Source organism: uncultured Alteromonas sp. (assembly GCF_963976965.1).
GTDB classification, from domain to species: domain Bacteria; phylum Pseudomonadota; class Gammaproteobacteria; order Enterobacterales; family Alteromonadaceae; genus Alteromonas; species Alteromonas naphthalenivorans.
Genome location: NZ_CAXBMP010000002.1, coordinates 1 through 115,343 on the forward strand (window position 1 = coordinate 1; position 115,343 = coordinate 115,343).

Below are 115,343 nucleotides of genomic sequence, written 5' to 3' on the forward strand. Positions count from 1 at the left end.
CAGTTGGTTAGAGCGACGGACTGTTAATCCGCAGGTCCCCCGTTCGAATCGGGGAGGGGGAGCCACTTGGTTGGCTCATTACCGCTTTATACTTCTTCTATTATCTCATACGTTTTTTTCTTCCTGAAATAGCTTATATATTCATTAAATAACCCTAATTCAATCAAGTTGTTAATCTGCGCCTAAAAAGCGATAATAGACAAATTATTCCTGTTTCAATTTCGAGTACGGCCATTATGCCGAGACTCAACTAATTCCTCGTAGGAATTGCGATTTTCATGACTGAATTTTTATTACTATTAATTGGTACCGTATTAGTTAATAACTTCGTGCTGGTGAAGTTTCTTGGCTTATGCCCTTTTATGGGTGTGTCGAGCAAACTCGAAACTGCCATGGGCATGTCTATGGCCACCACGTTTGTATTAACGCTAGCCTCGGCCACAAGCTACTTAGTAGAGACTTATCTACTTGCGCCTTTAGGTATTGGCTACTTACGAACATTAGCGTTTATTTTAGTGATTGCTGTCGTGGTTCAGTTCACCGAGATGGTGGTGCATAAAACCAGCCCTACCCTTTACCGCTTATTAGGTATTTTCCTACCTCTTATTACCACCAATTGCGCTGTGCTTGGTGTTGCTTTGCTGAATCTTACCGAGCAGCATAACTTCATGGAAAGCCTTATTTATGGCTTTGGTGCGGCTGTTGGCTTTTCATTAGTGCTAGTTCTATTTGCGGCCATGCGAGAACGTTTAGCTGCTGCCGATGTGCCTGTTTCATTTAAAGGGGCATCGATTGCAATGATAACGGCGGGCCTTATGTCTTTGGCATTTATGGGCTTTAGCGGTTTGGTGAAAGTATAATGACCATGACATACGCCATCATCGCATTAGGCGCGCTTGCGCTTCTCTTCGGTTTAATTTTAGGTTATGCCAGTATTCGATTTAAGGTGGAAGGCGACCCATTGGTTGATCAAATCGATGAAATATTGCCCCAAACTCAATGTGGACAATGTGGCTACCCTGGTTGCAAACCCTATGCAGAAGCCATTGCTAATGGTGATGAAATTAATAAATGCCCCCCAGGTGGTGAGTCGACCATAAAAAAACTTGCCGATTTGATGGGGGTAGAACCAAAACCTCTCGATGCGGCTCACGGCGAAGAAGATACGAAAAAAGTCGCCTTCATTCGAGAAGACGAATGTATTGGTTGTACCAAGTGTATTCAAGCATGCCCCGTTGACGCCATATTAGGTGCAGCAAAGCATATGCATACAGTGATTGTTGAAGAGTGTACGGGCTGCGATTTATGTGTAGATCCCTGCCCAGTAGACTGTATCGATATGGTGCCTGTTACACCAACCACAGCAACATGGAAGTGGGATTTTTCCTCATCACCTAAAGGTGACATTCCAATTAAAATGGTGTCGTAAGCGTTGAACTACCCAGATTTTGATAACATTATTGAACGCCTAAATTCAGGGAAACTCTTTTCGTTCCCAGGCGGCGTGCACCCTGATGATAAAAAGAGACTGTCGAACAAGGCCGCTATTGTGCAGCCAACAATGCCAGATCTGCTCACATTGCCTATACGTCAACATGTGGGTTCAGAAGGTATATGCTGCGTAAACGTAGGTGACTATGTTTACAAAGGCCAAGCGCTATCTAATGCTACAACACCTTACGCTGTGCCAGTGCATGCGCCCACCTCGGGGCATATCGTTGCTATAGCACCTCACGTGGTTGCTCATCCTAGTGGTCTTACGGAAATGTGCGTTAGCATTAAGCCCGATGATAAAGATACGTGGGGCGAGCTATCACCTTTAGCTGATTATACTGGGGTAGATAAAAATACGATTGTAGATGCCATCTGCCAAGCCGGCATTTCTGGCATGGGAGGCGCAGGCTTTCCTACCCATATTAAAACCGCCACCAGTAAGCCCGTTGAGTTTTTAGTGCTAAACGGCGTTGAGTGCGAACCTTACATTACTGCAGATGATCGCCTTATGCGCGAACACGCGTGGCAGATTCGCCAAGGCTTAGACATTTTAGCGCATATTATTGAGCCTAAAGCGATTGTTATTGCCATTGAAGATAACAAGCCTGAAGCCATTCAAGCACTTAATATAGCCTGCCAAGACAAGGATGCGTATCGGGTAGTACCTATTGAAACGAAATACCCTGCAGGTGGTGAGAAACAATTAATTCAAGTTATCACGGGCCGCGAAGTGCCCCGTAACGGTCTTCCGGCAGACATTGGCGTCATGATGTTTAACGTGGGGACCTGTTTTGCCATTGCCGATGCTATTTTACACGGTAAGCCACTTATTGAACGTATTGTCACGGTAACCGGTGATGCCGTAGCTAAGCCTGCTAATTTTCGAGCTTTACTTGGTACACCAGTAAAGCACTTGCTAGAAGAAGCCAGCTACCAAGCTAAAAAGCAAACGTCGCCTAAAGTGATTATGGGCGGCCCTATGATGGGCTTTGCCTTGGCGGATGCCACCATACCTGTGGTGAAAACCACTAACTGTTTATTAGTACCCAGCAAAAAAGAACTGGTAGACGATAACGCCGAACGCCCGTGTATTCGTTGTAGTGCGTGTGCTGACGCATGCCCTGTTTCTTTACTACCACAACAAATGTTTTGGCACGCCAAAGCAAAAGAATACGACAAAGCTGAAGACTACGATCTTTTCGACTGTATCGAATGTGGTGCTTGTGCGTATGTATGCCCCAGTGAAATACCTTTGGTTCATTATTACCGCCAAGCTAAATCTGAAATACGATTGCAACGAGACGAAAAGAACAAAGCAGAAAAAGCGAAACAACGTTTTGAAGCGCGAAACGAGCGCCTAGAACGGGAAAAAGAAGAGCGTGAAGCCAAACACCGCCGCGCTAAAGAAGCACGACTTGCTGCAAAGAATAATTCCGATAGCCAATCTGCATCACCAGCCCCTTCTACAGAGCAAAATAGCTCTAAAGATAAAGTCGCGGCTGCATTAGCCAGAGCCAAAGCGAAAAAAGCAGCCCTTCAGAGCGCTAATTCTGACGAAACAAGCGTAGCTGACGCAAAACCTGCAGCCGCAAATAGCACAAGCACTACCGCAAGCTCACCTGCTGATGATAAAAAAGCGCAAGTTGCCGCCGCCATAGCACGCGCTAAAGCTAAAAAAGCCCAGAAGCTTAAAGAATCGGCGTCTGAAGCACCTAAATCTGATGAAGTTTTTTCAGAATCTCAATCGACAGCACAGACAGATCAACAAGCGACTGAAACCCAAGTTGAAAACCAAGCTGAAAATGTAAGCACGGCTGCCGACGATAAGAAAGCGCAAGTTGCCGCCGCCATCGCGCGAGCAAAAGCCAAAAAAGCAGCACGCCAACAACTAGACGAAAGCAGCGCTGAAGTAATTGGAAGCGATTTACCACAAAGTCAGGCAAAGGAAGAGGCTTCTACCTCAGCTTCATCAACGCAACTGCAAGATGAGAAAAAAGCCCGGGTTGCCGCCGCAATTGCTAAAGCAAAAGCTAAGAAAGCAGAATTACAAAAACAGCAGAGCCGTGGCGATTTAAAAGCGCCTAAAACAGCGTCAGATGATGCTGAAGGTACTGTTGAAGCTAAAGCTAGCCATATTGATACAGAACACGAAAAGCCTCTTGAAAGGCCAAACAGTAGTGTTGACAATGTCGAAAAAGCGTCAAACAACGAAACCACGAACACCGCGGATGACAAGAAAGCCAGAATAGCTGCGGCGGTAGCAAAAGCTAAAGCGAAAAAACGTTTAGCGGAAATTCAGAAAACGCAAACTGATGATTCAGGCACTGCTAGTCAAGATGTTGAGCCTGAGCAGGTAAAGGTATCAGAGAAAGCCGAGTTACCTACCCCTACAAGCGAAGCCGAGCAAACCGCTCCACAATCAGTACTATCTGAAGAAGCAAACGATCCTGCTCTTGAGAAAAAAAGCCGTATTGCAGCGGCCGTCGCTAAGGCTAAAGCAAAAAAAGCAGCGGCAGAAAGTGAGAACAATCAATCATGAAATTAATCTTATCGAGTTCTCCCTATCAAAGAGTGAAGCGCGATACTGGCCAGGTCATGCGCTTGGTCATTTATGCCATGGTGCCTGGTATTATTGCTCAAACCGTATTTTTTGGATGGGGTACACTCATTCAAGCCTTTTTAGCGGTCGCCAGTGCCCTCGTTTTTGAAGGGGTTATCCTCTGGTTACGTAAACGCCCTATCGAGCGTACGTTAACCGACTACTCCGCCATACTAACCGGCCTGCTAATTGCTATTAGCATTCCGCCTACACTGCCATGGTGGATGACGATTACAGGCGTATTTTTCGCCATTGCCGTCGCCAAACAAGTATACGGTGGCTTAGGGTTTAACATTTTCAATCCAGCGATGATTGGCTATGTAGTACTGTTAATTTCATTCCCGGCCGCCATGAGTTTATGGTTACCCCCGCAGCACCTAGCTAGCTTAACACCTAGCTTCTTAGACTCTGCGGCACTTATTTTTACCGACTTTTCGACCACAGGTTACGATGTTACCCAGTTACGGACTGTGGCAGACGGTGTAACAATGGCCACACCGCTCGACACCCTAAAAACTGACTTAACCTTGGGTATTACGTACTCAGAATCATTGCTCAGACCTATTTTTTCCACGGGGCTATTTCAATCTGCTGGTGCAGGTTGGGGATGGGTAAGTTTAAGTTATTTACTCGGCGGCCTGTGGCTTGTGAAGTTAAGAGTGATTAGCTGGCATATTCCAGGCAGCATGTTGGCGTCAGTGGCGGTTTTTGCATTATTGCTTTATATGATTGATGCCGATCATTATGCATCGCCGCTTTTTCATCTCATTAACGGTGCAGTGATGGTAGGCGCATTCTTTATTGCCACCGACCCGGTATCTGCGTCAACCACACCAAAAGGGCGCATAATTTATGGCGCAGCCATTGGCTTTTGGGTGGTTATTATTCGAGTTTTTGGCGGTTACCCAGACGCGATTGCTTTTGCAGTCATTATTATGAATATGGTCGTGCCGCTGATTGATTACTATACCCGCCCCCGTACATACGGGCATCAGGTTACTAAGAAAGCAAGGCGAGTAGAGTAAATGGTAAAAGAGACGCTAGTAAAAAATGGTTTGATGCTAAGTGCGTTTGCGATAATTGGTACTGCGCTCATCGCCCTCACCTATAACGGTACAGCCGAACGTATTGCACAGCAACAAAAGCAAAAATTGCTTAGTATATTAAATGAAGTGGTGCCGCATGAGTTACATGACAATGAGCTTTATGCTGATTGCACGGCGGTGGTAAGCTCCAATTTAGGCACCCAAGAACCTCATACGGTTTATCGAGCACGGATAAACGGCGAACCTACAGCTCTAGCCATTGAAGCTACCGCACCAGATGGTTATAGCGGTGATATTGCGCTGGTCATTGGGGTAGATACGCAAATGAATGTGCTTGGTGTTCGCGTGTTAGAGCATAAAGAAACCCCAGGACTGGGTGATAAAATAGAATTGTCGATCAGCGATTGGATAACGTCATTCACCGGAAAACACTTTTCAGTAAGTGCCTTGCCTGTATGGCAAGTGAAAAAAGACGGCGGTGAGTTCGATCAATTCACTGGTGCCACAATAACGCCGCGAGCGGTGGTTAGCGCGGTTAAAAATGCACTGCTTTACGTGCAAGATAACCAACAAACTTTATTTTCCGCTCCTAATATGTGCGGTATTGAAAATGACGTATTACCAACCAATGAGGTGTTAAGCGAATGACAGATTATCGCGACCTTACCCTCCAAGGTATTTGGAAGAACAACCCTGCCCTAGTGCAACTTCTAGGCTTATGCCCTTTGCTGGCGGTAACCGCCACCTTTATAAATGGACTAGGGTTAGGCTTAGCTACCACGCTAGTATTGATTGGCAGTAACGTTACCGTTTCATTGGTACGGAATATTGTTCGAAACGAAATACGCATTCCTGTATTTGTTATGATTATTGCCGCCTTTGTTACCATAGTGCAGCTTTTAATGAACGCCTTTACCTACGAGTTATACCTTGCGCTGGGCATATTCATTCCGTTGATTGTTACTAACTGCGCAATCATCGGTAGAGCGGAAGCTTTTGCCTCTAAAAACAGTGCGGGCGCATCAGCATATGATGGCCTAGTGATGGGATTAGGGTTCACCTTCGTACTTGTTGTGCTTGGCGGTATGCGAGAAATTTTAGGTGCTGGAACCTTGTTCGCAGGTGCCGACAGGCTATTCGGCAGCATTGCCAGTAACTGGACACTCACCTTATTTGAAACCGATTCTCCTTTCTTGCTAGCAATATTGCCTCCCGGTGCGTTCTTGGGCATGGGGCTTTTAATTGCTTTTAAGAATATGATTGATGCTCGAATAGCAGCCCGCGAGACTACGGTAAAAGAAAAAGCCACTCGCGCACGTGTTACCGCCGACGCATAATAAATGCTAAGCGGCTAGTGGCAGAGAATATGGTTACGCCTGAATGGCTAAGCCTGAATGGAAAAGCCCGAGTGGAAAAAGAACGAGCTAAATAAAAATGAATAACACAAAAAGACGTGAAATCTTAACCCGACTTCGGGACGATAACCCCCACCCTACCACTGAGCTTAATTTCTCCACGCCCTTTGAGCTGTTGGTCGCGGTCACTTTATCGGCGCAATCTACCGATGTTGGCATAAACAAAGCCACGGACAAACTTTTTCCCGTTGCCAATACAGCCCATGCGATTGCTGCTCTTGGTGAAGACGGGTTAAAAGAATATATAAAAACCATCGGCTTGTTTAACTCAAAAGCCAAAAATGTACATCGCCTTAGTGAAATTTTGGTTGAAAAGTACGATGGTGAAGTACCCGAAAGCCGAGAAGCCTTAGAAGCTCTGCCTGGCGTTGGCCGTAAAACGGCTAACGTAGTACTGAATACCGCGTTTGGCTGGCCTACCATCGCTGTAGACACCCACATTTATCGCGTAAGTAACCGCACTAAACTTGCTATGGGTAAAACCGTTGAGAAAGTGGAAGAGAAGCTACTAAAAGTAGTGCCAGCAGAATTTAAGGTAGACGTTCACCACTGGTTAATTCTTCACGGCCGCTATACCTGCATTGCCCGCAAACCTCGTTGTGGAAGCTGCATTATTGAAGACTTGTGTGAATTTAAAGATAAAACTGAATATGCTGAGTAACTTAAACAAGGGGCTTAACCTGCTAGCGGCAGCTAACTAAGAGCTAGCTGCCGCCCTGCGAAGAGTTACTTGCCAAAAGCGTCTATCGCAATACTAACCGCCTGTTAGAAAATTCTCCGTCCGAATAGTGTTACTAGTCAACGCATTAGATTCCAATTAAACTCCTATCTAAAAGCAAAAGTCTGCACATCGTTGTAAGCCAATATAGAAATCATTAGGAATTATTTATCATCGTTTTATTGATTACTGCTGTTATTGTAGGATTGATGATTATTTTATCGACTAAGCTGCGTCGTATGCTATTGAGTCGATTAATCTTTGATTTTGTTAATCGTACAGAAGCTAAGTTAGCAAGATTGTATTGTGACAGCCGCTCAATTGATGGGCTTGAAGTGTTTTACCATAGCAATACAAAACACTTTTCTAGCGACAAGCCTGTGCTGGTACTTATACACGGTTTCAGTGCTGATAAGTATGTGTGGAATCGTTTTGCCAAAAGATTCTCTTCTCAATATCACCTAGTTATTCCTGACCTTAAAGGCCATGGCCAAACTGCTTACCACCCCGATGATGATTATTCTGTTCCCAGCCAATGCCAGATGTTATTGGCACTATTAGATCAATTAAACATTAAGCACTTCAGCATAGTGGGTAATTCTATGGGCGGAATGATGGCGGCTAAACTATTTGATGAAATGCCTAAGCGAATTGAAAAAGCAGTATTGATCGACCCAGCAGGCGCTAAGTCACCATTTGCTCAGAATATGATAGACAATAAATTAAATCCTTTTGAACATGAAGTTGAACAGGGTTTTTTTAAATTCTATGATTTAATCATGGCTAAACCACCATTTATCCCAAAGTTTATTTTGCGCGCACTCGCATGGGAATATATTAATAAGCGAGCGCAATATACCCACATGTTCCATCAATTTTTCAACTTGCGGGATTTTTACTCTCGTGATTACCGTTTCGATTATCCTGAGTCGATGCTGATATGGGGGCTTAACGATAAGCTGTTACCGGTAGACGATTTTACCCACTGGAAATTGATGCTCAATTCAAACACACTTATTTATGAAGATCTTGGCCATATGCCTATGGTGGAAGATGTGAAACGTGTATCTAAAGATATTTTAAGCTTTTTAAATAAACATTAAATAAGCAATAAAACGGTTAGTAAAAGATAGCTTATTTGCAACAAATGCTTAGCCAAATTAACGGCATTTAAAAAGTAAAAAGCCCTAATACTAAAACAGTATGTAGGGCTTTTATTTTTAAGCTTTACTTCTAAAGAAAACTAATCTCTAGTCTTCTTTCTTTTCACTGTTCGTGTCGTCTTTGTACTTGTCAAACCACGCTAAAATATATCCAACTTTACGTGCTAAGTTAGAAGGTTTAGCTGCAATACCATGATAAGCCCCTTGAATACGCACCAGTGCGCTATCTACACTTTGTAAGCGTAATGCACCATAATATTGTTCGCTTTCAGACATAGGAGTACGTACATCTAATTCACCGGTGAGCACCATGGTAGGCGTTGTTACATTGCCCACTAATGATAACGGCGAACGGTTCCAATATTGCTCGTAATCGTTCCAAGGTAAGTCTGTAAACCAATACTTGCTCATATACGCATAGATATCAGATGTACCAATCATACTTGTCCAGTTTATAACGGGTTTCGCCACTACAGAGGCTTTGAAACGGTCGGTCTTTCCGATGATCCAAGAGGTCAGTGTCCCCCCGCCAGAACCGCCAGTAACAAATAAGTTAGACTCATCCACATAACCTTTGGCAATAGCGGCATCCACCATATCCATAAGGTCGTCATAATCTTGTGATGGATAATTTTTATCAATTAAACTAGCGAACTCTTCACCTTGAGAAGTAGACCCACGAGGGTTGCCATATAAAACAACATAACCAGCAGCAGCCATTAATTGTATTTCTGTTGAGTAACTGGGGCCATACGCAGTGTGAGGCCCGCCATGTATTTCTAAAATTAGCGGGTATTTTTTCTTAGGGTCAAAGTTAGGAGGGGTAACCAACCAAGCTTGTAAGTCTCTATTATCTACACTGCTTTTTAGTTCCACCAACTCTGGTTTATTCACTGTTTTGTGATCAAACACATCACCATTTAAGTCAGTCAGTTGTTTAACCTTCCCTTTACTGGTCACTATTGCAAGATCAGCAGGGCGATCGCCCATTGAAGCGGTATAAACAACGCTACCTTTAGGGGTTACATCGTAATCGCCCGATGTGTACGGCCTACCTAAACTAGTGCCACCTAAATCACTTGTTTTCGTTGAAATTTTACCTGACAAACTAACATAGGCGACACTTTTCTTACCCATATCATCATAACTAAAATATACCCCTTTACCGTTGTCAGCCCACTTAATTGCACCGACAGAGCGGTCTAGCTCACTAGTCAGGTTTTCGATGCCCGTGCCGTCTGAATTCATTACATATAAATGGCTTAGCTGATTTGATTTTCCATTATCTTCATTACCAACAAAGGCAATTTTATTACCGCTAGGGCTTAAATGAGGGCTTCGTTCAGGGCCACTCATATCAGTTAATCTAGTCACCTTTGACGTTTTTACATCAATGCTAAACAGATCGCTATTAAGCATATCGAAATCAGCTTCGTCGCTGGTGTTAGCAGAGATAATGATCTGTTGACCATTGTCAGACCATGCTATGGTACCGGCGTGGTCATGTTCCCCAGAAGTAATTTGTCTTGGCGTTCCGCCAATGGTTGGCACAACATATATTTGCATGTTGCCGGGGCGTTTCATTCCCATGCCGTCTCGTTGGAAATTGGTTTGGTCGATATACTGTGGGGTTTCTGCCCACTTAGCGCCTTTAGGCTTAAAATCTAAATTAAATAACGGTTTGGCTTTAGTGGGTGTAAACATAGCAAAAGCTAAATATTTACCGTCTGGTGAAAAACTCATACCGCTCGGGCGCATTGCGACATCAGTTACGCGAGTTGTGCTATTTGATGCTAAATCTTTTAGATAAACTTGAACCTTACCTTCTTTACTTGAAAGGTAAGCCATTTTAGCGCCATCAGGTGAAAACACAGGATTAAAGTGGTTTTTACTGTCAGAGAGAATAGGCAGATGAGCACTTCCATCTAAGGCTATTGTCCACAGATTCCGTCGCATTGAATCAGTCATAATATCCATGCTACGACGCTCGTACACAACATGTTTGCCATCAGGTGTTACCACTGGGTTTGTAGCATACTCAAGATTAAATACGTCTTTTAAAGACAAAGTATTACTTGCAGATTCGTCTGCCAAAACCGAATGGGCAGTTAATAATGTGCTTATGACTAGTGTTAACGCCGACTTGCTTAAACATCTCTTATTCATGGCTCGTTTGCTCTAATTGTTTTAATTCGATAAATAGAATGACTATTGAAGGTCTAACATAGCTTATATAACAGTAGAAATACCTTACCTTTGATGTAAAAAGTAGTATTTATAGGTTGAATTTCATATTCTGGTCGCGCTCAGGGTTTTCTTCTTTTAGCTAAGAGACTGTAGCTGTAAACGGCAACATCTTCTACGCGAGCAAATTCGCATTACTTTACGGCCTAAACCGTTAAAACTAGAAAAGAGCGCTTAAATAATAAAAAACAATTTTGGGGTACGTTGCAGTTACTATAAGAATTCGGCCCAAATAACAGTATTAATGGAGAACACATGCATCAACTTAGACGCCTCACTTTTACCGCTATTGTAGCTTTTTTTAGTTTTCCGCTACTGGCAGCTTCTAATGTGATAACAAACGAACAAAAACAAACTGCGAACGACCTTATAGAAACTGCGCTGAAAAGTGACTTAGGTATGGACATCGTGACATCGCTGACAACAGAAATAGGCCCTCGATTGGGAGGCTCTGAAGCTGAGAAACGCGCGAGAGACTGGGGGGTAAAGTTAGGCGAACGTTTGGGATTCGACAACGTCAGTATCGAACCATTTACGATGCCTTTTTGGGATAGAGGGCATCTACACATATCGCTAACCTCGCCCTACCAGCAGGATTTATACGGTACTGCTTTAGGTGGTGGCGCTCCATCAAAAGAGAGTATTGATGCCGATGTAGTATATTTTAGAGATATTCACGCATTATCAGATGTTAAGGATGGCAGCCTTAGCGGAAAAATTGCTTTTGTCGATGGCGACAAAATGGTTAAAAGCCAAACCGGCGCAGGTTATGGCCAAGCCAATCAACGTCGAAGAATTGGCTGGCAACATGCGCAGCGTGGTGGCGCTAGCGCATTGGTGGTTCGCTCTGTCGGTTCAGACTCACATCGATTCCCACACTCAGGGATGATGAGTAAAGACGGTGACAAATGGGCAGATATTCCAGTTATCGCTATCTCAAATCCTGACGCTGATCACCTTCGCCGCTTACATGGATTAAGCAAGCCTATAAGTCTTTCACTGCATTCAGAATCAAAATGGAAAGGCGAAGTGAAAAGCGGAAATGTTGTTCTCGATTTAGTGGGAAGTGAGAAGCCTGAAGAAATCGTACTTATTGGTGGCCATCTAGACAGCTGGGATTTAGGCACTGGCGCGGTTGACGATGGCGCAGGCGTTGCCATCACTACCGCAGCTGCCGCGTTGATTGCTAATTTACCGACTCGCCCCAAGCGCACCATTCGGGTGGTAATGTTTGGTGCAGAAGAAGTGGGTTTACTTGGTGCATTCGCCTATGCGAAACAACATGATGCGAACCTACAAAACCATGTTTTGGCAACCGAATCTGACTTTGGTGCGCAAACCATTTGGCAGTTAGTATCAAACGTCAATCCAGAAGCTACCTTGCTGATGGATGAAGTAGGAAAAATATTGTCCCCTCTTGGCATAGTGAGAGGAGGATCAGATGTTCCCGGCGGTGGTCCTGACATCATTCCCTTGGCTAAAAAAGGTGTACCGACCATTCGATTAAACCAAAATGGACAGGATTACTTCGATTTACATCATACGCCTGATGATACGCTTGATAAGATTGATCCCAATGAATTAGCGCAAAATATTGCCGCTTATGCAGCAAGTATATATTTAATTGCTGATTCAGATGTGGCATTAAAGCCTTAAGATGGCATAAGCGGGCTAGGACTGAGCTAGTACAACTGAGCAACTCTCCTGCCCGTTTACATTTGCGCTTTAACTCTCACCCAGCTTGTTCAATAACCGTTCCCGTCTACCCACGTAAACGTCATAGCCATCGTAATCCGATGAAGCTAGCGCTAATGCCTTATTCACCTGCTCCAGTGCTTTTTCAAACTGGCCTGACTGCTCGTAGCCATAGGCAAGACCATTGTATGCATCAGGCGAATTGGGATAACGTTCAATACCGTACTGAAATAGCTTTATAGCTTCATCGAAATCTTGTTCTGTCACGAAGTGATAACCTAATTCTCTTATTACCCATTCCGCCGCTTCGATTTTCTCGCCTCGTTGCTGTGATACCACTTCGTAATACTTTTCAATCGAACTCAAATCACCATCATAGTCTTTCGGGCGCATATACTCTGAGTAAAATAAACTGTAATACGCTTTAAAGCTTGCTGCATTGGTCACAAGGTTATGAGGTACGTCATTGAATACATCGTTATGCCACCGTAGCCCCACCGGCTTGTTTTTACGGATATCTGAAATCATCGCATCGTAATAAGGGCGCATGGGCGCACCTTCGTTGCCAATAGCGGTATAAAGGTAATGATCGAGCTTTTTATTATTCTTTATGAACTCAACCGTAGTCTTTGCCGTTGCGCCATGTGCCCACCATACCGCAGCACTGTAAGTTAAGGCAGCATTGAACAATTCAGGCGCTTGCTGCATTGCATACAATGAGAAAGCGCCTGCAGCCGATGCACCTGCAATAACTCGAAAATCATGCACCCGATATTTACTTTCCACCATCGGCATCAATTCTGAAGTGATAAATTGTAAAAACTTAGCACCTCCGCCGCCATAACCCACGGGACCACTGGGGTCTTTATTTACGTTAGGGTATAAATCCCGAAGACGGTCGGTGTTTTCGATTGCCACCACAATAACTTCTGGCGCCGCCCGCTGAGATTGCAAACTTTCAAGAACCGCATTCAACATGACGAGCGTAGTAGCGCCATCAAGACGGTAAATAATAGGGTATTTTTTATCTGGGTTTTCAGCATAGCTTTTAGGGAGTTGAACAACCACAGTGCGCTCTTCTGATAATACCTTCGATGTTAGCTTTTCGGTAATTAGGGTGTAACTGAAGCTTTGTGTTTCATCTTCTACAGAAGCATCTTGCCCATAGGAGATTGGGCTGATTGATAGTAGAAAAAAACATAGTACCTTTATTCGCTGCAGCGCCATGAAAGTTAAGTCCTTTTAATGCGTTATGATAAATTGTGCGATTTAATTACGTTACCACAAAATCAACGGGGTCGGAAAAGGAGGCGAACAAGGATGTGGAAAAAGGCGCCATAGGAAGACAGAAATGAGAGCCGATCCCCCCAGGCGAGCGACTTTTCATTTGAGCGGGCTGGACGCTTGAGCCACTTGCAAATACATGATTAATCATTGATCTATCTATTAAGTGAACAAAACAGTGGGTGTTGAGCATGAGACCTGAATTAATCTTTTTACTGCCCTTGGCCTTGATGATAGCCGCTTTTTTTACGCTCAGCATCACCGTAAAGCTTCAAAGAAACCTTGATAATGTTCACTGTGATGGTGAAATGCGTAATTTTTACTGAGTTCAACACCTAATACGATAAAGCTTGGCTCTCCACGCTTGGCGGTTTAAATAGTTGGCACTGAAACTAAAAGCGAAGTCATATTATTTACAGAGGCTAAGCGTTTCCACTGAGCCCTTATTAAGAACTCTTACAAAAAGCTTTTTCACTAAGCGCCTAGCCAGAGCGCGGATGCTTCGATTTAGCTTTGTGTTGATACATACGTTTATCTGCCAACGATATACATTCTGAAGGCACCTTAGTCTCAAGGCTTGTTGCAATCCCAAAGCTAACGCCCGCATCACTCCATTGCTTGCTAAGCTCCATTGAAACATTCGATACTATTGATAAGGCGCTATCAGCCACGTTTCGGGTTTCTCTGGTCGAATCGGCTTGCAATACCCCTACAAACTCATCGCCTCCTGAGCGGAAGATATCTCCCAAAAAGTAAAACGATTGTTGCAATAGGCTCGCAGCCTTAATAATAAGTTTGTCGCCTTCATCATGACCGTGTTTATCGTTAATGGCCTTTAAACCATCTAAATCGATGAAAATAATAACGTAGTAGTCATCTAAGGCTTCAATGCATTCTGTTAGAGAGAATCTGTTACCAAGCTGAGTCATTGAGTCTATGCGCGATAAGTACTGGTTTCGATTGAACTCCTTTTGCTTTAATTTAAACCACTCAGTTAAGCACAACAAAATACATAAGCAATCTAGCGACAATGCAAATATAACAACAGATTCGGGGTACGCTAGCTCACCGAAATACTGGCTGTGAGCAGCAATGTAGTAGCCAAGTGATGCACTGTAGAGTAGATTGCCTGCCAAAAAATATTTCGCGCGGAAATCTTGCTGTCTAATCATGCTCACACCCACCGCTATGGTCACCACTATCCAGAACATAGCCAATAAGTGAGATAGTAAATATGCGATAGAAAATGGCATAAACCACATGCCAACGCCTAATACAACGCTTACTAGACTCAAAGTGTTAAGAAATTTGAACAACTTTTTGTGGTCGGTTTTGCACTCAAATAAATCTGAGACAAACTGAGCAGCACAGGCAATAGCGAAAGGAAAAAGTAGCATTCCCCAATAACTGGTATTGAATGGGAAATGAACGATATCACCTAGCATTCCAGAAGCTGCCATCCAGCCAATAGCGTGAATACCCAAATAGCCTGCACAGGTTAATGCTACTCTTTTCCTCGTCCCAGAATAGATGAGCAAGGCCAGCAAGGACAAAATGAACATGGTGGTAATGCCAGCTATGGAAATACCGTTATTAAATTTTTGGAAACGATAAAACTCTGTACTGTCTAACACAGTAATGGAAACTGGCGTAGGAAACTGCTTGGCCTTAATAAACAGCCATAATTCTACTCGCTCATTTGCCATAACGGTTTGCACCGTCACGGCTTGAAAATGAAGCACCGGCGGCGAGCTGTCATCAAGAAGTTGAGAGAAGACTTGAGTGCTAAGTTCAGGCTGAACAGGCGACGAATATGAAGCTAAACCAACATCAATGAAGTTGGCATTAACGACAACAAAGTACTGCCCTTTTTGTGAAATATCTAAGACTACTTTGGTAAAGTAACTTCCCGACTTCCCACCCAGTGATGGCACAACCGCGGCGTATTCATAAGCCTCTTTTAAAATTGCTAGCTTATTTTTTGATTCGAGATTTGATGTATCAAAAGAGTAATCTAATTCGTGCCACACATTAGCATCAGCGATTATACGCTTATCATCACCGACTGATATAGGTTCCTGACCAAATGCGGGGACTACCACCAGCATGAGGAGAAAATAAAAAACACCCAAATGAAAGTAAGAAAGCAAAATCGAACCTTGTCTGCAGGTAAAAGGGCAACAAAACTGTTACTTGTCCTATATCAAGCATAAACCTGCTTGCTCAGAATACATAATATAAAAGAGGAAATTTACTTTTTTATACGCAATATTCTGTAAGGCAATAGCGACACACGAGCTCTTAACGCAGTATTAATTTTGCTTCAGCCTGCTTATTAGCTAAGCATAAATACTTTCAACCGTAGTATTAAGCAACCAACGTAAAAATACTTTAGTATCTCTGTTGTTGTGAAATTGAACTGACTTTTGACACTCTTTATCGGTAAAAACAACGTTGAAGTTATTTACTGAGATTGTCGAAATAGGGGGAAGTGTACGGAGCGAAGCGCCGTTAATAGTATGAGACATATAATTTTTCTTTGTATAATAATGTTGCTAGTTTTTTATTCGTTTTAAAATTCCTTTCAAAATTCTGTTCTTATCAAACCAAAAATAAATAAAAATATTAGTACTGCACAATTAAAAAAGGCTAAGTAGAAACTTAGCCTTTTGTCGTTGTATTTTAAAGTTCTACTTAAAGAACAACAACGTTTGCAGCTTGAAGGCCTTTTTGACCTTGTTCTACACTGAAGCTAACCGCTTGGCCTTCAGAAAGAGTTTTGAAGCCGTCAGAAGCGATTGAACGGAAATGTACGAATACGTCTTTACCGCCACCGTCTTGAGTAAGAAAACCAAAACCTTTATCTTCGTTGAACCATTTAACTGTGCCGTTTACTGTATCAGACATGTTTGTAACCTTATATATTTGAAGTAATTGGTGAAATTCACCGGATAGCAATAGATTTAACTTACTAGTAACGCAAATGTATATCTATTAAAACTTCGGTAAAACTGAAGAATAAAAGGGTACAAGGCAGTAGTAGAAAAAGCTTTTTATTATCTAAAGCGGGCATAATGTACATCTTTCCGTAAGGTAAGTCTACCGATATTGCTATTTATTTCTATTATCGAGCAACATATTACTGTATTACTTCCATTACAATCGCCCACACACCTTAACCCTCGTGCCCTCCCCCTTCATTCACCATCAATGGCAGGCGCAATCACTACAGACATTTCACATACGTAAGTCGATAGAATAGTTGTGTTATTTACTACAACGTCGCCGTCACCTTAAAATAGACAATAAGGGAATGTATAACTTTTAATTGTCCTTTTTTGCTAGCGGTTTACCGATAGGTGCTTGCAGCTATTGTATTTGGGCTTTAGTGTCTCATTCCTTTCACATACCCATAGTAAACTGATATATATGATGTTCTTAGAAGAACGGGGAGAGTCGAATGAGAATGCTACACACCATGCTTCGTGTTGAAGATCTTGATGCATCTTTGCACTTCTACACTCACTTGATGGGCATGAAGCTATTGAGGAAGTCTGAAAACCAAGCTTATGAATACACGCTCGCTTTCGTGGGTTATGGTGAAGAAACTAACACTACCGTACTTGAACTCACTTATAACTGGGGCGACAACACCTATGAAAAAGGCACGGCTTACGGCCACATCGCCATCGAAGTAGACGATATTTATCAGTTCTGCGAAAACCTAGAGCAAAATGGCTGTGATGTATACCGTAAGCCAGGCCCCGTAAAGGGCGGCTCTACTGTCATTGCTTTTGTTCGCGATCCAGATGGCTATGCCATCGAACTTATTCAAACAAAACAATAAGTCTCTATTTTAAAATACAGCGGCCCTATTAATAAGGATATTGCCCTATCATGCTAAAAATTCGTCACGCTCTACTTACTTTCTCGCTTTCTATCTCGATTTTTGCAAGCCCAGTACTATTGGCGAAAGACTTCGATGTTATTGCTCATAGGGGCGCGTCAGGTTATCTGCCTGAGCACACATTAGAAGCCGCCACGCTTGCTTTTGCCATGAACCCTGACTTTATTGAGCAAGATGCGGTTATTACTAAAGATGGGATTGCTGTGGTCTTGCACGACATACACTTAGAAACAGTAACCAATGTTGAGCAAGTATTTCCAGAGCGTGCACGTAAAGATGGTCGCTTTTACGCCTTAGACTTCACGTTAGCTGAGCTTCGTACTCTGCAAGTACACGAACGAGCGAACAGCAAGGGTGAACAAGTTTTTACAAAACGCTATACAGGGAATACGGCAAATTTTACCGTGGCAACCTTAGAAGAACACTACGAGCTTATTACTCAGCTTAATCGAGAGTTCAATACCAATGTAGGGGTTTATACGGAAGTAAAATCACCAGCGTGGCATAACGAACAAGGAGTAGATGCTAGCCAGATTGTGATTGCATCACTAACACGATTTAATCTTGCCAATAAAGACGCCAACAGTTACTTGCAGTGTTTCGACTTCGATGAAATAAAGCGCATTAGAAAAGACCTAAACTATGCGGGAAAAGTGGTCATGCTAATAGGTGAAAACAGTTGGGGAGAATCAACCACAGACTACGATTGGATCAAAAGTGAAGCAGGCATGAAAGAAGTGGCTAAATATGCCGACGGTTTAGGCCCTTGGTTAGGCCAACTACTAGACCCCCAAGCGATGGAAACAGGCAAACTGATACCCGCATCTTGGGTTGAGTATGCCCATTCAGAAGGTTTCATTATTCATCCCTACACGTTCCGTCAAGATGCCCTACCGCCAGGTATGACTGCAGAGCAACTTCTTTCTACCCTGAAACACGTGGTAAACGTAGACGGCGTATTTACCGACCATGTGCCGCCGGTAAAAGCCTGGCTTGAAGCACAAGGCGAATAGCAACAACAAATATATTATTCACTTCACAAAAAAGCGGCCATTAAGCCGCTTTTTCAAATTTGTTTATATTTTTTACTTAGTTTTTAGATAACCCTAAGATTTAGATAACCGCACTACTACCCTTCTATTTTGCGCTCGCGACTCTCGGGTATCGTTATTTGCTATATGGCGCTTCTCACCGTGCCCCGTCAGTTGAATTCTGTCATCGGGCACGCCTATGGTAGTTAAGTAGCTTTTTACTTCATTGGCTCGGCGTATAGATAATTGTTCGTTGTTCCATCGCCCGCCATAGCTATCGGTATAGCCATCAAGCAATACTAACTCTAAGTCGCTATCTTCTTTTAGGTATTCCCCAATCATTGTTAGGCGCTTTTGAGAATACTTAGTCAGTTCGGTACTGTTTTTCTGATACGACAACACCGTATAGGCAATATCGTCGAAGTTGTAAGGCAATAAGTTAGACACACACTTAACGAAGTCTCGATACACCATCGAGAAATTACTGGCGTTTAATGCAACACTCACTTTATCGTATTCGTTATACCAGTCTTGATAATAAATGGTGGGCCAGAAGCCTTTTTCGAGTTCACTTAGCATAGTCCATGCAGCGTCTTGCGGAAGGTCACCGTTATATTGCGTGCGCAATGTCATATCGGCGATGGTTTTAGGCGCTACACCCGGCATCCACTTTGGCGGTACAGAATAAACAGCAGCTACATCGAAGCGGTTAGGCAATAAATGCATGTCTAGCTCAAATTCCATATTAAGCCGTTTAGAAGCCACGCTTGTAAACATGGCATCGCCGTAACCGGGTAAAGGATGGTTCAATGTACATTGCAAACGCGATGCATCAACCACTTCCCAGTTAGACGTTTCTACCGTAGCAGAATACTGACGCATAGCACCGCTTGCGACCGTAGTAAAAAACAACGGAATAAGTAAACCGAATTTACGCTTCACAACTATACCCACTCAACTGATAAACCATACCTAACGAAAAGGCGCTTACAGAATATATCGTCCTTAGTGTAGAAAAGTTTAGCCTTCTATACCATTAATACCATCAATTATGCCCTCATTTCAGGTTTCTAACGCCCCACATTGAAATTCAGGCTGGATACCGTGGGTTATCCTTGCCATAATCCCAGCACTTTTTGTAGCATTTCTATGTTGATACAGCTTTGTTACGTAACCAAAGAACCTGCTAAGAGAAACTATGTCTGAGTTGCACCACTCCCTTCCTCATCGTTTTAGGGGCTACTTCCCTGTTGTTATCGACGTTGAAACCGCCGGTTTTAATGCTGGGACCGATGCCTTACTTGAAATTGCTGCCGTAACGGTAAAAATGGAAGAAGATGGTCTGATTTATCCCGACCAAACTTTTCATTACCATGTCGATCCTTTTGAAGGCGCGAACTTAGAGCCTGCAGCGCTAGAGTTTAACGGCATTGACCCTCACTGTGCCCTGCGCGGTGCCATAGAAGAAAGTGAAGCAATGAAGTCGTTGTGCAAAGGTATTCGTAAAGCGCAAAAAGATGCGGATTGCCAGCGCTCGGTGATTGTGGCGCATAACGCCACCTTCGACCAAAGTTTCGTCAACGCGGCTATCGCTCGTTGTAATATCAAACGCACGCCTTTTCACCCCTTTGTGTCTTTTGATACCACCAGCCTTGCCGGTTTAACGTTAGGCCAAACTGTTTTGGTTAAAGCCTGCCGTGCGGCAGGTATTGAGTTTGATCAAAAAGAAGCCCACAGCGCATTATATGATGCGCAAAAAACCACGGAACTGTTTTGCTTTATGGTAAATCGTTACAAAGCATTGGGCGGCTGGCCCTTAGCTGGTGAACCTATCAGCCCTGATGAGCCTTGCTGATAAGCAACGTCTGAAATGCTGCCTTAGCTGCAATCGCTTCAAATTAAAATTTATTCAGTAGAAATAAAAAACAGCGCCGAATGGCGCTGTTTTAGTATTAGGTAGACGTATTTGCATAAAGCCTATTTAACAAGCCTGAGTGCTTACTTTTAAAGCTTTTGTAGATACTTTCGGCCTATTATAACTTGTCAGCTTCTGCTGCAAGGTACTTGGCTACGCCTTCTGGTGAAGCATCCATACCCGCTTTACCTTGTGTCCAACCTGCTGGGCAAACTTCGCCATGATCCTGATGGAATGCAAGTGCATCGACCATACGAAGCATTTCGTCTACATTACGGCCTAGCGGAAGGTCGTTAATCACTTGATGACGTACTAGGCCTTCTTCATCAATCAGGAAAGAACCTCTAAATGCCACGCCATCTTCTGGATGCTCAACATCATACGCCTGACAAATTTCATGTTTCACGTCGGCCACTAACGTATATTGAACTGGACCAATGCCACCTTCGTTTACTGGCGTATTTCGCCATGCGTTATGAGAAAACTGTGAATCGATAGAAACCCCAATCACTTCTACGCCCCGTTTTTTAAATTCTTCAAAACGCTTATCAAAAGCAATAAGTTCAGATGGGCAAACAAAGGTGAAATCTAGCGGGTAGAAAAAAAGTACCGCTTTTTTGCCTTTGATGGTTTCAGATAGTGAAAATGAATCAACTATTTCACCTGAACCTAATACTGCAGCAGCGGTAAAATCCGGCGCTGGACGGCCAACTAATACACTCATAAATATCTCCAATTTATATAAAAACTAAATAATAAGTAAAACGTCTTTTCACTTGGCGTTTTCTAACTCTCTTTATTGGTACTTTATCTTAGATAACAAGCGGTAACGCACTCTACTTCTGCTAATTTTTCACTCATCGTACCAACGGCCACCCTTTTTGATGATTTCTTGAGTGTGAATACGACTAAATCTCACTTGCATTAGAATGAAATAGCAATTATTATCATTTACAGACTTATTTGGAGTGTTTTATGTTTGTATGTATGTGTTACGGCGTTACCGATAAAAGCATACGCGCCGCAGTACAAGGTAATGGCGTAGGTAACATGCGTGAATTGCGTGAACATATGGAACTTGGTTCCCAGTGTGGCAAGTGCATCCAAATGGCACAACAGATTATCGATCAAACCATCATCGATGATTCTATGTTTAAAAACGTAGGCTAGCCCTTTCTTTTTTCCTAGGTATTTTCCTAGTTTCTATTTTTTAGATTCTATCCAAAATTTATCTGACCTTCTATTTCAATCAACTTTTGTGTCGTTAATCAACACTGTATTCCAATCCTAAATAATAGAATGCGCCATTAATCCCCCCTGGCGATGTTGGCGGATATAAAGCCCCTACTTCCCCACTAAACGGATTGCTATCAGGTTTTGTATCAAATAAGTTTTGCACACCTAGCGTAACTCCCCACGACGGTGAAAAAAACCATGCTACTTGCGCATCTGCCGTTAGCGTGTCGCTTCCATAAATATCCATTCCCGCAGAAGCATCTAGATGGTCTTCGTAATATTTGCCGTAGTAGTTTGCCCGCCACGTAAAATTAAAGTCACCAATGTACTGTTCGAGCGTCAAACTGCCTCTGTGTGCTGGCAAGTTATCTTCTAGCATTCTAATGCGCTGCGTTGTCAGGTTTGGCATTAAGGTTATCTCACCATCAACCATGGTGGGATACAAGGTCACCCGCTCTACTTGTGTGTCTGTCCAATTGTAAGCTAACAACAATGTCTGCTTCCAATCTTGTACCATGAAGTCGTAGTGAACCACTAAATCGACCCCTTGGGTTTGGGTATCAAAGTCATTGGTGAAAAATTTGGCGGCATTGTAGTTCGCCGCATCGTCGCGGCCGTTCGCACTAAGCACTTGGATGTCTGCCTCACTAAGCGGTATTGCTGACGTGGTACTGATCCTGTCCATTAAACGGATATTAAAATAGTCGAGGGTTGCGAAAAAGGTATCACTTACGTGCATCACCACACCTAAACTAAAGTTAACCGACTCTTCTGGAGTGAGCGGTGTTGCACCTAGCTGTTGTGATATCAAATCAGTGGGCGGCAGTGTGGCTTGGTCTTCTAGTCCATTCGCGCTATAAGCCGTGGTGACATTAATCACATTACTTTGACCAACCGTCGGCGCTTTAAAGCCAGTATTGATAGAGCCTCGAAGGGCAAATAAGTCATTAACCTTATATCGCGTACTTAGCTTGCCATCAAAGGTAGAGCCAAAATCAGTAAAGTGTTCAACGCGGGTGGCTACACCAAACTGCCATGCTTCACTTAAGAAAAACTCCAAGTCTATGTACACCGCCCAATTACTTCTGCTCCAGTGCCCTGCAGATTGAGGCTGGTAACCAGGGAATCCGTTCGAGCCAATGCTGAACCCTTGCGATGCCCCCGTTGTGGGGTCAAAAGCGAGCGAGTCAGCGGCATAAGAGGCATCATCACCGGCTTTTTGAAAGTAAGTTTCTCTGCGCCACTCTGCGCCCATAGCAATACTAATTGGCTCTTCAAATACGGATTGAATTAGCTTTGCGAAATCAAGATTAAACGTACGCTCTACTTGGCTAACTGAGCCTGGAGAAAAAGAGAGCGGAGAGTCTGGCCCAAGAGAAGGATTAACGGTGCCAGATAAACGATAAGCGATATCTGAATACCCTACACTGGCACTCAAATCCATCGCCCAGCCATTATCTAATTCCGTTTTGACGCCAGCAAATACAGAGGCATCAGTGATTGTGCCACCAAATTGTGGGGTAAACCCACCGGGAAACCACTCGTTAAAGGCAAAGCAGTTCGCACCAAGTGCGGTGGTATTATCGGCAATACGCAAATAATCGGGGTTATCCAATACATTGGTATCATCAAGGAAAATGGTGGGGCATCTAATCCCCTGCCCTATACCGTCTAAATCCCCAACCAATAAGCGACTCTCGCCCGTTTCTTCGTTCGTTTCAGAAAAGACACCTTCTCGGGTTTGTGGGTTGCGAAAGTAAAAACCGCCACTTATTTCACGATGGGCATAAGTTGCTAACGCGTAACCTTCGTAGTTAGGCGCAATGTCCCACCCCGCATTTGCCGACATTTTCATGTCTTCGTTAACATCTAACGCGCCCCATATTTGCGCAGGGCTGCTTATAAGCCTATTACCCGCATCAATGAGGCCTTGTGCATCATCACGCTGAACAGAGCGTGATGTGCCTTGTTGCTGTCGATATTCTACCGTGGCGTTCAAGAAGCCGTTTTCACCTAAACGAAAACCTTTATTAGCCTGTATCTGAAATAACTCACCATCACCTTCAGAATAGGTACCCGTTTTAAGTGCGATGCTGCCACCTGAATCACTATCATCAAGTACGAAGTTAATCACGCCGGCAATGGCATCTGAACCGTATTGTGCCGCAGCACCATCTCGTAAAACTTCAATTTGTTTTAATGCATAAGCAGGGATAACCGAAATATCCGGCCCCTGTGCGCCATCAGATAAGCCACCGCCAAGAAAAGTAATGACTGCCGAGCGATGTCTGCGTTTACCGTTGACGAGCAGTAATGTGTGATCTGACGCCATACCTCGTAAATTAGCAGGTCGCACTAAACTGGTAGCATCATTAATAGGCTGATCGTTGACGTTTAAAGAAGGCACCATGGTGCTTAGCATCGACAAGGCATCGCTGTTGCCTTGTGAACGTAACGATTCTGAGCCAATAATATCGAGTGGCACGGGCGATTCGACCACACTACGAGGAGAACTTCTGGTCCCTACTACGGCAATGCGCTCAAGCGCATTACTTGTGTCTTCTTCTTGAACACTCTCTTCACCCTCGTCTTTTCTATTTTGAGCAACTACATCACTGCGAGAACGAATACTGACTTGCCCAGCACTGTCAGTCACCACAGCAAGCTCGGTGCCATCAAGCAATTTTGATAAGGCTTCGTTAAGGGTGAAGTTGCCTTCTAAAGAATTAGTTTTAACCGTTTGCGCTAAGTCGAAAGGAAATAAGAGTGTGGTATTAGCTTGCTTTGCTAGTTCTGTTAGCGCGTCATCGGCATCTTGGGCTGGAATTGAAAACTGAAAGGCCGTTTGATTAGACTGCTTTATTGGGCTTGGCGCATTTTCTTGTTTGCTACGTTGACCAGCTTGAGACTCGGGCTCTTGCGCGAATGCGCCCTGAATAGGACCAGCACAAACGGCTAACACAAAGCAAATACTTGCCTTGCGCACACTGTTATAGCTGCGCACTACTGCACGAGAAAAATTGGCCGAACGCAAATGATGCAAGATGAGAAATCGTACTTATTATTTGTTTTATTATATTGTCACAATAGTTAAGCTTATGCCAAATAATGCATTTGCACTGGTATTTAAGGCACGCATTACCCGCGTATTATTCGTCAGTTATTTAGTGATATTTAGCGTCGAATTATTAACCTTCAACCACCAACCTTCAGCCACCAACTTTGAGTCACTCAACCTAGATTCATTGCCGTTATTCATCAACTGCGAATTATCTGCGAATGAGCCATACAGCAGCTCTACACCGGCCTTAAACTATCCTCGAGAAACCGAAAGCTGAATACTAGTATCGGATACTTTTTCGTATTCAATATTAAAGCTGTTTTTAAGTGCAGCTAGCAAGCCATCAATATCGCCCACTTTAAAGTAGCCTGCAACACGGCGGCTTTTAAGCGATTCGTCAGAAATCTGAAAGTGTACTTGCGTATATCTACCAATTTCAGCAAGCACGGCTTCTAAGCGCTCACCTTTAAACACAATCATGCCTTGCTGCCATGCTAAATCATCATCAATGTCGTTTTGCGATAAACTCTCGCGGGCATCAACATCGCCTTTTACTGTGGCTTTTTCACCCGCAAACATAAGCAGGCCTTCACCTTCAACAGGCGCTTTGGAAAATAGTGACTGATTACTACTGAATGCACTAAATCTGTCTTTAACTAATACCTTTCCATCGGTTACCACTAATTCGAAAGCGTTGTCGTCAACATACTGCATGTTAAACGCAGTACCCACTGCGGTAACCGTATTATTACCTGCGGTTACCGTGAAAGGTCGCGTGGTATCGTGCGCCACTTCAAAATGCGCTTCGCCTTTTAGCAATACAATGTTTCGCACATCGTCAGAAAAATCGACGGTAACACGCGAGTTTGTGTTTAAAAGCAGTGTAGAGCCATCTGAAAGCACGAGATTTCTTTGTTCACCAATACCGGTTTCAATTTTCTCAGACATGTGCGCCACTACATCTGGCGCTTCTAGCCAAATACGGTCAACCACAACAGCTACCGCAATAGTCATAACTAAAAACGCAGCTGCTACGCTCATGCGAGCTTGAGTGACTATACCCTCACGACGCTTATTGCGATTATGGGCTTTGGTTTCGGTTTTGTTCTGATGACGAGGAAACAAGCCACTTAACTCGTTAAGTACTGACATGTCATCCCACAAGCTTGCGGCTTCCATAAGCGCCTTGCGATGATTTGGGCTTTCGGCAAGCCACGCATCTAGCTGTTTTTTTTCGTCTTCGCTAAGTTCGCGATCGAGACGGCTTATCCACAAACAGGCTTGCTCTTGGATATCTTCTTTGCTGGAAAACTGACGAATATTGTTCATGTTAACTACGGCTTATGTCCTGAGTCGCATTACGAGATGTGCGCACGGGGGCGTCATCTTTAGATAGCTCGGCTAAATATTTCGAGCACAACATTAATCCTTTAGCGACATGCTTTTCTACCGTACTCTCGCTTAAACCAACGAGTTCTGCGATGTCTTTTTGGCGCATGCCATATACTTTTTTAAGTAAAAATACCCGCTTAACATCCGCAGACAATGTATCTGTCGCTCGACAAAAGTGGATGAAGCGCTCCTTACTTTCTACATTTTTTTCTAGGCTATAACCCACCAGTTCGTGGGGTAAAATGTCCATGTCATCAATAGGCTGATTATTTTTATTTTCGGCTCTGGCAACATGGTTTAATGCTAAGTTACGTGCTGTTTTCAGCATGTACGTGCGTTCAAAGCGAATCTCTTGATTCATCTCAGCTTCATAACTTTTTATGAATGCTTCTTGAACGATGTCTTCTATATCGTCGGCACCCACAATAGTACTCACCGCACGCATTAGCTTTGCGCGATATTTTAAGAAGGATTCGGTGACTGTCGACTTTCTGGTCATATTAAAATTTTGCAGGTGTTTCAAATTGCTTACAGTTATTTCACCATCATGCCAATTTATTGGTCTGCTTGCACGATGAAATCTTATATTTTTAGCATTTAGAGAAATAAAAGGAGGCGAACGCCTCCTTTTACCTGGTTTCCGTTTTTAGAAAGTGTAAACACCTCTCAGGTAATAGAAACCGCCATTGATACCGATGGGAGACGTAGTCGGATACAACGAACCTGCAATACCTGCATACTGCGTGTTTTCATCTGGGTACTCATCAAACGCGTTTTTCGCACCCACTGTTACGGTCAGCTCTTCTGTGAAGTTATAAGCCATTTCCAAATCAATCGTGATTTCAGACCCTACTTTATCGATAGGTAGTGCTGAATCTAGGTGATCTTCATAGATGCTACCGAAATAGTTTAGGCGAGCTAGGAAGCGCCAGTCACCATTCGTATGGTTAGCTGTTGCACTGTAGCGTACTGCCGGAAGGTTATCTTCCAACATGCGGATGCGTTCAGCTGAAATATTATCAGATGCTCTATCTACTTCGGTGGACGTCCAGTTGTACGCGAGCGAGAACTTAGTTTCGCCTTCAAACATGTCCATGCTGTAGTTAGCTACAACATCAAGACCTTCAGTAGTCGTATCGAAGTCATTAGTGAAGAAGCTAATTTCGCTGAAGCTAGATGCATCGCTAATACCTTGATCAAGCAAAATCGCAATATCTTCATCAGTAAGCGCAATACCAGAAGCGGTACTGATACGGTCAGTAAGTTCAATGTTGTAGTAATCAGCAGTAACGAACAAACCGTTATCGAAGTCTGCCACTACACCAAAGGTAATACTTTCAGATTCTTCCGGAGTAAGCTGCTCACCACCTTTAAGCTGTGACACAGGATCGGTAGGTGGAAGCGTAGCACGGTCGATAAGCTTGCCATCAGTACCAAATGCTGTGGTTACGTTACGTACGTTACTTTGTCCTAATGTAGGTGCTTTAAAGCCAGTTGAGAAAGCACCACGGAACGCGATGTTTTCAAGCGCTTGCCAGCGGAACGCCACTTTACCTTTAGTGGTATCACCAAAGTCTGAGTAATCTTCGTAACGAATAGCACCCGCTAACATAAAGGTCTCAGTGATGTACGCTTCTGCATCTACGTAGAACGCGATGTTATGACGCGATACTAAGCCTTGGCTGTTTGCCGCTAAACCAGGGAAACCATTTGAACCAATACCAAAGCCTTGTGACGCTAGAGGACCAATTTCATAAGATGCAGTATCACCGGCAAAACTCTCGTAGCTTTCATGACGGTATTGGAAACCACTTGCTACAAATAACGGCTCATACAAACCAATTTCAAAAGGCTTAGTGAAATCTACGTCAAGAGTTTGCTCTGATTGCGTATAACGACCAGGGCTAAACTCGAACGGAGTATCGGGACCAAGTGATGGGTTGATGGTGTTGCTGATAACAAAATCAACTTCGTTTTCACCTAAGTTCAAACTTACGTCATAAGTGATGTCGTTCGCTAATTCACCACGGGTTCCGAATACCAATGACATATCGGTAACCGTTCCACCGAAACGCGGTGTGAAACCACCTGGCAATATTTCGTTGAACGCAAAACAATCGGGGTTATTAGCCACTTCATTGATGTAGCGTTCGTTAGTTAATACGTTGTCGCCAGGGATGATGTCGGTAGGGCAGTTACCTGAAAGGTCGTCGGTTAAGTCACCAACCAATAGGGAACCGTCATCAGCCGCGTAAACACCGCCACGAGTGTGCGGGTTACGGTAGTAGAAACCACCTTCCACTTCACGCTCAGCGAAGTTACCGAACATATAGGCTTCTGCGGTATCACTTAGCTCTAACCCTAGGTTAGCGAAAAGTTTGTAGTCGTGTTTAATTTCAGGCGAACCCCAAATTTGTGCAGGGTCGGCAACGAAAGTATTGCCAGCAGCGACTAACGCAGCTGCATCATCACGCTGAACACTTCGAGAAGTATCATCGGCAGTACGGTATTCTGCAGAAAGGTTAATGAAACCTTTATCAGATAACGGCATACCAATATTACCAGACAGCTGAATCATGTCGCCGTCACCTTCGTAATACGAACCGTAGCGAGCTTCAAATGAGCCGCCTTCTGACGCATCGTTTAATACGAAGTTAATAACACCGGCAATGGCGTCTGAACCATACTGCGCCGCAGCGCCGTCTCGTAATACTTCAATTTGCTTTAATGCCGCTGCTGGAATAACCGAGATATCTGGGCCTTGTGCACCATCAGACAAGCCACCACCTAGGAATGTGATTACCGCAGAACGGTGACGTCGCTTACCGTTTACTAGCACAAGCGTGTGATCTGATGCCATACCACGAAGGTTAGCAGGACGAACCAGGGTAGATGCATCATTAATAGGTTGGTCGTTAACGTTAAACGACGGAACAACCGTTTGCATCATAGAGACAACATCGGTGGCACCCTGATTTTTAAACTCTTCATCAGAGATAATATCGATAGGTACCGCCGATTCAGCGACAGAACGTGGCGCTGCGCGTGAACCTACAATGGCGATTTGTTCATAATCTTCTGCGCTCGCTTCTGCTGCATCGGCCGCCTCTTGGGCGTGCACTGGCGCAATGGCCATAACAGAAAATGCCGCTGACGCAGCAAGTACGCCTCGAACGTGTTTGGTCAATAAAGACAAAGATGTATTCATAGTGGTTTCCCGGGATTTTCCCCCTGTCACCTCTACGCTTTCATGAACGTAATAAGTGCAGCGAGTGATAGTTATTTTATACCTTTAACGCTGACCATATACTTGTCAGCACCCACGTTTTATAAGATGTAAACTCTTATAAAACAAACGTTTTTGGACAAAATAATTATTTATTTTCAAACCATAGAGGATTTTGTTTTCTGGTCTGTCTATTAGTATTTACGGGAATTGAAAGTGGTGTGATTTTGCGGGGTTTTAATCAAAAAAGCCGGCTAATCGCCGGCTTTATAATCTTATTCTTCAGTCTTGTGTTTCTCTGCCGTTTCTTTAATTAACGGCTGCAATTCGTTTTGTTGAAACATTTCCATGATAATGTCACAACCACCAACTAACTCGCCGTCTACCCATAATTGCGGGAAAGTTGGCCAGTTCGCATACTTTGGTAGTTCAGCGCGAATATCTGGATTTTGCAAAATGTCTACATACGCAAACGGTTCACCACAGCCCATTAGTGCTTGTGATGCTTGTGAAGAAAAACCACAACTTGGTAGTTTAGGAGAACCCTTCATATATAAAAGAATAGGGTTTTCTTCAATTTGTTGCTTAATTCTGTCTACGGTGGATTGAGTTTCAGTGTTATCCATCAGGTCCTCTCAGCGGAAAAGTTATTCCCTATAAGTGGGAATGAGCGTGTAGAATTCAAGGGTAATATTATCATAGTTTCTTTCATGGGTTTATACTCACCGCATCTGAAAGGGATATTTATATAACCCGTGGTGCCCACGACAATTGTGGATAGCAGTAGTCTTATATAGCGTAGTCGCATTGGTAAGATGAAAGTGATCTTATATGTAATGCTGATATTACTTACTATCAGTACTCTCGTTTCTATCGTTTGCAAAGTAGCTGCTACGCAGCATAACCTAGCATTCACGATATGGGGATTTGAAAGGCAATTATTATAACTAGACAAGAATTTAGAATTTTCATAAATTTGTCATTGAGTTATACAAATTTGCCCCTACATCTACAGCATGCTTTTGCTATTATAAAATAAGCATCTTAGATAAAGTATTTATACAGGCTCGTTGAACAGGCATTGCGAGCTTAAATTAACGTTGTTTAAAAAACATTAAACCAACATGGAGACCGATATGGCTTTTGAATTACCAGCATTACCATACGAAAAAAATGCACTTGAACCGCATATTTCTTCCGAAACGCTGGACTATCACTATGGCAAGCATCACGCTACTTACGTGACTAAACTAAATGGTTTAGTTGAAGGTACTGATTTGGAAAGCAAAAGCCTAGAAGAGATCATTAAGTCTTCTGAAGGTGGCGTTTTCAACAATGCAGCCCAAGTATGGAACCACACGTTCTACTGGAACTGCCTAAGCCCAAATGGCGGCGGCGAACCAACTGGCGCACTAGCTGACGCAATCAATGCAAAATGGGGCTCATTCGCTGACTTCCAAGCTGCATTTAATGATAAAGCAGTAAACAACTTTGGCTCTAGCTGGACATGGTTGGTAAAAACGTCTGACGGTTCATTAGACATCGTAAATACAAGCAACGCAGAAACACCTATTTCTGGTGATGAGCTTACGCCTGTACTAACGGTTGACCTTTGGGAACACGCTTATTATATCGATTACCGTAACGTGCGCCCTAAGTACCTAGAAAACTTCTGGGCACTTGCTAACTGGGAATTTGCTAGCGCGAACTTCGCGTAATCATTTTCAGACAAATTCAAAAACCCGCTTAGGCGGGTTTTTTTATGCCCATTATTTAATAATATACAGACTTTTAAGTAATACTAATGGGGGTATTTGACTCAATTTTAACGAAAAAATTCCATTTTTCGTTAGATCAAACATTTCACGTCTATACAAAAGTTTACTATGATTTTTGTTTCCTATTTCTAAATACCGACTAAGCTGAAATTACGGGCAACCGTTTTTTTAAGAGGTATTCATGGGTATTTTCGAACATTACCAAAACCGATACGAAGAACGAAAGCAGGAAGAGTTTACCATTGAGGAGTTCCTTGAGATTTGCAAGGACGACACAGCAGCTTATGCAAATGCTGCTGAGCGATTGCTCAGTGCCATTGGCGAGCCTCAAATGATAGACACCGCGACGGACCCCGCACTGAGTCGCATATTTTCAAACCGCGTGATTTCTCGCTACCCCGCGTTTAATGAATTTTATGGTATGGAAGAAGCTATTGAGCAAATAGTCTCTTACCTAAAACATGCCGCACAGGGGTTAGAAGAAAAGAAACAAATTCTTTATTTATTGGGGCCTGTAGGTGGCGGTAAATCGTCGTTAGCTGAACGTTTAAAAGAACTGATGCAACACGTTCCTATTTACATCATTAAAGGTTCGCCGGTTAACGACCATCCGTTTTGCTTATTTGATGCAAAAGAAGACGGCCATCTACTTGAGCAAGAGTATGGTATTCCGAAGCGCTACTTAAAAACCATTATGTCACCATGGGCACGAAAACGTCTGCATGAATATAATGGTGACATTACTCAATTTAAAGTTGTGCGTGTCTACCCTTCTGTGCTTGATCAGGTGGGTATTGCGAAAACTGAACCTGGCGATGAGAACAATCAAGATATTTCAGCCTTGGTAGGTAAGGTAGATATTCGTCGCTTAGAACAATACGCACAGAACGACCCAGATGCTTATAGCTATTCAGGCTCACTGTGTAAAGCGAACCAGGGATTGATGGAATTCGTAGAAATGTTTAAGGCGCCAATTAAAGTGCTACATCCACTACTTACTGCCACCCAAGAAGGTAACTATAATCCTACGGAAGGCTTTTCAGCGTTGCCTTTCGATGGCCTGATCTTAGCCCACTCAAATGAGTCAGAATGGCAAACCTTCAGAAATAATAAGAATAACGAAGCCTTTTTAGACCGCGTTTACATTGTTAAAGTGCCCTACTGTTTGCGAGTAAGTGAAGAGATTCATATCTACCGTAAACTGCTAGATAGCAGTGAACTAAAAGGGGCACCGTGCGCACCAGATACCTTGGAATGCTTAGCGCAGTTCACTGTGCTATCTCGATTAAAAGAACCTGAAAACTCGAGTTTGTTCTCAAAAATGCGGGTTTATGATGGGGAAAGCTTGAAAGACACCGATCCTAAAGCGAAGTCATACCAAGAATACCGCGACTATGCAGGCGTAGATGAAGGCATGGAAGGGTTGTCCACTCGCTTTGCCTTTAAAATACTATCCCGTGTGTTTAACTTCGATCATCAAGAAGTGGCTGCCAACCCTGTGCATTTGTTTTATGTGCTTGAAAGGCAGATTGAACGTGAACAATTTCCACCTGATTTAAGTGAGCAATATTTAGAGTTCTTAAAAGGCTATCTGATACCAAAATATGTTGAATTTATTGGTAAAGAAATTCAGACCGCGTATTTAGAATCTTACTCAGAATACGGGCAGAATCTTTTCGACCGCTATGTCACCTATGCAGACTTTTGGATCCAAGATCAGGAGTATCGTGACCCTGAAACCGGTCAACTTTTTGACCGCGCGTCGCTAAATGCTGAACTTGAGAAAACTGAAAAACCTGCGGGAATTAGCAATCCTAAAGACTTCCGTAATGAGATAGTGAATTTCGTACTTCGTGCACGAGCCAACAATGGTGGTAAAAACCCATCGTGGACGAGTTATGAAAAATTACGCACTGTGATTGAAAAGAAAATGTTTTCCAACACGGAAGATTTGCTGCCAGTTATTTCGTTTAATACAAAAGGGTCAGCCGACGAACAGAAAAAGCATGACGACTTTGTAAATCGAATGACGGAAAAAGGCTATACACAAAAGCAAGTCAGACTATTGTGTGAGTGGTATTTACGAGTTCGTAAAGCCTCATAATGGGCTATTTACTCGTGGTTCACCCTATGACAAGCAGGTGGTTATGGCGCATTTCATCGACCGAAGACTTAATAGTAAAGGCAAAAGCACGGTAAACAGACAGCGCTTTATTAAACGCTACAAACAACAGATAAAGCGTGCTGTTACCGATGCAGTCGGCAAACGTTCTGTTACCGACCTAGACTCGGGCGAGCAGGTAAGCATTCCTACTCGCGATATTTCTGAACCTGTATTTCATACCGGAAAAGGGGGCAAGCGAGATATTGTCCACCCCGGTAATGACCAATTCATTGCAGGCGATAAAATTGACCGCCCACCAGGTGGCGCGGGTCAAGGTTCTGGTGAAGGGGAAGCGGGTAATAGCGGCGACGGAGAAGATGAATTCGTTTTCTCCATCTCGAAAGACGAATATTTAGATATCTTGTTCGACGACTTGGCGCTGCCTAATTTAAAGAAAAATCAGTTTGATAAAGTGATTCAACATGAAACCTATCGTGCTGGGTATCAAACTGACGGTGTGCCGAGTAACTTAGACATTGTTCGTTCTCTTAAAGGATCGGTGGCAAGACGAATTGCGTTAACCGGTTCTACCCGAAAGCGTATCAGAGAGTTAGAAGAACAGTTAGCCATACTGATGACTGCGCCTACTAACAATGCACTAGCCATTGAAGAAATTGAAAAAGAACTCGCACTACTTAAAGCCAAAGTGGCTAAAGTCCCTTTTATCGACACCTTCGATTTACGTTTTAAAAACTACGACAAGCGCCCTATTCCTACCAGCAAAGCGGTGATGTTTTGCTTAATGGATGTTTCAGGCTCTATGGATCAAGCGACCAAAGATGTAGCAAAACGCTTTTATATTCTACTGTATTTGTTTTTAACCCGTACCTACGAGAATGTAGAGGTGGTGTATATCAGGCATCATACTCAAGCGAAAGAAGTCGACGAACAGGAGTTTTTTTACTCTCAAGAAACCGGCGGTACGATAGTCTCAAGCGCACTAAAGCTCATGGATGAAATCGTGCGAGAACGGTTTAGCGATGGCAATTGGAATATCTACGCGGCCCAAGCATCCGATGGCGATAACTGGGCCGATGATTCGCCTTTATGTAGCTCACTTTTAGTTAATAACCTATTACCCGCCACCCGCTATTTTGCCTATATTGAAATAACCGAACGCCAACACCAAACCCTTTGGCGAGAATACGAAAGGGTCAGTCAATCTTCCGACAATATAGTATGTAAACACATTCAAACGCCGGATGATATTTACCCTGTATTCAGAGAAATATTTAAGCGTACTGAGCAGTTTAGTGCGCAAGGAGGTTAGCCCATGTCTTTAAGTGCAGCGCGTCAAAAACATAAATTAGATGACGGCCCAGATTGGACGTTTTCATTACTCACCGAGTATGAAACAGAAATAGACCGTATTGCTAAAGATTTTAAGCTAGACACCTACCCTAACCAAATTGAAGTTATTACCGCTGAACAAATGATGGATGCGTACGCCAGCATAGGTATGCCACTAAACTATACGCATTGGTCGTTTGGTAAAAAGTTTATTCAAACCGAACAACAGTACCGCAGGGGCCAAATGGGCTTGGCCTATGAAATTGTGATTAATTCTGACCCTTGCATAGCGTACTTAATGGAAGAAAATACCATTACTATGCAAGCGTTGGTAATGGCGCATGCCTGCTATGGCCACAACTCTTTCTTTAAAGGTAACTACCTTTTTCAAACTTGGACAGATGCCAGTTCCATTATCGACTATTTGGTATTTGCCAAGAAGTACATTGCTAAATGTGAGCAAAAACATGGTGTAGAAGAAGTTGAGAACATTCTTGATTCTTGTCACGCGTTAATGAATTACGGTGTGGACCGATATAAAAGACCACAAAAAATATCGCTTCAGGAAGAGAAAACCCGTCAAGAAGAACGTGCTCAGTATTTGCAGTCACAGGTTAATGAGCTGTGGCGAACCTTGCCGGACAACCCTAAAAGTAAAGATACAAACACCCTACGTTTTCCTTCCGAGCCACAAGAGAACTTACTGTATTTCATTGAAAAGAATGCGCCACTGTTAGAACCCTGGCAACGCGAAATTGTGCGCATTGTGCGCAAGGTATCTCAGTACTTCTACCCACAAAAACAAACTCAAGTAATGAATGAAGGCTGGGCCTGTTTTTGGCATTACCACATTCTAAATAAAATGTACGACGAGGGATTAGTCAGCGACCGCTTTATGATGGAGTTTTTGCACAGTCATTCCAGCGTAGTCATGCAGCCCGATTACAACAGCCCATACTATTCTGGTATCAACCCTTATGCATTAGGGTTCTCGATGTTCATGGATATCAAACGGGTGTGCCAGTCTCCCACCAAAGAAGATTATGAATACTTGCCAACTATCGCTGGTAAAGATTGGCTTGAAACCGTGCATTTCGCCATGCACAACTTTAAAGATGAAAGCTTTATTAGTCAGTTTTTGTCACCCAAGCTAATGCGAGATTTCAAATTATTTGCCTTAGAGGACGACGCGAGTAATTCCTATGTAAGCGTCAGTGCTATTCACGATGAGAACGGCTATCGGACCATTAGAGAAAAGCTCTCCGCCCAATATAATTTGAGTAATTTGGAGCCTAATATTCAGGTATATAACGTTGATGTAAGAGGCGATCGGTCTTTAACCCTTCGCTACGTTCCTCAACATGGTATTCCCTTAGGAAACTCCAAAGGTGAGGTTATGCGTCATCTTCATAGATTGTGGAAGTTTGATGTAAGACTTGAGCAAGAAAACAGTGCCGGGCTTCCTACCCTACTGGCCGAGTGTCGAACCAGTAAATGATTGTACCTTTCACCTTCTGATATGCGGGGCAATCACTCATATGCACATTCTTAGTTGCACACAGGAGCCTGACTTACTGCTGCAAAGGCAGGGGTATGTCAGGCATTCAGTGTTTTAATTGTTTGATTTGGCTTAGGGTCATCAAGAAAACCATTTTCAGAGGCGTAGAGAAACGCGTCATCGATACTCAGCACGTGAAAGCTGACGTAATCTTTGGCTCGTTCGGGTAGCATTTTAGCCAGTTGGTATCGTTTGACGGGGTTAGTTTGGTATACATAAAACGTTGCTTTAACACCCTTTTCGTAACACCATATTCCGTATTCGGTAAACTTGTCCATGGCATCAAATGTGGTCAAATCCCACTTATCCAATAACACGATATGCAGCCAACGCTTATTAAATTTTGACGATACTTCCTGCTTAACATCAGCAATATAGCTATTTGATATTTCAGTAGACCATTGACCGACTAATTCACTAATAAGTGTAGAGCCCACAATCTCAATGCTATAAGCGGCATGGGGAAACTTTTTATAACACACCATATCAGAGCGTGTATTCATGCTAACACTCCTCTTTAATACAAGAAGAATGCTGACAATAAAGCCTATATCTATGGCGCAGAGTATCGCTCCATGATGCCATCGATTCTTCCTACCTTTTTCGTGTTGCGTCTCTCACAGTATAGTCAGTTATTGTAAGTAGGCTAATTTTTGGCAGCGCTTTTGAACAATAGTCTTTGATAAGAATAACTTCTACATAAGGTGCTTACGCTTACAGAAAAACAAGGAAGCCGCCCCTATCGCCGAGAACACCGCTGCGGTGGCAAAGGTTTCGTACGCGTTGGCTCCTTGGTCCCATTGCTGCCCTGCCATATAGTTACCGAACGCACCACCGAACCCAAATGCCACACTAATATAAATGGCTTGACCTCGGCTGTGAAATGCAGGTGGTAAAAATTGATGAATGAAGTGCACAGACACCGCATGGGTTAACCCGAAACTGAGTGCATGAATAACTTGGCTGAGTAATATCACCGCCATGCTATCGGCAGCAGATGCTAATGCGTACCAACGCAGTGCGGTTAATAACAAGCTGGCGAATAACAGATTCCACACGCCAAAACGTGCAGTTAAACGGCTAGCAATAAGAAAAATACCCACTTCAACCAGTACGCCCAGGGCGATAAATAAACCAGTTTGCTGACCGCTGTAGCCAAGGTCGCGCATATACAACGCGAAAAAGCCGTAATAGGCTCCGAAGCTAATTTGTAAGCATATAGAAGCAAAGATGAAAACTACAAACGGGCGCTGTTTGGCGTACTGCCAAATACTGCCTACGGCCGTGTGTTTCTCGGCACTGGCTTTAGGCGCTTGAATGAATAACGTGGTCACGAACAACAGCAATAACACGCCCACACTCGCTATTACTGGCGTTTCAGTAGAAAAGCTATCTAAGGCTTTACCTACACCTACCGTTAAGCATATAAAGCCAATGCTTCCCCACAACCTTATAAGCCCGTAGCTGGCTTTAGTGCCTTCTACTGACTTCATGGTGATAACCTCTAATTGAGGTAGTACCGCGGTCCAAAACATCATCATTAAGCCGAAAGAAAGGGTAAGCCCCCAAAATCCTTCGAACAAGAATACGGAACAGAAAGTTGCCACGGTAAGAAAACTACCCAGCCTTAACACACTCACCGCGTTGCCTTTTTTATCAGCAATGCCCGCCCATATTCCTGGCCCTAAGATACGTGCAAGGGTTATCACTGCAAAAAGCTCCCCTATTTCAGCAGAGCTAAAACCACGACCATCGAGAAATATTCCCAAGTAAGGGACCAAAACACCTAACTGACCAAAGTACAGCCAATAGGTTAACGCGAGAACAATGAGTGATTTATGGTTAGCAAAAGGCAATTTAGCGAATGGCACTGCACAACTCCGTATGCGATAGCGCCACAGGTAACGTTACCTGTGGCGTATGAAGGGGATAAGCTGGATGGTATATTATACTGACGCGCTGTTTTCTTATCGCTTAGTTAGCGCTTATTCAGCTTTACCTGCCTGACCTGCCTGACCTGCAATAGCTACGGTAGTCGATACCACAGAAGCGTTTTGCGCACGGTGACGCAAGTAGTGATCCATCAATACAATCGCCATCATCGCTTCAGCAATAGGCACCGCACGAATACCGACACAAGGGTCGTGACGACCTTTGGTGATGATTTCGATTTCTTCACCCTGCTTGTTGATGGTTTTACCTGGCACTGAAATACTAGATGTTGGTTTAAGTGCCATATGTACTTCAAGATCTTGTCCTGTTGAAATACCGCCTAATACGCCACCCGCATGGTTTGATTGGAAACCTTCAGGTGAAAGCGTATCACGGTGCTCACTGCCTTTTTGGTTAATAACCTCAAAACCGTCGCCAATCTCTACGCCTTTAACCGCATTAATGCTCATCATAGCGTGCGCAATATCGGCATCTAATCTATCGAATACTGGCTCGCCCAAACCCACTGGTACGTTTTTTACCACGACTGAAACTTTAGCACCGATGCTATCGCCAGATTTCTTTAGCTCGCGCATGTATTCATCTAGCGCTTCGAGTTTGCTTTCATCAGGGCAGAAAAAAGGATTGGTATTCGTCACCGCATGGTCAACGTTTTCAACGCTAATAGGCCCTAATTGAGAAAGGTAGCCATGTACTTCAACGCCATGCACTTCTTTTAAATACTTTTTGGCAATACCACCCGCAGCAACACGTACCGCAGTTTCACGGGCAGACGAGCGACCACCACCACGATAATCACGTGAACCATACTTTTGATCGTAGGTATAATCGGCATGGCCTGGGCGAAAACGGTCGGCAATATTTGAGTAGTCTTGGCTTCGTTGATCTTTGTTTTTAATCAACAAACCAATACTGGTACCCGTCGTTTTTCCTTCAAACACGCCAGACAAAATTTGCACTTCATCATCTTCACGACGGGCGGTGGTATAACGGGATGTACCAGGCTTACGTCTGTCTAAATCGCCCTGTAAATCAGCTTCACTTAACGTGAGGCCAGGAGGGCAACCATCAACAACACCGCCAATGGCGATACCGTGGCTTTCTCCAAATGTGGTAACGGTGAAGAGTTTTCCAAAGCTGTTGCCTGACATAATCGAGAATTAATCCTTGCTGTTAAAATAGTTTTTTAATGTTGAGCTGTTCACGGCAAATATCCCCTGCCCGCCATTTTCAAAGCTAAGCCAAATGACTTCAAGGCCTGGGAAACGAGTGTCCATGTGCACTTCGCTGTTACCCACTTCAATGAACAACCAGCCGTTATCGGTTAGGTATTGTGGTGCTTCACGCAGCATAATATCCACAAGTTCTAACCCGTCGTCTCCGGCTGCTAATGCAAGCTCGGGCTCGTGATGATATTCATCAGGTAAGTCGGCCATGTCTTCAGCATCAACATAAGGTGGGTTTGATACGATTAAATCGTACTTCTGCCCGGTTAAATTAGTAAATAAATCAGAATGAATAGGGTAAACACGGTGACTTAATTGATGCTCTTGAATATTAATATCGGCCACTTCAAGGGCATCTTCGCTTATATCTACCGCATCAACCTGTGAGTCGGGGTACGCATGCGCAAGCGCAATAGCAATACAACCACCCCCTGTGCACATATCTAAAATATGCGACGGTGCTTCTTTAACGAAGGGCTCAAAATTATTTTGAATCAGTTCTGCAAACGGAGATCGAGGGATAAGCACGCGCTCATCAACGTAAAATGGCATGCCGCAAAACCAAGCTTCGTTGGTAATGTAAGGCAGAGGCATACGGGTTTGAACTCGTTTTAAAACAAGCTCAGCAATTTTTTCGCGCTCACTTTTTGTGAGTCTTGATGACAACATGCTGTCGCCAACATGCTCAGATAACGAATGCGGCAAGTGTAGCGCTTGCATGGTAAGGCTTAATGCTTCATCCCAAGCGTTATCGGTACCATGACCAAAATAGAGGGCGGCGTCGTTAAATCGACTGGTAGCCCACCGAATCATATCAAGTATGCTGTGTAAATCTTCGATGGCTTCTTCTAAGTAAAACTTGTCGGTCATAAGAGCTTGGGTACATCAGGAATATGAAAGCTGGTATCATACCCAAAGATAACGCCTGCGCCCACGTTAATTTGCATATCGGTTCATAATGAAAGCATTTAAAAAAGAACTAAAAGCCATGAAAAAAGGCATTGAGAAGCCAAAAGTGATTGAAGATACCTTCTCATTTGCTGATGCTGTGCAAGGTGTAAAGCCCATGGAGCAGGACAAGATTGTTCCGAATAAGAAAGTCGCCCTTGAAAAGAAAAAGCAATTAGCAGGGGTTAAAGACCTAAAAGGCAGTAAGCAGGTAGCGGCGAGTTTTAGTTTTTCCGATATGTACCAAGCCGTACTTCCGCAAGAAGGCCCCATGCGGTATTGCCGAGAAGGCGTGCCAACGCATGTACTAAAACAGCTTAGACGAGGAGACTATTCCCCTGAGTTTCTGCTGGATTTGCACGGTATGACCCGAGAAATGGCAAAAACAGAAATAGCCTCATTAATTTATACCGCCCGAAAAGAGTCGGTAGATTGTGTTTCTATTATGCACGGGTTTGGACAGGGCGTTTTAAAAAATGCACTCCCCCACTACTTAATACAGCATCCACACGTGAATGCTTTCCATCAAGCGCCACTTGAATACGGCGGACAAGCGGCATTGCTTGTGTTGCTAGATGTGCCCACGCCAGAATATAAGCGATAGTGAACGTAGTTATCGTTACTGAGTTCTTGACCTATCATTTACCTAATTCATGTCAAACGCCGCGACATACAGGCAAAACAATTTTTACTTATCAAGTTCTGCGCTGTTGTGCATAAATAGGTAGGTATAAAACACGCCCATTCCAATAATAATACCAATACCTAAAAGCGAGCCCCATACAACGGGATCTGAAATCATACTTAGTAACATAGTGTTTCTCCTCACAGGGTTAATAAGGTAATGATAGCGATTTCTTGGCGAAGGTTTGTGATCTGGATCAAGTCTGAAATACGGTAAATAGAAGGGATGTAGAGAAGTTGATCGAGATCAATGTATAAAAAAATTAAAAATAATCTAGAATGCCATTGCAAATCATTCTCATTTGCAATACATTGTACATGCCTGTTCGACGTAGGTTAAAAACGGTCTTGGCTTAGCGTCGTAAGGGGAACAGACGCCCGTCTGTTCCCCTATTTTTTTGCCTGCTACTTTGTGGTTTTATCAATAATAAAACGCACACATAACCCCTTATTTTTTCGGTTTTGAATTACTAAGTGGCCATTATGCGCATCCGTTATTTCTCGGCATAGCGCTAACCCTAATCCACTCCCATTAGCTTTAGTGGAATAAAAAGGAACCAGCGCATTCGTCATCACGCTATCCGTCATGCCTTTTCCGCTATCGAGTACTTCAATAATAACTTGAGAAGCCGTTTGTTTAATGACGAGCTCCACATCCTGTGGGTCGCCTCCCGACTCATGGGCATTTTTAAGTAAGTTAATTAATAGCTGCTCTAATTGGACTGCATCGGCTTTCACCTCAACAGCCTCTTGCATGGTTAACTTAAAGTCACATTGATTGCTGAGTTGCGCCGTTATTTTATCCCAATCAATTGTTGCTAAAACTGGTGGAGGCAATTTTGCAAATCTTCCATACCCTTGAACAAATTGGTTTAAGTGGGCGATACGTTCTTCAATAGTATGGAACACACGCACCAGACGGGCATCACCATTTTGTTGGCCTACAATTTGGCCGCTATGTAATAGGCTAGAAATAGGCCCCAAGGAATTATTGAGCTCGTGACTAATTACTCTTATTACCTTTTTCCACACCGATACTTCTTGTCGGTTAAGCTCTCGCGTCATTTGCTTAAGAATATACAGTCGGTGAGTTTGATTATTTAATAAAAACGTTCCTGTAGACATATGCCATGTTTGAATGCCGCTAGCCCCCTGAGGCAAAGTAAATAGCCCTTCTCGATTTTCTAGCAAAACATCTTTTAGCGTGTCTGGTTTATTGTTAAGTAAAGTACCGAGGGTGTAACCTTCTAAGCTCCTGGTACCCGAACTGCTAGCAGCCAACTTACTGGCGCCCAACTTATTCGTACCAGCGCCATTTTCCTCAGAGCCTGTATCCTCCACCCTAGTTGTTGGATGGAAGAACTCGCAGGCTTGGCGGTTACTTAGCACCACATGCATCTGATCGTTCACTAACAATAAAACGTCAGGTGAACTATGCAGCACTTTATCTAGCATTAGCTCTCGTTGATACAACCACTGCTTTTCTCGGCGAAGGGTTTCTGCGGTATCGTTATAAAGCTGGAATAAGGTTTTAAACTCGTCGTTTGATTTACAAGACAGTGTTGACGAAAACTAACCGTCTTTAAAATTGAGCAAACCTATTTTAAGCGCCTCTAATTGTTTGTTTATTGGCGCCGTACAAACTTTCACAGCAAGTGTACATAAGCATAAAGACACAAGGACAAGCAAAGCTTTTTGAACAACCGACAGGTCGCTTACATACAACATAGGCGCCATGCCTATTGCTGTGGCACAAAGCGCCGCGACCCGAAGCTTATTTTTAATTAACCTCACGATTTATAATCAATTCCATATTTATCTAGCCGGCGGTAAAGCGCTTGTCTGGATAACCCTAAGTACCTTGCCACTTTAGATATAGTGCCGTTAAATTCTGTAAGCGCCGCCTCAATCTCTGATTTGCTCGGCTCTTTTCCCCCTTTTCGCTCTGTATTCACCTCACCGCTAATAGAGGGTAAACCGAAGTCATCAGCATCCAGCGTACCATCTGGATGTAATATACTGACTCGTCGACATACATTTTCAAGCTCACGCACATTTCCTGGCCACGCATAGGCTTGTAGCGCCTGCTGCCCAGTGAGGCTAATATCTCGACCTGGTAAAAAATGCTTTGCTAAGGCCAACACATCATCTCCTCGCTCATTAAGGGGCGGCACATTAATTTCGATGACATTGAGGCGATAAAACAAATCCTCGCGAAATGCGCCGTTTGCGATGTCGCGAGTTAAATCAGAATTGGTGGCCGATATTATCCTTACGTCTGTTTTTTGTGTTTTCACCGACCCTAGCTTTTCAAATTCACCCGTTTGCAATACGCGCAATAATTTGACCTGGCCTGACAGCGGCAAATTGCCGATTTCATCTAAAAACAAGGTTCCTTGGTGGGCGGCTTCAAAACGGCCAATTCGCGTTTTGTTAGCGCTGGTAAACGCGCCGGTTTCTGCGCCAAAGAGCTCTGCTTCAATAAGCTCTTGAGGAAGGGCGCCCGCGTTTACCTTCACAAATGCTGACTGATTAAGGGGTGATTGAGATTGAATGAGTTCTGCAATCTTTTCCTTTCCGCTTCCATTAGGCCCAGTGATGAGTACCGGTACATCAGATTTAGCCACCTGCACCGACATATCTACTACCCGCTGCATGGCTGCGCTTTCGTACACCAACCCAATACTTACGGCTGCTTGGCGGGTATTGTCAAAATTTGCCGCTTGTTGCTTCAACACTCTATTTTGGCTGGCGGCTTGCCCTAGCGCCACGAGGTTTTTAATGGTGGTAATAAGCTTACTATCATCCCACGGCTTTGGAATGTAGTCAGCTGCGCCTGCTTTTACCAACTCTACCGCTTGTTCTAGCTCTGTCCACGCCGTGATGAGAATAATGGGTAATAGCGGATTTAACTGACGCAGCGCGAAGAAGAGCTCGCGCCCTTCCTCGCCTGAGGTTGTGTCTGCACTGAAGTTCATATCTTGCAACACTAGCCCGATAGCTTGGTAATTGACTATCTGCAGCGCCGCTTTTGGCGTTGTGGCTGTCACCACTTCGTAACCATGAATTTCTAGCAATAGTGATAACGCCTCTAATACAGCGGCGTTGTCATCAACAATTAAGACTTTGGTCATGTCTACACTTCTTAAATACGACTTATATACTGCGAGTAGCAATACTGGGTGAAATATTAGCGGCTCGCATGGCGGGAACAATAACGGCCAGTAGGCTCATTACAAAAATGAACACGGCAGTACCCACAATGAACTCGGGTTCTAATGATGAAATAGAGTAGGATTTCATCATTACATCACCTAAAACCACTGCCGCTAATCCCCCTATCACTAAACCCGCTATACAGACCATGGTATTTTCGACTAAAAAATACCTTACGATAGCAGACTTTCTTGCCCCTAGCGCTCGGCGGGTACCAATTTGTTTTGTGCGTTTGCTAATGTTGAATTGCGTAAGCCCAAATATGCCAAGTGCAGTCACCAGTAGAAGAATAACAACAAGTACAATCAACATACGCATCATGAGCACATCGGTGGCGTCATAGTTTTCTTTGGTTTTATCTAACCCGTCCACATTAATAATGACCCGCTTATCGTAAACGTCCAACATATTCTGTTCAATGTTCGCCATGATGTTAGCTCGTTCAGTTTTATCTGTACGAACTAGGATATGTTGATAATTTTGGACATCCATAAACGGCACAATAGCCGTGGTTTTATCTCGCATACCATTAGGCCAAGGGCTTTTCATTGTTCCCACTATTCCGATAATTTCAAGGGGTCTATTTTTAAGATAAACCGTTTCTCCCAGCGCCCCACCATCGGAAAATAATGCTTCGGCAAAGGCTTGAGAGACAATAATTGTGTTGGGGCCGTTACCGGTGAAGTCATTACCAACAATAACCTCTTCTGGCCTAAAGTTTCGCCCTTTTAAAAGTTTTATACCGAAGGTATTTAAACCATGTTCGTCCATATAATAATAAGGCACGCTGATGGATTTAGATTTCTCTGGAGATGGCTTCAACCTCACTGATGATGTAGAACCACCGCCTGACAAAGGCACTGCTTGAACTAAACTTGCGTCAATTACGCCAGGGAGGCTTCGAATCATTGTTTCATCGAGTTCTGCTTGTTGGCTGAGGGAGCGGTCTGTCCCGAATGTCATAACCGACAAGCTAAAAATTTCCTTTTCTGGGAACCCTGTATCTTCGCGAAGATACGAAACATGATCATTAATCATAAATGCAGCATTGCTAACAATCGCCATGGTAAGCGCTATTTGAAGTAACAGAAGCACGGCGCCAATTTTGGAACGGCGTATTGCATTGAAGATAGGTTTAATGTCTAACATAGCCTGCTCCTTATTGGCTTTTTAAGTAGATAGCGGGTTGTGTTCTGCACACCAACCAAGCTGGGTACAATCCAGCCAAGAAACTGGCCACAAGGGCGATAATTGGCGCAGCGAGTAACATTGAGACATCCATAGTTGCTAGGGCATCATAATAGCTGTTGGTCACCCGAATTCCCCATAACCCAATTTGCGCAATCACAATTCCTAACAAGCCACCGGCTAGCCCAATCACCGACACTTCGACAATATGCTGGGCAAATATATGACGTTTACTGGCACCGAGTGCCCTCCGGACACCCACCTCTGGCGCCCGCTTTAAAAACTTCGCCAGCAGCAACCCTAAAATGTTGGACACACACACTAATAGAAACATAAAACTCAACCCCACCAGAATACGATTGTCTTCAGATACCACTGAGTTGTACTCCAGCCATTCCGTCACGTTTCGAAGCTTGTATTCCAACGTTTCTCGGTTGAAGCGGCCTTTTTCTCTTTGATCTTCCATGTAAGTCATAAGAAAATTGGCGAATTGTTGCTTCTCTGCTTCCGTATTCAACTGTACCCAAAATTGAATCCACACATGTTCTGAATGCATTAAATCTTGATAGTTCTTAATTCCCTCATGCTTCCACCCGTTTAAGTTTCCCCAGGTGGTAATTTCTTCCAGCGCGCCAATAGCGAAAGGAATATAGAGCTGTTCAGAGGAGTTAAACGCACCGTTGTTCACGTCATAATACTTCACATGGTGGTCCCAATTGGCTGAGACACCCACAATTCGGTAACTGTTATTATCAAGGTAAATATGTTGGCCAACCGAGTCTTTACCTGCAAATAAACGGTTATTAATTTTTTCTGATATCACCACTACATATTCATGGGTGTCTTGTGAGTGTAAAGACCAAGGTGCGCCATAAATAAAAGGTCGGTCGAAGATAGAAAAGAACTCTCTATTCACCATTCGCGCGGGCTCCATGGTAGGTTTAACGTCGGGCGAATTTAGGTGTACAGAGAAGCCACTTCTAAAACTAGGTGACTTGGGGACTGAAATGTCTGCGTTGTACAGATTAACGGCATCTTGATAAGTAAGTTGATACGGCAGGTTGTCAGATGAATGCCACTCACGACCATCGTCCATAATATTTAGCTGAGGATAATAAATCGCGCTGCTTTTGTGGGGAATGGGGTCCATCGACATCATGTGATAAACTGACAGACTGGTCATAGTAAGCCCTATACCAATGGCAATGGCAAACACCATTAAAAAGCTAATGACGGGCGTGCGTTTTATGCTTCGCCAACTTAAATCAATATAGTGGAGAAACATATTACACTCCTGACGCAACAACGGTTTTATTGTCGAGGGTGGCTGCTAAAGACGGCTTACCCTGATATAAGGTAAAGTCGGCTAACTGCCCATCTACGACTTGAATATTCCGAGGCGCTCGGCGCGCTAATTCGGCATCATGGGTTACCATTACAATCGTGGCGCCATTTTTGTTTATCTCTTCAAGTAGCTCCATAACTTGGCGGGCCATCAGGCTGTCCAGATTTCCCGTAGGTTCATCGGCAAGTAAGAAACGAGGCTTGCCCGCAAGAGCTCGTGCGATTGCAACACGTTGCTGTTGCCCGCCAGACAACTGTTGCGGTAAATGTTTAGCTCGGCTGGCCAAACCAACTTGCTCTAAACATTGTTCAATTCTTACTTTACGCTCTTTTGCGGCAATGCCCCGATAACGCAGGGGCACTTCGACATTTTCATATAAATTCAAATCAGGTATTAGATTGAAACCCTGAAATATATAACCAATTTTTTGGTTTCTTAAGTCGGCAGTTTGATTATCTGACAATCCACCGATATCCACGCCATCTAAGGTATATTGGCCTGATGTGAACGGTTCCAGCAAACCAGCAATGTTTAAAAATGTTGTTTTCCCAGAGCCAGAAGGCCCTGTTACCGCAATAAACTCGCCTTCATTTACGGTTAGCGAAAAATCTCTTAGCGCATGAGTTTGTACACTGTTCGTCTGATATATTTTGCTTACGTTGTTCATGGTTAACATTGCTATTTATCCTTTTTATTAGCGCAGAAGTACTGTAGACGCTTGATTAAACTGTTCGTAATTTGAAACTATTATTTGATCACCCTCTTCCAGGCCGCTGAGAATTTCGACTTCTCGGATGCTAGTTGCGCCAATCTGAATGTCTATTCGCTCGGCCAGATCACCGGTAACTAAATAGGCCGTTGCGCCTCCTGCTTGAAGAAAACTCCCACGTTCTACCTTGAGTACATCACTTTTGTTCTCTAACAATATTCGTGCTGACACCTGCTGATTTTGACGAATTGATTGCACGCTGTTTTCAGGGAAGCGTACCCTTGCAATAACTTGCCTATCGACAACTTCTGGGGATATTGAAGCCAGTGTGCCAATCACTTTTTGGACACCCACTTTTAATTCAACACTCATCCCTAACCCCAACTCATTTGCGTAGCTTTCAGCAACATTTAGCTCAGCTTCATAAGCCGTTAAATCTACCAATTTCATTAATGGCTCATTTTTGGCCACAAGCGCATTCGGCTGAATCAGTACATTCCCCACGACACCAGACACGCTGGCTTTAATAGTTAAATCGGCAAGTTGGCGGGTAAGGTCATCAACAACTAGAGCTTGCCTGGCGACCTTCTCTTTCGTGGTCTTAAGCTCAAAGGCTAACGTGTCTGTTGCTAGTTCAATTTCACTAATGGCGTGCTTATAAGTCACTTGTGCTTTGGCTAAATTATCTAGCGCCTCTTCTAAATCTATCTGGCTTATGAGGTGATCTTTAATTGACAATTTTGCTCTTTTTTCTTCTCGCTGGGCGGCAACCAATTCTACGTTAGCAATATCAGCTTGTTTGTTTAATAACAGTGCCTGTCTACGTACATCAAGCTCTTGCCTAGCAAGATCACTTTTCAAGCTTGCTAGCGCGGATTGCTCTTGCTTCATAGTATTCTGCAGTTCGGGAGAATCGACTATTGCTACAATATCCCCTTTTTCTACCGAGTCTCCGGGCTTTACTTTTAAAAGTACATAGCCCTGCTCAGGGCTATACAATTGCGGGGCATTTGAAGCGATTATTCTGCCAGTGGTGACGATATCCCTAATCAGTTCGCCTTTTGTTACTACACTGAATTTTAGCGAATCACGACTGCTAGATAGACCGGCGGTTGAGCTAGAAAAAAGAAAAAAATATCCGAAGACACCCACTATTAAGAGTATAGCTAAGACACCCACCCATTTTTTTCGCGACGGCTGCGTTACAACAACGGTATCCTGACTACTAGTATCCTGAATCATAAGACATCCTCATGACTTACTGACTCAAAATTAGCGAGCAACACTACAATAATAAAAATAACAATAGGTAGGCTGATAAAGTGAAAAAGCAACATATTCATCTAGTTTCTGTTAGGAGTGTAAACTAGTACTACGAATAACGCGCCAAAAGTTAACTGAATGATTAATAATGACTTTATTAGATAAACGGTTATTAAAGTGTCCGAACGGACACTTTTTTCTGTCCGGTTATACTGTGCGGACGGGTTGGTTAAATGTGGCGTTTAATATCAGAAGAATTACTGAGGTTACTAAAAAACAGGCATTAACTCCCTCAGTACTTATTGATTTGAATTACATAAGTTGGGATAGCGAATTCAAGTTCAGCAGGCTAATTGAGGGCTCAATCCAGTTTTTCGTTTTACCAGTGCCAAGCTTATCTTACTGGAGAAGTTACTCTCAATAGAGCTTACAACGGCTGACCAATCTGTTTGTGTTAAACCAGTACGGGATAAAATAGGCTCGCAATTTCGCGGGATCGCTCCTTTGATGTTACTTCTTAGCTGTCTACCGGTTTGATCGACTAACTGCAAATAATCATCTAACCGAAAAGGTAAGCCTTTTACCTTACTATCTTGTGAATCACCAATAAATGGAAGTAACTCTTGGGGTTGTTTATTCTTTTTCGCCTTTGCTATACGACGCTTCACACTGGTATACATGGACTTTTCAGGCGTATTCGCATTACTAGCTCTAATGGGGTTTAAGTCAACATAGGCCATACAGGCCAATAACGCTGATTCATCTAGTAAAGCCTGAGACTTAAACCTCCCTTCCCAAAAGCGCCCTGTGCATTCATCCTCCTTGTTTGCTTTTCTCGCAATAAACTCATTAAGAAGCCGCATGAACCAACTGATATCGTATAAACGCTTTCTATACATCTCCACACAAGATAGTACCGTTTTCACTTGCGCTTCAGAGAGGCCAGGCCTCTGTTCTTTATTCATAAATTGACGAGTGAGCAAAGTTCCATTGTGAAGAGTATGCCACCGACTCAGAACTTCCTCAGGGCTCATTGCAAGCGCATGCCCCTTATCAACACGCAATACAGTATGGGTATGGTTGCTCATTACTGCATAAGCGCAAACATCGATTGCAAAAACACTTGCGAGCTTAAGCAGCCGATTCTCAACCCATTGCCTTCTGTGCTCGTAGCTTCTTCCGCTAAACTTGTCTTTACCGCATAGAAATGCTCTTCGCACACAACGAGAAACGCAATGATAGTAAGGAGTGTCTTCTAAACATATTAGTGACTTACGAGGACGCGGCATGCTTAAATTTTGGTGTGGATATTTGATGCTTATAGTGGATTAATACGCAAGAAAGAAAAACCGAACCTTGGGATAGTTTTTCTACCTGCTTCGGGTTAATTGATTAAGTTTCGCCTTATGTGGGTTTCTTCTCACCCCTTTCTCGCCGAGTGAACCAAAAAACTTGGACACCCATTAATGTCCAAGATTTGGAAATCTGTGAGTGTCCAAATTTATTAAGTGGGTGTCTATGTTGAAAATGGGTGTCTGCATTTCTAGCTAAACAACTTCATGAACCAGCCTTTGCTTAGCTCTTCTTCGCAGGTTTTAAGCTGGGTTGCGTAGCGTAATGATCGTGCTTTTACTTTAGATGCAACCTTCTTCAGCCAAGGTTTGCGGTCGTAACTTCTACGTTTATAGCCACCCCAGCCTTCATGGTAATTCAAGTATTGGGCGTAAGCATCCCACTTCGAAATACCATTCACCTTTTGAGACTTATAGATAAACCAGCCCATGAAGTCGATAGCATCTTCGAAATCGTCGCGGTCAGCGCCGCTGTTGTCGGTTTCGCGCATATAGTCAGCCCATGTGGGTGTCTTAGCTTGCGAATAGCCATAAGCGGAGCTTACTCTGCCCCAAGGGACTAAGCCGAAAAATACGTAATCACGGGGAGGCAAGGCATCGTGGCGAAAGGAGCTTTCTTGATACATCATCGCCATAGGCACATGAATTGGCACACCCCATTTATCACGCGCGTCGGCTGCTGCATCGTACCAATCATCTTTCTCAAAGAAGATTTCGCACAAATTACTGCTGTCTTTCGGTGGTGTTGTAGCGCATCCAGCGATAAACAGCGGAAAAAGCACGACCAAACTTGATAAAAAAATGCACAACGGTTTGAACTTTTGATGCATAGCTTGTCTTAACTTATGTTCTAGTAAAATGTGTGTTTCCCTGGAACCTTCAACGCCTGATTTCTATCAGGCGTTTTTTTTTGCTAACGGTTCGTTGAAATAATCACGAATAAAGCTATCGAAGTCTTTGGTATCTGCAGCTTCCACATCCGCTTGCGCAGCTAACGACGTCTCAGCAGCCTCTGTAAACATAGCTTCCGTAGTTTGCTGATAAGCGAACCCTTTCATCTGCTCTTGATAACGTGCAGCTAACTCTAGGCCGTAAACACCATTATCTTTGTCATGTTTAAGCAATTCCTCTAAAAGCACGCCTGAAGGGGTTAGCCCTGGATTCGCCACTTTCATCGACTCTGCGGCAACCGCGTCACTATATCGCGTTGTGTCATTTGCCAAGTCGAGTATCTCTGCCACTTGCTCAAACTCGTCAAACAATGATGAAGCCCACGCCGTTAATGTTGTTTCCTCATTATCGCGAATAAGCGCCAAATTAGGTTTTCTGCCTTCTAATACCACTCTATTCATGTTGTCTTTAGCTTCATTTAACTGCGCTTCGTCTAACTCCGCACTAGGCTTCAATAAACAGGTCAACAAGAACACATCAAGAAAATCAAATTGGGTTTGGCTAATACCAATTGGCGAAAAGGGATTTACATCTAACGCACGCACTTCAATGTAGCTGATGCCACGTTTTACCAGGGCATCGGTAGGCTTTTCCATCGATTGCGTAGGTTGCTTGGGGCGTATCGGCGAATACAGCTCGTTCTCAATCTGTAAAATATTACGGCTGAGCTGCTGATAGTTACCACCGTCGCCAGCAGCAAAGCTACTAAAACGATTGGACGGCGTATCCATAGCGCCACGAAGTAAGCGAACATAATTATCTAACTGGTTATAGCAGATTTTAAGCGATGACTGCTCAGCACTGGTATATCCCAAGTCACTCATTCTTAGAGAGGTAGCATACGGCATGTAATACGTGCCCTTACCGACTTTTTCAAACGGCAATGCGTGTTCTTTTCCTTTTAAAAACGAGCTACACAACGCAGGCGAAGCGCCATATAGATAAGGAATTATCCAGCAGTAGCGACGGTAGTTTCTGATCAATGAAAAGTAGTCGGCTGATGTCTGATCTTGGCTATGCTCAGTACCATTAAGCTCAGCCCATTGCTTCCAGAAATCATCAGAGAAAGAAAAGTTAAAATGCACACCAGCAATCGCCTGCATCATACTGCCGTAGCGGTTTTTTAACCCAATTCGATATACACGCTTCATTTTGCCAATATTTGACTCGCCAAAATAAGCAATAGGGATATGCGCTTCATCTTCGATAAAACACGGCATGCTAAGCGGCCAAATTTGCTCATCGCCAATATTATCAATGGTGTACTTATGAACATCTTGTAACTGCGTAATAGTTTTAACAGCGCTACTTTCAGGTGGCGTAATAAACTCTAACAACGATTCAGAAAAGTCTGTGGTTATCGTGTCGTGTGTTAACGCTGAACCTAACGCTTTGGGATGAGGCTCTTGCGACAGAGCACCGTTTGGCTTAATTCGTAACGCTTCACGCTCAACACCGCGCTTTATTTGCGTGAGTGCCGATAAAAATTCAGGTGATTTAAGCGCAGCCAAACGCTTGTTGAAACACGTTGAGTTTACAGTCAATGTTCATATCCATGGATGAGTTGTTCCCCACAAAATGGGGAACAACGTATTAAATTCAAGTCACCATTACTGATAACTTGCTATCAGGCACTTAGTTTATCTGTTCTCTACTATTGGTATCTACCGATAATTCGATGATCGGCATATTTAACGACTCCAGTTGCTCAAGAATCGCATTTTTATCGCCAACAACGATAACTTGCAGCGCATCTGTCGATAAATACTGCTTAGCCAGTGCGTTAATTTCGTCTTTGCTAATGCTATTAATTATCTCAATTTGCTCTGTTCTGTAGCCTTTTTCAAGTCCATAGCTTTGCAATTGACGAAGAAAGCGCGCCTTACTATTGGGGGTTTCAAACTCTAACGCATCGCTCAACGTAAACGCATTGCGCATAAATTGAATTTCTTCGTCCGTCGCCCCTTTGTCGATATACTGATTTATTTCGTTAAAGACTTCAGTAATACCTTCGGCTGTGTTCGCAGCAGTAAGATCGGTTCCAACTTCAAACCAGCCAAGGGTTTTGCCTCCCATAAACGCACTATTCGCGCCATAGGTAATGCCTTTATCTTCGCGCAAATTCAGATTTATCCGGCTATTAAAGCCGCCGCCTAGCGGGAAGTTCACTAAACGAGATTTAAAGTAATCGCCTGTGGCATCGAAAGGTAAGCTGCGTTTAACGATATAAACAACAGATTGAACCGCACTGGGGCTATCTACCAAAAACACTTGGTTTTTGTCGTAGGTAGGGAACGCATCATAATCTTCAAAGGTATATGCCTCACCTTCCCATTGCGCCACAAAATCTAATGCATCTACTACCGCATCAGAACTCATATTGCCAACAACGACTACACTCGCTTTACTCGGTGAATAGTACTGATTATAAAACTGCTTCACATCGTCAAGTGTGATGGACTGGACGGTTTCAATGGTGCCTTCATCAGGAAGACTTACACGATTATCTGCACCAAATAATACTAAATCTCGTGCACGTCGAGCCAAACTAGACGGGGTTTTCGCTTGCTGCTGCAAACCTTGTAGCACCCGCTCTTTCATTCGAATAAAATCATTTTGTGCAAAAGCAGGGTTGAAGAACTTCTCTTTAAGTAGTGCCAAGGTTGGCATTACGTTTTTGGTTAATGTAGACACATATACCTGAGAGTATCGACCTGCCGCACTAAAACGAATTGAGCTGCCTAACTTGGCAAGTTCGTTCGCTAATTCTTCATTCGTGTAGTTTTGAGTAGATTCATTCATCATTAACGCGGTGAGATACGCTGTACCCGCTTTACCCTCAGCGTCTAGCAACATACCGCCATCCATGCTAAGGGTTAATGTGACAGTGGGTGTCTCACTCATAGTCACCCCCATTACATTTACGCCATTGCTGAGTTCACGCTCCCAATAATCCGGAACCGTGACCACAGGCGCTTCGCCTGCTTTAGGCTGTATAGTTCTATCGAAACTAGATGCTGAAGATGTATATTCGTGCTCGTCTGATTCAGTCTCGGGTAACGTTCGTACAGGACGTTCAAAGGTTGGTTCTGCCGCTTGAAGTTGAGGCTGACCTTTAGGCACAATACTTAACACGACACTATTGGCGTCTTTAATATATTTTTTATACACACGCATCACGTCTTCAGCGGTCACAGAATTATATCGTGCGATATCTTCAGACACTAAATCTGGCGTTTGATAAAAAGTTTCATTGGCCGCAAGCGCAGTCACTTTACCAGCTACACTCTGTAAGCCAAATACTGTTGAGGCTTCAATACTACCTTTGGTTCGCGCTAAATCGTCAGCTTTTACACCGCGGGTTTCAAATTCAGTTAATGTAGCTTCTATTACATTGTGAAGCTCATCAAGTGACTGCACTTTGGCTGGATTAGCCAAGGCAATTAGTTGAAATTCACAGGCCAGCTCGCGGCACGGGTGTGACACTACTGCTTGGACAGCCATCCCTTCTTTCACTAAATTTTTATAAAATAAAGACGTTTTACCTCCACCTAGAATGTCAGATAATACATCTAGTGGTGCTTCATCAGGGTGACGCGCATAAACGGTTGGGAAGGTGATTTGTAGTAAGGGTAAGTGAACCTTATCTTCTAACGTCATATAGCGAGTTTCAGATAGGGTGACAGGCTGTGGTTCAGGATCGTTAACTTCAGGTCCTTTTGGAATATCACCAAAATACTGGGCTATTAATGCTTTGGTTTTTGCAGTATCTATGTCACCACCTATGGTTAACACGGCATTGTTAGGTCCATACCAGCGTTTAAAAAAAGCTTTAAGATCGTTTACATTAACGCGGTCTAAGTCTTCAACGTAACCAATGGTCATCCAGGAATAAGGATGCCCTTCTGGATACATAGCCTCGCCGTTTAGCTCGTGTCTTAGCCCATAAGGCTGGTTATCTACTCGCTGAGCACGCTCATTCTTAACCGTTTCACGTTGGTTTTCGAACTTAGTCTGGTTTACCGCTTCAAGTAAATACCCCATGCGGTCTGATTCAAGCCACAACACTTTTTCAAGCTGGTTAGCAGGCACAGTTTCGTAGTAATTTGTTCTGTCGGTATTTGTCGAACCGTTCAAACTACCGCCGGCTTCGGTGATCACTTTAAAATGCTGTTCATCTGCTACATGCTTTGAGCCTTGAAACATCATATGCTCGAAAAAGTGTGCAAAACCAGACTTACCCACTTCTTCACGCGCAGAGCCTACGTGATAAGTCACATCTACATGAACGAGGGGATCTGAATGGTCTTCGTGAAGAATAACCGTTAATCCATTACTGAGCGTGTACTTTTCGTAGGGGATAGTAACTGCGGAGCTATCGGCGGGGGTATCTACTTTTGCCCGTTGGCATCCGTTAAGTACGCTAATAGCAAAAACTGCAACAATAAGGCGAAACGCCAAACTTCCTGACATGCTGGATCCTTCTAGGTGGCCTCGCTTTTGTAATACATTTAACTCGCATCACACTAGCGTCTATAATAATACAACCGTTGAGACAATGGCCTGGGGCATACGTTTCATCGAAGACTACCAGACTTTTTAACGCTTTACTTGCTCTGACTTGCTATCATTGTATTAATTTGTAAAATTCTGAAATACACTGGCATAGAACACAGTATAAAAACGTAGTTAAAGGAACTTATATGGATCAGCCCGCAACAGTCTTAGATTTTGAATTTGGCATGTCTCAACTAAGTGGTAATAAAACACTGTTGTTAACCTTATTAAATAAGTTTTCAGATGAATATCGCTCAGCAAACGATGATTTACAGCAATTAGTGAAAGAAGGGAATTTCGACGAGGCATACTCTTTAATCCATACGTTAAAAGGTGTGGCAGGTAACTTAGGCTTATTTGCTTTGCATCACGCCAGTAAACCCGTTGAAGCAAGCGTTAGAAATGACAAATGCCTTCCTGATGACTACGCCAGTTTTTCTGCTCTTGTTGATGAAACCATAGCGGCTGTAGATGCACTATCTGCAACCCCTGTCCCCGCCGCGCCTGAAGCAAATAGCGCAGTTGCTACCCAAGCTCGTGAGCAATTTATGGCCGCATTAAAAGCCAGTGAATTCATTTCCCAATCGACACTTGATGAGTGGCTAAGCGTGCTTTCACTTTCTGCTGACACGAAGCAAGGAATTGAAGACGCGGTAGACGAACTAGACTACGACGAAGCCATCGCCCTGCTTGAAAAAGCCTAAGTGAACGAAATACCTATTTTAGTTGACGATGAAGATGTGCTTATCGTCAACAAGCCTTCCGGCATCGCCATGCATGACTGTGCTAATACTGCCAATATTGCAAATACCCAGAGTACTGGAACTGCTGAGAACATTAGCGCCGGTGAAGGCGCTGACGCCTGCGGTCTCAATAACATAGGTAGTAAAATAGATAGTAAAATAGACACCCATGCATTTGGTATTGTCACCCTACTTCGAGAACAAACCGGTTATAGCCAACTTCACCTTTGTCATCGCTTAGATACCGGCACCTCTGGCTGTCTGTGCTTAGCCAAATATGCCCAAACAGCAGCGCTTATTGGTGATGCCTTTGCATCCCGTCAGGTTAGTAAATACTACCTAGCCATTAGTGCCGACAAGCCGAAAAAGAAACAAGGTTCTATTGTAGGCGATATGAAAAACCGTCGCGGCGGCCAATTCATGCTTCTTAAAAGCAAAGATAACCCTGCAGTCACCCAGTTTTTTAGTCAATCAGCCAAACCTGGCTATCGCGGATTTATCGTAAAACCGCTTACAGGAAAAACCCATCAAATTCGAGTCGCCCTTAAGAGTGTGGGCGCAGCGATACTTGGTGACACACTTTATAGCGGTGCACCATCCGACAGATTACATTTACATGCCGGCTGGCTACGCATTCCCCTTCCCTCTCGCACTATTTCAGTGAAAGCGCCGATACTCTCTGGTGATTTATTTACTGATAGCGAAGTAAAGCGTTGGCTTACTGAATTACCTGAGCCAGATACCTTCAATTGGCCTGCGATTGCCTCTTCTTTACTACAGCTAGTTAGCAAAACCTAAAGCTTATGAAAGGTCAAAAAGCCAAGCAAGGTGCGAAAGGAACAGAAAACCTATTGGGTGAGAGCAAGTCGCAGGCACAAGGCAAATTTAAGGCTGAGCAGCTCGAAATAAAAAAAATCCACATTGCGGGCAGTGGCGCTATTGGTTCTTTACTTGCTGGGGCTGCAGAAAAACAAGGCTTACCTTACGGGCTTTACCCAAGAAACCCAGTGTTTCAAGTTAACAAAGCGAGTATAGAGAAACCTGAATTTGAGCCCGCTAAAACTGAGACACCCACACCCTATTTTGTAGAATGGACTGACGGCACCGAATACCCCATTAGGCAAATCAACAGTAACAAGCCACATCTTTCGCCTAGCGATATGTTGGTATTGCCATTAAAAGTGCACCACTTGAAAACCGCGCTTACTCAATGGCTGCCACTTATCGATAAGCGTACCCCTGTTGTGCTTCTACACAATGGTATGGGTGGGTATGAAATAGCAAAATCTATATTGCCAGCCCAGCAACCATTGCTGCTTGCTACCACCAGCCATGGGGCAATGAAGCGCACGTCAACTCAGGTTATTTACACCGGTGTGGGCAACACCCAAATTGGTATTGCTCCCCATTTGGTTTCACACAAACAACTCACTATGCCTGAGTGGGCGAAAAGTGTGTGTCACACTTTACATGCGCTACTTCCACCAGTGCGTTATCAAACTGACATCATGAAAGCGTTGTGGGCCAAGCTTGCTATTAACGTGGTGATAAACCCGCTAACTGCGCTGAATAATATAACCAATAGCCATATTGCTGGTGATCTGTTTGCGAAAGAACGTAAAATACTTTGTGAAGAGTTTGCTCAAGTGGCAAACGCATGTGGGCAGTCTTTTGATGCTATTGAAATTGAACAGCAGGTAATTAAAGTTGCTGGCCTTACCGGCAGCAATTACTCCAGTATGCATCAAGATGTGAAGAACCAAAGGCAAACCGAAATTGAAGCTATTAATGGTTACATTGTTAGCATGGCACAAAAAAAGGGTATTGAAGTTCCCCTCAATACCCTTCTTACAAAACAAATCACTGCGCGTTTAACATAAGCGCTGTAAGCTGTTTTTATAATTTATAACGCAGTATTTTATAACGCTACTTTATATAAAGTAACTAACGCATAACGTTATTTGCGCAGCTTATTCTTCTTCGGCGCCTTTCGACACTTCAGGTTTCATATGCGGGAATAAAATCACGTCTTTAATCGTTGGGCTGTCAGTAAATAACATTGCCAAACGGTCAATACCAATACCTTCACCGGCCGTAGGCGGCAAACCATACTCTAACGCACGAATATAATCTTCGTCGTAGTGCATCGCTTCATCATCACCTGCATCTTTCTCTTCAACTTGTTTAGAGAAACGCTTAGCTTGATCTTCAGAGTCATTTAACTCGCTGAAACCGTTTGCTAGCTCACGGCCGCCAACGAAGAATTCAAACCTGTCGGTAATGAATGGGTTTTCATCGTTACGACGAGCAAGTGGCGATACTTCCCACGGATATTCGGTAATAAACGTTGGCTGTTCAAGTTTCTCTTCCGCAGTGGCTTCGAAGATTTCACATAAGTATTTACCAGCACCCCAAATACCATCAACTTCAGGCTCTTTAATATGCAACTGTTTCGCCATGGCTTTAAGTGCATCAAGGTTCGCTTCTGGGTCGCGAATAGCGGCTTCATTAGCTTCTGGCCAGTATTTCAAAATGGCGTTGCCCATGCTTAAGCGCTCAAACGGCTTACCAAAGTCATACTGTACTTCTGAAACCACGTTTCCGTCGGTATCTTTAGTGGTGTTAGTAATAACACTAGAACCTAAAATATCTTCGGCAAGAGTACGCAACATGTCTTCTGTTAGGTTCATCAGGTCGTTGAAATCAGCATAGGCCTGATAAAATTCCAACATGGTGAACTCTGGGTTATGACGTGTTGAAAGCCCTTCGTTACGGAAGTTACGGTTAATTTCGAACACGCGCTCGAAACCACCTACTACCAAACGCTTCAAGTAAAGCTCTGGGGCAATACGCAAGTACATATCAATGTCTAACGCATTATGGTGTGTAACAAACGGCTTCGCAGTTGCACCACCTGGGATCACCTGCAGCATAGGCGTTTCTACTTCAAGGAAGTCGCGCTGAGTAAGGTAGTTACGAATACCATTTACAATCTTACTTCTGATCATAAAGGTTTTGCGCGTTTGTTCGCTGGTAATAAGGTCAACGTAACGCTGACGATATTTGGTTTCTTGGTCGCTTAGGCCATGGAACTTTTCTGGTAGAGGGCGCAGCGCTTTTGTTAGCAATGCATACTTTTCCGTGTTCACATATAAGTCGCCTTTACCCGACTTATGCAAAACACCAGCAACACCAATAATGTCACCAATATCTAACGCACCGTACTGCGCTTTAAGGGCTTTTTGGGTGTCTTTGTCTGCGTAAGCTTGAATGCGACCAGTCATGTCTTGAAGCAACATAAACGGGCCACGCTTAGCCATAATACGGCCAGCAATGCTTACTTTGTTACCCTGCTCTTGCAAGGTTTCTTTATCTAATTCACCGAACTTGCCTTGAAGTTCGTCAGCATAGTTTTCACGACGGAAGCTGTTTGGGAAGCCATTTGCACGGCACTGCTCACGAATTGCGCTTAGTTTTGCTCGGCGCTCAGCAATTAATTTGTTTTCGTCGGTTTGTTGGTCAGTCATAACCTATTCACTTTCGTTGTTCGGATTACAGCCCTGATTTAAGGCTGGCTTCGATAAATTTATCCAGGCCACCATCTAGCACGGCCTGAGTGTTGCGTGTTTCCACGCCTGTACGCAAATCTTTAATGCGAGAGTCGTCTAGTACGTATGAACGAATTTGACTTCCCCACCCGATATCTGACTTGCTGTCTTCCATCGCTTGTTTCTCGGCGTTTTGCTTTTGAAGCTCATACTCGTAGAGTTTAGCTTTCAGCTGCTTCATCGCCTGATCTTTGTTTTTATGCTGCGAGCGGTCGTTTTGGCACTGCACTACAATACCTGTAGGTTCATGGGTAATACGCACCGCGGAATCTGTTCTGTTTACGTGTTGACCACCCGCGCCAGATGCGCGGTAAGTATCAATACGTAAATCTGAAGGGTCTATATCAATATCGATATCGTCATCCACTTCAGGGTAAACAAACGCTGATGAAAATGACGTATGACGGCGGTTACCTGAGTCAAATGGTGACTTACGCACTAAGCGATGCACACCCGTTTCGGTACGTAACCAACCAAAAGCGTACTCACCCGCAATACGCAAGGTAGCACTTTTAATACCCGCTACGTCGCCATCAGACACTTCAATAAGTTCGGTCTTAAAGCCGTGGGCTTCACCCCAACGAAGGTACATGCGAAGGAGCATATTCGCCCAGTCTTGCGCTTCTGTACCGCCAGAGCCAGATTGAATATCAATATAACAATCGTTGGCATCGTTAGGCTGGGAAAACATACGGCGAAACTCAAGCTTTTCAAGTTGCTCCAGCAGGCCTTCTAGTTCTTTGTTGGCCTCATCGAAAGTTTCTTCATCTTCTGCTTCGACGGCGAGTTCAAGCAAACCTTCAACGTCTTCGGTGCCCTGCTCAAGGTTGTGAATCGTTTCTACAACCAGCTCTAAGGCCACCTTTTCTTTGCCTAACGCTTGTGCGCGTTCCGGCTCGTTCCAAACCTCGGAGCTTTCAAGCTCTCGGTTAACTTCTTCTAAGCGCTCTGACTTCGCATCAAAGTCAAAGATACCCCCTAAGCGCGTCGGTGCGCTCGCGGATATCTTTTATCGCATTGGTAACGGGGTTTACTTCAAACATAGTCCGCTTATCAACTGTAAAATAAGACCGCGGATAGTACCGAATTTGGACGAAATTTGATAGGGGCTTTGAGAAATAAAACAGTCGCCTGAACAGGTTTATTTAGCGACTTGGTAAGAATTTCATTAACCCGATAATGGGTGTCATATCTAAAAAAACAAATTCCAGAGTCCTATAAGATGAAGAGCATGGTTAGGACAAAGGCAAAATCTAGAATAAAAAGTTAAAAGTGTACGAACCTAGTGAGTGTATTTGTCGTCTTTAATAATTAATACACACTGTTATAGTGACATCGAATGAAACTGTGCTGCCATACTAACAACAAAATCAATACTTATCGTTACAATAATAGCCCCAAAAGCCGCGCCAAGATTAGTAACAGTATTAGTAAGAAAACGGCTACCATACGACATGGACTCTGTACTTTTTCAAGTGATGTATTACGTGCCCTACTGGATTTTTTGAGGGCCTTATTGAAAGGACTTATTGAATTAATTTTGCGGTATTTATGAGCAAATCTACAGCGTTAACTTTAGACATGATTAACCTGCTCGCACTGCAAGCAAAGCATGGTGATGACCATGCATTTAATATGCTCTACACGCACTTTTTCATACCTATGAAGCGCTTTGCGTTTGTGCGGGTTAACGACAATATGTTAGCCGAAGATCTTGTACAAAATGTGTGGTTAAAAATCAGTAAGAGAATTAAAACGCTTGACGATATCACCCTGTTTAGAAGCTGGTTATTCAAAGCACTGAAGTGGGAAATTTCTGACTCGGTGAAAAGCAGTAAAAATAAAATATTAGCAAATAGCGCTCATGAAGACGCTAGCGACTCTCAAGTAGCAGACCAAGCTTTGGACATGGGCCAGCTTATGCCAATACTAGCAGGCTTGCCTGCATCTGAAGCTGACGTAGTAGAGCTTCATTACTTAAATGGGCTTTCAGTTCAGGAAACCGCGCTTGCGCTGGATGTTCCAGAAGGAACCGTTAAATCACGGTTATCACGCGCAAGAGAAACGCTTCGCACTTCTATATACGAGGAATCTAACTATGAACTTTGAACAAAAGCTAAAACAAGATCTTAATAAGCAATCAGAAGAACTTGACTCATTAATGAGTGAAAACAAAAGTTTAGGCGGTTACCTTAAACTAGGTTTCAGTAGCAACATGGGCTGGATGATGAAAGCAGCTTACGGCTTAGGTGTACTATTTTCTATTGCTCTTTTTTACACTGGCTATCAGTTTTTTACGGTTCACCAGAATGAGCAAGTATTCTGGGGGGTATTATTAATACTGAGCTTTCAGGCACAAATTGCGACCAAACTATGGATTTACATGCAAACCAACAGAATGTATATCTCAAAAGAATTGCGCTTGCTTGCCGCGCGTAATTCATGAGTTAGTAGCCAGCAATGAACCTGCTCGCTACGCTTTTAAAATGTCGTAAACCCTCTTTTTAAAAGCTAACTATTTTTTCGAACGATCAGTTCAGATGCTGTCTGGCTTTCTCGCTTTTTGAAAACCTACCCAGCCAGCCATTGCGCTTGCGCTGGTTAAGAAGGTGCCCCACGCCCAATCCACCACGGTTATAAACAGCGTAAAGCCTTCAACAATACTGTAGTTGGTTAGGTTATAAGCACCATAACTGGCGAGCCCAAGCAGCGCTCCATCAATACCTGCGTAGTAAAGTGGTTTATCTCTGTTCGCCACTACGGCTAATACAAAGACGACAAAACCATACATTAAATAGAACACCACCCAAGGCCAGGTAATATAGTTTTCCCGCAGTAAGGTCGCCATTTCAGTGGTATACCAATCTCGGGCTATCCAACCTAGCCATAATGCATCTAACACACCAAAGCACAATAAAATAGCCAGTATCGACAGCAAAATACTGGAAGAAAACGTAATAATTTTTTGTAGCATGAACTCACGTTCCATTCATAAACAAGCGTAGTTTTTCAGTGTGTCATGTCTATGAATAAAATAGCAATATGAAAAATTGGTGCCCTCACAACCCTAGTTCAATCTTACCGCTAGATAGCTAACTTTCCCTTCAGATGATTGGGGAAGAAAATATAAACCACCGTACAAAAAGTATTGAGTGCCATGTACTTTTACTGGCTGCGCATCTTCGGGAAGGACATCATAGCGCTTGCCTGCTTCATACTCGTTGGTTTCTGCTCGCGGCCACTCAACAGGAGCCTTCACTACGATATACTCACCATCTATGCGCTTGTAGTACACCCCCTCTACGACATAGTAAGTTTCCCCATCGACAAAAATAGTATCAGGGTGGTCAGGCAGGGTGTGAATGATGACACCAGGGGGTGGAAGCACTACCGTAAAATCGCCCCCCATTTTGCGATAATACACACCATTTCTATATCGATAGTCTATGCCTCGATGGCGGATAAAGGCAGCGTCTTTAGGTAAGTGCTTCACCCTATGCCCCGGCTCATATCGCGGAGATGCAAGCACGGCGACAGCAACCCCTGCCGCAATGCCAGCGCCGATACTTAGTGCGGCATTTCCACCGTGAAAGCCGCCACGAGCACCACCTCCATGCAGCGGCACCGCACACGCGCTTAGCAAAGTGATTGAGCAAATAATGGGTATTAAGCGTAATTTCATAAGTAGTTTCATAAAGTATTACTCCCAACAAATTAAGAGTACGGCGACTATGCCGTGCACTTAGTTATATGGGGGTATAGACCAACACAAGAACAGAACCACTTATGCCTTTACCTAACATTTACAAGGCTTACACCATTTACTCACTCGTCCCCGACATAGCGATATCTACTGCACTTTTCCCCATGGTTTGTTCACCTACATACTGAGGATCGAAAGCCGTTCTAGAGAATATCTTTCTGACTAAGGGCTCAAAGTGTGAGAGTGGTTTAGTTGGGTAATCAGGGTCGAATGACGACTGATCCCACTTTTCACAAAAATCCACACAAGCTTGATACCAAGGGTGATCTTTTAAATAGTCGCGCTCATTCGGATCGCCCCCTAAAAAGTGGGCGTAGTACACGTTTTGAAATAACCCATGCTGGTTGATAATCCAAGTTACTTCGGGGCGTACGTAGGGGCGCAAAATTGAAGCCGCGTATTGTGAGTGATTGTGCGGCGCTAAGTCATCACCAAGATCATGGATAAGTGCCGCGACTATCATTTCCTCATCGGCACCATCGGCTTCAGCACGAGTTGCTGATTGTAGTGAGTGTCCAAGCCGTGAAACCTGATAACCCGATAAGGTGTTCTCTAAATTTTTAAGCGCTTCCAATATTCTATCGGGCAAGCCTTTCGCGTATTCATCTTCATGTTTGGTAAGAAACAAATACTCTTCTTTTGTTCCGTCTTTCATTTGGCGAAATTGAACAGTTTCCATTTCTTAACCTCTCATTTCTGCTGTTTCTGCTGTAGCTTTGCTATTAACTATTTTAAACTCACCGTTCGTATTTTCTGCTTCGAGTTCATCCTGGATGCGAATAGAGCTTTGCTTTCTTTTAAGCGCATTGTAACGGCCTTTCGGCGCATCAATATCAATATAAGCGCCTTGCAGGTGACGTCGCCCCTCGCTCGGGTCGAACCCGGTGCGCCCATGTAATACGCGGGTGTTGTGGAACATCTGCAATTGCCCCGGCTCTAATCTGAAGCGCCATTCGTATTCAGGCGAACATAACAACTGCCCCAAACGTTTACGGGCTCGATGAAATATAATCATGTCTTCATCTTGTAACAACGGCAAATAGTCCAAGCGAGGGCTGTATGCGATACCCGTAATTCTGCCACTAGGGTCAGACTCAATCATGGTACGTCTTTCTATCAAATCAACATCGTTGTCGTAATAACGGTAACGAACAGGTACCTTGCAAAGCAGGGCGAAACCTTCCGGATCTTCCTTTTTCAGCTGTTCTAAAACTGACAAGCTATCGACCAACGTCGACAATCCTTCGGTAGTCTGATTTTCTAAACAATGCAGAAGTTGAATACCCGGCATGGGGTTACGGTAAGGGTTGTCAGTATGCGGCCCTAACGGCACAGAGCGATAGGCAAGATCGTTCGAATTTGGACGGGTAAATACCTCGAAGTACTTACCAAAGTTAGTTTCCCTTACATGCCCAAATAAATTTGCTACTTCTAATACCGCGTCGGATTCAGTAGGCACGTTATCAACAATTAATACGCCGTAGGTTAAAAATATTTCTATTCCTTTAATTAAACCCTCTTGTGATTTCAATGTAGCTAAATCAATATGAAACAATGACTTGTCTACATCGCTTTTCCACGCTATATCGTTAGGCGCACCGTCCCAAACATCGAAGTCGGCAGCGAACTCATTCAAATCGTACTCACCTGAATACCCGTCACTAAACGTAAGGTTAGCTAGGGTATTGTGCTTCTTTTCTACCTTGGTCAGCGACACATTTTCATCTAGCTGATGTGGGTCAAAAAAGCGCTGTTTGGTGGTTTTATCAAGATTTTCAGAATCTTGGCAACGCTCTCGAAGCCACAATGCGGGTAAAGGATAGTGTTGTCCATTTACAATCGCTGACACGGAAGCATTCGCTTCGTTGATAACATAGTCTATTTGCTGCACGAGAATCTCCCTTAAAAATCAATAAGAGAAGTATCAAGTAATCGTGGTTTATATTACAGTAGCAAAGCCTTATAGCTAACATGCAAATTAGTAATAATGAAAGAATCTGAGTTACCTACCCTTAACGGCTTATTGTGTTTTGAAGCAACGGTAAGACATGGCTCTATGACATTAGCAGCGGAAGATCTTGGTATTACACAGCCATTGGTATCCCAAAGAATTCGCGCCCTGGAAGATGTGGTAGGTGGTATTTTAATTGACCGTAGTAAGAAACCCGTTACCCCTACCGTTGAAGGGCTTAAGTATTACAACGAGTTAAGAGGCTCTACATCATCTATTCTGCGTGCTACTGATAATGCTCGTAAAGATTTTCGCGATACAAAAACAAAGATATCTATTAGTGCCTATTTTGGCTTTGCGTTTCACTGGATAATGCCTAGGCTACAACGTTTACAACAAGCCTTTCCTGTTTATCTTTTTGAAATCCAACCCACGAATAGCTTAAGCGACCTCACCACTGCACATGCAGATATATTATTTCACTTCTCATCAAAAATTGGTAAATACCAGTTTGAAAAGATGTTAATTCCCGAAGTGGTTTTCCCGGTTTGCTCTCCGGATTTCGCTATTAATCATGGTTTAAAGGCCGGCCAAATGCTTAGTGACCTTAGAAACCTTCCTCTACTGCATAAAGATGTAGATGATTCTAGGTGGTTAAATTGGCAACGCTGGGCACAAGCGTTAAATGTGAAGCCTTCTTCTAGTCCAATTTTATTTCGTTACAACAATTACCCCCTTATTGTTGAAGCGGCAATTGGCGGGCATGGTCTCTGTTTAGGATGGGAAGGGTTAATAAACCCTTTTATAGAAGATGGTAAACTTGTTGAGTTAGGGCCGCGATTAAAATCTGAAACTCGGGGATATCAGATTTGTTCAGACCAATATGCTAACTTTGCAATAGGTAATGTGATCAAGTGGTTTATTAATGAAGTAGAGCAAGACTAAATTACAAAAGGCTAGATTGAGAAAAAATAGAGGCGACGATTTGTCGCCCCCTCGCCTGAGCACTAGCCCTACCTTATAGAACCTGTGCGGTCATTTTCATCGTTAATTCAGCGGTTTGTTTACCCAAGTTTTTAAGTTGTTTGATGGTTTTCTCGTCGGTTACTACGCCATTGTTATCCATTAAGGTATTCACTTTGGCTACAGCAAGTTGTGCTGGTAACACCGTAACGCCTATGTTTGCCAATAGCATGCGTAAAACCACTAATACTCTCATTCCGCCCAAACCGCCGGCAGATGCAGCCATAATCCCTGCCGTCTTGCCTTTAAAAGCCTGCATGGGTTTATCACCTTCTTCCATGCGAGTAGCCCAATCTATGGCATTTTTAAGTAGTGCAGGATAACTCGAATTGTACTCTGGAGAAGCAATTAAGAAACCATCATGTTCAGTTAACAGCTGCTTGAAGGCTCTTGCATTTTCTGGCACGCCAGACACTTTCTCTTCATCTTCATTAAACAGAGGCATTGGATAATCGGCTAGATTAACCACAGTTACTTTGGCGCCCGACTCCCGAGCTCCTTCAGCTGCAACCGTGAGTATCGCTTGATTAAAAGAGCCGTTCCGTGTGCTTCCAGCAAAAGCAAGTAGCTTCGTCATAATATAAATTCCTGTATTGGTGTCATTACAAATTTAACGTGCCGTTGCGGATACATTACTACATTATTGAACATAAAAATGCGAAGGGCGGGCCTATTAATTAAACGTTACTGTAAAATAGTTCCCTACTCTATTAGTAAACAAGTCGTGACGCATTCAATAAAATTTAGTTAAAGCAACACGTTAATCATAGTTAACGCTTTTATAGTATTATTACTATACTTACCCCAGTTGCCAGTGCGCTTGCAATACAACCAAAGATAACGCACGGTTTGCTATGTTTATACACTACGATAAATCTTACATTTTTCGTAGTCACCTTCGTAAAATGGATTTATAAAAAATTACATGGCGTATCTTTTTCAAACACTGCAGTCGAGAATAATTCTTCTCATCATTATGGTTGCCCTACCAGGGTTGATTGGTGTTTTTTACGACTCATACGTTGAAAGAGAGCGCGCTGTAGAAGCTGCCATAAGCCAATCGGTTAATACCGCCCAAGCCACTTCAAAATTCCAATCTGCGCTTATTGATAAAACACGTATTTTTCTGCAAAACCTTGCCAGCTTCGATGCGGTTAAAAATCCAAACTCCCAAGCATGCAGTGCATTTCTTGCCGATGTACTTAAGGTAAATAGTAACTATATTAACCTCGGCGTACCACGGGCAGATGGCGAACTACTGTGTAACGCCCACCCCATAAAAACCCCCGTAAATGTCTTCGATCGCGCTTACATTCAAGAGGCGCTAGCTACTCGTGAATTTTCGATAGGTGAATTTCAAATAGACCGAGCAACTAACCTTACCAGTGTGAATTTTGCCTATCCGGTAATGAACACTACAAACGATTCTGTGGTGGCGTTAGTGGTAGCGGTTATCTCACTAGAATGGTGGAGTGAAGCACTCTCTGAGTCCCATTTACCTGATAATACCGTGGCTTACATTACCGATAGCGAGAATAAAATTGTTGCCGCATATCCAACGAACAATAGCCTCTTAGGGACCCCATTAAACACCTCCAGCGCTGCAATAGATAGTTCCAATACTGCAACTAATTCCAGCGCCTTTGTTAGCAATGCCCCCTATCAACGGGTTTATGTAAAACGCCCATTATTTGAAGATGGCAAGCAAATCAATATCACGGTGGGCATTCCTCTTAAACAAACCCTTGAAGCCATTAATAAACGATTGATTAAAACGGCGGGAATTTTGACCGCGATAGTCATGCTACTTGTAGGTGTCTCAGTATGGGGGGTGCGAAGAAATGTACTGAAACCAATACGCACTTTACTTCAATCTACTAAAGCTCTTGCTGAGGGCAAAGAGGTAAGCGACGCGCCGATGCATGGTAGTGTTGAGTTGGTTAAACTACAGCAACGCTTCACTTCGATGGCAAAAACACGGCTTGAGGCAGAAAAACGACTCATCGATAGCCAAGCTTCCTTGCTGGAAAGTAAAAATATATTAGCAAGTCATATCGAAAATACGCCTTTAGGGTGCATAGCCTGGGATCCTCAGCTTATCTGTACCGATTGGAATAAATCGGCAGAATTTATTTTTGGCTATAAAAAAGAAGAAGCGATTGGTAAACATGCCTCGGAGCTCATTATCCCCCCTGAACTTCAAACGGAAATAGACAACGGATTCGCTCAACTGCTTAAGAAAAAGGCGCCAAAGCGAAAAATAAATAAAAACGTTACTAAACTACGTCACCCAATAATCTGCGAATGGTATAGCACTCCTATTCTTGACCTAGCTGGCAATGTGATAAGCGTAACCTCGTTAGTTCAGGACATAACTAAGAACAAGCATCTAGAAGAAAAACTAAAATTATCAGCAAGTGTGTTTTCTCACGCAAGAGAAGGCATATTCATCACAGATAGCGACGCCAATATTATAGATGTGAACGAAACCTTCGTTGATATAACAGGCTATGAGCGAAACGAAGTGTTAGGCAAAAAGCCCAATATGTTTAAATCTGGAAAGCAGTCTCCTGAGTTCTACCGTCACCTATGGGCATCTATTATAAGCAAAGGCTATTGGGCGGGAGAAATTTGGAATAAACGTAAAAATCATGAAGTTTACGCTCAACTTTTAACCATTAGCGCGGTTAATGATGATGAAGGTAATGTTAAGAATTACATCGCTATATTTAGCGATATTTCTGAAGCCAAAGAACAGCAATATAAATTAGAGCATATGGCGCATTATGACGTGTTAACTAATTTGCCTAACCGCTCATTGCTTGCTGAGAGACTAGATAAAACACTGGCCCAGTGTAAATCTGACAGGGGGTTTGTGGCAGTCGCCCTACTCGATTTAGATGGTTTCAAAGAAATAAATGATAACTTCGGCCATAGTGTAGGTGATGAACTACTTGTCATTTTGGCTCACCGCTTAAAAGGAACATTGCGAGAAACTGACACTATTTCACGCTTTGGAGGTGACGAGTTTGTTGCGGTATTGGCCAACCTAAAGCAAGTTCAAGATTTTGCTGCCATCGTTAAGAATATGCTCAGAGTCGCATCTGAACCGGTAAAAATTGGTGAGCATCAACTTAAAGTATCTGCCAGTATCGGGGTAACGCTTTACCCTGCAGACAACACCGATGCCGACCAGCTTATCCGCCACGCTGACCAAGCGATGTATGTGGCAAAACAGAAAGGTAAAAATTGCTATCACCTATTTGATATAGAGTCTGAGGACGCCATAAAAGCACGTCATGAAATACTCCAGAGTATAACAACAGCCTTACACAACAGAGAGTTCGTGCTTTACTATCAACCGAAAGTGAATATGCGCACTGGAGAAATTATTGGCGCAGAGGCCCTTATTCGTTGGAAACATCCTGTTGACGGCATACTTTCCCCTGCAGCTTTTTTACCTTTTATTGAAAATCACCAGCTCAGTATAGACATTGGTGAATGGGTTATCGAAGAATCATTGCAGCAATTTAGTCGCTGGAAGGAATTAGGGGTTCATATTCCCATTAGTGTGAATATTTCTGCGTTGCAGATTCAGCAAAGAAACTTTCCTATTCGCTTATCTCGTCTGTTGGCTAAAGTTCCCAATGTTCCCCCTGAAGCGTTTCAGTTAGAAGTATTAGAAACCAGTAAGCTAGGCGATATTAAAAAAGTCGCGGAAATTATGGATGATTGCGTAAAACTAGGGGTCACGTTTGCCATTGATGACTTTGGAACCGGTTATTCCTCTCTCACTTACTTAAGACGATTGCCGGCAAAGGTCATCAAGGTAGACCAAACCTTTGTGCGTGATATGTTAATCGATCCTGAAGATAGAACTATTGTAGTGGGGGTTATCGCCCTAGCCAAATCATTTAATCGCAGTGTTATTGCTGAAGGGGTGGAAACTATTGCCCATGGCACATCGTTATTAAATTTAGGCTGCGAGCTAGCACAAGGGTACGGTATAGCTCGGCCTATGCCCGCCACTGATATGCCTGAATGGATAGCACATTGGTCCACTAAAACCGAGTGGAAATCTCCTACACCACAGCTTCTCGACAACGAGGCATAAAAAAGCCGACACGAGTGTCAGCTTTTTTAAGTAAAAACATAGGTATTGCATGCTGAATATGTGCATTCGCAAATATTCAGCCGATATCGCTTACGCTATCTGAATTACATTTTTTCCAATGTTTCGATACCAAGCAAGTTCAACCCTTGGCTTAACGTATTGGCAACTAGCGCTGATAAAGCAAGACGACTGTCTCTTACTTTCAAATCGATGCCGTCTTTTAACATTGGGCAGGCTTCGTAGAAGCTCATGAAGGCGCTAGCTAGTTCGTACAAGTATGTACACAACACATGTGGCGTGGCATCACGTGATACCAAGCCTACCACCTCTTCAAACTGCAATAACAGTACCGACAAAGCATGCTCTTGTTTTTCAACAATATTGATATCTACTGGCATGGTTTCAATAGCAACACCTGCTTTTCTGAATAAGCTTTTAACCCGCGTGTAAGCGTATTGCAAATACGGGGCAGTATTACCTTCGAAGCTCAACATGGTGTCCCAGTTAAACATATAGTCAGTGGTACGGTTTTTACTTAAATCGGCATATTTTACTGCGCCGATACCTACTTTACGGGCAACTTCGGCTAATTCATCTTCTGATAAGTCGTTGTCACGTTCGGCAATCAATTTACCTGCACGTTCTACTGCTTCATCTAATAATTCAACCAGTTTAACCGTACCGCCGGTACGGGTTTTAAACGGCTTACCATCACTGCCTAACATCATGCCAAATGGGCAGTGTTCATAGGTTTGTGCCTCTTCCATGAATCCCGCTTTACGACCTACTATTTCGGTTTGCTTGAAATGTAGCGCTTGGCGAGCATCAGTAAGAATAAGCGTTCTGTCGGCGTTTAACGTACCACTACGATAGCGCATGGCGGCCAAGTCTGTGGTGGCATATAAATATCCGCCACCGGATTTTTGTACAATATAAACCGCAGGATTGCCTTCTTTGTCGGCCAACTCAGGAATAAATACTACTTGAGCGCCTTGATCTTCTACTGCTATACCTTTTTCTTTTAACTCGCTTATCACGTTAGCTAAATCGTGGTTATAGGCAGACTCACCCATAATATCAGCACGGGTTAAGCTTACGTTTAATTTCTTATAAACGTCTTCAGAGTGTGCAATAGACACATCAATGAATTTTTCCCATAAGCTCAGGCACTTTTCATCACCGCCTTGAAGCTTAACCACGTATTCTCGGGCACGATCGGCAAAGCCTTCTTCGTCATCAAAACGCACTTTGGCTTCACGGTAAAAGTCTTCTAAATCGGATAACGCCGTTTCAGCCACTTCTTGTTCCAGTTTGTCTGACAAATGCGCCAACAACATACCAAACTGCGTCCCCCAATCACCCATGTGATTTTGGCGAATGACTTTATGACCTAAAAACTCCAACACTTTAACTACAGCGTCACCAATAATGGTGGTACGTAAGTGCCCTACGTGCATTTCTTTGGCTAGGTTTGGAGAAGAGTAATCGACCACTACGGTTTGCTCTGGCGATTTTGCTACACCAATACGTGGGTCGTGTAGCGCTAGCTCACACTGATTTGCCAGCCACTCGTTGTTCAAATGGACATTGATAAAACCAGGGCCAGCCACTTCTAGTTTACTGGCTACATCGTCAAGTTTTACAATCTCAACAATCTTTTCTGCAATATCGCGAGGCTTTTGTCTAAGTTGTTTCGCCAACGCCATTGCGCCATTGAATTGATATTCACCAAATTCAGGACGAACACTGCGCGATACTGGAATAGGTGCGTTTTCAACACCCATTGTTTCTAAAGCTTCACTAAATCGATTAATTAATAATGCATGTATATTCATAGTTGTTCTTTATCTTAATTTTCGCGCGTGTTTTTAAATTCGATGTCTGGAAAACGTTCTTGAGACAGCTGTAAGTTCACTCTAGTAGGTGCGATATAGGTAAGATTATCGCCACCATCTAGTGCAAGGTTTTGCTCACCCTTGCGGCGGAACTCATCCAGCTTTTTCTCGTCTTTACAGTACACCCATCGGGCTGTATTTACGTTAATGTGCTCGTACAACGCATCAACATTGTATTCTGCCTTCAAGCGGGCGACGACCACATCAAACTGAAGCACACCTACCGCACCTACAATTAGGTCATTATTGGCAAGTGGCCTAAATACCTGTACTGCACCTTCTTCAGAAAGCTGGATAAGGCCTTTTAACAATTGCTTCTGTTTTAGCGGATCTCGCAATCGAATGCGCTTAAATAATTCTGGTGCGAAGTTAGGAATACCACTGAAGCGATAGTTATCGCCTGAGGTGAAGGTATCGCCAATTCGAATGGTACCGTGGTTATGCAGGCCAATAATATCTCCCGCATACGCCTCTTCAAGCAAGGCTCTATCACCGGCCAAAAAGGTTAATGCATCAGAAATACGCACGTCTTTACCAAGTCGTGAGTGGCGCATTTTCATGCCCTTCTCGTACTTGCCAGACACAATACGGCAAAACGCGATACGGTCACGGTGCTTAGGATCCATGTTCGCCTGTATTTTGAATACAAAACCACTGAACTTGGTATCTGTCGATTCAACGGGGCTTTCGTCGGTCTCACGGCCTTGGGGCGCAGGTGCCCATTCAACCATGCCATCAAGCATATGATCGACACCAAAGTTACCCAATGCGGTACCGAAAAAGACTGGCGTAAGCTGGCCGTCTAAAAAGAGCTCTTTATCAAAGTCATTTGATGCACCGCGCACAAGCTCTAGCTCGTCACGTAAAGTTTCAGCTAGGTCGCTGCCAATGGCATCTTCAAGTTCAGGGTTATCTAGCCCTTTTAAGATACGAACTTCTTGAATAGTGTGCCCATGGCCACTTTGATACAAAATGGTTTCATCACGATAAAGGTGATAAACCCCTTTAAAGCTTTTACCGCAACCGATTGGCCAGGTAATAGGTGCGCAGAGAATATCGAGTTCGCTCTCAACTTCATCCATCACTTCTAGTGGATCGCGAATATCGCGGTCAAGCTTGTTCATAAAGGTCAGGATAGGTGTGTCACGTAAACGAGTGACTTCCATCAACTTACGGGTTCTATCCTCTACCCCTTTCGCGGCATCGATAACCATTAAGCAAGAATCTACTGCGGTAAGTGTACGGTAGGTATCTTCCGAGAAATCTTCGTGTCCAGGCGTATCAAGTAAGTTAACCAGATGATCGTTGTAAGGAAATTGCATTACAGAGGTAGTTACAGATATACCACGCTCTTTTTCCATCTCCATCCAATCTGATTTAGCATGTTGGCCAGACTTTTTACCTTTTACCGTACCTGCAGTTTGCAGTGCGTTTCCGAACAACAGTACTTTTTCAGTAATGGTGGTTTTACCCGCATCTGGATGCGAGATGATAGCGAACGTTCTTCGCTTATTGATTTCGTTAAGAAAATCGGCATTTGCCATGTATCTAAATTCCTATTTTGTACAACTATTTGTACAAAAAATAAAGTTAACTCTACGCCCTGATCATCAAGCAGATTGCCATAGCCTACACCCAGCAAAACCTTCCATCAAAGCATTGAAAAATTTGAGCGCTATTCTAGCAAAATAACTAAGTACTATAAATCAAACACTCAGTACTTCTTTAAGCTTATCTAATGCTAGCTTATGTTTTTCATCTGGCATTTGGGCCAGATTAATCTGTTTCCACTTAATGGCCGGAAGTTCACTTACATCGTCTAGATTAAGTAATCCCCAATTCGGCTCTCGGTTCTTAAACGATAATAAAAAACCTTTTTCACTATTGGTCAGCCCCTGGTGAATCAGCGCTACCAAACGCTCTCTCACGGCCACCAGCTCCTTAAGCGGTACATCCGTCTCGCTCATATTTGCAAATTCACCGGCATAAAGATCAACCGATAAGCGCGGAAACTCTCTGACAAAGAGATTGACGCCGTACCGCCTTTAAGCGCAAAGCATTCTTGCTTAGCGACAAATGGCAACACTTGCATCAATAACTGCACTTGCTTGTAATAAATACTGTTCCTATCCATAGCTAACTTTCGCTTTCCGTTGCCATATGTGACGGCACAGTGATCAAATAATCTGTATCCAGCTTTCCGCTTTTAGCCACAACACGCTTACCTGAACCTAAATCGTAGCTAGTTTCGCCTAGCTTCTTAAACCAAGGATAATTCTGACGTTTAGCCAACCAAAAAAACAAGCGTTTTACCTTTACACTTTTGCAAGCTTTTAAAAGTGTATCGAGTTTTCTGGGTGATAAATTCACTAGCCCCTGCATTATCTCATCAGCATGTTCAAAACTTACGGCATTGGGCAAATCCACCAGCAGTTCCAATAACGCTTTTTCAGGACATGAAAAATATACAGGGGGAAGTTCGGCGCCCCATTCATGCAGCCTGATAAAACTTTTATCTTTTGTCAGCCATTCTGGCCATAAGGTATTAGTACTATGCCCCTCACAGACAACGGGCAACGACAAACGCCCCAGCCATGATGGCAACTTGCCTTGTGCATATAGATGTATATGTGGCGTGCTGCCTAACGAAAGATACTGCGACAACCCCGACAAAGACAATGCCGACAATCCGCCGACGATGACTGAAGGTAGATTATCCGAGTGGTGCATATTCATACGCTGCATTGAGGCGACCACTCCTTCCCAGCTCAATGAGCGGGAATACTGGCTATATACGCCAGTAGCCAGTAATAATAAAGTTTCTGTTTTCACTGCGTTATCGATGGCATGGGTATTTAAGCCTTGTTCAGCCAGCCACTTTTTAGTAGCCAGCATGCCATAAGGTAGAAGTGCTTTAAGAGACTGTTTGTAAGCCCCTTTTGCTACATCATCATGTGAAGTAGTGCTATTAACCAAGCGGACAACCCTCTAGTTTACTATTAGCTTTACTTACGGCGCTAATCGCCGTAAAAAACAACATACATAAACTAACATAATAAATAGCGGTTTACTATTATTAACTTTTACGGCGTATAGCGCCGTAAATTAATCGAAATATAAACCGGTATCATTTGAAACAAAAGTGCTTTCAGTATTAACAATACCGATATCCAGCATTATTTACACTTTTAGCGCTCAGCTTGACGACAGCGGAGACAAGACATGCGAAGTATGAGCCATGTAGGCTGCATGGCGTAACAGCCACAATAATTGTCTTCAATCGCTTTTTACGCATCGCAAGACGTAATGCCCAGCCTGTGATAATTCATTGCGCGTGAAACCATTGAATTTTTGCTTTAACTAGGGCGTGTAGTGCAGATTGTTTTGGTTGTTAAAAACAGTAATAATACCAAAATACTTTTGTCGTTATTGATAATGTACTGTGTAAACTATGGTATTAATGACCGCGATGAGTAGGTGTTGATGAATACTCGGGCGCTTATAATCCAACCGTGGACTGGCAGGCCTCTTAACACGCCCTCTCGTATATTAGCCTTGAAAGCTTTAGTCTTTCAAACTTGAGCTTCTAAAATAGTAAATAGACTGAAACCTATGCCTGTTAATGCCAAAACCGAAGATATCGAAGCCTTTGTTGCTGTTGTAGATACTGGCAGCTTTTCTCGCGCATCTGAATTGCTCGGTCAGCAAGTGGCTAAAGTGTCTCGCGCTGTGGGACGTTTAGAAGGTGTACTTGATGTCACCCTACTCAATCGTACCACCCGCCGATTAGAGCTAACCGAAGAAGGGCTAGTCTATTTACAGTACGCCCGTGATAGTTTGAATTTGTTGGAAAGAGGCGAAGAAGCGCTACGTTTGCTAAATCAAAAGCCTCCTGGATTATTAAGAGTAGACGCTGCAAGCCCATTCGTTCTGCATCAGATAACCCCGTTGATTGGCGAGTTTCGCGAAGCGTACCCAGAAATAAAACTCGATATCACCAGTCACGACAATATTATAGATTTGCTTGAACACAAAACCGACATTGCCATTCGAATCGGTGACCTTAGCGATTCTAACCTACATGCAAAAACCTTGGGGCGAAGCGCGCTTCATATAGTGGCAAGTCCAGAATATCTCGCTAGCTCGAACGTTGATGTTGCGCTGTCTTCATTGGGCAAACATCGACTCATTGGGTTTTCCAGTAGCGCAAGCTTGAACCGATGGCCTTTATCAGAAGAGGTTAAACTCAACTTCGACTTAAAGGCATCTAGTGGGGAAACTATCAGGCAACTATGCTTGGCAGGCCAAGGCATTGCCCTGCTGTCGCACTTTATGGTGGCAAATGATTTAAAAAACGGAAAACTTATCAGCGTATTAGGCGAGCACTTACTTACGCCAAACAACCGAGAACCCGTACAAGCGGTGTACTACCGAAACAGTTCAGTATCCTCACGTATCTCGGCTTTCTTAGATTTTATACAACCACGCCTCACGCTATAGCGACTTCGTTCTAGTACAGGTATAACAGAGCACCAGCTTATTTGTTCGCCCTGTTTACCTATTTATTTAGTTTGCCCGGGCACCTTTGATATCAATTTTTTTAATGCCGACTTTGGCAACGCATTGAGGGTCAGCGCACAAAGCATAACGGTGGCGCCAACAATCACCATTGGCAGCAAAGTTTCACCGAGTAGAATCACCGAGCTGACGTAGCCAATAATAGGCGTTAATGTGCTAATAAGTACTATGCGTTCGGGAGGCAGTTTAGGCCCAGCAGAGACCATAAGACCAAAACCTAAGCCCGTGGCAATTGGCCCAATGTAAGATAGTGACAACCAGCCTCGCCAGCCGTATTCAGAAAAATTGGGGACACCCTCGATGACACACGCAACAGCTAGCATTACCACACCGGCCAACGCGAACTGCCAAAACACCGCATCAATAACACTGCCATGCCATTTGTGAAATGATACACGCCTTATAGACACTGCCCATAGCCCTGATGCTAACAGCATGCCAAACAAAGGTAACCAAGCTCCAGGCTGGCCAGATGCAAACAAGATCATAGCCACACCTAATGTGGATGTGCTGGTTAGTAATAATCGTTTTGCTGTAGGACGCTGTCGATACCACAAGGTATCAATGACTAACATCCACAATGGTGTGGTGTAAATTAGAATACTCGCCGTACCTGCTGGAATATATTGCAAACAAACCGTAATTAACCCCATAGAGCCAATAAACTGTACCACCGCTACCGTAAAGATAACCGCGCGGTCTGGGCGTGAAAAAGTAGGTAATCGTTTTTTGGTGATAAACACAAATAAGGCGATAACAGGTAACGCAAATAATAGCCTAAGTGCCACCATCCAATACGCACTTACGGAATCTAAGCCTAGTTTCATTGCTGGCCAACTTAAGCCTAAGCACAACACTGAAACAAACAGCATTTTAATGCCCTTGGCTTGAACGGACGGAGCTGGCAACGCAGAAGACATAGTAGATACCTGTAAAATGAAAAAGCATGGGCAGTTTCACAAAAAATAAGCACAGTAAGTGAAATTTTACTGAGGCGCGCAATATACGGGAATTACGTTGAACAAAAAATAAACCTTAACAACATAATTAGGTGCCTTATCGCGCATGAAGGCAAAAGCAACTAAAGCTATGGCTATGGCTATGGCTATGGCTATGGTAAAAGTATAGCTACCGACAAAAGCTTACGCTGTCCCTTTTGAATGGGCGTGACACTATGACTGTATAAATCGGGCCTGAAGAAATACACACGATTAAACAGGTTAAAGATAACCTTGTCGGCGCAGAACTGCCCACCTACTTTTGGCTGCTTTAATACCACATTGAACTTATAGTATTTTCCTTCGCTAACAGGGTCGTTATGTCTCATTACCCGAAGACCTTCAGGATAGGTCACCAGATTAATTGCAAACCGTTTGAACCGCACAATCTCACGATTGATAACCTTTGGCATTTATCCTCATTAGTTAGTTTTTAACAAAGTAAACATTGGGTGGTATTGTCTCAAAGAACAGGTGTGGAACGTAAGTATACGGGTAGATCGAGAAGGTATAACTTGTGCGATTATGTATTCAGTTTAGCGTGTTCTGTTTAGTATTTTTTGTTTAGCATGCTCGGTTTAGCATGCTCGGTTTAGAAAGAAGCCTTCATTATTTTGGCGTCTTCTTTGCCCTTTGCCGTTTGGTAATAGCCTTTTCTTACTTCGATATGTTCAAAACCAGCATTTTCGTAAAGGTTAATTGCCCCAACATTACTGGCTCGAACTTCTAACCACATGGACGATATTTTGTTTTGCTGAGCGTGTTGTTTTACATAGTCCACTAACGTCCGCCCAATCCCTTCTTGGCGGTAACGCTTGTCTACCGCAATATCCATTAAAGTAGCTTCATCAACCACTTCAAGTACTAGTGCGTAACCCACTACTTGATCTTCTTTTATGGCAAGGACACCGAAATAAGGAGCCGTTGTGCAATCAGCAAACGTGTCATAAGACCAAGGTTTGAATTGGGACGCTTCGTGAATACCGTAGGCTTGCGCTAATGCGCCAGCACTACTTGAATCTGAAACTAATTGGATATGCAAAATAGACAACCGAGTTAGGGAATTTAACGCGCTTCAGGCGAACTTGTATTGTTGGATAAAGCACAAAGCATTTTCCACAGCTGCTTTTGCATTCCCGCGTTAAGCAAGTGAGGCGCTGATGGTAAAACGATGCCATCGTGCGTTACTGCTACAGCTTGCCCTATCTTTACCTGAGTGCTGGTAAAGGAGAGTTGAAGATACGCTAGCGCAACATCTAAATCTTGTAGCCACTGTTTACCCTGTAATCGCTGCACCTGGGTTAATTCAACTATAGCAGGTGTGCTACTTGGAGCAGGATTGGATGAAAAGTTCGGCGAATGATTCGATGATGGAGTAGGCTCAGATTTAAACTGCCCTTGGCTTGCACTGCTAGCTATCGATTGCGGCGCCGATGACGGTGAACCACTGGCGTTCTGGCCAGCAGATTTAGTTTGGCCAGAGGCTTTGGGAGAATCTGATGATACCTGCGCACGAAGTTGTGCCAACCGACTTTGCTTTTCTTCATTAGAAGGCATAGCTGCAGAATGGTTATTAGTCGTTACAAAAGAAGCACTGGCAGAGCGCTTATTAGCAACATCAGCCGCAACTGAGTGCGAGTCTTCATCTTGCAGCGATGACTGGCTCACCCATACCGGGATCCCCATTTCTTGCAACACAGCACGCTGAAAAGTAGAAAGCGACATAAAATCCAACCTCGTTTAATTGCTTAACATTGTATATTAACGAGAACAAAAAAGGTAACGAGAATAAAAGGTAACGACAGTAGAAGTGGAAACCAGAATAAAAATGGCAGATACGGAATGATTAACTTGCTGAATTTAACTTAGCTTGAGAATAGCAAAAGATGATAAAGATGAATTTAAAAAACATGAAGGGAAAGTGGCAGGGGTGGAGGGACTCGAACCCCCAACCATCGGTTTTGGAGACCGCTGTTCTACCAATTCGAACTACACCCCTAGCGCGCTGTGCATTATACGGATGACATTAAAAAGGTAAAGCATTTTTCTACTACCTTATGCACTACCGCTTATTAAACAAACAAAGCGCTGTTAAAACAAACAAAAAGCGTACTTTAGCCAGCAGTTTGCTTGTTAGCCTCAAGGGCTGCCTGCCACAAATCGTTAGTCACGTTAACGATTTCCATGTGTAGCTGAACTTGCGATAAGACCTCACTTTCATCTTTACCGACTTCTTTTGCATAGGCGATGGCTAATGCCTGTGTTTGTATTTCGCTCATTGCGTTTATCTTTGCACACCCTGCTACATCGAAATAACGATTACCCATGGCGGAGTACTCCCAATCAACAATGAAAGGCGTGGAATCACGTACCACATGATGAGCAAGTAAGTCGTTGTGACACAGTACATAGTCGTCTGTGTTGCCTTCACTTTTCACTAAGCTTGCGCGAAGTTGAATCGCCTGGTCGAAAAGCGTATCTCCCTCTTTTAAACCAGCGGCATGCATGTAGTGCAACCAACGAGAAAATAAGTTGAGTGGTCTAGCGGTGATAGGCAGCCTATGCACACGGGCAAGTACTGATGCTAACGCTTCGGGTGAACGAATACTGGGATGAGGATCGGCTTCTTCTTCCCATTGCTCTACCCAAATTAATTCATCATCGCTTAACCAAACAGGCTCTGGTGCAATGCCTCGCTCTGCAAGTTGCTGTTGCAATACAAATTGATGGAATCTGTCGATGCCGCTGAAAGCATCTTCTCCCACCCATTTAACCGCAAACCCACGCGTACCGTCTTTCAAATGATATACCTGATTCACCAAGCCTGCAGGGTGACGTTCCACTGTGGCCGAATCAGATAAATTAAGTGCTTCTTTCAAAAGCGGAATGATAGTTTCCGGTTTCATCTTGCCTATTCCACTGCGCTTGCCATTGTAGATACCCAAAAATCGAGAATCCTACGTATCCAAGGAACAAGCATGCTGATAATGCCATCCCCACTTGAAAATATAAAAAGGCGGAGGCCAAATTAATAAAAAACCAGTAAATCCAATTTTGTAGAACTTTGTGTGCCACCATGAAAGTGGTAACTATACTTAACAGTTGGATACTCGCATCTAGCAATAAATGATCACTGTTAAATTGGGCGGTCACTAATTTAGACAATCCCCACGCACAGCATAACAGCACCGGGACTATCGTTAGATGTATCCACAGCGGCCATGAACGTACCGGCTTCTCGGTGCCCTCGTCTCCCCCTTTTGACCACTGATAATAACCATAGCCCGCCATTATCATATAGAAAAAATTCAGCATGGACTGAAACGGCAACGTCACCTGCCAAAACAGCCAGGTATAAATAGCCGTGCTGGCGAAGGCGCAAAGCCAACACCAGCTATTCTGTTTAGCCGCAAGCAACACATAGGCAATGGCAAGCACTACTGCTAGCCATTCCAATTTTGATGTAGCTGCTATCTGCGACAAAAACTCAGTAAAAAATGCACTCATGCTTCAGCTTTTCTGGCTTGCTTATTAGCCTGCATGGCATCGTAGTTTAGAAATTTCGCCACAAAAATAGCCTGCCCGACTTCTTCGTGAGTTCGCTGCATTTCCTTACCAAGAATAGTCATCACATGCCCGTAATCACCGGATACTTGCGTACTGGTGGAAGTCGTTAACACGCCAATATTGCCGTAGCTATTTAAGCGATCGATAAATTGCTGAATGGGCTCAATGTATTCCCCTACTAGTGGGTATAGCGATAGCTCAACCATGACTTGCATAGCGTACTCCTAGAATTCGTATTTAACGGTAACGCCGAACTGGCGGCCATTACCTAATTGATAGTAAGGTTCTGCAAACGCATACTCATCACGAGGATCGTTACTGAATCCACCAAAACCTCTGGTGTAATACTCATTGTCGAAGGCATTTTTAACCCACACGCTAGTTTGCCAATCATTGGAAAACCATACAATTTCACTGTTCACTAACGTGGTCGAAGGGGCCTCTACGTCATGCCCATCAGAAAAGCGATAACTGTCTTTAAAGTCGATATCAATACGCCAGAGCACATCATCAGTGATAGATAACTCACTAAATAAGTTAGCCGTATATTTAGGTGCTTGTGCTTGGCGCTGTTCTTCAATCACAGTGCCGTCGGTCAGCGTATAATCTTCAAAGGTAGCATCTAGGTAACCTAAACTCATGTTCATGGTCCAGTTTGCATCTACCAGCCAACTTAACTCTAGCTCAGCACCTTTGTTAGTGCCTATATCAGCGTTGTCTATAATGTCGATAAAATCAGGTGTGCCGTCTTCTCGAATTTGAACATCAAAATTACTCACTTGCGTATCGTCCCTATCCATATAGAAAAGGGCGGCTCGCATGGTAAGTTCTGATATTAGCAAAGGTCCTTTAACACCAAGCTCATAATTCCAGTTGTATTCTTCATCAAAGAATCGCTGATCATCTGATACTCGTTCGTCAGGGTTGTACCCTGCCCCTTTGTAACCGCGAGAAATACTGGCGTAGTAAAAGTGGTTCCGAGCGGTGTACTGCAATGCCACTTTCCCGCCTGTCATCGTAGTATCATGACTACTTTCAAGGCCATTGTTATCTGAGTAGTCAAAACCATAATTTTCTACACGTAACCCTGCCACTAACGTTAGGCTATTGGTAAGCGTAGATTCAGTTTGTAAATATACTGCTTTGGTGGTGGGTTCATACACACTGGTGAAATCACCTGATGCATAGGTGTACTGTCGTAACAAATCTTCTTCGCTTGTCTTATAAAAAGCGCCAAGCGTCCAAGCGGTCGCACCATCAAATAGCGCGGCATTGTCTGATGATACAAAGCGTACTTCTGCGGTTTGTGTGTCTACATCGCGGAAATACGCGTCGAATGAGGTATACCCGAAAGGGTGAAAACCTTCATAAGTCCAATCTTCGTCATATCCATAACCAATATTGTGTGATGCATGAGTGGCGATGAGAATAAAGTCACCGCCATTAGTCGAGGTAGTAGATTTCGCACTTACCGCATGAGTTTGATGGGTGTCAAAACCAGGCTCATCAGATAAGGTCTGATTATTATTGTCTAGAGAGAACGCATCATACCCATTGTCGATGTCATACCAACGATATGTCAGCGCCAAGGTACTTCTTTCGTCAATATTTACAGCAATACTGATGCGCGCGGCGGTTTCATCGAGATTATTGGTATCATCACGCTTTTGCTCAATGCCGTTGCTGTTAACCACGGTATTTTCTACAAAACCATCACTACGGTTATGCATTAGTGCGACGCGATATCCCCAGTCTTGGTTGATATCATCACCTGTAGCCACTTCCACCCGATAACTATCTTTGTTACCAGCTCTTAATTCAACATAGTCAGCGCCTTCTGAACCTACAGGCGTACTAGAAAGCTTCACTGCACCTGCTAGCGCGCCAGAACCAAATAAAGTGGCCTGTGGGCCTCGGTACACTTCTAGTTGCTGCGTATCAAAAATAAGTCCCGCTGCCGCTAGACCAGAGAAATCAAATTCGTCAACGATGAAACTAACAGAAGGGTTAATAGGCTCTACAAATTGACTACGTTCACCGATACCTCTTATTTGCACAAAGCGTCCACGTGAGGCGCCTGCGGCGAAATTCACGTTCGGCACACTGTTTAGCACACTATCAATATGGGTAGGCTGGCGACTGCTTAAGCGCTTGGCGCCCAAAATGGTCGCACTGGCACTTAGTTGGTCTAATACGGTTTCGCGAAAGTCTCCGCTAACGACAATACGTTCAACGTCTTCAAGTTGTGTTTCTTGATCATTGGTTTGCGCATTAGCACAAAGCGATGCAGCAATTAAAGAAAGACAAAATATTGGTTTTTGCATGGGATCTCTTATTCTTTTCTAAGAAAAAAGATCCGGGTGTACGGCAGGTGATACGACTATGTGGTCAACCATCCCTACGCCGGCATTATCCGGATCAGGTGTAAGGGTTCTCACAGTGTTGATGTGAATCTCAGTCCGCGGTACGGACACCCCTTGGTATATGCATTCAGTTAGAATACCGAATACAGCGAGGAGTCTACCAGTTACGCCAAAACCGTCAAGATATTAAACGGTTAACTTGGCGTAACAGTAGGCATCGTATTTTGGTCTTATGACTTTATTTTTGTTCTTCTAATTCTAGATTGAGCTTTCGTACTTCTTCGTTAGTTTGAGACACTAACGCTTCAAGTGTTTTACCATGCGCTGCAGGTTGGCGTGATTCTGGATCAACTTTAACGAAGACGATGTCGTCAGCAAAACAAATCGTCTTTTTAGTGGCTTTATTGCGCACTAAACAACTTACGGTAATCGACGTTCTACCAACCGCCTTGGTTTCAAGACCAAACTCAACAATATCCCCTTGCAGTGCAGGCGACTCAAAACTAATTTCCCCTATATGTTTGGTGACCAAACAATTGGTTTCTAATTGACAAATTGCCCAAATAGCAGCCTCTTCATCAATCCACTCAAGCGCACGGCCACCAAATAAAGAGTTGGCATAATTTAAGTCGTTTGGCATCACTAGACGCCGAGAAAGAAAGCGCATTCGAATTCCTTTAGATAAGTAGTTACTATAAGCACAGAAAGTCTTAATTATACCGAAAAAACACATCTATGGCGCCACCGGAATTAACTCAATGGTTGTTTAACCCTTTTTATTCGCAAGCACGAGATACCGAGCATCGACGTCTACTCGTGCTTACTGGCGATTATGAATGGGTTAACCAGCGTTTAACGTCTCTTTTGAGCGATATTCCCCCTTCACTTATCGTTAAAGAAATAGGCGGGGAGACCTCACTCCTTCGTAAACATCTGCTAGGTAATGAATGCGATATTGGGGTGGTACACTCACATCAAGGGTTTAATCCGGGAAATATGATGGCCATTGCAGGCACTATTCGTTGGGGTGGGTGTCTCATTTTATGCTGCCCTGCGTTAGCCTCTTGGCATTTACACGCCAAACATACTCATCTATCTCACGGGTTTAAAGCAACCCAAAGCCTTTATATAAAAAGGCTTGTCGCAATAATAAAAAGCAATGCAGACGTAGCTGTATGGGATGGTAACCATTGCCATATCCCCGATTTAGTGGGGAGCGATGCGCCTGATTCATCAAACAATGTAAACCCGATTGAACCCGAAGGCTCGATTTATCCGAGAGTCTCAAAAAATGCACAAGCAACTCAGCCACTAGGTGATGATGAAACCCGTAGACCACAGTTTAAATCACTGGATCAACAGCTGGCATTTGACTGCCTAACAAATAGGTGGTCGCAAGATATTCGTAAAGCTGTCATCACAGCGCCTAGAGGCAGAGGAAAGTCTGCGCTGGTAGGGCTGTTTGTTGCTTCAAGACTGAATAAAGGCGAGAAAGTAGCTATCACAAGCGTCATTCGTGACAACACTACCACCCTTTTTAAGCATATTCGCCTAGGCATGGGTTTACTTAATTCAGAGGACAAAGACCAAGCAGGTCAGTCTAGTGACTGCACTGCTAATCCCCCCGATAGTAATGACACTGAGCCAAACGCGGCTAAATCGGCCACTAAAGAGATTTTTAGTATTGAGAAAGGCGGCAGCGCACAGTGGCTTGCACCAGATAACCCCACGCTTATTAATGGTGACTTTGACTTACTTATTATTGATGAAGCAGCATCCTTCCCCTTGCCTGTTCTTAACTTGTTAATTGGCGCTCATGATAACTATGTGATCACCACAACATTGCAGGGATACGAAGGGAGTGGGCAAGGCTTTATGCAACGCATGCTACCTGCTTTTGAAACTGAAGGCGCTGTACACCTTTCATTGCGCACACCGCTGCGCTGGCCTAAGCACGATAAGCTAGAAAACCTGATACATAATATTTGCTTATTTGAAGGTACAGAATCATTAAATACTGTCAGTGATGCACCGCGGCAAGTATTACAAGAAGTATCGCGGCAAGCACCGCAAGAAGTACCAAGAGAAGTACCGATAGAAGTACCGCATAAACCATCGACAAATAAATGTAGCAATGACTACAGGATGGGTTTGGTGTCTGCATTATCAGAACACCAATTACAGAGTGTTATGCAACTGTTGGCCACTGCCCACTATCAGACCACACCCGATGACTTCATGCGGCTCTGTGACAGCCCAGATATCATATTGTTCACCGAATGGAATGCAAGTCGTTTAACCGCAGCTGCAGTAATAAATTGTGAAGGCGGCGAGGTTTTAGCTGATGTACAAAAAGGGATTGCAGATGGTTCCCGCCGGCCTAAAGGACATTTAGGTGCGCAAAGGCTTACGCTACTCACGGCCCATCCGGAGACTGCAGCTTATCGTTATTGGCGAATAAACCGCATAGCAGTAGCTCCTTATCTTCAAGGCCAAGGTATAGGTACAGGCCTTATACGCTTTATTAAATCGCAAGCCCTTTCACAAGACATTGATGCACTGACAAGCTCCTATGGCACCTCTTATAAGCTTAATAAGTTTTGGCAACAATGCGGATTCAAACTTGTGGATATGGGTGAAAAACCTAACAAAGCAAGTGGAGAGACTAGTGCGTTGGTGGTAAAAGCCATATCTGAACGCTATCGGCCGCAACAAGAAATACTATCTTGCTTGTTTGCCTATAGCCAAAAAAACGAAAGCGTACTTTTGAGTGCCTTACCGGATATCGTAAGAAAAACGCTAATGAAAAAGCTACAGCATTTTGTGAATGCTACTAGGCCGCTAAACCAAGTTGGTTTTGCGATAAACGCGCTGGCCGCTGAGCTATCTGTATCTAATAAGTATATTAGCAATGCTGAAAAGTCTACGAAGATGCCAACTAAGATGTGTAAGAATGAAACTGAAGCAGTTACACCTCAACTTCTTTTATTACTTGGCTCATCCCCCCTCCCCACTAATCAGCTTATTCAGCTGTTAAACGTAAGTGGTCGTAAGGCATTAACCGACGCACTAAGAAAAAAAGTACGCTATTTGTTGTCCTGTGTAATGACCTGAGGCATTAATTGTTTTAAGCAAACTAAACGAAAAAAAAGGCCTCCATACGGAGGCCTTTCTATTTATCGATATAACTACTAAATGTTAATACCGCGGTTCTTAGCCTTCTCTTTAATGTAAGGCTCCCAAGCCGCCGCATTACGACGTAGTGAGCGATCTTTCTTCGCTTCTTGAATGTGCTTATAAGCTTCTCTGAAGTCGCCTGCGTAGAAGTTCGCTTCCATTAGGGTGAAGTGAACTTTGCCAGGATTTTCAACGCCGCGCTCTAATGCATTGTTTAATGCTTTAATCGCGCCTTTGTAATCTTCAGCAACTAACAACAAGGTACCTTGCTTTCTGTAATGCTCAGGATCTGAACTTTTCGCGGCAGCCTTAGCGTAAAGCGAAGCTGCTTTGTCATAGTTTTTCGCCTGGTGATATGCGTTAGCAATACTCGCTAGCATATCGGCATCTTCTTCAAGTAAACCAGATTTAACGTGTTTTTCCAAAATTTGAGCAGCTTTAAAAGGCATGCCGTTGGTTTGGAACAACTGAGATAACGTTTTAATCTCATTTACTTTCTTAAGGTAACCTTGAATGTAAGCCATTTCGAACGTAGACAAACCTTTCTCGAAGTCTTCTACTGAAAGATAGAAGAAACCAAGCTGAGTCCACCAACGCGGCTCCTCAGGGAAGTTGCGAACAAGTTCTTCTGCAACTGCCACTGTTTGAGGAAACATCTTACGTTCGTAATATGACGTTAGCTTTAACACATAAGGGTTTTTATTTGGCTTATCATACAAAGCAATTGCTCTGTCAGCTGGCTCAATCATCTTATCCAATTGACCTGCTTCATAATAAGCTTGCGCTAAACGGGTATAAACGTCCGCATCTTCTTTACACGTAAAGTCCATCCACGCGTTATACCATTTAATCGCATCAGTATATTTGTTCTCTTGCATGTTCAAATCACCTAATAACTTAAGTGTTTGAGAATGCTCGAGATCATTCAATACTTTCGGTTCTACAGACTGGTTCAAATAACCAAGTGCTTTAGAGCCTTTACCTTCTTGTGCAGCTAATAAGTTACCAATAAAGCGATTTACATACGCCGCATCGAAGTCTTCAGAAGGGTCAATTTCATATAGAATGTTTAACGCTTCATCAACTTGATCTTCGTTGTAAAATTCAAACGCTTTTTGAACTTTTTTACCTGTACGCTCGCCTACTAAGGTTGTTTTTGGCTTTTCGTAACCAGGACACATTACAGGTGAAGACTGTGCTAGTGCCGCTGGCGCAGTAAATACTGCACCGGCACCAAGCACTAAAGCAAATGCAGACATTTTGAATTTATTTTTCATCATGATCATTGCTCCAGTTTAAAGTCTAGCTGTACGAACATGCCAGTTTGCTTAACAGCTTTGCCGTCAACAATCTTAGGCTTGTATTTCCACTTACGTAATGCACGTCGTGCCTCACGGTCGAATACACGCTTAGGTTCAGCTTCAATTACTTCGATGTCGTCTACACCACCAATTTCATTGATAGTGAAAGACAATCTTACCCAACCTTCACGGCCATCACGGGCTGCATCAGGCGGATATTTCGGATCGATACGAACGATTGGAGTAGCATCGCCATCACGCTGCATAGCGCCAACACCACCAATGTTTACACCAACACCACCCGTATCAATAGCTGGGATTGCTAGGCTAAAGCCATCTGCATCCGGTTCAGCTGCTTCTGGCTCAACAAGCTCCATTTTAGGAGGCTGTTGAGGCGGAGGTGGAGGTGGAGGCGGAACACGTTGACGCGTTTGCGTCTGATCGTCTGGTTCCTGCATCACAATATCGATTACCGGTGCTTCAGGTACTTCGTCCGCAGGTCTGGCTGAGTTTTCAATCAACTTAGCCATAAGTACGAACAGGGCAAATGCAACACCAGCACCTAAGAATATAGATACAATTATACGTAACATCTTAACCCCTTGCCGCTACCGAAACACGATTAACGCCTGCAGCTTTAACCTGATCCATAATTTCTACTACTAAACCATGCTTGGCTTTAACATCAGCCTGAATGATTACGTAGTCAGTTGGCTGCTCGGTAAGCAGTCGTTCAATATTCGCTCTAACGCTGTCCGGCGCTACTTCACGTTTATCTAACCAAACGCTTCCATCTTCTGTTACCGCTATGAAAATGTTTGCGTTCTTGTGAAGAACCGCCTGGCTCGCGTCGGGCTTATTAACTTCAATCCCTGCTTCTTTAACGAAAACAGTGGTAACGATAAAGAAGATCAGCATGATAAACACGATATCCAACATGGGTGTCATGTCAATCTGTGCGTCTTCTTCCTCGATTCTGACTTTTCGAGCCATAATATCTCTCTCTAATGATGTGGCAGGCTATCAACTAACCCTTCGCGTGCCAGCTTCACTTTCGCTTCAAGACGAGAACTGATGAACAGTCCAGAAAGCGCGGCTACCATTCCCGCCATAGTCGGGACTGTTGCCATGGAGATACCAGCTGCCATTAAACGTGCATTGCTGGTGCCTTGTGTCGCCATCGTCTCGAAAACACCGATCATACCGGTTACTGTTCCCAGTAGCCCGATTAACGGACACATTGCAATAATGGTGCGAATAATCAGCATTCTAGCGTTCAGATCATCTGACGCCTGAGAAATCCACGCGTCACGGATTCTATGCGCATACCAAGATGTGGTATCTGCTCGGGCATCCCAATTTTTGATGATGTTTTTCTTCACCGTTGGGAAGACCGAGGTTAAATACCAATAACGCTCAATCATTAAAACCCACATGAGAAAGAGCGCGGCAGCAACGAAATAAAGCACGTCACCGCCGGTAGCGATAAAATCCCTGACCGATTCAACTAATCCAATCAGGTAATTCATATTACGCTTTCTCCGACTCTGAATGAGCTGCTACGATACCCGCAGTTTGCTCATCAAGAATGTGGATGATTGATTTGCTACGTGAAGCTACGATGCTGTGAGTAAGAATCAGTGGCAACGCCGCGATAATACCTTGAGCCGTAGTTACAAGCGCCATAGAGATACTGCCAGCCATCATACGAGGGTCGCCTGTACCGAACAATGTGATTGTTTGGAACGTTGCGATCATACCAAGTACCGTACCAAGTAGACCTAGTAACGGAGCGATTGCAGCAAAGATCTTGATTACGTTGATGCCGCTTTCGATACGTGGAAGTTCACGTAGGATAGCTTCATCAAGTTTAAGTTCTAAGTTTTCAGCATCAGCAGCTTTGTTCTCTTGATAAACCTTCAAGATGCGACCTAGTGGGTTGCCATCTGAAGGGTTACCTGGGTTTTTAAGCTGTGAACGCATTTTACCAGCAACTACGGTAAGCGTAATTAGCTTGTAAAGACCGATAAGTAGACCAATCGCTAGCATTACAGTGATTGTGTAACCTACTACACCACCCGCATGATAACGCTCAGACATTGTTGCTTTTTGCTTCAACAGACCAAGGATTGCACCTTGAGAAGGGTCAGCATAAAAAGGAACCATACCTGAAGTCGCTGCGATTAAATCGTCAGCTGAACCTACAAAGCGGCTATCTGGTTGGCGACCTAGAGGCTGAACGATTTCGTTTTCAGCATCATAAGTTAGGTAGCCGTCTTCACCTACAAGGTTGAAAGTACCGATACGAACAACTTCTTGCTGTGAAGAACCGCCGTCAAGGTTTACAACTTCTGTAGTGAAACGAACTGTTTCGCCACCTTCAGTCATTTCTTTCTGAAGAGCAAACCATAGGTCTTCTAGTTCTTGAATGTTAGGAAGACCTTTAGAATCTTCTGCCATTCCAGCTAGGAACTCACCACGGCCTGGGAATTGAGCACTAACGATTGATGTAGCAACACGGCCATAAGCTTCTGAAGAAGCTTGACGAACCACACCGAACATCTCACCAAGTGTACCAGTTGCCTGGTCAAGCTCAGCGGCTTTTTCGTTAAGCGTTACTTCGTTGTCAGAGAATTGTTGTTGAAGACGGTCACCACGACCCTGTTCAGCTTTCAATTCAGATTCTGCTTTACGAAGAAGCGCTTGCTTGTCTGCACGAGCAGATTGGAACTCTGCTTCACGCTGTTTGTTGATACGTGTTTCAGAAACACGGTTATCCTGAACTTGGTCTAAAAGTTCTTTAAGGCTCTTTGCTTCCTGAGCCTGAGCTCCGGTTGCTACAACCGCAAGAGTGGCAGCGGTTAAAAGAGATTTGAATACTGGTTTCATTAACAATTACTCCGCTGCACTAATTGGTAGTTTGATCAGATCCGCAGGAATGACGTTATTAGCCATTTTAACTGCGTCAACAACTGATGACAGATATTCGTCGCCAAGTTGTTCCCAAGCGCGGCTTTCATTGTTCCATGCCCAAGCGTTTTCTTGGTCAAGAGACAATGCTACTAGTGCAGTGCGACCTAGGTTAAAGAAGTCAACCGTCACCTCAGTGCCGTTGCTATCAATAGTACCTTGGTAAGAGTTAATCTTAGTGCCGTACTCAACTTCAACCAAGTATGCTTCGATTACTTGGCGGAACTGTTCTGAAACAGTTACGTTAGAGTTAGACATAACATCACGTAAACGCTGAACACGCTCTAGACGCTCGTCTAAGTGAATAGGACGATCAAGTTTGATGAATTTCTCAAGACTATCGATCATGCGGAACATAAGAGGAACGATGCCCTGCTTAGTTTGTTCAATGCTGTCAATTTGACGTTGCAAAGAATCAATACCACGTTGTTGATCTGCTACAAGACTCGCAATGTAGTCATTGTATATTTTGAGGTTTTCTGTCTCATCTACTGTTTGACGGTACTCAACCAGTAATTCTTGAGACTGTTCAAACAACGTGTTGATTTTTTCCTGAGATTTCGCTGCAGCTGCGTGGATTTTCGCTTCTTCTTTATGAAGGTCTTCAAGCGTATCTGCAGAGACTGCACTACCTGTTAGTGCGAAAGCACCGATAACAGTAGAAGCAATAAGAGTTCTCTTGCTCATTTTGGACATAGTTCCCAACCAAATTTCTTATTTGAATCCTCGCCGATAAAGGAAAACCGTTCGGGCAAGGGGCGTATTAAACTTTCACAATTATGTTTTAGGAATGTAGCACGGACCTTAGCTTCCAGTACTACGAACGTATTATACTCACACGGATTACAGCACTGAGTCAAGTAACACCCTGTTTACACCAAGTAGATTTTTTATCATCTGTTTAATATACGTTCGAATTCTCCTGCAGAATTCATTCCAACGTACAAATAACTGGCAAATACACGGTTATTTTTTTGTTTACGAGCAAAGATAAACCCCGCTTTTACCTTGCTTTAATCCAACCTGTCAGGGCATATCGAGGCTGTTTGGCAAATGGAGTGACATAAGTCACACTATGAATGTGTTTTACATCAAATAAGCTCAAAGTGTTAAATTCAGGTGACCAAGATTCGGTCGTTGTACCATCTGGTTCAAAGTATTGAAGCAAACCTCCCCAATCAGGGTGCCATTTTGGTGCAAGGTTTATGACATTGTCCTATCTACGCCCATTATTGACCCTTATCATTTCACACCCGCTTGAAAATCAACCGACCACTGCGCTTTATATGTTCGTTATAACCCTTTAAATTCTGTCGTACTTTTAGTTATCCCATTTCTGAGAATTTTTAGTTATGTGGGAGTTTTATTTAATATCACTAAAGCATAGAAACAATCTCGCACCGAGATTCAATTTTTTATCTTTTTCATTTGCGCACGATTTATTGGCGTATGGGTTTTGATTTGGTAATAATACGAATGCCTTAAACAATAAAACAACTAATCAAAATTATTTATGAATCAAACACCGAAATACAGTTGCCTGATTAATGATAAGCCAATATGGGTTTTTGATAACCTATGCACAATAGATGAAACAAATACTATTTTTAAAGGGTTAGAAATCAGTGCATTTAAACGAAACGAAGTTGCTCGCCCAGATACTGCTCAGTTCCGCCATTGGGCCGTTTCTCTTTCTGAAGAACAAATTAGGGGCTTAGCCGTTTATCAACGAGCTATTCGTCAAATTAGTCATACTACAGGTAAACAGTATCGTGCTTATCGTGGGTATGTTAACTATGCATCCTATGGTGATATGCTTTTCACCCATACTGATTGTATGCCCGAAGCTGATGAACTCACCGTATTGGTATTCTTGTGTCCGGAGTGGGATATCGAATGGGGTGGAGAAACTTTATTTTACAACCAAGAAGATGACTGTGAATTCGCGTGCAGTCCAAAACCTGGTCGAACTGTCATATTTCATGGCGCGATCAAACATGTAGGCAGGCCGCCAAATCGAATCTGCTATACCCCTAGATTCACATTGGCCTTTAAATTAGAACTTGCATAACTTTTGGTTATGACTCAGGTACTATATCAAATGCGACGGTTAATCTTTGGGTATCAGCGTAAATTGGATTAGTTCCATGCCACATGTAAGATGGGAAAAAGACAACATTTCCGGCTTTAGGCTTAATGGCGAAGTCTTCTAACATATCGATACCCTTAATATCAGGGCGTCCGAACACCAGCCAACCGTTGCCATTTTCCCTTACTTCATCAGGAACATCGACGTAAAGCACACCGCTCAACCACCCTTCAGAATGATAATGCGACTTGTGAAAGCCCGCCTTTCTAAGCCTAACTGACCAACTTCCAATAAACGCTAAGTTAGAGTGAATACGAGATAGAAAAGGATGTTTTTTTACCGTTGGAAGAGAGCATACAAACGACTCTGCTCTTTTTTTAAGGGCAGTCTTAAGGGTTTGAATTAAATAGTGCTCACTGTCTAGTAAGTTTTCAAATGTCTGAGTGCCATTTCTCAGCGACTGCCCTATGGGATGCTTGGTACTGCTATGCAATGAATTTAGATATCCAGCCAATTCATTAATAAAGAGCGTGTTTTCTTCTGAATTTTCTAATAGCGATGTGACATTCACAAAATCTTGATAATGACAAAGCGTTTCATATTTTGCCTCATTACCATTTGCTTTATAAGCAGTAGATAACAGTGTCCAGTAGCCTTGATTCAAAGGAGCAATTCGACATACTAATTCGAGTACGCTGATCGCTTCTTTAGCTCGGTCGAGGCTCAACAATGAATAACTTTTTTCGATAAATAATGGCAGTGACTCAGCACTATTGGTGCTAGGAAGGCTATTTATAACATCGAGCGCTTCTTGGAATTGACCAAGCCCCCTCAAAGCATTAGATAGACTAGCTACTGCTGCAATTTGAATTGACGGGTCTTGCTTCGCCACAAGCTTTTCTAACCAAAGTTTAGCTTTTTCAAAATCATCGACCTTGAGCATCAATTCCGCATAAGCTAATACTAAACCAGGTTGCTCAGTAGATAACACTTTCTCTAAAAGCGCAAAGGGACTATCAGTATTTTGTATCCATGCAAAATGCGCATACTCCTTATGAAGCGTGACATTCAAAGGATATTTCGACAATCCCTGCTCATAGACTTCAAGTGAATCTTTGTGGATGCCTTTAAGTGCTAATAAAGCCGCAAGATTCTGGTATATTTCTGCACCAGCTGCGCCAGTATCCATGGCGCGTCTGTAAAAAATGAGCGCTTCGTCTTGTAGCCCAATGCTACGTTTAATGTTGCCTAAATTATTGAGCGCCTTTATGTTAACCGGATCAATCTCTATTATTTTTAGTAAATACTCTTCTGCTTCTACGTTCTGCCCTTTCTGGCTCAAAATAGACGATAGCATTAATAGCAGGTCCAACTTTACTGTGTGAACCTTTAGTAATTCCCGTACGTGTTTTTCAGCCTCATCAAAACGTTCTTCAGCAAAAAGAGTTCTCGCCAAATTGTATTTATAATCATAGGCCTTTGGATTTATTTTATTGGCTTTGCTAAATAACAGTAGTGCTTTTTTGCTCTGCCCCACCTCAAGTAACAGGTTTCCGTAACTATTCATTAAATCACACGCATTAGGAAAGCGCTTTAGCCCTTTTTCGTAAGCTTTCGTTGCTTCATTGACGAAGCCCAACTTTCGCAAAGCACTTGCTTGTAACTGAGGCACAACTGCATCTACACGCAACAAAGTTGGATTTAATTTAATCGTATCTAACACAACATGATATTCGCGTTTATTAAACGTCTGGATAAGTTGAGGAATAATTATAGAAGGGGAATTCTGCATTACTTATAAAGTCTCCGATCCAGTGATGCTAAGCTGCCGTAATCGGAAGACCATTTACTATATAGTTCCATAAGGGCTTTAATGTCACTACGCTCTTCTATGGACAGGTGAGGATTCCAAATGTCTAAAATCAATACTGCTCTTTTTTCATCGGCCCCGTTTTCCGCGCTGTGTTTGTAGCTATCATCAAATAGAAGAGCTTCTTTATCTTGTGTCCAATATTGGCGCTCACCAGCGGCTTCTATGTATGATAATTCATTGACTAACAGAGGTATGTGAAGTGTCCACTTAATATTAGATATACCAAAATGCGGTGGTATTTTGGTTTTTGCATCAAGCACTGAAATAACAATCTCGGGAGCATGTTCCGGACAATCTGCTAATAAGGGGGATCTTATTATCGTTTTAATTTCATCAGGCAACGTTTCTCCAACAGGAGTCAACTTGCCACCTTTCATTAAATGCAACGAATTCCAGCATTTCGTTAGATTACGCCATTCTTGTGTATCCGGCACTTCATCTATATCGTGTATATACTTTTCATTTACCTTTGAAACACACGATAAAAAATATCCCTTGTGATACGAAAGTTGCTGGATAAAGTCGCGAAGATTTTCAACGGAATCTATTGATGGAAAAGGGCTAGATGGCAGTTGGGGTACAAACAGAAAACTAGGTGACTGGTGCTGCTTGTCAAAAGCTTTTTGAGACAACCCACATAGCGCACTTACTGATTCTTCAATTCTTTTCGTCGAGCATATGGATTTTGTCTTGATGATTAGATCACGACGTGCCAAGTTTGCGGCATTATGTATATGAGTCGCTTGCGACTTCGTGATGGAAAATTCTTCAGAGGGTTCTAAAAAACTTGGTGCCTGCTGATACAGACGCCTATAATCCGCAAGAGCAGTGTCGTAAAGGCCATTTTCAATCAAATTGGCAATGTTAGCGAGTATTGAGTCTATTTTGCTTTTTTTCTGATTCATAAAAGTGGGAAGCATTTTGCCTCCCATCTTAAACTAAAATGACTGTCAATTACATATCACCGCCACTTGTTTCTGTGCCGCGCTGCATTCGGGTCCAACCCTCTCTACCTGCCTCACGCATTTGTTCTCTTTCTTCTGCCGAATAGCAAACACGCTGCATGCGATTGGAGCCAATCTTCTTTTCCATCTTACACTTCATACCATCATCTGTAGCATTACTATCAGACTTAGCATATTGAGAAGACTCATTACTCGTTGAGCCACAAGCGCCAAGCGTTAACGCTAGACCTACAACTAGACATACCTGATTTAGCTTTTTCATCCCTACTCCCTTTTTAGTGATTACCATATAAGAATTTACCATAATTTGTTTTATGTTCTCTAATCCATTTTGTAACTAACCATTTATTTTCTTTTTGAGTCAATTCTCCAGCATGATAACTATTGGTCAAAATGTTGCCCTTGTCATCACTGTTATTGAAAACAAGCATGTTTCCTTTAATAGGAGATACCCGAATGTCTAATTTGGGGAACGTGGTATTGCCACCTTCACTAACTGTATTTAAATATATAATTGCAGTTTTTGTTCTTTGTCCCCCATCTTCGAAAGTCTTCACATCTTGTAATCTATTCAAAGCATCATAATGGGGTTTGTACTCTTGGCCAGGAACATATCTAAGTAAATTTAGAGCCTCACCCTGACAGAATCGTGTTTCAGTCGCTTTGGCAACGAGCTTATCAATTTTACGGGTTAGCCAGTCACAGTGCTCCGGCGAAATTAATGCTACGTAACTGGTTCTAATTTTGTCTATTCGACCTTGACCTGTAATTGGGTCTACCACCATTGACGGTTGTAATAACCCACTAAACTTAACAATTAGGTAATTACACTCAAAATCCGACAACATACTTTCAAATAAATTTATAGGGAGTCTTTCGTCAAGTGTCGTCGGTATTGGTAATAGCTCGAACAGCTTAGTCTCCAAGCTCTGAGCAACTTTCTCTTTGTTTGACTCACTAATTTTGTCATTTACAAGCTCATTGAGCTTTAGCTGGCTGAATATATTTGGTGCAATTTTTTTCACTTTATTCGATATAAAAGAAAACTCACTACTACTCTGTTCTAAATAAGACAAAACAACTAAATATGCTTCAATCACCCCCTTCTCACCAAGATCAATTAAGCTTTTTGCTACACAATTTGAATCTGTAATCAGATCGTAGAAATAAGCTATCAATAATTTGTGATATTGAACAATTGGACTTTCAACGCATGAGAGGCTCTCTAAATATTGAACAGACTCAATAGGCTTATCGTGCGATAGATAATATGCATAATCTAAAGCGGCATTTATGTCTCCTGCTTCGCCAGCTTGCTTCAGAAAACCCATTGCCAAAGAGATATCGTTCGCAGCATGTGCTTTATTTGCTTTAGCGATCAATTGTTGAATATTCATAACGTATGCACCATATAGCAAAAAAGCCTCCGAAGAGGCTTTTTAAAGATTCAAACTACACTTTAAATTAGAAGTTTACATTCAAACGTGTGTAGAAGAATTGTCCAGGAATTTCATACATAGACGGGTCAAAGCTGTTAGCAAACGTCGAGTAAGAAACCTCAGGATCTGTATCAAATAAGTTGTTAACACCTAGCGTGATACGAAGGTTATCGTTAACCGCATAACCTAGTGACACATCGTGGTAGGCCATGTCATCTAACTCATTGTAGCTAGTTCCGCCAACTTCTAGACTTGGGTCGCTACATAATTGTTGATCTAACACATCACCGTCAATTGAACAAAGTTCAGTAGTATGACCGATGAAGCGAACCAACCAGTTAGCTGTAAAGTCTTCATAGCTCCACGTTACTGCTAAGTTAGTACGAATACGTGGAACAACATCACGGTCGCCCGCTAAACCAGCATCGTTAAATTCAGCGGTTGTGTTGGTAACTGGATCGATAACGATAGTTGTACGTTCGTCAACATACGTACCATCCCAGTTTACTCGGAAATCACCGTAGTCAGTTTCGAAGTTATAAGCAACGTTATAATCGAAGCCTGAAGTAGTTTGTCCACCTAGGTTTACCGCACCGTTGAACAAGTCAACAACGTTACCGCCTGCACCACGAGTGATTAGTGAACATAAGTTCACGCCCGTTTCCGCACATGCGTTAAGAATAGTTTGCGCACCTACTGTTGAAACCGCGTTGTCTACTTCAATATCAAATACGTCAAACGTGATTGATAGGCCATCAACTTGCTCTGGAGAGTATACAAATCCGTAAGTAAAGCTTTCAGCTTCTTCCGCTTGAAGGTTAGCGTTACCACCAACAGTCGTGCGAATTTGTGAGTTCGGCTGCTCATACGTTGCTGGTATACCAGCACATCCAGGTAAGTCTGGGTTTGCTGCTGCACCGCCGTTACATGGATCGGTAAGCGGAGCAAAGCTATCACTGTTACCAGAGAACAATTCATCTAGAGATGGTGCACGGAATGCTTCAGACCACGTACCACGAATGATTAAGTCGTCGTTAACACGCCACTTCAAGCCAACTTTAGAGTTTGTAGTGTCACCGAAGTTGCTGTAGTCCGAGTAACGTGTAGCAAGTTCAAGGTCTAACTGTTCAACAAACTCAAGGTCTGAAAGAAGTGGAATAGCTAGCTCTAGATATGCTTCTTCAACGCTGAACGAACCTTCAGTTGGTTGACGTGCATTACCCGACGTTATACCTGCTGCAATAATTGCATCTGGTTGGTCGTAACCTTCTTGCCAGCGCTTTTCGTATCCAGCAGCAAATGCTAAATAACCTGCTGGTAATTCAAGTACTTCACCCGAGATGTTTGCAGAGTAACTTTCTAGCGATGTGCTCTGCTCATCTTGTGCAGTGAAAGTAATGTAATCAAGCATTTCTTGCGTGATTGTACCTTCACCAAGAGCAGTAGAACCACCAAATAGGTTTAGCGGAGTACAATCGCCAGTACAGTTAGCTGGGTCACCGATTGCAAGCGCAACGCGGTTCATATTAAGAAGACCATCTGTTAACTGGTTTTGAGTGATATCAGCATAAGTGTAGTTTGCATCCCAGTAGAATTCTCTGTCTGCAAATTCAAGAACACCATCAAATCCACCATTAAACTGGAATTGGTCAACGTTCTGTTTGAAGCTACGGAAGCCTGCTTCCATCATACGACGACCAAACAAGAACAATTCACGTGCATTTGGATCTGCATCTAGAACTGATTGGTCTGTAGAAATATCAACACCGTATGGGTTGTATTGGTTGTCAGCAGAAAGAGTAAAGCCTGAATCACCAAATGCCGTACCGATAAACAAAGGTGTAGGTGCTAAAGCCTGTTCTGATTTACGGTTACCGTAGAAACCAGTTACGTTTACACTTAGGTTATCTGTTAACTCGTAACGCGCCTGAGAGTAAATATTTGTTCTTTCTTGTGGCGTAGATAGGTAGTTGAAAGGAGCAAAGTTGAATCGGCTATCTGGCTCAACCCATGGCTCTAAACCACCGGCACTATCACCTTGCTCACTAAAAGACGTTCCAGCTTGATCAAAAGTCCAAAAACGACCTTGAGGCGGCGCAGATGAACCACCGAAACCTTCAGGCGTACCGAAAACTGGAACTGCAGAGATAGCTCGGTCACCAGCAAGTGTCGCTTCTTCTTCTACATAACTAACGTTGAAATAAACGTTACCTTTGTCGTTCGCAGCACCAAAGCCAACATCCCACTGTTCTTTGTTACCGTCGCCTTCGTCATATTGACCGATATAGCCAGAAGCGTGAACGCCTTCGAAATCTTGACGAGTGATGATGTTTACAACACCGGCTACTGCGTCAGAACCATAAACCGCTGAAGCACCATCTTTAAGTACTTCGATACGCTCAATGATTGATGCTGGGATGTTATTTAAATCAACTGAACCTGTTAGACCTGGAGCCCAACGCTTACCGTTTACAAGAACAAGAGTACGGTTTGAGCCGATACCACGAATGTTAATAGTAGTTGTACCATTACCACCGTTGTTGTTGTTTGTGTTGATTGCTGAACCAGCAGATGGGATAGCTTGAAGAACATCACCGATTGAAGTAATACCGAATTTTTCGATATCTACACGTGACATAACCGTTACTGGGTTAGCGCCTTCAATGTCTGTGCGACGGATACGTGAACCGGTTACTTCGATTTTTTCAACAGTATCGGCTGCTTCTTCGGCTTCTTGTGCAGCAACTGCACCAGAAAAACTTATTGTTGAAACCGCGCCGAACGCGCAGGCCAACCTAACTGACTTAGCCAGCTTAGAATTTGTAAACATGTGTTGTCTCCCTGGACCACTAAAACTTGTTTAGTGTGTATTTCTAAAATCGTTTATAACGAATTATTATTAGTAAGGTCAAAGCCTCACTAAGATAATAAACACAACAAGCGTAAACGGTCAACTGAGATCGGGAGAGGAATAATTAAAAGTTCAACTTTTTTTAAGTTTTTTTACTTTTTCTGTAAATGTTTACTTACAATTTACGTAAATATTACAACTAAAGTCTTGAAGCGATTATTTTTCGACCTATACAGGATGAATTGCTAGGGAAGCGCGATAAGTCGCACTTCCCTAGCATTAGGTCTTAAAACGTATAGTTCACACTAAAGCGAACATAACGAGGAGTTTGCCATTGTGTAGGCGTTCCATAGTTAGGATCTACATCTGGGTCTAATGGGTCTTGAGACGATTCACTGTCATAGATTTCATAAACCTCTGTCACTTTATCGTTGTTCAACACGTTAAAGACATCTGCACGAACAACCAATGTTTGATCTTCGCCAATATCAATATTATATGACGCCGAAACATCAATTGAGTAGTAGCTACTTGTGCGACCGCGAGAGCCACGAGGGGCAAGCTCACCACCGGCATAAAATGACTCTGAATCATATGCTTGTGCAAATTTATCAGTCGGGTGATAACCAAATGCATTCACTGGCTTACCGGTCCAGAACTGCAAGTTAGCACCTAACGTTAAGTCTTCGGTAACCGCATAGGCACCGTACATTTTAACTTGATGACGACGATCGTTAGGAAGGTCGCCGTAGGCGCCATCTAACAATCCAGGTTGGTCAAACAATGTTGTCAAGCCTGCGTCATCTTGACCGTTGTCAGAACGCACAAAACCTTCGTTATTACCCCAGTTATGCGACCACGTATAGGCAGCATTGAACATCCAAACGCCGTCCCAAGCACGTTGGAAGGTAAAGTCAACGGCTGCATATTTACGTACTGAATCTGGGTAGCCTAAGTCTTCGGCTGACAAATCCATATAAACCAATTCGCCGTTAGTACCTGGCAATTCAGTGGTACCAATACGCATGTCTACATTGGGGTTAGTTAATACATATTGATGGAAACCGTCCCAAATACCAGAAACGTCACCGTAGCCATTAGCCGCAGCCCATTCGATAACCGCTGCATCAATTGCCATATCTTCAACAGTAGTCGCCAATTCTCGGTAAGTACCTTGAATCGCCATGCTCCACTCGTCGTTCAATTGGAACTGATAACCAGCAATAAATTCATCTGAGTACATTGCATCAATATTTTGATCAACTAATTCAGCTGGAGATTTTGCTTCACCGTTAGCGAAAACATCGTCAGGCTGAGTTTTATCACCGGTAAGATTAGGAATGAATAAAGACTCATCAGCGTATCCGTCAAACTCATAGTATTCTTGCGTATAGGTTTCTGCACCGGCTAAGCGAATGTTCGTGTTGGCTGCAACTGGAAGGTAGTAACGACCGAAACTTGCCCATGCTTTCGTTTCACCATCGCCACGCACATCCCATACCGCACCTAAACGAAGTGCCCAAAGGTTATCAAGTTTTACGAAGGTTTCACCATCTGCATTGAAGTTTTCAAAAGAGTCGTTACGAATACCGGCATTAATCACTAAGTCATCAGTAACCTGCCATTGGTCTTGTACGTAGAATGCAATATTTTCTGAATCGAAATCACCACCAACTTCGTAATCTCTATGACGCACTTGGTAGATTTCTTCGTTAGCTAAATCGTCATCATTTACATAATAAAGATAGTATGCGCCGCCTGAGTTAATCGTATAACTACTTGCTGTTAAGTTTTCGTAATCGTAACCGAAGCGAATTGAGTGGTCGCCAATATACCAGTCAGCATCAATGCGGATAACTTCGCGTTTATCGTCCCCCTGCTCAACAGTAAAACCAGCCCACGTGCTTGTTGGAACAAAAGCACCAGTACTATCGTAAGTAAAGTATGCTACTGGATTAGCATCTAATTCACTGCGCACGGTCCGGTCTTGCTTGTTCACACCGTACTGGGCAGAGATAGAGAAATCATCATTGATGATACTGGTCCATTTAGCCGTGTAGTTCAGGCCACCTTCATCTTCGTAACCAACTCTCGAGTCTGTGGTAAAAACGCCATCAGTCGAATCAAACGTTTGGATTTCGGTTGAACGCTCATCTGAAAATACTGTCACTTCCAATATGTTGTTTTCAGTAGCATACCAATCAACTTTCGCTACCCAAAACGCATCTTCATCGGTTTCTGTAAAACCGTTCTGAACTAAGCCAGTACTGTTTATCTGCTGTTCACCTACGAATTTCTCTTCTACAGAGCGCGGGTTAAACAACGCATAGAAGAATAATTTGTCTTCAATTAGCGCGCCGCTAGCCCACACGTTTGCATCCCACGAATCTTTTTCATCGCCGGTATTATCAATGCGGTAATTGCCGTCAGTTGTTCTTCTGTAAGAACTTTTCTGCTCACGAAGTGCATCAGGCTCCCAGTAAACATTAACGCCAGCTTTAAATTCGTTGCTACCACTTTTAGTTTTAGCGTTAATAACACCGCCAGTTACACGGCCGTATTCCGCTGAGTAACCACCGGTTTTAACTTCAAAGGTTTCGTACATGTCGAAAGGTGGCTCACTTGAACCCACACCCGTTCTAAAGTTAGTAATATTTAGACCATTAATGTAATAACCGTTCTCACCAACTGATGCACCACCAATGGAAGGAAGGTCACCAAACGCTGAGTCACCTTGGGTTGTACCTGGTGCCAATAGCGCAACTGACGTTAAGTTACGAGGAACAGGAACTCTATCAAGGGTAACAGTGTCTACAACGATACCAGTGCTTGAACTTGTTACATCTACCATGGCAATTGTTGAACCAGTTACTTCGATTCGTTCAACATCGTCACCGGCAAGTTTCATGTTTAAGTTAGTTTTACCACTAATACCAACTTTTACAGATTCTTGGATGGTGTTACGAAAGCCGTCTTTCTCAGCAACCACATTGTAGATACCTGGCGGTAACAATGGAAAACGAAAATCGCCGTTAGCATCTGTGGTAACTCAGCAATTATCTGTGTAATCCTAACACCTTATATTTAGGGCTTATTAGCCATTAGGAAAAAATAATTTTCGCGCTATTTGATATATCATCGCTTTTTTTCAAAAAAAATAACTTTTCATGGAACTTTTTCCAAAACCTACGATCAGATCAAACATATTACTTATAATTTAAGTCGTCATTGCCTTTGATACCTAAACAGAAACCCAAAAAGCATCTGAAATTCACGGCACTAAGAGAAAGTTTCTCAAAAATAGTTCGAGCCATACCTGATCCAAGACAGCAGGGAAAGTGTGAATATAGCCAACATGACGCCCTAATGAGCGCTTTTGGTTGTATGTATTTTCAAGACCCTTCATTCTTAGCTTATCAAAGAAGACTAGAAAGCAAATATCAGAGCAGCAATATTAAAACCCTATTTGATGTAAAGCGCATACCCAAAGAAACACAACTGAGAGATATTTTAGATGAAATTCCAACTCACCAATTTACCGATATATTCTCAGACTTGTTTGAACGACTACGTCGACACAACCATTTAAAACAATTTGAACTTCTTTCTGGGGTTTATTTATGTTCAATCGATGGCACTCAGCATCACAGCTCAAAACAAGTAAATTGTGAACATTGTTTACATAAACAACATAGAAACGGGAGTATCACCTACAGTCACAGCGTATTACAGGGAGCTATAATGCACCCATCCCAACGTCAAGTTATCCCCTTGATGCCAGAGATGATAAGAAATGAAGATGGTCATAAAAAGCAGGACTGTGAAACCAATGCAGCTAAACGTTTTATAGGCCAATTAAGAGCAACCCATCCACGGTTAAGGCTAATGATATGCGGTGATGGCTTATTTTCGCATCAACCCATGATAGAAGAAGCCTTAGCACAGGGCATGCATTTTCTGTATGTGGCTAAGCCAGATGACCACACCTATATGATGGAATGGATAGCAGCGTACAAAGACATACCGAGTGTTGAGTTTAAAGATGAAAAAGGGCGAACTCACCGATACCAATGGCAAAACCAAGTTCCGCTTCATGGAGGAGAAAAGGCAATAACAGTTAACTACTTAGCTTATCAGCTAATTAATTCAAAAAAGAAAGTTACCTATAAAAACAGCTGGGTGACAGATGTTGAAGTGACACAAGATAATATTGAACAATTAGTCAGTGGTGGTCGTTGTAGATGGAAAATTGAGAATGAGTGTTTTAACACCTTAAAAAATCAAGGTTATCACATCACGCACAATTTCGGTCATGGGAAAAAGCACCTCAGTGACAACATGTATATCCTGACATTATTGGCATTTTATTTTCACCAAATCTTTGAGCTGACTGATGGCATGTATCAAGCCTGTCGAGAGCGTTATGGTTCAAAAGCCCATATGTGGGAGAACTTTAGAGTCACAGTTCGTTTTTTACTATTTGATGACTGGGAGGGCTTGATGGAAAACCTGTTATCTGATCCAGACATCACGGAGGAAAGTTATTATCGACCCTAAGCTTTAAGTTAAGAAAAATAGAATGCGCTGTGGCGTAGGATTAACGGTGCCTGAAATAAAGTGAAATTAGGTGGAGCAGCTAAATCCATTGAACTTTAGGTTGAAATTTAAGCTAAAAGTCTTAGTTGCCCATTAACATCCCTATTCACCAATAATTGCTGGTGGTAACTGTACGAACTAGACCTGTATCAACATTAGTGATAGTTACAGTAACGCCACTAATTTCTGCACCGCTAATTTCTGCAGTATTACCTTGAATAAAACCATTTGTGTCGTTTGCAAATACTGGTGCCGAAACACCAAGACTGAGCGCTACGGCAAAAGCCGCTGCACTTCTTTTATATTGAAGCATGTATAACTCCCTGGATGTGTGTTTTCGTTAGTCTTAACTTTATTTAAAAAAACCATAAAGATAATCTAAACGATTGTTTTTTATACGGATTTTTATGATTATCCGAAAGTATAATTGACATATGTAAAGGGGATAAAGCAAGCGTAAATGGAAATTTTTACGATGAATGGCATGGGCGTGAAGTAGGGAAATTCCACGCAATCTATTGAGTGGCTTGGCCTTGGGGGGGGTATTAACGAAGTTCCCCATTTGCGACGAATTACATTCGTCGCAAATGCAGAAATGTCGCATTTTTCGTCTATTGTAAATAAAAGCCTAAGCGTCGTTTCACCGATTCAGGCAGTTCTGGAAGTGAACTTTTTGGTAAAAGGAACGTAGCCATGTTGAAAAAGTCTAAAAACACCCTGTTAGATTCCGTCGTTTTCTTCAAATAATGGTGGCCGGATGAGCCGCCCGTTCCTATTTTTGTTCCCAGCATTCGTTGTACCATCATGGCATGGCGATAACGCCACAACGTTAATTGTTCATCAATTTCTGTTAGTGCGGTAATGAGTTGGAAAGGCAGATTAAAAACGGGTTCTTATGAATACTGCTTTATAAATAAAGCCGACAATAATGCTTCATGTGATAAGCGGAATTTACCCTGATTAAGAAGGGCTTCATACGTATCATGATTAAATAGCCCGTCAAAGTTCTCTCTGGTCGATTGCCAGTCTTTAAGCTCTTGTCGACGTTCTACTTCCGACAGAAACGCATTCTTTTCTATGGTTTCTTTGTCATCGTTAAGCATTTCATCTGTTGCATTTCGGTAGTAATCCCAAAAGTGGAAATCCTCGGTTTTAAGTAGTGGCATACGTGCCAACCACTTATCCACTAGTTCAAACAAGCTTGGTTTTTCTTCTAACGCTTCCAATAGGCTGCGATCATCATCACTTAATCGGTTATAAAAACTTTGCTTATCGAAATCGATACGATATTCCCTTTTAAGGCCTAATGAAATTTCAAGCTGTTTAAATTGGATACTTTGAAAGCCTGAGGCGGGAACCAAATAATCTCTGAATGAAAGAAACTGTTGAGGCGTCATGGTTTCCATAATACCTATTTGGTCATTCATCAGCTTTTGAATTTGTATAACACGGTGCAGCCTATGTACTACTGAAGTGAGTTGCTGATCTTTTACTGCTGCTTGATTGAATGTGTCGATAACCGCATTGAGTTCGTGCAACAGTTGCTTAAACCATAGCTCATACACTTGATGCACTACTATAAATAGCATTTCCTCATGAGCAGGTTCACCGTACTTGGTACTTTGAAGCTTTTGTGCGCCAAGTATTTTATCTAACGCTAGGTAATCACCGTAATAGCAGGGTTCTATATTTTTTTTCATGCCGATTATTCTTATCGTCGTTATGGACAGAAGGAAATTCTAACATCGCTAACTCGACATCGACAAAATACAGGCTATAAATTATCTAGGGGCGTTATTAAAAATATACACACCCATAAAAAATAACATCGCGTTAAAATTTTAATTAGGGCAAAAATATGAAGCTTGATGATGACATTCATAATTATTACGAACATCTTGTATTACAACGTGTAACAGAACTTGGGCTGGATAATACTAAAAGTCCTGATTATTTAGCTGACCTATGCTGCTTGGCACTTAACCAAGTTCCTCCACGCTACATTCGCTACGAAGTCGATATGGCATTTTATCTTCCCCAGAGTGAACGAAACCAAATGGAGATGAATGTTACATACGCTATCGACAATGCGATGAAATATTTAAACGACACAGATAAAACGTCGGTAAGCGAGAAAGCAGAGTAACGCCATACAAGGTTGTGTAAGGTCAAAAATACGGGGAGTAAATTGGGTGGCGGGCTCCCAGCCACATCCCGGCACATGAGTCGTCTGCTGCGGCTGCTCCCTTCCAGGCCTGACCGAGTTCACAGAGTATCATTGCGGGAGGACCAAAAGCCCACCATAGAAAGCGAATAAAATGCTAACAGGCGTCAGCAGTCTTAAGCGCGGGGCGCATTATGACTACTTGCCCGATAACTTTCAACCCTTTAACGAAAATCTCTCTTCTGCAATGATGTTTGCCACACGATTTGTGGCTGCTTTTTGGGCATCAGCACGGGTATAAATCTCTTTTAGCGTCGTACCAATATCTTCAATATGCTTGCGTAGCGCTGCGTTTGTGCTCTTTTCCATACGCTGATGGAAGATATCGATAATGCCACCTGCATTAATCACATAATCAGGCGCGTACAAAATACCTCGTTCGACTAACATATCGCCAATTTCTTCACGTGCGAGTTGATTGTTCGCCGCACCAGCGATGACCTTAGCTTTAATCATGGGTAATGTTTGGTCATTAATTGCAGCACCTAATGCACAAGGTGCTAGTACATCAACGTCCAGCCCTAAAATTTCTTCAGGCGCTACCGCCGTAGCACCCAGTTCTGCTACGGCCTTTTCAACACCTTCGGGGAATATATCAGCAACATAGAGCTTTGCACCGGCTGCATGAAGGTGTGACGCAAGGCGATACCCTACATGCCCCATACCTTGAATTGCTACGCTTACCCCCTCTAAGCTGCGATTCAATCCGTGTTCTACACTGGCTTTTAAGCCCACGAACACACCATAAGCGGTAGAGGGTGCTGGATTACCGTCTGGCTGTTCGTCAGCGTAGTGATATTGTGCGTTTACTCCGGCAATGTAATCAGACTGAGTCGCCATGGTTTGTAAATCGGTAACTGAAATGCCCGAGTCTTCTGCGGTAAAATATTTGCCACTTAATGAATCAACGAATTTCCCCATGGCTTCCATCATCGCCGGCGTTTTTTGTTTGCGAGGATCACCAATAATGACTGATTTACCACCGCCCAATGCGATATTAGCCATGGCGGCTTTGTAGGTCATTCCTTTAGAAAGACGGAGTACATCGGTTAGTGCTTCTGCACTGCTTACATAGGGCCACATTCTACAACCACCCAATGCTGGGCCTAGGTTTGTGTTGTGTATGGCAATAATGGCACTTAAGCCTGCTTCTTTATCGTGATAAAAAGCGACATGCTCGTGACTATCAAACTCTATGTGATCGAAAACCGACATACTTTCCCTATTAATAATGTGATGGATTTTGCCCAAGTGTAGCCCAACAACCAGAGGACACGCCTTGCTAAGTTAATGACCGGCCCTCGTAAAGTGAAATACACAAAGTATGAATACTATTTTTCTAGGATATCTATCCTAGAATTTATTTTTCTATATAATAAACATCATAAAAACGACGGAAGCTGCGTTCAATGAAATTAGATAAATTCGATCGTGAGATTTTACGAGTACTTCAACAAGATGCCACTGTCTCTATGGCTGAGTTGAGCCAGAAGGTTGGGTTGTCCCATACCCCCTGTTGGCGACGTGTAAAGCGGATGGAAGCCGATGGCATTATTATTGGTAAAGTCACTCTTTTAAATAGTAAAAAACTCAACCTTGGTGTATCGGTATTCATTTATGTCACGCTTAAAAATCACGATGGTGATTCCCTCACCGATTTTGAAAATGCGGTACAGAGCATTGATGAAATTGTTGAGTGCCACACCACCAGCGGTGAGAAAGACTATTTGCTTAAAGTGATTGTGGAAAGTATTGAAGAATACGAATTTTTACTTAAAACGAAACTGACTCACCTTCCATTAGTTGATCACGTCAGCTCCACCTTCGCGTTAAAACAAGTGAAGAACACCACTGAGCTCCCCATCAAACGACAGTAGGTTTCATTGAAACCTACGCCCTGCTGCCCTTCTTTCTCACGTTATTAAAGCACGCTATCAACCTGATTCTCAGGCAGTGCTTTTTCAAAAGCAGGTAATGCATTGCAATTGTCTGTTATTTTTTGAATAAGCGGATATCGTGTCATATCCACATTAAAGCGATGCGCGTTATAAACCTGCGGTACCAAACACAAGTCAGCCATGGTCACATCAAAGTCAAAGCAGAACTTACCAGCTTGGGTTTGTAGCCGCTTTTCAATGGCATCGAAACTCAGCGTTATCCAATGCGCCGCCCATTTGTTTACACTTTCTTGTTCGGCACTATATTCATTCTTAAGCTGATTGAGTACACGCAAGTTACTTAAAGGTTGAGTGTCACATGCAATATCCTGAGCCAGCGCCCTTACCCTTGCTCGTTCTGTCTTGTGCGATGGTATCAATTGATACGGTGAGGGAAAACGTTCATCTAAGTATTCGATAATGGCTAAAGACTGATTAAGAATAATATCTTCATCATCGTCAACCAAAGTGGGCACTAGCTGAGCGGGGTTTAGCTGTTTATAGGGCGCACTGTGCTGCTGCCCACCTTCATTGACTAAGTGCACAGGCACATATTGATACTCTACACCTTTTAAATTAAGTGCAATTCTTACTCTGTAAGACGCCGTTGAGCGCCAGTAACCATATAAAGTTAAACTCATAAATACCCGCCGCCTTACGTGTGTGTTGTATTACTCATTATAATCATAGCGTAATTTGCTGAGGGCGAGCGTATGGGCCTAACCCTCAGCTTACGTTTATCAAATTTAGCTTAAAGGCTTAATCTGTTGCTCGATAGCACCGAAAATGCTTTGTCCGTTACTATCGAACATTTCTATCCTAATTCGATCGCCAAATTGCATAAAGGGAGTAGTAGGTTTTCCATCCCTGATAGTTTCAATCATGCGCACTTCAGCAATACACGAGTAGCCAAGGCCACCTTCAGCAATGGCTGAGCCGTGGTCAGTACCTTGTTTGTTCGATACGGTACCTGAACCAATAATGGTGCCAGCGCCTAAGTTTCGACTCTTAGCTGCATGTGACACCAGCTTAGCGAAGCTAAATGTCATGTCTTCACCTGCTTGTGGTTTACCGAACAATTCACCGTTGTAGGTGGAACGAAGCGGTAAATGTACTTTCTCTTGTTCCCACGCATCCCCGAGTTCATCGGGTGTTACCGCCACGGGTGAAAAGCTAGAGGCCGGCTTTGACTGAAAGAACCCAAACCCTTTCGCCAACTCACCTGGAATTAAGCCTCTTAGGGATACATCATTCACAAGCATTACCAGTCTAATTCGCTCTGCCGCTTGTGCATCAGTGCAGGCCATCGGAACATCATCGGTAACAACGGCCACCTCACCTTCAAAATCAATGCCCCATTCATCGCTGGGCAGAATAATGTCGTCACAAGGACCGATAAAGTCGTCAGATCCCCCTTGGTACATGAGTGGGTCGCTCCAGAAACTTTCAGGTATTTCAGCGCCTCGCGCTTTTCGTACTAGCTCTACATGGTTTACATACGCACTGCCATCTGCCCACTGGTAAGCGCGCGGTAGGGGTGACTCACAGCGAGTAGCATCAAATTCAATACTTTCTATTACCCCATTATTGAGCTGTTCGTAGCGCATCTGTAATTGCGGAGCAGTAACCTGCCAGCTGTCGAGTGCTTGCTGCATAGTGTGAGCGATATCTTCTACTGAACAGGTACGCGTTAAATCTTTAGATACCAACATTAAACGGCCATCTCGGCTATCGTTCTTATAAGTAGCTAGTTTCATAAATTGGATCCTTACTGTGATCAGCGCTTTTGCGTATATAACATTTATTATTCTTTATGCATCACCCGTAACAAGATGAAAAGTCAGGAGCACACGACAATAATTTTCACTGTAAGCTTGGTTGTACAAAAAAAGGCGGCACTTCTTACTGAAGTACCGCCCTTATTAGCTAAGCAAGGCAACGTAAATTTAACGAAACAGTGAAACCTACATTTTTATTGATGCCTTATTAATACCGTACTCACGTAATTTATTCGCAATCGCGGTATGACTTAATCCTAACTTTCTCGCCAATTGACGCGTACTTGGGTAGAAAGGATAGAGCCGCTTCAGTAGGTCTTTTTCGAATTTTTTCACTTCATCGTCTAATGTACCTTCGAAGTTTTCATCGATAAAGGTCACACTAGGGGCACAACTAGGAAGCTGAATATCTTCTTTGGTTATTTCCTTACCATCTAGCAAAGACAACGCTCTGAACAGTGCATTTTGAAGCTGACGGACATTGCCAGGCCAAGGGTATTGCTGCAAAAAATCAACGCAGGACTTACTTAATTTGGCCGGTCTACGACCCAGCTTCGTACTGTGCTGGGCAATAAACGATTCGGCAAGTGGAACAATATCGTGGCGGCGTTCTTTTAACGATGGCATCACTAAGCTCAATACATTTAAGCGATAATACAATTCTTTGCGAAAACGCCCTTCTTCTACCAGTTGACCTAAGTCGCGACAGGTAGTGCAAATAAATCGAACATCTACCGTAACCGGTTCCGCATCACCTACTCGTCTAAACTCACCGTCTTCTAACACCCGAAGCAGTTTGGCTTGTAGCTGAGAACTCATGTCTGCAATTTCATCAAGTAGCAGTGTGCCACCTCTTGCTTGCTCTAGCAGGCCTTCTTTAGCATTAGGTTGATTAAAAGCACCTTGTGCGTAACCAAATAATTCAGTTTCCGCCACACTATCTGGTAGCGATGCACAATTGAGCGCTAAAAACGCCCCCTCACTGCGGCGACTGGATTGATGACAAGCGCGGGCAATCATTTCTTTACCTGTGCCTGTTTCACCGAAAATAAGAACCGGTGCATCTAGATCAGCAATACGTTTTGCTTCACTCACCACGCGTTTCATTGCCTGAGATTCCACTATGAATCTATCAAAACTGTCAGTGGGCGATTGATGGAATACACTAAACTGCTGGCCTAACCGCATTTCCGATTTTAAAATGACCACCGCTCCGGCCATAATGATGTTGTTGTCGCCATCAGGCACTGTGATAGGTAACATGTCAGCCACATAGTCTTGTTGGATAAACTTTACCTTAGAAGACTGAGCGCGAGGCAGCTTTCCATCCATCCAGCGGGTGAAGTTAAAGCCTTTCACTACTTCGCCTATTTCTACGCCTTCAACATCGTGGACGCTCTGCTCTAACCCAGAGGTTACTGCTTCGTTGCATAACAAGATTTGTCCACGAGCATCAATGGAAAACACCGGATCAGGAAGCGTGCGCAATATGGCAGAAAGCTGAGTTTTTTCTCTTTCACTTGGCATAAAATGCGTCGTTTTAACATCTGAAATACCATCGATGCGACGAATTTTGGGCATTAGATGCTGGAAGTCTGCAAATTCAATATTGGGAAAATTAAGAAAAATTTTACCTGTCTCATCAATCTCAATACCTCTTAGATCGATTTCGTGGGTAACGAGGATATCCAACACATCTTGAGTAATACCCAGTCTGTCCTGACAACTGATTTCTAATCGCATGGGTGTGACTTCACATCTCTTGTAAACTTATATGTACACAATATCACACTTTTACAAAAAGATAACAAGTTAATTATGCCAAATTATCACCTTGAAAGACTGGTTTTTAAAGCGGTTCCACGCAGCGAAAGGTGTGAAAACGTTTCCCCTTATCACGCCACGCTGTAACAAAATATTAACTTAAGCCTGCTTTTTGGCGTCGAATAAGGCGGGATATAGCCCGAGTCCTTTCGCTTTATTCACTAGGCTCATAATATCCATGTCGGCCAACTCGAACAGATAATCAAAGTCAGGAAGTATGTAATACAAAGGCTGCATGATATCAATTCTATACGGTGTCCTTAACGCATCTATCGCTTTAAGCGGTTTCCTTATTGCCTCGCCGCTCTCTAATGCATATAGCGTTTCACCCGGTGAAGACAATATGCCTCCACCATAAATTTCCAGCGTTTCTGGATTTGCTTTACTTCGAACTAACCCAAACTCAACCGTAAACCAATAAAGTCGTGCGAGGTAGATTCTGTCCTCTTTGCTAGCCGCTAAGCCAAGCTTTCCGTAGGTATGGGTAAAGTGCGCGAAAGCCGGATTCGTAAGTAAAGGACAATGACCGAAAACCTCATGGAAAATATCGGGCTCTTGTAGGTAATCAAATTCGTCTTTCGAGCGAATAAAGGTTGCGACAGGAAACTGCTTGTTGGCGAGTAATCTAAAAAATTCGCCAAAATTGATGAGCGCGGGAACTTCGGCAGTTTTCCAACCGGTTTGTGCTAATAGTACTTTATCGATATCGGGAAGCTGGGGAATGCGATCATCAGGCAGTGCCAGTAACGATAAGCCTTCCATGTATTGACTACAGGCTCGCGTTTTCAATAACGGAAGCTGCTTGGCGTACAACTCTGCCCAGATTTGATTTTCTTCTTCTGACCAGTTTATAACGCCTTTGTTGCCTGAGGTTTTTGATTGATAAACGCTAGATTTTGCCATAACTGCTTTCGACATATTCCGTGACTGACTTCTGTCAATTAGTCTAATGAAATGCACGCTAACGGGAAGTGTTTACCTATTCTTGCTACACAGCCAAGCCGTAACAACTTATTTACAAAACCTCATAACATAATGCTTTACATACAAAAAACCGCTCTTAAAGAAGAGCGGTTTTGCATTTGTCGGGGCGTCTCTAGCGAATGTATTTTAATCTTACTTAACTACAATCTACTGATTTCTCGGTTAAGTTCAAATTCTCTAGAGGTCACATACGTTTCCATCTTGCGTAGTCGTACTTCCGATTTCTGAAAACGATTACGAATATCGTGAAATGCTTGTTTAGGTGGCTCACCAGACTGCCAAACTTTTGTTTTCACTTCGACCTTATGACGACTATTGCTTGATGTAGAATTTGTATTTTTCCATCCTTTGCCGCGGCTTTGATGCACAGGGCTTTGCTCTTCTGAAGCATCACCTAAAGGCTTCTTATCTAAGATGAACCAGCCCGCTATATAAGCAACAAACATGAATGGACCTGCAAGTAAGAAAAAGCCCGTCACAGCTAGAATTCGCACTAACCAAGTTTCTAAACCAAAGTAGTGCGCTATTCCTGAACATACACCCGCTATTCTGGCGTTGTCTGTATCACGGTATAGCTGCTTGCCGTTTCTCATGCGCGATTCCTCCACTCTGGGGCTTCGCTGTCTAAGATAGCCTCAAGGGTTTGAATTCTATCACTCATTTTTTCAGCTTGTTCAGCAAGTGATTGTAATGAAGCTTGCTCTTCAACACTCAACCCTTGATTGACTTGTTTTTTGCTGCGGTAATGCAGAATTAACCAAATCGGCGCCACAAAAATCATAAAAATGACCAAGGGCATTACCAACATTGCAATGATACCTTCATCCATTGTAAATACCTCCAAAAAACCCCGATTAGCCTGCTCAAGGCCCTAACACCAAATACCTGATGCATTGTGCAAAACGCTTAACGTAATGCACTTAGTACGTAAGCAGGCTACCTGTAATTATTATTCTGATGTTGAAGATGAGCTTGTGTCACCTTTCACTCTTGCTTTAAGCGCAGCTAGTTCTTCGTCTATCTTATCGCCTGTTTCTAATTCTGCAAATTCATCATTTAAGGTTTTCTTACCTAGGTCGTAAGCATCTACCTGCGACTCTAAATCGTCAATCTTACGCTCGTAT

Annotated in this window: 102 protein-coding genes, 1 tRNA gene, 1 other RNA gene, 2 pseudogenes and 1 riboswitch (1 of these 107 running past the window's edge); of the genes and pseudogenes, 32 read left to right on the forward strand and 74 right to left on the reverse strand. The window is 43.2% G+C overall.

The features are described 5' to 3' along the window. Window positions 1-278 precede the first annotated feature (278 nt). The 8 genes from rsxA (at window position 279) to AAC006_RS01760 (ending at window position 8,375) form a co-directional block, all read left to right on the forward strand. Window positions 279-860: an electron transport complex subunit RsxA gene (rsxA, locus tag AAC006_RS01725; RefSeq protein ID WP_013784953.1), complete on the forward strand. Its 582-nt coding sequence runs from the start codon at window positions 279-281 to the stop codon at window positions 858-860. Next, a complete protein-coding gene (gene rsxB / locus AAC006_RS01730; RefSeq protein ID WP_013784954.1) occupies window positions 860-1,429 on the forward strand; it encodes an electron transport complex subunit RsxB in 570 nt (189 codons plus the stop codon). The genes rsxA and rsxB overlap by 1 nt, the downstream gene beginning before the upstream one ends. A 3-nt stretch (window positions 1,430-1,432) precedes the next feature. Then, window positions 1,433-4,033: an electron transport complex subunit RsxC gene (gene rsxC, locus AAC006_RS01735; RefSeq protein ID WP_208804342.1), complete on the forward strand. Its 2,601-nt coding sequence runs from the start codon at window positions 1,433-1,435 to the stop codon at window positions 4,031-4,033. After that, window positions 4,030-5,118 (forward strand): electron transport complex subunit RsxD, encoded by a 1,089-nt coding sequence (rsxD, locus tag AAC006_RS01740; RefSeq protein WP_013784956.1) that lies wholly within the window; start codon window positions 4,030-4,032, stop codon window positions 5,116-5,118. The genes rsxC and rsxD overlap by 4 nt, the downstream gene beginning before the upstream one ends. After that, window positions 5,119-5,787, forward strand: a complete 669-nt coding sequence (gene rsxG, locus AAC006_RS01745) for an electron transport complex subunit RsxG (RefSeq protein ID WP_013784957.1) — start codon at window positions 5,119-5,121, stop codon at window positions 5,785-5,787. After that, window positions 5,784-6,476, forward strand: a complete 693-nt coding sequence (locus AAC006_RS01750) for an electron transport complex subunit E (protein WP_159529623.1) — start codon at window positions 5,784-5,786, stop codon at window positions 6,474-6,476. Before rsxG ends, AAC006_RS01750 begins: the two co-directional genes overlap by 4 nt. A gap of 97 nt (window positions 6,477-6,573) precedes the next feature. Continuing rightward, the gene (gene nth, locus AAC006_RS01755) at window positions 6,574-7,215 is read left to right on the forward strand and encodes an endonuclease III (protein WP_126871908.1); all 642 of its coding nucleotides are present in this window, start codon (window positions 6,574-6,576) and stop codon (window positions 7,213-7,215) included. A gap of 266 nt (window positions 7,216-7,481) precedes the next feature. Continuing rightward, a complete protein-coding gene (locus AAC006_RS01760; protein WP_126871909.1) occupies window positions 7,482-8,375 on the forward strand; it encodes an alpha/beta hydrolase in 894 nt (297 codons plus the stop codon). Window positions 8,376-8,522: 147 nt separating this feature from the next. Here AAC006_RS01760 and AAC006_RS01765 read toward each other — a convergent pair whose 3' ends face one another. Continuing rightward, entirely contained in the window at window positions 8,523-10,601 is a 2,079-nt protein-coding gene (locus AAC006_RS01765; protein ID WP_288388988.1) for a S9 family peptidase, read from the reverse strand. A 333-nt stretch (window positions 10,602-10,934) separates the two neighbouring features. Between AAC006_RS01765 and AAC006_RS01770 the strand changes: the two genes are divergently transcribed. Further along, a complete protein-coding gene (locus AAC006_RS01770; RefSeq protein ID WP_063458284.1) occupies window positions 10,935-12,335 on the forward strand; it encodes a M20/M25/M40 family metallo-hydrolase in 1,401 nt (466 codons plus the stop codon). A 69-nt stretch (window positions 12,336-12,404) separates the two neighbouring features. Here the strand turns inward: AAC006_RS01770 and AAC006_RS01775 are convergent, their stop codons facing one another. The 4 genes from AAC006_RS01775 to AAC006_RS01790 form a co-directional block, all read right to left on the reverse strand. Beyond that, window positions 12,405-13,601, reverse strand: a complete 1,197-nt coding sequence (locus AAC006_RS01775) for an alpha/beta hydrolase-fold protein (RefSeq protein WP_244360031.1) — start codon at window positions 13,599-13,601, stop codon at window positions 12,405-12,407. Window positions 13,602-14,140: 539 nt separating this feature from the next. Further along, a complete protein-coding gene (locus AAC006_RS01780; protein WP_126871910.1) occupies window positions 14,141-15,808 on the reverse strand; it encodes a diguanylate cyclase in 1,668 nt (555 codons plus the stop codon). A 189-nt stretch (window positions 15,809-15,997) separates the two neighbouring features. Then, on the reverse strand, window positions 15,998-16,186 hold the full coding sequence (locus tag AAC006_RS01785) for a hypothetical protein (protein ID WP_013784965.1): 189 nt from the start codon (window positions 16,184-16,186) through the stop codon (window positions 15,998-16,000). A gap of 166 nt (window positions 16,187-16,352) precedes the next feature. After that, window positions 16,353-16,565: a cold-shock protein gene (locus AAC006_RS01790; protein WP_013784966.1), complete on the reverse strand. Its 213-nt coding sequence runs from the start codon at window positions 16,563-16,565 to the stop codon at window positions 16,353-16,355. 553 nt (window positions 16,566-17,118) lie between these two features. Between AAC006_RS01790 and gloA the strand changes: the two genes are divergently transcribed. Both gloA and glpQ read left to right on the forward strand, forming a co-directional pair. Next, on the forward strand, window positions 17,119-17,505 hold the full coding sequence (gloA, locus tag AAC006_RS01795; protein ID WP_013784967.1) for a lactoylglutathione lyase: 387 nt from the start codon (window positions 17,119-17,121) through the stop codon (window positions 17,503-17,505). A 59-nt stretch (window positions 17,506-17,564) separates the two neighbouring features. After that, window positions 17,565-18,578, forward strand: coding sequence for a glycerophosphodiester phosphodiesterase (gene glpQ / locus AAC006_RS01800; protein ID WP_041452973.1), 1,014 nt, complete (start codon window positions 17,565-17,567; stop codon window positions 18,576-18,578). 93 nt (window positions 18,579-18,671) lie between these two features. Here glpQ and AAC006_RS01805 read toward each other — a convergent pair whose 3' ends face one another. After that, window positions 18,672-19,478 (reverse strand): OmpA family protein, encoded by an 807-nt coding sequence (locus AAC006_RS01805; RefSeq protein ID WP_049791830.1) that lies wholly within the window; start codon window positions 19,476-19,478, stop codon window positions 18,672-18,674. 316 nt (window positions 19,479-19,794) lie between these two features. Here AAC006_RS01805 and rnt point away from each other — a divergent pair, with 316 nt between their 5' ends. Further along, window positions 19,795-20,451 (forward strand): ribonuclease T, encoded by a 657-nt coding sequence (rnt, locus tag AAC006_RS01810; RefSeq protein ID WP_013784970.1) that lies wholly within the window; start codon window positions 19,795-19,797, stop codon window positions 20,449-20,451. A gap of 178 nt (window positions 20,452-20,629) precedes the next feature. On the opposite strand, the gene AAC006_RS01815 is transcribed toward rnt, so the two are convergent. Further along, window positions 20,630-21,235: a peroxiredoxin C gene (locus tag AAC006_RS01815; protein WP_013784971.1), complete on the reverse strand. Its 606-nt coding sequence runs from the start codon at window positions 21,233-21,235 to the stop codon at window positions 20,630-20,632. Between the two features lie 251 nt (window positions 21,236-21,486). Between AAC006_RS01815 and AAC006_RS01820 the strand changes: the two genes are divergently transcribed. After that, window positions 21,487-21,681 carry a bacterioferritin-associated ferredoxin gene (locus tag AAC006_RS01820; RefSeq protein WP_013784972.1) on the forward strand — a complete coding sequence of 65 codons (195 nt, stop codon included), beginning with the start codon at window positions 21,487-21,489 and terminating at the stop codon, window positions 21,679-21,681. 94 nt (window positions 21,682-21,775) lie between these two features. Here the strand turns inward: AAC006_RS01820 and AAC006_RS01825 are convergent, their stop codons facing one another. Beyond that, on the reverse strand, window positions 21,776-24,610 hold the full coding sequence (locus tag AAC006_RS01825; RefSeq protein ID WP_041452975.1) for a TonB-dependent receptor: 2,835 nt from the start codon (window positions 24,608-24,610) through the stop codon (window positions 21,776-21,778). 235 nt (window positions 24,611-24,845) lie between these two features. Here AAC006_RS01825 and AAC006_RS01830 point away from each other — a divergent pair, with 235 nt between their 5' ends. Beyond that, complete coding sequence (locus tag AAC006_RS01830; protein WP_126871912.1) at window positions 24,846-25,085, forward strand: hypothetical protein; 240 nt, start codon at window positions 24,846-24,848, stop codon at window positions 25,083-25,085. Here the strand turns inward: AAC006_RS01830 and AAC006_RS01835 are convergent. The 4 genes from AAC006_RS01835 to AAC006_RS01850 all read right to left on the reverse strand — a co-directional run bounded on the left by AAC006_RS01835 (window position 25,061) and on the right by AAC006_RS01850 (window position 30,052). Then, entirely contained in the window at window positions 25,061-26,137 is a 1,077-nt protein-coding gene (locus tag AAC006_RS01835; protein WP_338454699.1) for a FecR domain-containing protein, read from the reverse strand. The two genes, AAC006_RS01830 and AAC006_RS01835, sit on opposite strands and share 25 nt — an antisense overlap. A 1-nt stretch (window position 26,138) precedes the next feature. Next, complete coding sequence (locus tag AAC006_RS01840; protein ID WP_013784975.1) at window positions 26,139-26,699, reverse strand: RNA polymerase sigma factor; 561 nt, start codon at window positions 26,697-26,699, stop codon at window positions 26,139-26,141. A gap of 147 nt (window positions 26,700-26,846) precedes the next feature. Beyond that, window positions 26,847-29,408, reverse strand: a complete 2,562-nt coding sequence (locus AAC006_RS01845) for a TonB-dependent receptor (protein ID WP_338454696.1) — start codon at window positions 29,406-29,408, stop codon at window positions 26,847-26,849. 293 nt (window positions 29,409-29,701) lie between these two features. Continuing rightward, entirely contained in the window at window positions 29,702-30,052 is a 351-nt protein-coding gene (locus tag AAC006_RS01850) for a Grx4 family monothiol glutaredoxin (RefSeq protein WP_013784977.1), read from the reverse strand. 510 nt (window positions 30,053-30,562) lie between these two features. Here AAC006_RS01850 and sodB point away from each other — a divergent pair. The 4 genes from sodB (at window position 30,563) to AAC006_RS01870 (ending at window position 36,156) form a co-directional block, all read left to right on the forward strand. Next, the gene (gene sodB, locus AAC006_RS01855) at window positions 30,563-31,144 is read left to right on the forward strand and encodes a superoxide dismutase [Fe] (RefSeq protein WP_338454692.1); all 582 of its coding nucleotides are present in this window, start codon (window positions 30,563-30,565) and stop codon (window positions 31,142-31,144) included. A gap of 241 nt (window positions 31,145-31,385) precedes the next feature. Beyond that, window positions 31,386-33,308 carry a PrkA family serine protein kinase gene (locus tag AAC006_RS01860; RefSeq protein ID WP_208804336.1) on the forward strand — a complete coding sequence of 641 codons (1,923 nt, stop codon included), beginning with the start codon at window positions 31,386-31,388 and terminating at the stop codon, window positions 33,306-33,308. 43 nt (window positions 33,309-33,351) lie between these two features. Beyond that, window positions 33,352-34,638: a YeaH/YhbH family protein gene (locus AAC006_RS01865; protein ID WP_208804518.1), complete on the forward strand. Its 1,287-nt coding sequence runs from the start codon at window positions 33,352-33,354 to the stop codon at window positions 34,636-34,638. A 3-nt stretch (window positions 34,639-34,641) separates the two neighbouring features. Next, a complete protein-coding gene (locus tag AAC006_RS01870; RefSeq protein WP_208804334.1) occupies window positions 34,642-36,156 on the forward strand; it encodes a SpoVR family protein in 1,515 nt (504 codons plus the stop codon). 98 nt (window positions 36,157-36,254) lie between these two features. On the opposite strand, the gene AAC006_RS01875 is transcribed toward AAC006_RS01870, so the two are convergent. The 4 genes from AAC006_RS01875 to prmB all read right to left on the reverse strand — a co-directional run bounded on the left by AAC006_RS01875 (window position 36,255) and on the right by prmB (window position 40,265). Beyond that, window positions 36,255-36,719, reverse strand: coding sequence for a hypothetical protein (locus tag AAC006_RS01875; protein ID WP_126871917.1), 465 nt, complete (start codon window positions 36,717-36,719; stop codon window positions 36,255-36,257). Window positions 36,720-36,911: 192 nt separating this feature from the next. Then, window positions 36,912-38,087, reverse strand: coding sequence for an MFS transporter (locus AAC006_RS01880; RefSeq protein WP_013784983.1), 1,176 nt, complete (start codon window positions 38,085-38,087; stop codon window positions 36,912-36,914). 114 nt (window positions 38,088-38,201) lie between these two features. Next, a complete protein-coding gene (gene aroC, locus AAC006_RS01885; protein WP_208804332.1) occupies window positions 38,202-39,320 on the reverse strand; it encodes a chorismate synthase in 1,119 nt (372 codons plus the stop codon). A gap of 9 nt (window positions 39,321-39,329) precedes the next feature. Continuing rightward, window positions 39,330-40,265 (reverse strand): 50S ribosomal protein L3 N(5)-glutamine methyltransferase, encoded by a 936-nt coding sequence (gene prmB / locus AAC006_RS01890; protein ID WP_013784985.1) that lies wholly within the window; start codon window positions 40,263-40,265, stop codon window positions 39,330-39,332. Window positions 40,266-40,353: 88 nt separating this feature from the next. On the opposite strand from prmB, the gene smrB reads away from it, so the two are divergent. Then, a complete protein-coding gene (gene smrB / locus AAC006_RS01895; protein ID WP_208804330.1) occupies window positions 40,354-40,947 on the forward strand; it encodes an endonuclease SmrB in 594 nt (197 codons plus the stop codon). A gap of 84 nt (window positions 40,948-41,031) precedes the next feature. On the opposite strand, the gene AAC006_RS01900 is transcribed toward smrB, so the two are convergent. The 11 genes from AAC006_RS01900 to AAC006_RS01950 form a co-directional block, all read right to left on the reverse strand. Further along, window positions 41,032-41,157 carry a DUF3149 domain-containing protein gene (locus AAC006_RS01900; RefSeq protein WP_208804328.1) on the reverse strand — a complete coding sequence of 42 codons (126 nt, stop codon included), beginning with the start codon at window positions 41,155-41,157 and terminating at the stop codon, window positions 41,032-41,034. Window positions 41,158-41,432: 275 nt separating this feature from the next. Then, entirely contained in the window at window positions 41,433-42,482 is a 1,050-nt protein-coding gene (locus AAC006_RS01905) for a HAMP domain-containing sensor histidine kinase (protein ID WP_339890586.1), read from the reverse strand. Window positions 42,483-42,817: 335 nt separating this feature from the next. Continuing rightward, window positions 42,818-44,161: a sigma-54 dependent transcriptional regulator gene (locus tag AAC006_RS01910; protein ID WP_013784989.1), complete on the reverse strand. Its 1,344-nt coding sequence runs from the start codon at window positions 44,159-44,161 to the stop codon at window positions 42,818-42,820. 22 nt (window positions 44,162-44,183) lie between these two features. Then, on the reverse strand, window positions 44,184-45,392 hold the full coding sequence (locus tag AAC006_RS01915) for an FtsX-like permease family protein (protein WP_339890588.1): 1,209 nt from the start codon (window positions 45,390-45,392) through the stop codon (window positions 44,184-44,186). Between the two features lie 10 nt (window positions 45,393-45,402). Continuing rightward, on the reverse strand, window positions 45,403-46,716 hold the full coding sequence (locus AAC006_RS01920; protein ID WP_126871921.1) for an FtsX-like permease family protein: 1,314 nt from the start codon (window positions 46,714-46,716) through the stop codon (window positions 45,403-45,405). Window position 46,717: 1 nt separating this feature from the next. After that, entirely contained in the window at window positions 46,718-47,452 is a 735-nt protein-coding gene (locus AAC006_RS01925) for an ABC transporter ATP-binding protein (RefSeq protein ID WP_013784992.1), read from the reverse strand. An 18-nt stretch (window positions 47,453-47,470) separates the two neighbouring features. Continuing rightward, window positions 47,471-48,727, reverse strand: a complete 1,257-nt coding sequence (locus tag AAC006_RS01930; protein ID WP_013784993.1) for an HlyD family efflux transporter periplasmic adaptor subunit — start codon at window positions 48,725-48,727, stop codon at window positions 47,471-47,473. A 362-nt stretch (window positions 48,728-49,089) separates the two neighbouring features. Then, the gene (locus AAC006_RS01935; protein ID WP_041452569.1) at window positions 49,090-50,037 is read right to left on the reverse strand and encodes a transposase; all 948 of its coding nucleotides are present in this window, start codon (window positions 50,035-50,037) and stop codon (window positions 49,090-49,092) included. Window positions 50,038-50,291: 254 nt separating this feature from the next. Next, a complete protein-coding gene (locus AAC006_RS01940; protein ID WP_013784996.1) occupies window positions 50,292-50,930 on the reverse strand; it encodes a hypothetical protein in 639 nt (212 codons plus the stop codon). Between the two features lie 66 nt (window positions 50,931-50,996). Continuing rightward, complete coding sequence (gene gshA / locus AAC006_RS01945; RefSeq protein ID WP_208804322.1) at window positions 50,997-52,595, reverse strand: glutamate--cysteine ligase; 1,599 nt, start codon at window positions 52,593-52,595, stop codon at window positions 50,997-50,999. 91 nt (window positions 52,596-52,686) lie between these two features. Further along, window positions 52,687-55,524 (reverse strand): pitrilysin family protein, encoded by a 2,838-nt coding sequence (locus tag AAC006_RS01950; protein WP_208804320.1) that lies wholly within the window; start codon window positions 55,522-55,524, stop codon window positions 52,687-52,689. Window positions 55,525-55,754: 230 nt separating this feature from the next. Between AAC006_RS01950 and AAC006_RS01955 the strand changes: the two genes are divergently transcribed. The 3 genes from AAC006_RS01955 to AAC006_RS01965 are packed head-to-tail and all read left to right on the forward strand — an operon-like array spanning window position 55,755 to window position 58,231. Continuing rightward, window positions 55,755-56,312 (forward strand): Hpt domain-containing protein, encoded by a 558-nt coding sequence (locus AAC006_RS01955; RefSeq protein WP_013784999.1) that lies wholly within the window; start codon window positions 55,755-55,757, stop codon window positions 56,310-56,312. Next, window positions 56,313-57,149: a pseudouridine synthase gene (locus AAC006_RS01960; protein WP_208804318.1), complete on the forward strand. Its 837-nt coding sequence runs from the start codon at window positions 56,313-56,315 to the stop codon at window positions 57,147-57,149. Window positions 57,150-57,154: 5 nt separating this feature from the next. Further along, window positions 57,155-58,231, forward strand: coding sequence for a 2-dehydropantoate 2-reductase (locus AAC006_RS01965; protein ID WP_244360028.1), 1,077 nt, complete (start codon window positions 57,155-57,157; stop codon window positions 58,229-58,231). Window positions 58,232-58,321: 90 nt separating this feature from the next. Here AAC006_RS01965 and lysS read toward each other — a convergent pair whose 3' ends face one another. Further along, window positions 58,322-59,878, reverse strand: a complete 1,557-nt coding sequence (gene lysS / locus AAC006_RS01970) for a lysine--tRNA ligase (RefSeq protein WP_208804316.1) — start codon at window positions 59,876-59,878, stop codon at window positions 58,322-58,324. A 25-nt stretch (window positions 59,879-59,903) separates the two neighbouring features. Next, window positions 59,904-61,002 (reverse strand): peptide chain release factor 2 gene (gene prfB / locus AAC006_RS01975; protein WP_126871927.1). Its coding sequence is split into 2 segments (ribosomal slippage): window positions 59,904-60,926 and window positions 60,928-61,002, totalling 1,098 coding nucleotides; the frame shifts between segments, so codons are not numbered across the junction. Between the two features lie 508 nt (window positions 61,003-61,510). Here prfB and AAC006_RS01980 point away from each other — a divergent pair. Both AAC006_RS01980 and AAC006_RS01985 read left to right on the forward strand, forming a co-directional pair. Beyond that, window positions 61,511-62,068 (forward strand): sigma-70 family RNA polymerase sigma factor, encoded by a 558-nt coding sequence (locus tag AAC006_RS01980; RefSeq protein ID WP_208804314.1) that lies wholly within the window; start codon window positions 61,511-61,513, stop codon window positions 62,066-62,068. Continuing rightward, window positions 62,058-62,405, forward strand: a complete 348-nt coding sequence (locus tag AAC006_RS01985; RefSeq protein ID WP_013785005.1) for a DUF6768 family protein — start codon at window positions 62,058-62,060, stop codon at window positions 62,403-62,405. The genes AAC006_RS01980 and AAC006_RS01985 overlap by 11 nt, the downstream gene beginning before the upstream one ends. A gap of 90 nt (window positions 62,406-62,495) precedes the next feature. Here the strand turns inward: AAC006_RS01985 and AAC006_RS01990 are convergent, their stop codons facing one another. The 4 genes from AAC006_RS01990 to AAC006_RS02005 form a co-directional block, all read right to left on the reverse strand. After that, window positions 62,496-62,933: a DUF2177 family protein gene (locus AAC006_RS01990; protein WP_013785006.1), complete on the reverse strand. Its 438-nt coding sequence runs from the start codon at window positions 62,931-62,933 to the stop codon at window positions 62,496-62,498. A 93-nt stretch (window positions 62,934-63,026) separates the two neighbouring features. Further along, window positions 63,027-63,653: a DUF6515 family protein gene (locus AAC006_RS01995; protein WP_013785007.1), complete on the reverse strand. Its 627-nt coding sequence runs from the start codon at window positions 63,651-63,653 to the stop codon at window positions 63,027-63,029. Window positions 63,654-63,780: 127 nt separating this feature from the next. Beyond that, entirely contained in the window at window positions 63,781-64,401 is a 621-nt protein-coding gene (locus tag AAC006_RS02000; protein WP_013785008.1) for an HD domain-containing protein, read from the reverse strand. 3 nt (window positions 64,402-64,404) lie between these two features. After that, entirely contained in the window at window positions 64,405-65,613 is a 1,209-nt protein-coding gene (locus tag AAC006_RS02005; protein WP_013785009.1) for a TauD/TfdA family dioxygenase, read from the reverse strand. A gap of 96 nt (window positions 65,614-65,709) precedes the next feature. On the opposite strand from AAC006_RS02005, the gene AAC006_RS02010 reads away from it, so the two are divergent. After that, window positions 65,710-66,618, forward strand: coding sequence for a LysR family transcriptional regulator (locus tag AAC006_RS02010; RefSeq protein WP_126871928.1), 909 nt, complete (start codon window positions 65,710-65,712; stop codon window positions 66,616-66,618). 73 nt (window positions 66,619-66,691) lie between these two features. On the opposite strand, the gene AAC006_RS02015 is transcribed toward AAC006_RS02010, so the two are convergent. Continuing rightward, window positions 66,692-67,273 carry an NAD(P)H-dependent oxidoreductase gene (locus tag AAC006_RS02015; RefSeq protein WP_126871929.1) on the reverse strand — a complete coding sequence of 194 codons (582 nt, stop codon included), beginning with the start codon at window positions 67,271-67,273 and terminating at the stop codon, window positions 66,692-66,694. 348 nt (window positions 67,274-67,621) lie between these two features. Between AAC006_RS02015 and AAC006_RS02020 the strand changes: the two genes are divergently transcribed. Beyond that, window positions 67,622-70,810 carry an EAL domain-containing protein gene (locus AAC006_RS02020; protein ID WP_126871930.1) on the forward strand — a complete coding sequence of 1,063 codons (3,189 nt, stop codon included), beginning with the start codon at window positions 67,622-67,624 and terminating at the stop codon, window positions 70,808-70,810. Window positions 70,811-70,914: 104 nt separating this feature from the next. Here the strand turns inward: AAC006_RS02020 and argS are convergent, their stop codons facing one another. The 5 genes from argS to AAC006_RS02045 all read right to left on the reverse strand — a co-directional run bounded on the left by argS (window position 70,915) and on the right by AAC006_RS02045 (window position 75,681). Beyond that, window positions 70,915-72,645 (reverse strand): arginine--tRNA ligase, encoded by a 1,731-nt coding sequence (argS, locus tag AAC006_RS02025; RefSeq protein WP_126871931.1) that lies wholly within the window; start codon window positions 72,643-72,645, stop codon window positions 70,915-70,917. A gap of 14 nt (window positions 72,646-72,659) precedes the next feature. Continuing rightward, window positions 72,660-74,249 (reverse strand): peptide chain release factor 3, encoded by a 1,590-nt coding sequence (gene prfC, locus AAC006_RS02030; protein ID WP_013785014.1) that lies wholly within the window; start codon window positions 74,247-74,249, stop codon window positions 72,660-72,662. Between the two features lie 162 nt (window positions 74,250-74,411). Next, a complete protein-coding gene (locus AAC006_RS02035; RefSeq protein ID WP_244360026.1) occupies window positions 74,412-74,672 on the reverse strand; it encodes a hypothetical protein in 261 nt (86 codons plus the stop codon). Further along, on the reverse strand, window positions 74,669-74,839 hold the full coding sequence (locus AAC006_RS02040; protein WP_244360023.1) for a hypothetical protein: 171 nt from the start codon (window positions 74,837-74,839) through the stop codon (window positions 74,669-74,671). Before AAC006_RS02040 ends, AAC006_RS02035 begins: the two co-directional genes overlap by 4 nt. Window positions 74,840-74,841: 2 nt before the next feature. Further along, window positions 74,842-75,681, reverse strand: coding sequence for a type IV toxin-antitoxin system AbiEi family antitoxin (locus tag AAC006_RS02045; protein WP_126871932.1), 840 nt, complete (start codon window positions 75,679-75,681; stop codon window positions 74,842-74,844). Between the two features lie 636 nt (window positions 75,682-76,317). Here AAC006_RS02045 and AAC006_RS02050 point away from each other — a divergent pair. After that, complete coding sequence (locus tag AAC006_RS02050; RefSeq protein ID WP_126871933.1) at window positions 76,318-77,205, forward strand: LysR family transcriptional regulator; 888 nt, start codon at window positions 76,318-76,320, stop codon at window positions 77,203-77,205. A gap of 62 nt (window positions 77,206-77,267) precedes the next feature. Here AAC006_RS02050 and AAC006_RS02055 read toward each other — a convergent pair whose 3' ends face one another. From AAC006_RS02055 to AAC006_RS02100, 10 genes are all read right to left on the reverse strand, one after another. Then, a complete protein-coding gene (locus AAC006_RS02055; protein WP_126871934.1) occupies window positions 77,268-78,203 on the reverse strand; it encodes a DMT family transporter in 936 nt (311 codons plus the stop codon). A 191-nt stretch (window positions 78,204-78,394) separates the two neighbouring features. Continuing rightward, on the reverse strand, window positions 78,395-78,694 hold the full coding sequence (locus AAC006_RS02060; RefSeq protein WP_126871935.1) for a 2OG-Fe(II) oxygenase: 300 nt from the start codon (window positions 78,692-78,694) through the stop codon (window positions 78,395-78,397). 179 nt (window positions 78,695-78,873) lie between these two features. Next, window positions 78,874-79,323 carry a ribosomal protein S18-alanine N-acetyltransferase gene (rimI, locus tag AAC006_RS02065; protein ID WP_126871936.1) on the reverse strand — a complete coding sequence of 150 codons (450 nt, stop codon included), beginning with the start codon at window positions 79,321-79,323 and terminating at the stop codon, window positions 78,874-78,876. Between the two features lie 23 nt (window positions 79,324-79,346). Next, window positions 79,347-80,006: a hypothetical protein gene (locus AAC006_RS02070; RefSeq protein WP_013785023.1), complete on the reverse strand. Its 660-nt coding sequence runs from the start codon at window positions 80,004-80,006 to the stop codon at window positions 79,347-79,349. Between the two features lie 197 nt (window positions 80,007-80,203). Beyond that, window positions 80,204-80,280: transfer RNA gene (locus AAC006_RS02075), tRNA-Trp, on the reverse strand. Between the two features lie 115 nt (window positions 80,281-80,395). Further along, window positions 80,396-81,187: an LPS biosynthesis choline kinase gene (locus tag AAC006_RS02080; RefSeq protein ID WP_013785024.1), complete on the reverse strand. Its 792-nt coding sequence runs from the start codon at window positions 81,185-81,187 to the stop codon at window positions 80,396-80,398. Continuing rightward, entirely contained in the window at window positions 81,144-81,788 is a 645-nt protein-coding gene (pnuC, locus tag AAC006_RS02085; protein WP_013785025.1) for a nicotinamide riboside transporter PnuC, read from the reverse strand. Before pnuC ends, AAC006_RS02080 begins: the two co-directional genes overlap by 44 nt. Beyond that, the gene (locus tag AAC006_RS02090) at window positions 81,785-82,063 is read right to left on the reverse strand and encodes a hypothetical protein (protein WP_013785026.1); all 279 of its coding nucleotides are present in this window, start codon (window positions 82,061-82,063) and stop codon (window positions 81,785-81,787) included. The genes pnuC and AAC006_RS02090 overlap by 4 nt, the downstream gene beginning before the upstream one ends. A gap of 9 nt (window positions 82,064-82,072) precedes the next feature. Further along, on the reverse strand, window positions 82,073-84,172 hold the full coding sequence (locus AAC006_RS02095) for a TonB-dependent receptor (protein ID WP_126871937.1): 2,100 nt from the start codon (window positions 84,170-84,172) through the stop codon (window positions 82,073-82,075). Window positions 84,173-84,226: 54 nt separating this feature from the next. Next, a riboswitch (TPP riboswitch) is annotated at window positions 84,227-84,336 on the reverse strand. Between the two features lie 113 nt (window positions 84,337-84,449). Further along, window positions 84,450-84,878, reverse strand: coding sequence for a hotdog domain-containing protein (locus AAC006_RS02100; RefSeq protein ID WP_013785028.1), 429 nt, complete (start codon window positions 84,876-84,878; stop codon window positions 84,450-84,452). 68 nt (window positions 84,879-84,946) lie between these two features. Here AAC006_RS02100 and AAC006_RS02105 point away from each other — a divergent pair, with 68 nt between their 5' ends. Further along, entirely contained in the window at window positions 84,947-87,325 is a 2,379-nt protein-coding gene (locus tag AAC006_RS02105) for a GNAT family N-acetyltransferase (protein WP_126871938.1), read from the forward strand. Window positions 87,326-87,402: 77 nt separating this feature from the next. On the opposite strand, the gene AAC006_RS02110 is transcribed toward AAC006_RS02105, so the two are convergent. The 7 genes from AAC006_RS02110 to AAC006_RS02140 all read right to left on the reverse strand — a co-directional run bounded on the left by AAC006_RS02110 (window position 87,403) and on the right by AAC006_RS02140 (window position 92,866). Continuing rightward, the gene (locus tag AAC006_RS02110; protein WP_126871939.1) at window positions 87,403-88,668 is read right to left on the reverse strand and encodes a tetratricopeptide repeat protein; all 1,266 of its coding nucleotides are present in this window, start codon (window positions 88,666-88,668) and stop codon (window positions 87,403-87,405) included. Between the two features lie 2 nt (window positions 88,669-88,670). After that, on the reverse strand, window positions 88,671-89,282 hold the full coding sequence (locus tag AAC006_RS02115) for an energy transducer TonB (RefSeq protein WP_013785031.1): 612 nt from the start codon (window positions 89,280-89,282) through the stop codon (window positions 88,671-88,673). A gap of 1 nt (window position 89,283) precedes the next feature. Beyond that, window positions 89,284-89,682, reverse strand: coding sequence for a biopolymer transporter ExbD (locus AAC006_RS02120; RefSeq protein ID WP_013785032.1), 399 nt, complete (start codon window positions 89,680-89,682; stop codon window positions 89,284-89,286). 11 nt (window positions 89,683-89,693) lie between these two features. Continuing rightward, the gene (locus AAC006_RS02125) at window positions 89,694-90,218 is read right to left on the reverse strand and encodes a MotA/TolQ/ExbB proton channel family protein (protein WP_013785033.1); all 525 of its coding nucleotides are present in this window, start codon (window positions 90,216-90,218) and stop codon (window positions 89,694-89,696) included. A gap of 1 nt (window position 90,219) precedes the next feature. Continuing rightward, window positions 90,220-91,578 (reverse strand): MotA/TolQ/ExbB proton channel family protein, encoded by a 1,359-nt coding sequence (locus AAC006_RS02130; protein ID WP_126871940.1) that lies wholly within the window; start codon window positions 91,576-91,578, stop codon window positions 90,220-90,222. Window positions 91,579-91,584: 6 nt separating this feature from the next. Then, complete coding sequence (locus AAC006_RS02135; RefSeq protein WP_013785035.1) at window positions 91,585-92,346, reverse strand: DUF3450 domain-containing protein; 762 nt, start codon at window positions 92,344-92,346, stop codon at window positions 91,585-91,587. A 316-nt stretch (window positions 92,347-92,662) separates the two neighbouring features. Further along, window positions 92,663-92,866 carry a 2OG-Fe(II) oxygenase family protein gene (locus tag AAC006_RS02140; protein WP_083820159.1) on the reverse strand — a complete coding sequence of 68 codons (204 nt, stop codon included), beginning with the start codon at window positions 92,864-92,866 and terminating at the stop codon, window positions 92,663-92,665. Between the two features lie 306 nt (window positions 92,867-93,172). Here AAC006_RS02140 and AAC006_RS02145 point away from each other — a divergent pair, with 306 nt between their 5' ends. After that, on the forward strand, window positions 93,173-93,730 hold the full coding sequence (locus tag AAC006_RS02145; RefSeq protein ID WP_126871941.1) for a 2OG-Fe(II) oxygenase: 558 nt from the start codon (window positions 93,173-93,175) through the stop codon (window positions 93,728-93,730). Window positions 93,731-93,737: 7 nt separating this feature from the next. Here AAC006_RS02145 and AAC006_RS02150 read toward each other — a convergent pair whose 3' ends face one another. From AAC006_RS02150 to AAC006_RS02180, 7 genes and pseudogenes are all read right to left on the reverse strand, one after another. Further along, entirely contained in the window at window positions 93,738-95,540 is a 1,803-nt protein-coding gene (locus AAC006_RS02150) for a putative 2OG-Fe(II) oxygenase (protein WP_126871942.1), read from the reverse strand. Continuing rightward, window positions 95,540-96,541, reverse strand: coding sequence for an aspartyl/asparaginyl beta-hydroxylase domain-containing protein (locus tag AAC006_RS02155; protein ID WP_126871943.1), 1,002 nt, complete (start codon window positions 96,539-96,541; stop codon window positions 95,540-95,542). The genes AAC006_RS02150 and AAC006_RS02155 overlap by 1 nt, the downstream gene beginning before the upstream one ends. A 34-nt stretch (window positions 96,542-96,575) precedes the next feature. Next, window positions 96,576-96,848, reverse strand: a complete 273-nt coding sequence (locus tag AAC006_RS02160) for a hypothetical protein (protein WP_126871944.1) — start codon at window positions 96,846-96,848, stop codon at window positions 96,576-96,578. A 13-nt stretch (window positions 96,849-96,861) separates the two neighbouring features. After that, on the reverse strand, window positions 96,862-97,983 hold the full coding sequence (locus AAC006_RS02165) for a 2OG-Fe(II) oxygenase (RefSeq protein ID WP_126871945.1): 1,122 nt from the start codon (window positions 97,981-97,983) through the stop codon (window positions 96,862-96,864). Window positions 97,984-98,050: 67 nt separating this feature from the next. Further along, on the reverse strand, window positions 98,051-100,855 hold the full coding sequence (locus AAC006_RS02170) for a TonB-dependent receptor (RefSeq protein ID WP_013785041.1): 2,805 nt from the start codon (window positions 100,853-100,855) through the stop codon (window positions 98,051-98,053). 307 nt (window positions 100,856-101,162) lie between these two features. Continuing rightward, complete coding sequence (locus AAC006_RS02175) at window positions 101,163-103,784, reverse strand: TonB-dependent receptor plug domain-containing protein (protein WP_338456678.1); 2,622 nt, start codon at window positions 103,782-103,784, stop codon at window positions 101,163-101,165. A 3-nt stretch (window positions 103,785-103,787) separates the two neighbouring features. Further along, a pseudogene (locus AAC006_RS02180) lies at window positions 103,788-103,913 on the reverse strand (carboxypeptidase-like regulatory domain-containing protein); the annotation flags it as partial. Between the two features lie 329 nt (window positions 103,914-104,242). Between AAC006_RS02180 and AAC006_RS02185 the strand changes: the two are divergent. After that, the gene (locus tag AAC006_RS02185; RefSeq protein WP_339890597.1) at window positions 104,243-105,433 is read left to right on the forward strand and encodes a hypothetical protein; all 1,191 of its coding nucleotides are present in this window, start codon (window positions 104,243-104,245) and stop codon (window positions 105,431-105,433) included. A 145-nt stretch (window positions 105,434-105,578) separates the two neighbouring features. Here the strand turns inward: AAC006_RS02185 and AAC006_RS02190 are convergent, their stop codons facing one another. Together AAC006_RS02190 and AAC006_RS02195 are read right to left on the reverse strand one after the other, a co-directional pair. Continuing rightward, window positions 105,579-105,785 carry a hypothetical protein gene (locus tag AAC006_RS02190; RefSeq protein WP_126871947.1) on the reverse strand — a complete coding sequence of 69 codons (207 nt, stop codon included), beginning with the start codon at window positions 105,783-105,785 and terminating at the stop codon, window positions 105,579-105,581. Between the two features lie 298 nt (window positions 105,786-106,083). Continuing rightward, window positions 106,084-107,172 (reverse strand): annotated as a pseudogene (locus AAC006_RS02195) (tryptophan 2,3-dioxygenase family protein). Between the two features lie 158 nt (window positions 107,173-107,330). Between AAC006_RS02195 and AAC006_RS02200 the strand changes: the two are divergent. Further along, window positions 107,331-107,618 (forward strand): late competence development ComFB family protein, encoded by a 288-nt coding sequence (locus tag AAC006_RS02200; protein ID WP_057793221.1) that lies wholly within the window; start codon window positions 107,331-107,333, stop codon window positions 107,616-107,618. Window positions 107,619-107,670: 52 nt separating this feature from the next. Here AAC006_RS02200 and ffs read toward each other — a convergent pair. Then, window positions 107,671-107,767, reverse strand: an RNA gene (gene ffs / locus AAC006_RS02205) — signal recognition particle sRNA small type. Window positions 107,768-107,852: 85 nt separating this feature from the next. Next, window positions 107,853-108,911 (reverse strand): Glu/Leu/Phe/Val dehydrogenase dimerization domain-containing protein, encoded by a 1,059-nt coding sequence (locus tag AAC006_RS02210; protein WP_126871948.1) that lies wholly within the window; start codon window positions 108,909-108,911, stop codon window positions 107,853-107,855. Between the two features lie 194 nt (window positions 108,912-109,105). Between AAC006_RS02210 and AAC006_RS02215 the strand changes: the two genes are divergently transcribed. Continuing rightward, complete coding sequence (locus tag AAC006_RS02215) at window positions 109,106-109,573, forward strand: Lrp/AsnC family transcriptional regulator (RefSeq protein WP_013785046.1); 468 nt, start codon at window positions 109,106-109,108, stop codon at window positions 109,571-109,573. A 44-nt stretch (window positions 109,574-109,617) separates the two neighbouring features. On the opposite strand, the gene maiA is transcribed toward AAC006_RS02215, so the two are convergent. The 7 genes from maiA to pspA all read right to left on the reverse strand — a co-directional run. Next, a complete protein-coding gene (gene maiA / locus AAC006_RS02220; RefSeq protein WP_126871949.1) occupies window positions 109,618-110,274 on the reverse strand; it encodes a maleylacetoacetate isomerase in 657 nt (218 codons plus the stop codon). A gap of 105 nt (window positions 110,275-110,379) precedes the next feature. After that, on the reverse strand, window positions 110,380-111,390 hold the full coding sequence (locus AAC006_RS02225) for a fumarylacetoacetate hydrolase family protein (protein WP_126871950.1): 1,011 nt from the start codon (window positions 111,388-111,390) through the stop codon (window positions 110,380-110,382). Window positions 111,391-111,597: 207 nt separating this feature from the next. Continuing rightward, window positions 111,598-113,154: a transcriptional regulator TyrR gene (gene tyrR, locus AAC006_RS02230; RefSeq protein ID WP_126871951.1), complete on the reverse strand. Its 1,557-nt coding sequence runs from the start codon at window positions 113,152-113,154 to the stop codon at window positions 111,598-111,600. Window positions 113,155-113,334: 180 nt separating this feature from the next. Next, a complete protein-coding gene (gene phhA, locus AAC006_RS02235; protein ID WP_126872079.1) occupies window positions 113,335-114,138 on the reverse strand; it encodes a phenylalanine 4-monooxygenase in 804 nt (267 codons plus the stop codon). Between the two features lie 221 nt (window positions 114,139-114,359). Then, a complete protein-coding gene (pspC, locus tag AAC006_RS02240) occupies window positions 114,360-114,812 on the reverse strand; it encodes an envelope stress response membrane protein PspC (protein ID WP_126871952.1) in 453 nt (150 codons plus the stop codon). Then, on the reverse strand, window positions 114,809-115,048 hold the full coding sequence (gene pspB, locus AAC006_RS02245; RefSeq protein ID WP_013785052.1) for an envelope stress response membrane protein PspB: 240 nt from the start codon (window positions 115,046-115,048) through the stop codon (window positions 114,809-114,811). Before pspB ends, pspC begins: the two co-directional genes overlap by 4 nt. A gap of 120 nt (window positions 115,049-115,168) precedes the next feature. Further along, window positions 115,169-115,343, reverse strand: partial view of a phage shock protein PspA gene (gene pspA, locus AAC006_RS02250; protein WP_126871954.1) — the 3' portion only. 509 nt of this gene lie beyond the right edge of the window; the window shows 175 of its 684 coding nt (coding positions 510-684); the start codon falls outside the window, past its right edge; its stop codon occupies window positions 115,169-115,171.

Bases quoted from the DNA above. Each gene is read 5' to 3' on its own strand.
- AAC006_RS01815 (WP_013784971.1), bottom strand. From the start codon at position 21,235: ATGAGTGTATTAGTTGGCCGTCCAGCGCCGGATTTTACCGCTGCTGCA.
- AAC006_RS02135 (WP_013785035.1), bottom strand. From the start codon at position 92,346: ATGAGCAAGAGAACTCTTATTGCTTCTACTGTTATCGGTGCTTTCGCA.
- AAC006_RS01905 (WP_339890586.1), bottom strand. From the start codon at position 42,482: ATGCTAGATAAAGTGCTGCATAGTTCACCTGACGTTTTATTGTTAGTG.
- AAC006_RS02160 (WP_126871944.1), bottom strand. From the start codon at position 96,848: ATGAAAAAGCTAAATCAGGTATGTCTAGTTGTAGGTCTAGCGTTAACG.
- AAC006_RS02040 (WP_244360023.1), bottom strand. From the start codon at position 74,839: ATGGATAGGAACAGTATTTATTACAAGCAAGTGCAGTTATTGATGCAA.
- AAC006_RS02115 (WP_013785031.1), bottom strand. From the start codon at position 89,282: ATGTTACGTATAATTGTATCTATATTCTTAGGTGCTGGTGTTGCATTT.
- AAC006_RS01770 (WP_063458284.1), top strand. From the start codon at position 10,935: ATGCATCAACTTAGACGCCTCACTTTTACCGCTATTGTAGCTTTTTTT.
- AAC006_RS01760 (WP_126871909.1), top strand. From the start codon at position 7,482: ATGATTATTTTATCGACTAAGCTGCGTCGTATGCTATTGAGTCGATTA.
- AAC006_RS02055 (WP_126871934.1), bottom strand. From the start codon at position 78,203: ATGTCTTCTGCGTTGCCAGCTCCGTCCGTTCAAGCCAAGGGCATTAAA.
- lysS (WP_208804316.1), bottom strand. From the start codon at position 59,878: ATGACTGACCAACAAACCGACGAAAACAAATTAATTGCTGAGCGCCGA.
- rsxG (WP_013784957.1), top strand. From the start codon at position 5,119: ATGGTAAAAGAGACGCTAGTAAAAAATGGTTTGATGCTAAGTGCGTTT.
- AAC006_RS01950 (WP_208804320.1), bottom strand. From the start codon at position 55,524: ATGTCAGGAAGTTTGGCGTTTCGCCTTATTGTTGCAGTTTTTGCTATT.
- AAC006_RS01750 (WP_159529623.1), top strand. From the start codon at position 5,784: ATGACAGATTATCGCGACCTTACCCTCCAAGGTATTTGGAAGAACAAC.
- rsxD (WP_013784956.1), top strand. From the start codon at position 4,030: ATGAAATTAATCTTATCGAGTTCTCCCTATCAAAGAGTGAAGCGCGAT.
- AAC006_RS02150 (WP_126871942.1), bottom strand. From the start codon at position 95,540: ATGCAGAATTCCCCTTCTATAATTATTCCTCAACTTATCCAGACGTTT.
- AAC006_RS02225 (WP_126871950.1), bottom strand. From the start codon at position 111,390: ATGAAACTAGCTACTTATAAGAACGATAGCCGAGATGGCCGTTTAATG.
- AAC006_RS01835 (WP_338454699.1), bottom strand. From the start codon at position 26,137: ATGAACAATATTCGTCAGTTTTCCAGCAAAGAAGATATCCAAGAGCAA.
- AAC006_RS02105 (WP_126871938.1), top strand. From the start codon at position 84,947: ATGGCGCCACCGGAATTAACTCAATGGTTGTTTAACCCTTTTTATTCG.
- AAC006_RS02050 (WP_126871933.1), top strand. From the start codon at position 76,318: ATGCCTGTTAATGCCAAAACCGAAGATATCGAAGCCTTTGTTGCTGTT.
- AAC006_RS02090 (WP_013785026.1), bottom strand. From the start codon at position 82,063: ATGCAAGTCATGGTTGAGCTATCGCTATACCCACTAGTAGGGGAATAC.
- rsxA (WP_013784953.1), top strand. From the start codon at position 279: ATGACTGAATTTTTATTACTATTAATTGGTACCGTATTAGTTAATAAC.
- AAC006_RS01870 (WP_208804334.1), top strand. From the start codon at position 34,642: ATGTCTTTAAGTGCAGCGCGTCAAAAACATAAATTAGATGACGGCCCA.
- AAC006_RS01820 (WP_013784972.1), top strand. From the start codon at position 21,487: ATGTTTGTATGTATGTGTTACGGCGTTACCGATAAAAGCATACGCGCC.
- AAC006_RS02020 (WP_126871930.1), top strand. From the start codon at position 67,622: ATGGCGTATCTTTTTCAAACACTGCAGTCGAGAATAATTCTTCTCATC.
- AAC006_RS02035 (WP_244360026.1), bottom strand. From the start codon at position 74,672: ATGAGCGAGACGGATGTACCGCTTAAGGAGCTGGTGGCCGTGAGAGAG.
- AAC006_RS02120 (WP_013785032.1), bottom strand. From the start codon at position 89,682: ATGGCTCGAAAAGTCAGAATCGAGGAAGAAGACGCACAGATTGACATG.
- phhA (WP_126872079.1), bottom strand. From the start codon at position 114,138: ATGGCAAAATCTAGCGTTTATCAATCAAAAACCTCAGGCAACAAAGGC.
- AAC006_RS02015 (WP_126871929.1), bottom strand. From the start codon at position 67,273: ATGACGAAGCTACTTGCTTTTGCTGGAAGCACACGGAACGGCTCTTTT.
- AAC006_RS02125 (WP_013785033.1), bottom strand. From the start codon at position 90,218: ATGAATTACCTGATTGGATTAGTTGAATCGGTCAGGGATTTTATCGCT.
- AAC006_RS02010 (WP_126871928.1), top strand. From the start codon at position 65,710: ATGAAAGAATCTGAGTTACCTACCCTTAACGGCTTATTGTGTTTTGAA.
- AAC006_RS02000 (WP_013785008.1), bottom strand. From the start codon at position 64,401: ATGGAAACTGTTCAATTTCGCCAAATGAAAGACGGAACAAAAGAAGAG.
- AAC006_RS01935 (WP_041452569.1), bottom strand. From the start codon at position 50,037: ATGCCGCGTCCTCGTAAGTCACTAATATGTTTAGAAGACACTCCTTAC.
- AAC006_RS02210 (WP_126871948.1), bottom strand. From the start codon at position 108,911: ATGTCGGTTTTCGATCACATAGAGTTTGATAGTCACGAGCATGTCGCT.
- AAC006_RS01995 (WP_013785007.1), bottom strand. From the start codon at position 63,653: ATGAAACTACTTATGAAATTACGCTTAATACCCATTATTTGCTCAATC.
- tyrR (WP_126871951.1), bottom strand. From the start codon at position 113,154: ATGCGATTAGAAATCAGTTGTCAGGACAGACTGGGTATTACTCAAGAT.
- smrB (WP_208804330.1), top strand. From the start codon at position 40,354: ATGAAAGCATTTAAAAAAGAACTAAAAGCCATGAAAAAAGGCATTGAG.
- AAC006_RS01865 (WP_208804518.1), top strand. From the start codon at position 33,352: ATGGCGCATTTCATCGACCGAAGACTTAATAGTAAAGGCAAAAGCACG.
- AAC006_RS01915 (WP_339890588.1), bottom strand. From the start codon at position 45,392: ATGTTAGACATTAAACCTATCTTCAATGCAATACGCCGTTCCAAAATT.
- AAC006_RS02130 (WP_126871940.1), bottom strand. From the start codon at position 91,578: ATGAAACCAGTATTCAAATCTCTTTTAACCGCTGCCACTCTTGCGGTT.
- AAC006_RS02110 (WP_126871939.1), bottom strand. From the start codon at position 88,668: ATGATGAAAAATAAATTCAAAATGTCTGCATTTGCTTTAGTGCTTGGT.
- AAC006_RS01790 (WP_013784966.1), bottom strand. From the start codon at position 16,565: ATGTCTGATACAGTAAACGGCACAGTTAAATGGTTCAACGAAGATAAA.
- AAC006_RS02070 (WP_013785023.1), bottom strand. From the start codon at position 80,006: ATGTCGCTTTCTACTTTTCAGCGTGCTGTGTTGCAAGAAATGGGGATC.
- AAC006_RS02155 (WP_126871943.1), bottom strand. From the start codon at position 96,541: ATGCTTCCCACTTTTATGAATCAGAAAAAAAGCAAAATAGACTCAATA.
- AAC006_RS01965 (WP_244360028.1), top strand. From the start codon at position 57,155: ATGAAAGGTCAAAAAGCCAAGCAAGGTGCGAAAGGAACAGAAAACCTA.
- nth (WP_126871908.1), top strand. From the start codon at position 6,574: ATGAATAACACAAAAAGACGTGAAATCTTAACCCGACTTCGGGACGAT.
- rsxB (WP_013784954.1), top strand. From the start codon at position 860: ATGACCATGACATACGCCATCATCGCATTAGGCGCGCTTGCGCTTCTC.
- AAC006_RS02190 (WP_126871947.1), bottom strand. From the start codon at position 105,785: ATGCTTCAATATAAAAGAAGTGCAGCGGCTTTTGCCGTAGCGCTCAGT.
- AAC006_RS02100 (WP_013785028.1), bottom strand. From the start codon at position 84,878: ATGCGCTTTCTTTCTCGGCGTCTAGTGATGCCAAACGACTTAAATTAT.
- pspB (WP_013785052.1), bottom strand. From the start codon at position 115,048: ATGGATGAAGGTATCATTGCAATGTTGGTAATGCCCTTGGTCATTTTT.
- AAC006_RS01775 (WP_244360031.1), bottom strand. From the start codon at position 13,601: ATGGCGCTGCAGCGAATAAAGGTACTATGTTTTTTTCTACTATCAATC.
- AAC006_RS02185 (WP_339890597.1), top strand. From the start codon at position 104,243: ATGAGCGCTTTTGGTTGTATGTATTTTCAAGACCCTTCATTCTTAGCT.
- AAC006_RS02060 (WP_126871935.1), bottom strand. From the start codon at position 78,694: ATGCCAAAGGTTATCAATCGTGAGATTGTGCGGTTCAAACGGTTTGCA.
- AAC006_RS01980 (WP_208804314.1), top strand. From the start codon at position 61,511: ATGAGCAAATCTACAGCGTTAACTTTAGACATGATTAACCTGCTCGCA.
- AAC006_RS02215 (WP_013785046.1), top strand. From the start codon at position 109,106: ATGAAATTAGATAAATTCGATCGTGAGATTTTACGAGTACTTCAACAA.
- AAC006_RS01985 (WP_013785005.1), top strand. From the start codon at position 62,058: ATGAACTTTGAACAAAAGCTAAAACAAGATCTTAATAAGCAATCAGAA.
- AAC006_RS01910 (WP_013784989.1), bottom strand. From the start codon at position 44,161: ATGACCAAAGTCTTAATTGTTGATGACAACGCCGCTGTATTAGAGGCG.
- argS (WP_126871931.1), bottom strand. From the start codon at position 72,645: ATGAATATACATGCATTATTAATTAATCGATTTAGTGAAGCTTTAGAA.
- AAC006_RS01875 (WP_126871917.1), bottom strand. From the start codon at position 36,719: ATGAATACACGCTCTGATATGGTGTGTTATAAAAAGTTTCCCCATGCC.
- prmB (WP_013784985.1), bottom strand. From the start codon at position 40,265: ATGACCGACAAGTTTTACTTAGAAGAAGCCATCGAAGATTTACACAGC.
- maiA (WP_126871949.1), bottom strand. From the start codon at position 110,274: ATGAGTTTAACTTTATATGGTTACTGGCGCTCAACGGCGTCTTACAGA.
- AAC006_RS01785 (WP_013784965.1), bottom strand. From the start codon at position 16,186: ATGTCTCATACTATTAACGGCGCTTCGCTCCGTACACTTCCCCCTATT.
- AAC006_RS01840 (WP_013784975.1), bottom strand. From the start codon at position 26,699: ATGACCAGAAAGTCGACAGTCACCGAATCCTTCTTAAAATATCGCGCA.
- pnuC (WP_013785025.1), bottom strand. From the start codon at position 81,788: ATGAGTGCATTTTTTACTGAGTTTTTGTCGCAGATAGCAGCTACATCA.
- gloA (WP_013784967.1), top strand. From the start codon at position 17,119: ATGAGAATGCTACACACCATGCTTCGTGTTGAAGATCTTGATGCATCT.
- AAC006_RS02170 (WP_013785041.1), bottom strand. From the start codon at position 100,855: ATGTTTACAAATTCTAAGCTGGCTAAGTCAGTTAGGTTGGCCTGCGCG.
- sodB (WP_338454692.1), top strand. From the start codon at position 30,563: ATGGCTTTTGAATTACCAGCATTACCATACGAAAAAAATGCACTTGAA.
- AAC006_RS01850 (WP_013784977.1), bottom strand. From the start codon at position 30,052: ATGGATAACACTGAAACTCAATCCACCGTAGACAGAATTAAGCAACAA.
- AAC006_RS02200 (WP_057793221.1), top strand. From the start codon at position 107,331: ATGAAGCTTGATGATGACATTCATAATTATTACGAACATCTTGTATTA.
- AAC006_RS01805 (WP_049791830.1), bottom strand. From the start codon at position 19,478: ATGCGTCAGTATTCTGCTACGGTAGAAACGTCTAACTGGGAAGTGGTT.
- AAC006_RS01930 (WP_013784993.1), bottom strand. From the start codon at position 48,727: ATGATTCAGGATACTAGTAGTCAGGATACCGTTGTTGTAACGCAGCCG.
- AAC006_RS01990 (WP_013785006.1), bottom strand. From the start codon at position 62,933: ATGCTACAAAAAATTATTACGTTTTCTTCCAGTATTTTGCTGTCGATA.
- AAC006_RS02145 (WP_126871941.1), top strand. From the start codon at position 93,173: ATGAATCAAACACCGAAATACAGTTGCCTGATTAATGATAAGCCAATA.
- pspC (WP_126871952.1), bottom strand. From the start codon at position 114,812: ATGAGAAACGGCAAGCAGCTATACCGTGATACAGACAACGCCAGAATA.
- AAC006_RS01845 (WP_338454696.1), bottom strand. From the start codon at position 29,408: ATGAATACATCTTTGTCTTTATTGACCAAACACGTTCGAGGCGTACTT.
- AAC006_RS02095 (WP_126871937.1), bottom strand. From the start codon at position 84,172: ATGCAAAAACCAATATTTTGTCTTTCTTTAATTGCTGCATCGCTTTGT.
- AAC006_RS01830 (WP_126871912.1), top strand. From the start codon at position 24,846: ATGCCAAATAATGCATTTGCACTGGTATTTAAGGCACGCATTACCCGC.
- AAC006_RS01940 (WP_013784996.1), bottom strand. From the start codon at position 50,930: ATGCATCAAAAGTTCAAACCGTTGTGCATTTTTTTATCAAGTTTGGTC.
- AAC006_RS01765 (WP_288388988.1), bottom strand. From the start codon at position 10,601: ATGAATAAGAGATGTTTAAGCAAGTCGGCGTTAACACTAGTCATAAGC.
- AAC006_RS01920 (WP_126871921.1), bottom strand. From the start codon at position 46,716: ATGTTTCTCCACTATATTGATTTAAGTTGGCGAAGCATAAAACGCACG.
- AAC006_RS01860 (WP_208804336.1), top strand. From the start codon at position 31,386: ATGGGTATTTTCGAACATTACCAAAACCGATACGAAGAACGAAAGCAG.
- AAC006_RS02175 (WP_338456678.1), bottom strand. From the start codon at position 103,784: ATGAAACTTGCCGGTGACGATGTTGAACGAATCGAAGTAACTGGTTCA.
- aroC (WP_208804332.1), bottom strand. From the start codon at position 39,320: ATGTCAGGCAACAGCTTTGGAAAACTCTTCACCGTTACCACATTTGGA.
- prfC (WP_013785014.1), bottom strand. From the start codon at position 74,249: ATGGCAAATGCCGATTTTCTTAACGAAATCAATAAGCGAAGAACGTTC.
- AAC006_RS01900 (WP_208804328.1), bottom strand. From the start codon at position 41,157: ATGTTACTAAGTATGATTTCAGATCCCGTTGTATGGGGCTCGCTTTTA.
- AAC006_RS01925 (WP_013784992.1), bottom strand. From the start codon at position 47,452: ATGTTAACCATGAACAACGTAAGCAAAATATATCAGACGAACAGTGTA.
- AAC006_RS01955 (WP_013784999.1), top strand. From the start codon at position 55,755: ATGGATCAGCCCGCAACAGTCTTAGATTTTGAATTTGGCATGTCTCAA.
- AAC006_RS02165 (WP_126871945.1), bottom strand. From the start codon at position 97,983: ATGAATATTCAACAATTGATCGCTAAAGCAAATAAAGCACATGCTGCG.
- rnt (WP_013784970.1), top strand. From the start codon at position 19,795: ATGTCTGAGTTGCACCACTCCCTTCCTCATCGTTTTAGGGGCTACTTC.
- AAC006_RS02080 (WP_013785024.1), bottom strand. From the start codon at position 81,187: ATGAAACCGGAAACTATCATTCCGCTTTTGAAAGAAGCACTTAATTTA.